The organism is Corallococcus praedator (genome assembly GCF_003612125.1).
GTDB lineage: Bacteria > Myxococcota > Myxococcia > Myxococcales > Myxococcaceae > Corallococcus > Corallococcus praedator.
The window spans coordinates 1-91,940 of record NZ_RAWI01000003.1; the positions used below are offsets into that span (position 1 = coordinate 1).

Annotated in this window: 67 protein-coding genes and 1 tRNA gene; 39 read left to right on the forward strand and 29 right to left on the reverse strand. The window is 69.5% G+C overall.

Going from position 1 to position 91,940, the window contains the following annotated elements; all coding sequences use genetic code 11:
* From D7Y13_RS45585 to D7Y13_RS00815, 4 genes are all read left to right on the forward strand, one after another.
* Positions 1–576: hypothetical protein (locus tag D7Y13_RS45585; RefSeq protein WP_120630617.1), on the forward strand; the 576-nt coding region annotated here is incomplete at its 5' end.
* Entirely contained in the window at positions 573–2,219 is a 1,647-nt protein-coding gene (locus tag D7Y13_RS00805) for a caspase family protein (protein WP_120583336.1), read from the forward strand. The genes D7Y13_RS45585 and D7Y13_RS00805, both read left to right, overlap by 4 nt.
* Positions 2,219–3,139 carry a carboxypeptidase regulatory-like domain-containing protein gene (locus tag D7Y13_RS00810; protein ID WP_120531066.1) on the forward strand — a complete coding sequence of 307 codons (921 nt, stop codon included), beginning with the start codon at positions 2,219–2,221 and terminating at the stop codon, positions 3,137–3,139. The genes D7Y13_RS00805 and D7Y13_RS00810 overlap by 1 nt, the downstream gene beginning before the upstream one ends.
* Before the next feature lie 74 nt (positions 3,140–3,213).
* Complete coding sequence (locus D7Y13_RS00815; RefSeq protein ID WP_120583335.1) at positions 3,214–4,143, forward strand: DUF4382 domain-containing protein; 930 nt, start codon at positions 3,214–3,216, stop codon at positions 4,141–4,143.
* 18 nt (positions 4,144–4,161) lie between these two features.
* On the opposite strand, the gene D7Y13_RS00820 is transcribed toward D7Y13_RS00815, so the two are convergent.
* Complete coding sequence (locus tag D7Y13_RS00820; protein ID WP_120583339.1) at positions 4,162–4,713, reverse strand: YceI family protein; 552 nt, start codon at positions 4,711–4,713, stop codon at positions 4,162–4,164.
* Between the two features lie 133 nt (positions 4,714–4,846).
* Between D7Y13_RS00820 and D7Y13_RS00825 the strand changes: the two genes are divergently transcribed.
* On the forward strand, positions 4,847–5,755 hold the full coding sequence (locus D7Y13_RS00825; RefSeq protein ID WP_120531068.1) for a LysR family transcriptional regulator: 909 nt from the start codon (positions 4,847–4,849) through the stop codon (positions 5,753–5,755).
* A gap of 108 nt (positions 5,756–5,863) precedes the next feature.
* On the forward strand, positions 5,864–6,559 hold the full coding sequence (locus tag D7Y13_RS00830) for a pirin family protein (RefSeq protein ID WP_120531069.1): 696 nt from the start codon (positions 5,864–5,866) through the stop codon (positions 6,557–6,559).
* A 54-nt stretch (positions 6,560–6,613) separates the two neighbouring features.
* Here D7Y13_RS00830 and D7Y13_RS00835 read toward each other — a convergent pair whose 3' ends face one another.
* Together D7Y13_RS00835 and D7Y13_RS00840 are read right to left on the reverse strand one after the other, a co-directional pair.
* The gene (locus D7Y13_RS00835; RefSeq protein WP_120630619.1) at positions 6,614–8,188 is read right to left on the reverse strand and encodes a fibronectin type III domain-containing protein; all 1,575 of its coding nucleotides are present in this window, start codon (positions 8,186–8,188) and stop codon (positions 6,614–6,616) included.
* A gap of 8 nt (positions 8,189–8,196) precedes the next feature.
* Complete coding sequence (locus D7Y13_RS00840; RefSeq protein ID WP_120583333.1) at positions 8,197–8,739, reverse strand: DUF2378 family protein; 543 nt, start codon at positions 8,737–8,739, stop codon at positions 8,197–8,199.
* Positions 8,740–9,034: 295 nt separating this feature from the next.
* Here D7Y13_RS00840 and D7Y13_RS00845 point away from each other — a divergent pair, with 295 nt between their 5' ends.
* Positions 9,035–9,397 carry a cytochrome c oxidase assembly factor Coa1 family protein gene (locus tag D7Y13_RS00845; RefSeq protein WP_120583332.1) on the forward strand — a complete coding sequence of 121 codons (363 nt, stop codon included), beginning with the start codon at positions 9,035–9,037 and terminating at the stop codon, positions 9,395–9,397.
* Positions 9,398–9,406: 9 nt separating this feature from the next.
* On the opposite strand, the gene D7Y13_RS00850 is transcribed toward D7Y13_RS00845, so the two are convergent.
* Positions 9,407–10,441 carry a mannosyltransferase family protein gene (locus D7Y13_RS00850; RefSeq protein WP_244222303.1) on the reverse strand — a complete coding sequence of 345 codons (1,035 nt, stop codon included), beginning with the start codon at positions 10,439–10,441 and terminating at the stop codon, positions 9,407–9,409.
* Between the two features lie 217 nt (positions 10,442–10,658).
* Here D7Y13_RS00850 and D7Y13_RS00855 point away from each other — a divergent pair, with 217 nt between their 5' ends.
* Positions 10,659–12,578 (forward strand): SIR2 family protein, encoded by a 1,920-nt coding sequence (locus D7Y13_RS00855; protein ID WP_120583330.1) that lies wholly within the window; start codon positions 10,659–10,661, stop codon positions 12,576–12,578.
* Positions 12,575–16,939: a WD40 repeat domain-containing protein gene (locus tag D7Y13_RS00860; protein ID WP_120583329.1), complete on the forward strand. Its 4,365-nt coding sequence runs from the start codon at positions 12,575–12,577 to the stop codon at positions 16,937–16,939. The genes D7Y13_RS00855 and D7Y13_RS00860 overlap by 4 nt, the downstream gene beginning before the upstream one ends.
* Before the next feature lie 7 nt (positions 16,940–16,946).
* Here the strand turns inward: D7Y13_RS00860 and D7Y13_RS00865 are convergent, their stop codons facing one another.
* The 3 genes from D7Y13_RS00865 to D7Y13_RS00875 form a co-directional block, all read right to left on the reverse strand.
* A complete protein-coding gene (locus D7Y13_RS00865; protein WP_120531075.1) occupies positions 16,947–18,179 on the reverse strand; it encodes an ABC transporter permease in 1,233 nt (410 codons plus the stop codon).
* A gap of 6 nt (positions 18,180–18,185) precedes the next feature.
* Complete coding sequence (locus D7Y13_RS00870) at positions 18,186–19,412, reverse strand: ABC transporter permease (RefSeq protein ID WP_120583328.1); 1,227 nt, start codon at positions 19,410–19,412, stop codon at positions 18,186–18,188.
* A gap of 166 nt (positions 19,413–19,578) precedes the next feature.
* On the reverse strand, positions 19,579–21,270 hold the full coding sequence (locus D7Y13_RS00875) for a DUF6798 domain-containing protein (protein ID WP_147444275.1): 1,692 nt from the start codon (positions 21,268–21,270) through the stop codon (positions 19,579–19,581).
* Positions 21,271–21,501: 231 nt separating this feature from the next.
* Between D7Y13_RS00875 and D7Y13_RS00880 the strand changes: the two genes are divergently transcribed.
* Complete coding sequence (locus D7Y13_RS00880; RefSeq protein ID WP_120531078.1) at positions 21,502–22,878, forward strand: MFS transporter; 1,377 nt, start codon at positions 21,502–21,504, stop codon at positions 22,876–22,878.
* A gap of 16 nt (positions 22,879–22,894) precedes the next feature.
* On the opposite strand, the gene D7Y13_RS00885 is transcribed toward D7Y13_RS00880, so the two are convergent.
* Entirely contained in the window at positions 22,895–23,767 is an 873-nt protein-coding gene (locus tag D7Y13_RS00885) for a glycosyltransferase (protein WP_233595497.1), read from the reverse strand.
* A gap of 141 nt (positions 23,768–23,908) precedes the next feature.
* Between D7Y13_RS00885 and D7Y13_RS00890 the strand changes: the two genes are divergently transcribed.
* The 12 genes from D7Y13_RS00890 to D7Y13_RS00945 all read left to right on the forward strand — a co-directional run bounded on the left by D7Y13_RS00890 (position 23,909) and on the right by D7Y13_RS00945 (position 49,392).
* Entirely contained in the window at positions 23,909–25,237 is a 1,329-nt protein-coding gene (locus D7Y13_RS00890; RefSeq protein ID WP_158620349.1) for a Dol-P-Glc:Glc(2)Man(9)GlcNAc(2)-PP-Dol alpha-1,2-glucosyltransferase, read from the forward strand.
* 252 nt (positions 25,238–25,489) lie between these two features.
* Positions 25,490–31,939, forward strand: a complete 6,450-nt coding sequence (locus D7Y13_RS00895) for a MupA/Atu3671 family FMN-dependent luciferase-like monooxygenase (RefSeq protein WP_120583325.1) — start codon at positions 25,490–25,492, stop codon at positions 31,937–31,939.
* Between the two features lie 10 nt (positions 31,940–31,949).
* A complete protein-coding gene (locus D7Y13_RS00900; RefSeq protein ID WP_199732749.1) occupies positions 31,950–36,533 on the forward strand; it encodes a type I polyketide synthase in 4,584 nt (1,527 codons plus the stop codon).
* Between the two features lie 10 nt (positions 36,534–36,543).
* Positions 36,544–40,932, forward strand: a complete 4,389-nt coding sequence (locus D7Y13_RS00905; RefSeq protein ID WP_120630620.1) for a type I polyketide synthase — start codon at positions 36,544–36,546, stop codon at positions 40,930–40,932.
* A 26-nt stretch (positions 40,933–40,958) separates the two neighbouring features.
* Positions 40,959–41,735: a thioesterase II family protein gene (locus D7Y13_RS00910; protein WP_120531083.1), complete on the forward strand. Its 777-nt coding sequence runs from the start codon at positions 40,959–40,961 to the stop codon at positions 41,733–41,735.
* A 40-nt stretch (positions 41,736–41,775) separates the two neighbouring features.
* Positions 41,776–42,093 carry a hypothetical protein gene (locus D7Y13_RS00915; RefSeq protein WP_120531084.1) on the forward strand — a complete coding sequence of 106 codons (318 nt, stop codon included), beginning with the start codon at positions 41,776–41,778 and terminating at the stop codon, positions 42,091–42,093.
* Positions 42,094–42,111: 18 nt separating this feature from the next.
* Complete coding sequence (locus D7Y13_RS00920; protein ID WP_120582461.1) at positions 42,112–42,981, forward strand: cupin-like domain-containing protein; 870 nt, start codon at positions 42,112–42,114, stop codon at positions 42,979–42,981.
* A 126-nt stretch (positions 42,982–43,107) separates the two neighbouring features.
* A complete protein-coding gene (locus tag D7Y13_RS00925; protein ID WP_158620280.1) occupies positions 43,108–44,040 on the forward strand; it encodes a M20/M25/M40 family metallo-hydrolase in 933 nt (310 codons plus the stop codon).
* 26 nt (positions 44,041–44,066) lie between these two features.
* Positions 44,067–46,331, forward strand: coding sequence for an arylamine N-acetyltransferase (locus tag D7Y13_RS00930; RefSeq protein ID WP_158620281.1), 2,265 nt, complete (start codon positions 44,067–44,069; stop codon positions 46,329–46,331).
* The gene (locus D7Y13_RS45030; RefSeq protein WP_147444187.1) at positions 46,322–47,368 is read left to right on the forward strand and encodes a hypothetical protein; all 1,047 of its coding nucleotides are present in this window, start codon (positions 46,322–46,324) and stop codon (positions 47,366–47,368) included. Before D7Y13_RS00930 ends, D7Y13_RS45030 begins: the two co-directional genes overlap by 10 nt.
* 61 nt (positions 47,369–47,429) lie before the next feature.
* Positions 47,430–48,353 carry a polysaccharide deacetylase family protein gene (locus D7Y13_RS00940; RefSeq protein WP_158620282.1) on the forward strand — a complete coding sequence of 308 codons (924 nt, stop codon included), beginning with the start codon at positions 47,430–47,432 and terminating at the stop codon, positions 48,351–48,353.
* Positions 48,354–48,447: 94 nt separating this feature from the next.
* Complete coding sequence (locus D7Y13_RS00945; protein ID WP_233595315.1) at positions 48,448–49,392, forward strand: NAD-dependent epimerase/dehydratase family protein; 945 nt, start codon at positions 48,448–48,450, stop codon at positions 49,390–49,392.
* Positions 49,393–49,404: 12 nt separating this feature from the next.
* Here the strand turns inward: D7Y13_RS00945 and D7Y13_RS00950 are convergent, their stop codons facing one another.
* From D7Y13_RS00950 to D7Y13_RS00985, 9 genes are all read right to left on the reverse strand, one after another.
* Positions 49,405–49,881 carry an ATP-binding protein gene (locus D7Y13_RS00950; protein ID WP_147444188.1) on the reverse strand — a complete coding sequence of 159 codons (477 nt, stop codon included), beginning with the start codon at positions 49,879–49,881 and terminating at the stop codon, positions 49,405–49,407.
* Positions 49,878–50,633, reverse strand: coding sequence for a glycosyltransferase family 2 protein (locus D7Y13_RS00955; RefSeq protein WP_158620283.1), 756 nt, complete (start codon positions 50,631–50,633; stop codon positions 49,878–49,880). Before D7Y13_RS00955 ends, D7Y13_RS00950 begins: the two co-directional genes overlap by 4 nt.
* Positions 50,630–51,802: a Rossmann-fold NAD(P)-binding domain-containing protein gene (locus D7Y13_RS45590; RefSeq protein ID WP_158620284.1), complete on the reverse strand. Its 1,173-nt coding sequence runs from the start codon at positions 51,800–51,802 to the stop codon at positions 50,630–50,632. Before D7Y13_RS45590 ends, D7Y13_RS00955 begins: the two co-directional genes overlap by 4 nt.
* A gap of 151 nt (positions 51,803–51,953) precedes the next feature.
* Positions 51,954–52,035: transfer RNA gene (locus D7Y13_RS00960), tRNA-Leu, on the reverse strand.
* Positions 52,036–52,119: 84 nt separating this feature from the next.
* Positions 52,120–52,551 (reverse strand): preprotein translocase subunit SecG, encoded by a 432-nt coding sequence (gene secG / locus D7Y13_RS00965; RefSeq protein ID WP_120582469.1) that lies wholly within the window; start codon positions 52,549–52,551, stop codon positions 52,120–52,122.
* A gap of 85 nt (positions 52,552–52,636) precedes the next feature.
* A complete protein-coding gene (gene tpiA / locus D7Y13_RS00970) occupies positions 52,637–53,407 on the reverse strand; it encodes a triose-phosphate isomerase (protein ID WP_120582470.1) in 771 nt (256 codons plus the stop codon).
* Between the two features lie 50 nt (positions 53,408–53,457).
* Complete coding sequence (locus D7Y13_RS00975) at positions 53,458–54,651, reverse strand: phosphoglycerate kinase (RefSeq protein WP_120531095.1); 1,194 nt, start codon at positions 54,649–54,651, stop codon at positions 53,458–53,460.
* A 67-nt stretch (positions 54,652–54,718) separates the two neighbouring features.
* Positions 54,719–55,729, reverse strand: coding sequence for a type I glyceraldehyde-3-phosphate dehydrogenase (gene gap / locus D7Y13_RS00980; protein ID WP_120531096.1), 1,011 nt, complete (start codon positions 55,727–55,729; stop codon positions 54,719–54,721).
* A gap of 100 nt (positions 55,730–55,829) precedes the next feature.
* The gene (locus tag D7Y13_RS00985; protein ID WP_120582471.1) at positions 55,830–58,706 is read right to left on the reverse strand and encodes a golvesin C-terminal-like domain-containing protein; all 2,877 of its coding nucleotides are present in this window, start codon (positions 58,704–58,706) and stop codon (positions 55,830–55,832) included.
* Between the two features lie 80 nt (positions 58,707–58,786).
* Here D7Y13_RS00985 and D7Y13_RS00990 point away from each other — a divergent pair, with 80 nt between their 5' ends.
* Positions 58,787–59,431 carry a diacylglycerol kinase gene (locus D7Y13_RS00990; RefSeq protein ID WP_120531098.1) on the forward strand — a complete coding sequence of 215 codons (645 nt, stop codon included), beginning with the start codon at positions 58,787–58,789 and terminating at the stop codon, positions 59,429–59,431.
* A 140-nt stretch (positions 59,432–59,571) separates the two neighbouring features.
* On the opposite strand, the gene D7Y13_RS00995 is transcribed toward D7Y13_RS00990, so the two are convergent.
* Entirely contained in the window at positions 59,572–59,775 is a 204-nt protein-coding gene (locus D7Y13_RS00995) for a hypothetical protein (protein WP_233595317.1), read from the reverse strand.
* Between the two features lie 331 nt (positions 59,776–60,106).
* Here D7Y13_RS00995 and D7Y13_RS01000 point away from each other — a divergent pair, with 331 nt between their 5' ends.
* From D7Y13_RS01000 to D7Y13_RS01020, 5 genes are all read left to right on the forward strand, one after another.
* On the forward strand, positions 60,107–61,702 hold the full coding sequence (locus tag D7Y13_RS01000) for an NAD(P)/FAD-dependent oxidoreductase (protein ID WP_120531100.1): 1,596 nt from the start codon (positions 60,107–60,109) through the stop codon (positions 61,700–61,702).
* 45 nt (positions 61,703–61,747) lie between these two features.
* On the forward strand, positions 61,748–62,119 hold the full coding sequence (locus D7Y13_RS01005) for a hypothetical protein (protein WP_120531101.1): 372 nt from the start codon (positions 61,748–61,750) through the stop codon (positions 62,117–62,119).
* Positions 62,120–62,246: 127 nt separating this feature from the next.
* Positions 62,247–63,386, forward strand: coding sequence for a class I SAM-dependent rRNA methyltransferase (locus D7Y13_RS01010; RefSeq protein ID WP_120531141.1), 1,140 nt, complete (start codon positions 62,247–62,249; stop codon positions 63,384–63,386).
* Between the two features lie 73 nt (positions 63,387–63,459).
* Positions 63,460–64,989 carry a 3'-5' exoribonuclease YhaM family protein gene (locus D7Y13_RS01015; RefSeq protein WP_120582472.1) on the forward strand — a complete coding sequence of 510 codons (1,530 nt, stop codon included), beginning with the start codon at positions 63,460–63,462 and terminating at the stop codon, positions 64,987–64,989.
* A 5-nt stretch (positions 64,990–64,994) separates the two neighbouring features.
* Complete coding sequence (locus tag D7Y13_RS01020; RefSeq protein ID WP_120582473.1) at positions 64,995–66,959, forward strand: HD domain-containing phosphohydrolase; 1,965 nt, start codon at positions 64,995–64,997, stop codon at positions 66,957–66,959.
* Here D7Y13_RS01020 and D7Y13_RS01025 read toward each other — a convergent pair.
* From D7Y13_RS01025 to metG, 3 genes are all read right to left on the reverse strand, one after another.
* Complete coding sequence (locus tag D7Y13_RS01025; RefSeq protein ID WP_120531104.1) at positions 66,946–67,722, reverse strand: TatD family hydrolase; 777 nt, start codon at positions 67,720–67,722, stop codon at positions 66,946–66,948. The genes D7Y13_RS01020 and D7Y13_RS01025 overlap by 14 nt on opposite strands.
* The gene (locus D7Y13_RS01030; RefSeq protein WP_199732673.1) at positions 67,719–68,693 is read right to left on the reverse strand and encodes a HEAT repeat domain-containing protein; all 975 of its coding nucleotides are present in this window, start codon (positions 68,691–68,693) and stop codon (positions 67,719–67,721) included. Before D7Y13_RS01030 ends, D7Y13_RS01025 begins: the two co-directional genes overlap by 4 nt.
* 154 nt (positions 68,694–68,847) lie before the next feature.
* Positions 68,848–71,001 carry a methionine--tRNA ligase gene (metG, locus tag D7Y13_RS01035; protein WP_120582474.1) on the reverse strand — a complete coding sequence of 718 codons (2,154 nt, stop codon included), beginning with the start codon at positions 70,999–71,001 and terminating at the stop codon, positions 68,848–68,850.
* A 110-nt stretch (positions 71,002–71,111) separates the two neighbouring features.
* On the opposite strand from metG, the gene D7Y13_RS01040 reads away from it, so the two are divergent.
* Positions 71,112–71,906 (forward strand): NRDE family protein, encoded by a 795-nt coding sequence (locus tag D7Y13_RS01040; RefSeq protein ID WP_120582475.1) that lies wholly within the window; start codon positions 71,112–71,114, stop codon positions 71,904–71,906.
* Between the two features lie 27 nt (positions 71,907–71,933).
* On the opposite strand, the gene D7Y13_RS01045 is transcribed toward D7Y13_RS01040, so the two are convergent.
* The 5 genes from D7Y13_RS01045 to holB form a co-directional block, all read right to left on the reverse strand.
* Complete coding sequence (locus D7Y13_RS01045; RefSeq protein ID WP_120582476.1) at positions 71,934–72,830, reverse strand: patatin-like phospholipase family protein; 897 nt, start codon at positions 72,828–72,830, stop codon at positions 71,934–71,936.
* A 256-nt stretch (positions 72,831–73,086) separates the two neighbouring features.
* The gene (locus D7Y13_RS01050) at positions 73,087–74,985 is read right to left on the reverse strand and encodes a M4 family metallopeptidase (RefSeq protein ID WP_120531108.1); all 1,899 of its coding nucleotides are present in this window, start codon (positions 74,983–74,985) and stop codon (positions 73,087–73,089) included.
* A 372-nt stretch (positions 74,986–75,357) separates the two neighbouring features.
* The gene (locus D7Y13_RS01055) at positions 75,358–75,807 is read right to left on the reverse strand and encodes a hypothetical protein (protein ID WP_120531109.1); all 450 of its coding nucleotides are present in this window, start codon (positions 75,805–75,807) and stop codon (positions 75,358–75,360) included.
* Between the two features lie 71 nt (positions 75,808–75,878).
* A complete protein-coding gene (gene holA, locus D7Y13_RS01060; protein ID WP_370451630.1) occupies positions 75,879–77,183 on the reverse strand; it encodes a DNA polymerase III subunit delta in 1,305 nt (434 codons plus the stop codon).
* 8 nt (positions 77,184–77,191) lie between these two features.
* Positions 77,192–78,226: a DNA polymerase III subunit delta' gene (gene holB, locus D7Y13_RS01065; RefSeq protein ID WP_120531111.1), complete on the reverse strand. Its 1,035-nt coding sequence runs from the start codon at positions 78,224–78,226 to the stop codon at positions 77,192–77,194.
* A gap of 82 nt (positions 78,227–78,308) precedes the next feature.
* Here holB and D7Y13_RS01070 point away from each other — a divergent pair, with 82 nt between their 5' ends.
* From D7Y13_RS01070 to nadE, 8 genes are all read left to right on the forward strand, one after another.
* Complete coding sequence (locus tag D7Y13_RS01070; protein WP_233595318.1) at positions 78,309–79,799, forward strand: mechanosensitive ion channel family protein; 1,491 nt, start codon at positions 78,309–78,311, stop codon at positions 79,797–79,799.
* A gap of 138 nt (positions 79,800–79,937) precedes the next feature.
* Positions 79,938–80,813: an SGNH/GDSL hydrolase family protein gene (locus D7Y13_RS01075; RefSeq protein WP_120531113.1), complete on the forward strand. Its 876-nt coding sequence runs from the start codon at positions 79,938–79,940 to the stop codon at positions 80,811–80,813.
* Between the two features lies 1 nt (position 80,814).
* Positions 80,815–81,357: an acyltransferase gene (locus D7Y13_RS01080; RefSeq protein ID WP_120582479.1), complete on the forward strand. Its 543-nt coding sequence runs from the start codon at positions 80,815–80,817 to the stop codon at positions 81,355–81,357.
* Positions 81,354–81,950: an acyltransferase gene (locus tag D7Y13_RS01085; protein WP_120531115.1), complete on the forward strand. Its 597-nt coding sequence runs from the start codon at positions 81,354–81,356 to the stop codon at positions 81,948–81,950. The genes D7Y13_RS01080 and D7Y13_RS01085 overlap by 4 nt, the downstream gene beginning before the upstream one ends.
* 106 nt (positions 81,951–82,056) lie before the next feature.
* Complete coding sequence (locus D7Y13_RS01090; protein WP_120582480.1) at positions 82,057–82,305, forward strand: acyl carrier protein; 249 nt, start codon at positions 82,057–82,059, stop codon at positions 82,303–82,305.
* A 7-nt stretch (positions 82,306–82,312) separates the two neighbouring features.
* Positions 82,313–84,283 carry an asparagine synthase (glutamine-hydrolyzing) gene (asnB, locus tag D7Y13_RS01095; RefSeq protein WP_120582481.1) on the forward strand — a complete coding sequence of 657 codons (1,971 nt, stop codon included), beginning with the start codon at positions 82,313–82,315 and terminating at the stop codon, positions 84,281–84,283.
* A complete protein-coding gene (locus D7Y13_RS01100) occupies positions 84,280–85,875 on the forward strand; it encodes a class I adenylate-forming enzyme family protein (protein ID WP_120582482.1) in 1,596 nt (531 codons plus the stop codon). The genes asnB and D7Y13_RS01100 overlap by 4 nt, the downstream gene beginning before the upstream one ends.
* Positions 85,876–85,877: 2 nt before the next feature.
* Positions 85,878–86,873: an NAD(+) synthase gene (gene nadE, locus D7Y13_RS01105; protein WP_120531119.1), complete on the forward strand. Its 996-nt coding sequence runs from the start codon at positions 85,878–85,880 to the stop codon at positions 86,871–86,873.
* Between the two features lie 10 nt (positions 86,874–86,883).
* Here nadE and D7Y13_RS01110 read toward each other — a convergent pair whose 3' ends face one another.
* The gene (locus D7Y13_RS01110; protein ID WP_120582483.1) at positions 86,884–87,936 is read right to left on the reverse strand and encodes a lipase secretion chaperone; all 1,053 of its coding nucleotides are present in this window, start codon (positions 87,934–87,936) and stop codon (positions 86,884–86,886) included.
* Positions 87,937–87,957: 21 nt separating this feature from the next.
* Entirely contained in the window at positions 87,958–88,884 is a 927-nt protein-coding gene (locus D7Y13_RS01115; RefSeq protein WP_120582484.1) for an esterase/lipase family protein, read from the reverse strand.
* A 251-nt stretch (positions 88,885–89,135) separates the two neighbouring features.
* Between D7Y13_RS01115 and D7Y13_RS01120 the strand changes: the two genes are divergently transcribed.
* Positions 89,136–89,948: a hypothetical protein gene (locus tag D7Y13_RS01120; protein WP_120531122.1), complete on the forward strand. Its 813-nt coding sequence runs from the start codon at positions 89,136–89,138 to the stop codon at positions 89,946–89,948.
* Between the two features lie 6 nt (positions 89,949–89,954).
* On the opposite strand, the gene D7Y13_RS01125 is transcribed toward D7Y13_RS01120, so the two are convergent.
* Entirely contained in the window at positions 89,955–90,734 is a 780-nt protein-coding gene (locus tag D7Y13_RS01125; protein WP_167508710.1) for a pyridoxal-phosphate dependent enzyme, read from the reverse strand.
* Positions 90,735–90,875: 141 nt separating this feature from the next.
* On the opposite strand from D7Y13_RS01125, the gene lplA reads away from it, so the two are divergent.
* Positions 90,876–91,904, forward strand: coding sequence for a lipoate--protein ligase (lplA, locus tag D7Y13_RS01130; RefSeq protein ID WP_120582485.1), 1,029 nt, complete (start codon positions 90,876–90,878; stop codon positions 91,902–91,904).
* Positions 91,905–91,940 lie beyond the last annotated feature (36 nt).

The following is a 91,940-nucleotide window of genomic DNA, read 5'->3' on the forward strand; positions in this document are numbered from 1 at the left end:
GCCCCGCCCCGGCGCTTCGCCGCCCCCCCGGCGCGTTACTGGGGCTGGATGGCCGGAGCGCTCGCGGCCTCCGTGCTGCTGGTGGTGCTGGTGCCCCTCGTGAAGGGCCCCGTCCCGGGCCCGGTGTCCGCCGAGGAAGGCCTCAAGGGTTCGGGGCGCCTCTCCCTGGAGCTGGCCGTGGTGGCCCGGGGTCTGGACGGCGGGCTGCGCCGGTTGGATGCCGGCGCCGACGTCGCGAAGGACGAGGTGCTGCTCGTGCGCTACCACGCCACCGAGTCCGGCACCGCGCTGCTCTACCAGCAGCGGCCGGGCCAGCCTCCGGAGCTGCTGGGGCACTTCCCCCTGCAGGCCGGCACGCACGACCTGGAGGGCCCGGAGGGGCTTGCAGGGGTGAGCCTGGAGGCGGACGAGGGCCCGCTGTCCCTGGTCCTGGTGGCCTTCACCTCCTGGGAGCCCGCCTCGGAGGCGGACGCGCTCGCGGCCCTGGGAACGGACGCGGCGCAGGATTCCCACCCCGGAACGGTCGCGCGGTTCGACGTGCGCGTCCAGGCAGGTCAGACTTCGCGCCAACCGTGAGGCGCCTCCTCCTTCTGCTCTTCGCCACCCTCACCGCCTGCGCGGGTCCCTCCGCCACGGCCGGTGACAAGGGTGGGCTCGTGCCGCTGCGGCTCGACGCGGCGGACCTGTCGCGCGCGTACACGCCCCGGCGCTTCGCGCTGCTGGTGGGCGTGTCGTCGTTCGACGATGCCCAGTGGCGCGCCCTGCGCTTCTCCGCCAAGGACGCCACCGACCTGGGGCGGGTGCTGAAGGATCCCTCGCGCGGCCACTTCGATCAGGTGCGCGTCCTCACCCGTCCGGAGGAGACGACGAAGGAGGCCATCCTCGCGGCGCTGGGCCAGCTGCGGCGCGAAGCCACCCGCCCGGATGACGTGGTGCTGGTGTACCTGTCCGCGCACGGCACGCTCGCGCGCGACGGCCGGGGCGAGCTCACCCGCTACCTCGTCACCCGCGACGCGGCCTTCCGCGCCATTCCCCAGACGGCGCTGTCCATGGACGCGCTGAAGGCGGAGTTCGAACGGCTGCCCAGCCGCCGGCGGCTGCTGGTGCTGGCCACCTGCCACAGTGGCAGCGGCAAGTCGCTGTTGCCCCGCGAGCTGGAGGTGGAGCTGGCCGGCATCAAGGACGGCTTCTACGCACGCCCCCTGGAGGAGTCCTCGCGCGCCTCCATGGTGTTCGCCGCGAGCGACTGGGGCGAAACGGCGCGCGAGGACGCGGGCCTGCGCAACGACATCTACACGCACTTCCTCATCGAGGGCCTGGGCGGCGCCGCGGACCGCAACGCGGATGGCGCCGTCACCGCCACGGAGGCCCACGACTATTCGCGCCGCCGCACCTTCGCCTTCACCCAGGGCCGGCAGCGGCCGTCGGCGGAGATTCTGGAGGTGGGCGCGGATCCGGTCATCCTCGCGGGCCGCATCGACCGGACGGGCCAGCCGGAGCTGTTCTCCTACAACCCGCGCCTGGACGGCTTCACGCTCAAGGTGGACGGCGAGGCGCGCCTGGAGCTGCCCGGCGGCGCCGCGGTGGGAGCAGGCCGGCGCACGGTGGAGCTCACCAAGGGCGACGCGGTCCTCGTGCGGCGCGAGGTGGACGTGGCCCGGGGCGAACGCCTGCCCCTGGAGCGCCTGCTGTCGGAGGCCCTTCCGCGCCGCGCGCTGTCGCTCGTGGGCGGGATGGTGTCGTTCGTTGACGGCAAGAGCCGCCGCGAATTGCTGCCCGCCGCGCCCCAGGTGGGCGTGGTGCTGCGGTTGGAGGACGCGCCGCTCCAGGACCTGGGGCTGCTCCTGGACGCGAGCCTGGGCCGGGGCCGGCGCACGCTCCAACTGGCGCCCGGCAGCGAAATGCCCTTCGGCTACACCACGCTCACCCTGGGCGTGGCGGTGCCGTACCTCTGGCGCTGGGAGCGGCTGACGCTCTTCGCGGGGCCGCGTGTGGCCGCGCTGTACCTTCGCAGGTCCTTTGAAGTGGAAGCCTTCTCTGGGGGCCAGCGCTACTTCACCGTCAGCCCGGGTGTGGTGGGCGGACTGGCCTGGCGCCTGGGCGAACGTCTGGAATTGACCGCGCAGGGCCACGGCATGCTGACGTACGTGGTGGTGGACGGACAGGGACAGGCCGTGGGCTTCATCGGCGGACACGCCGGCGTGGGGTACCGCTTCTGATGCGTCGCGCACTCTTGCTCCTGAAGCTCACCTGTCCCGTGCTCGCGCTGGGCCTGGGCGCCTGCGGCAACCTGGACAACACGCCGTTCCGCGTGGGCACCGTGCACGGCCGGCTCACGGAGTTCGACCCGGCCGTCGCGCTGGTGTCCCTGGTGGGCGCGCCCGACCTGCGCGCCACCGTGGAGCCGGACGGCCACTTCACGCTGGAGGACGCGCCCGCGGGCCCGGGGGAGCTCTTCATCGTGGCCACCGCCGACAAGGCCGCGCGCGTGCCCCTCACCGTGCAGGGCGGACAGTCCGTGCAGGTGGCGGACGTCGCGCCCCAGCCGGCCCACACCCTCTCCGTGAAGGTGAAGTCGCGGGGCAGCCTGAAGGTGAACGAGGCCCGGCTGTCCGTCGCGGGCACGCCCTATGAAGCGCTGCCGCTGGACAGCGGCAGCAGGCGGCGCGTGGGGCCGCTGCCGGACGGCTGCTACGACGTGCGCGTCTCCGCGCCCGACTTCACCACGGCGGTCGGCCAGGGCTGCGTGGGCCCGGGCGAACAGAAGCCCTTGAAGCTGGAGCTGGTTCCCAAGGAGGCCTGGGGCCAGAAGGGCTGCGCGGAGACCGGCTGTGATGCTGACAGCCATTGCGCGCCCAACGGCCGGTGCGTGGGGTGCCTGGATGACTCGCAGTGCGCCGCGCCGCTCGCCTGCCGGGGTCAGCGCTGCGAAGGCCCCGGGGCCGCCTGCGCGTCCTGCGAGGGCACCTGGCAGTGCGCTCCGTCCACGCAATGCGAGGACGTCCCGGGCGACCTGATGGCCTGCGTGGCGGAGTGTGGCGTTGGCATGCCCCCGTGCGCGGAAGGGCTGACGTGCCAGGACGGCCGCTGCCTGCCGGATCCGGCCCGCTTCGCCACCTGCGCGGAGTGGCCGCGGTAGACCGTGGGACGTGGCCGTTCCCGGCCGGGGCGGGTCCTTTGGGTGCGTTCTCCCCTTTCTCCCAAGGTTCCTGCATGCCCTCCTTGCGTCAACTGACCTCTTCCCTCCTGCTGGCCACGGGGCTGCTGTTCACCGCGGCCTGCGGCGACGACACGGCCCGCGTCACGCTGAAGCTGACCGATGCTCCGGGCGACGGCATCGAAAAGGCGGTCGTCACCATCTCCAAGGTCTACCTGAAGGGCAGCGTGGACGGTGAAGAGGGCAAGGGCGACGTCGTCCTGCTGAGCGAGCCCGTCACCACCGACCTGCTCACCCTGGCCAATGACACCGCGGACCTGGTGAAGGACGCGGAGGTGCCCACGGGAACCTACAAGGAGCTGCGCTTCGTCATCACGGGCGGCTACATCCAGGTGAAGCAGGACGGCCAGAGCCGCATCTTCGCCACCTCCGCCAACTACGAGGGCCTGCCCGAGGGCGCCCAGGTGGACGGCGACCTGCAGATGCCGAGCGCCAGCAGCTCCGGCCTCAAGGTGAAGTTCGACAAGGACGCGGACGTCACCATCACCAGCGATGACGACCAGAAGGTCATCCTGGTGGACTTCGACGTCGCGCAGAGCTTCGGCAAGGAGGCCGGCAACTCCGGCAAGTGGGTCATGCGCCCCATCATCAAGGGCGCCGACATGCAGTTCTCCGGCAACGTGGAGGTCACCCTCCAGTTGGGTGGCGGCGTGTCGTTCCCCGTGCCGGGAACGACCCAACTGTCCAGCTTCTCCGCGGTGCTCATCAACGCCGACGGCAGCCGCGAGACGATGCCCTTCACCCTCACCACGGACTCCGTCGCCGTGGCGGACTTCAAGTACCTGCTGCCCGGCACCTACCAGGTGGACGTGGTGGCGCCCACGGGCGTGAGCTTCACGACGGACATCGCGCGCCCGGCGGCCACCAGCGTCAGCTCGGGCGTCGAATCCGACGTGCACTTCACGCTCACGTCCCTCGACTTCTAGTCCGCTGTCCGTTCCGGCTCAGGCGGCCTTGTCGGTCGCCTGGGCCTTCGCGGCCTGGACTTCGAGGGCAATCTCAATCTTCTCGCCCACCAGCACGCCGCCCGCCTCCAGCGCCTGGTTCCACGTCAGCCCGAAGTCACTGCGATTGATGGACGTCTTCGCCTCGAAGGCGGCCTTGGTGTTGCCCCAGGGATCCTTGGCCACCCCGAGCTGCTCGGCCTCCAGGACGACCTCGCGGGTGATGCCACGAATGGTGAGGTTGCCCGTCACCCGCAGGCCGTCGCCGGACGCCTTCTCCACCTTCGTACTCTGGAAGGTGATGGCCGGGAACTTCGCCACGTCGAAGAAGTCCGGCGAGCGCAGGTGGTTGTCGCGCTGCTCGACGCCCGAGTGGATGCTCGCCGCCTCGATGCTCACGGACACCGAGGACGCCGTCGGATCCTGCTCATCCAGCGTCAGCGTGCCGCTGAACTTCTGGAAGCTGCCGCGCACCTTCGCGACCACCATGTGCCGCACGCTGAAGTGGATGCCCGTGTGGGTCGTGTCGATGTTCCAGAGGGTCTGAGCCATGGTCATGTTCCTTTTCGTCGGAAGGGGTGTTCAACGAGGAGCAAGGTAGCGGCGCGGGGGCATCCGGATTAGACGGCACGAACAGGATGGACTGTTCCACCCCTGGGACAGTGCCCGCGTCCCGGAGCGCCCCATGGACCTCAACGAACTCCTCGTCTTCGCCCGGGTGGTGCAGGCCGGCAGCTTCACGGCGGCGGCGCGCGCGCTGCGCATGCCCAAGTCCACCGTGAGCCGGAAGGTGTCGGAGCTGGAGGAACGCGTGGGCGCGCAGCTGTTGCAGCGCACCACGCGCCAGCTTCACCTGACGGAGGTGGGCCGGGCGTACTACGCGCACTGTGAGCGCATCGTCGCGGAAGCGGAGGCCGCGGAGCTGGCGGTGACGCGCCTGCAGGCGGGCCCGCACGGGCTCTTGCGCGTGACGACGCCGCTGTCCCTCAACTTCCTCGCGCCGCTGGTGTCGAAGTTCCTGGAGCGCTACCCGGACGTGCAGATGGAGCTGCTGTGCACGGACCGGGCGGTGGACCTGATGGAGGAAGGCTTCGACCTGGCGGTGCGGGCCGGGCGCCTGCCGGACTCCTCGCTGATGGCGCGCAGGCTGGGCGACATCGCGCGCGTCGTCGTCGCCTCGCCGGAGTACCTCCAGCAGAAGGGCGAGCCCCGGACGCCCGCGGACCTGGCGAAGCATGACTGCCTGCTCTTCGGCACGGAGCTGCAGGGGAACGTCTGGACGCTGCATGCGGGGGGGCGGGCCGTCGAGGTCAAGGTCTCCGGGCGACTGGTCGTGAACGAGCCGGACATGCTGCACGCGGTGACGCTGGCGGGCTCCGGGGTCGCGCTGCTGCCCGGCCTGCACTGCGTGGAGGACCTGGACTCCGGGAAACTGCAACGCGTGCTGCCGGACTGGAGCTCGGCCGGGGCGCCGGTGCACGCCGTCTACCCGCCCACGCGGCACCACGTGCCCAAGGTGATGGCCTTCGTGGAGGTGCTGCGCGAGCACTGGCCCACGCTGCGTCAGGAGTCACCGAAGCGCGCGAAACGCTGAGACAGCGTCCGCGTTTCGTCCCATGGGTGGAACGATGTGTCCCGGGGTTCGAGTCTGGCCAGGTGGGGTGCGCAGGCGCATTGTGTTTCTCGAAAGGAAGCACACACCATGATCAACGTTCGACCCTCTGAAGCGCGCGGACATGCCAACCACGGCTGGCTGGATTCCCACCACACCTTCTCGTTCGCCAGCTACTTCGACCCCGACCACATGGGGTTCCGCGCCCTGCGCGTCATCAACGAGGACCGTGTCACGTCCGGCGAGGGCTTCGACACGCATCCGCACCGGGACATGGAGATCATCACCTACCCGCTCAGCGGCGCCATCGCGCACCGGGACAGCACGGGAGGCAATGGCCTGCTGCGCGCCGGTGAGGTGCAGCGCATGACGGCCGGCACGGGCGTGATGCACAGCGAGATGAACGGCTCCAACGAGGACGTCCACTTCCTGCAGATCTGGATCATCCCCGACAAGAAGGGCCTGAAGCCTGAATATGAGCAGAAGTTCTTCCCGGAGAACGACAGGCAGGGCCGCTGGCGCGTGGTGGCGAGCCCCGACGCCCGCGACGGCAGCCTCACCGTGCACCAGGACGTGCTGCTGTCCAGCACGCTGCTGAGCGCGGGGCAGAAGGCGGAGTACACGCTGCCCAAGGGCCGTCACGCCTGGGTGCAGGTGGCCCGGGGCGCGGGCACGCTCAACGGCGTGGCGCTGAAGGCCGGCGACGGCGTCGCCGTGTCGGATGAGTCGAGCCTCGTGCTCGTCGCCTCCGAGCCCATGGAGGCCCTGCTGTTCGACCTGGCGTGAGCCCGGGACGAAGAAGGCCCCCGGATCCCTGAGGGATCCGGGGGCCTTTTGTCTTTACGGCGTGAAGGACGTGGTGTTGGGCACGGGAGGAATCGCGACGGCCTGCCCGTACACGAGCGTGTTGCCCGTCACGGTGCCGGTCGCGTTGAGCTTGCTGGCATCCAGCAGCGTTCCGCGAAGCCCTTCCGCGTTGAAGGTGCACCCGGCCGAATCACAGTCATAGGCGACCAGCTTCGCGGCGTTGCTGGAGTAGACGGCGATGTTCTTCGCCGTCGTGGCGCCGGAGTGCATGAAGAAGTGGCCGTCGCGCGGCTGGTAGCTGGACACGTTCTCCACGCGCGGGCCCGGCGTGACGGACTGCCACAGGCGGAAGTTGCGCTTGCACTCCGCGGCGACGGTGTTCCGGATGAGCATGTTGCGCACCTTGGTATCGACGCAGCCATCCTGCGAGCCCCGGAAGTAGCTGTCCTCCAGGAGGACGTCGCTCGCGGAGCTCTCCCCGTCGATGCCGTCCCCCTGCGTGTAGCCCGTCTGCATGCCGATGACGTTCATCACGGTGGCGCGGCGGAGCGTCACGTTGTTCGTGGTGTCGTAGAGCGCGATGCCCACGGGGTAGTCACTCCCCTGCCCGCCAATCTGCTCCGGCTCCATGTCCACGTAGACATCCTCCACCAGCGAGTGGTTCGTGCCGGAGGCGAGGAAGATGCCGCCGCGCGTGAACTGGAGGATCATCGCGTCGCGGATGGTCAGGTTCGTGAAGGCCGCGGTGCTGGAGCGCTCCACGTCCACGCAGGTGGCCAGGTTCTCCGCGCGGAACTGGCTGAGCGTCACGTTGGACACGGGGTACGCGCCCTTGAACGCGAAGCACGTGCCCAGGTGGCGGAACTCCAGGTTGTGGAAGACCAGGTTGCTGGCGCGCACCTGGAAGGCCACCGGCCCCGACTTCGCGCGGGTGGAGGCCTCGAAGGTGGACTGGAAGAGGGGCCGCCCCTCCACGCCCTTGACGGTGACGGGAGCGCCCACCGCGCCGCCCTGGGACACCGTGGTGCCGGTGCCGTAGGTGCCCCCGTGGATGCACACCGTCCCGCCCGGGCCCACCGCCTGGATGAACGTGTTGAGGTTCGCGAGCGTGCCCGCGCTCTGCGCCGTCAGGCCGTCCTTCGTCCCCGCGCCGGTGACGGTGATGTGGCGCACCGCCGTCCCCGTGCACTCGTCCGCCGTCGGGGTCGCGGACAGGCCATTGGAATACGTGGAGGTCGTCTCCCCGGTGGAGCCCTTGATGCGCACGTGGAACTCGTAGCGGGTGCCATTGGTCAGCCCCGTCACGGCGAGCGTCGTCGCGGTCCCCGCGCCCCGGTAGGCCCAGCTTCCCCCCGCCACGCGGAAGCGCACCTGGTAGCCCTGCGTGCCCGCGGGACCCACGCTCCAGCGCAGCGTCACCTGCCCATCGCCCGGCACCGCCTCCAGGAGCGTGGGCGCGGTCAGCGCCGCCTCGTGGGTACCGTACGTCCCGTCCGCTTCGACGGGCCCCTCCCCTTCCGCCTGGGGACCACAGGAGAGCGAGAGCAGGACCGCTCCCGTGAAACACAGCATGCGACCGCGGGTCTGGAAGCGTTTCAAGGACTTCATGGAAGTGCTCAAGGGTCCCAGCGAACGCGGTAGGAGCAGGCCTGACCGTCGAAGTCGAAGTGCTCCACGCGCAGGTTGCGGGCCCCGGCCCGGGCCAGTCCTGCTTCGAGGATGCCCCGCAGGTAGCCCGGGTTCCCGTTGCACTCGCTCACGCGGATGAGGTGGTGCGCGGGGCCCTGGGTGAGCAGCTCGCTCTTCTGGTAGTTGTTCACGTTCTCGAAGCTCTCCTGGATGCGGACGACCACCCGCTCGGGTCCGAAGATGGGCCACATGGAGATGAGCGCCTTGCCCAGTTGGGTCTGCGCCATTCCCTGGATGATGCCGCTGCCGATGCGCCGGTAGCCCTCCTCCACCTCGACGTCCGGATGCAGGTGCTGCACGGTGATGCGCAGGGCTTCGGCGAACACGGTCCGGGAGGTGTTGCTGGGCGCCTCCGCGTCCAGATCCAACCCTGCCTCGCTCAGCTTGTCTTTCAGGTCTGGCGTGAGACGGTCGCCAATGGAACGGAAGAGCCCCTCAATCGTATGGCGATACACAATCTCTTCAGCCACGTTTCACCTGTCCACTTCGCGGCGGTCCCAGTTCCGCCGTACCCGGCCCCAGCGTAGCGCATTCCCGCCGGGATCCCGAAGGGGCCCCGTCAACACGGAGGCCCCGAAACACCAAGGCTCGCGCACGGGGCCGCCGGGGGACAGGACGTAGCGGATCTGGTTACAAGCGCGCCCCCTCGGGCCCTTGTGTACAACCCGATTTTCGTCGTTTCCGGCACGCGCCTATAGGGTGTTCCCGGAAACCCTGGAGTTCCGCAGCGCTGTTGTCACGCACCGACCGGGTCAGGAGCAGGGAATGTCGCCAACGGTGAAGTGGGTCCTCGGAGCCCTCGTGGGGTTGCCCCTGATGTGCTGCGGCTGCGGGGGCATGTGGTTCAAGAGCCAGTTTCCCTACGACGAGGCGCTGGCCCGGGTGACGACTCATCCGTCGGTCATCAAGTCCCTGGGTGCTCCCGTCAGCGGCGCCTTCTTCTTCTCGGGCAACACCCGTTCGCGAAACGACGACGCGGTCGCCGAGATGAAGATCGACCTCTCCGGTAGCAAACAGAACGCCGTGCTGGAGGTGAGGGCCGTGCAGACCAGCAAGGTCTGGGGCTTCAGCCGGCTGCGCGTGGTGCCCCGGAACGGCGACGTGATCAACCTCGTCGGGGGGCCCTGACCGCCGCGTTCAATAGGCCCACCGGCCAATGGCATACGCGTGGGTGACCTTGTGGTTGAGCCACACGCACAGCACGGCCACCGTCCAGCGCACCCATGCGGGTCGGGTGGCCAGCCAGTCCCCCGCGAGGAACAACACGGGGAAGAGCACCGCGCCGAAGCGGAACGCATTGCCCAGGTCGCCCTGGGGCAGCATCACCAGCAGCGACAGCAGGGCATACAGGCCCAGGGCCCGGTCGCGGCGAAGCAGCGCCAGCGCGGCGGCAAGCCACAGCGCGCCGAAGGCATGTCGCAGGAGCAGCCAGCCATTGAATCCCTTGTGCCAGGGATTGCCCAGCCACAAGCCCCGGACGGCGCCCCACACGGAGTCGACGTGGTTCCATTCACGCTGCGCCTTCATGAACATGAAGGGATCGCCGGCCCTCGCCCACTCGAAGGCCAGCAGGCCGCCGAAGGCCAGCAGTGCCAGGGCCCCCAGCGCTGCGAAGCGCAGGGCACGGCTCCGCCATGAGGGCTCGCGTCCAGCGAGCAGGAGCGCGGCGGTGATGGCCACGAAGACCCCCTGGTTGCGCGTCCACACGCACAACGCCACCAACACGGCGGAGGAAAGCAGGGCCCCGCGTGCGGCGAACGCCAGCGCGCCAAAGGACAGCAGGAGGAAGAGGCCCTCCGTGTGGTGCGAGTGCAGGGTGAAGCTCGCGGGACTGTAGAGCAGGAGGAACCAGCCCCAGCCCGTGCCGGCGGTCAGCGCGCCCACCAGCCTTCCCTGGCGGCTCCAGCGCGTGTTCCAGGCGACGAAGGCGAGGAGGCACGGCGTGGACAGCAGACAGCCCACGAGCTGCGGCGGGAGCGTCCCTCCCAGCCCCTGACGCAGCAGCCACACCGTGCCCGGGTAGAGCGGCAGGAAGGCCCAGAGGGGCCACGTGTAGCCTTCGGTGACGAGTCGGCTGTAGAGGTTCGAATCCCAGCGATCCAGCATCTGGAGCAGCGGGATGCCACGGCTGGAGGACGTCCAGGCCCACAGCCCGAAGTGGTGGACCAGCATCGCCACCGTGAGTCCCCATGGGGCCCAGACGGAAGGCGTGGCGACCCGTGGCGAAGGGGCTTGCGGCGAAAGACTCATGCGAGGGGCTCCACGAACGGCCAGCGTGTAGCCGGGGCATTGCTCCAGCACAAGCGTTCCCCATGGGAGAAAGGCCCGCCCGAAAACCGGAAAGGAGAAGCGGCCGGACCGGGCTATCGTGCGACCCAAGAGGGGCACCATGAACTTCCCGAGGGAGCTGGTCGAGGCGGTCCGCAGGCACCAGGTCGTCCCATTCGTGGGCGCCGGCATCAGCATGGGGGTGAAGCGGGGCATGTTCCCCTCCTGGCCCCGCCTGCTGGAGGGGCTCGCGGAGCGGATGCAGGAGGAGTCCCTTCCGGAGCCGGCCATCAAGGAGGTGAACCAGCGCATCGCGCAGGGGGACTACCTCACCGCCGCGGAGCTGGCCTTCAAGGACCTGGGGGCCTACCGCTTCAACCGCTTCCTGCGCGAGCGCTTCCGCGTGCGCCGGCCATCCGACGCGGACCTCTCCGTCATCCAGGCCCTCTGGAAGCTGCGTCCTCCGGTGGTGATGACGCCCAACTACGACGACGTGCTGCTCTGGGGCCGCGAGGATGCCGAAGCCGTCTCCAATGATCAGGACGACGAACTCAACCTGATGGACGCCGAGGCATCCCCTGAGACTCCGCGCGTCTGGTATCTGCACGGCACCGTCCACCGACTGGCCACGCTGGTGTTGGCCGGCGCTGATTACAAGCGCCTGTATGGGGATGGCTCCCAGCCGACCGGCTATTCGCAGTACACGAACGCGCTGGTGCGCCTGCGGGAGTGGATCCGCTCCAAGCCGTTTCTGTATATGGGCTTCAGCTTCAGCGACCCGTACGTGCTCAAGCAGTTGGAGCACGTCATCGGCATCACGCGGGGCCGGCAGATGCCCAGCTTCGCGCTGATGAAGAAGGGGTCCATCGACCGCGGGGCGCTGTGGCCGAAGTACAACATCCAGCTCGTGGAGTACGAGGACCACGGTGCGCCGCTCGCGGAGTTCCTGCGCGGCCTGGGGGAGGCGGCCTTCGGTCCCAGTCGGGTGAGCCTGAGCACGGACCTGGAAGCGCTGCCTTTTGGAATCGCGCCGGCACCGCCGCAGGCCATGTCGCCCCCCATCCCGGGGCCCGCGCCCGTGGTGCCCACGCCGGAAGCGCTGCCCATCGTGGCCCGCCCTGCCCTGGAGCAGGAATACGCGCGCATCCTCCAGGGACAGCACCGGCTGGTATTGCTCTCCCCGGAGGACGGAGGCACCCGAGCGCTCGCGCGCCGCGTGGCGGCCCGGTACGGCAACCGCGTCACCTGGCTTGCGCCGCCCAACGTCCCCGACTGCACCGAGGCGGAGTACTGCCGCGCCCTGGTTGGGGACGACACGGGTGCGAACACGGTGACGAGCTTCGACGCGTTGGTGGAGCACCTGCGGGCGAAGGCGGCGCGGCTGGGCCGGGAGCACCTGATCATCCTGCGTTACGAGTGGGGACCGTTCGACCACCTGACGGCGTTGGGACGGCACCTGCGGCGGATGATGGATGAGCCGTCCAAGGTGCAGTTCCACTTCCTCATCGCGGGCGGCGAGCGCTCCGCGTGGCTCCTGCACAACATGCAGAGCTTCTCCGTGTTCAAGGACGCGCCGCGCCGCGAGGTGCCGGACCTCACGGTGGAGGAGATTCGCCAGTTCCTGGACAGCGGAGGGCACGGAGGAGCGCGCTGGGCGCAGGGGCTCCACGAGGCTACCGGCGGGCATCCGGGACTGTTGCGCGAGGTGATGATCACCGACGGTGCGCTGGACGCGGAGTCCATCACCGGGAAGCTCGTGCGCGGTCCGTCACTCCGGGGCGCCGTGCTGGAGTGCCTGCGCGAGGACGAGCGCAATGGCTACACAGGGGAGCGCGGCTGCCAGTCGGTGCTCACGAAGCTGTTGGACGGACAGCGCGTAGAGGACCTGGAGCCACTCGACCACCGGGTGGAGTATCCGGAGGTCCGACTGTACTTCGCGGGGCTCGTGCGCAGTGACGCAGCGGGCAGGACGGTGCCACGGTGCAAGGCCGTGGAGCAGGTCGCGCGCAAAGTGCTGGCACGCAAGGATGCCAGGCCTTGAGCCGATACACCTGGGCGCTCTGCATCGCCGTGGTGTTGATGGCCACGGGGGCGGCGGCGGAGACACTCGAGCCGCTCGTTCCGGAGGGTGAGCCCGAAAGCATTCTCAAGGGGGCGGAGTGGTCTTCCGTGGGAGCCGTTTTCTCCGTGGCCTTCAGTCCGGACGGAAGCATCCTCGCTTCGGGCTCCCTCGACCAGACAGTCCACCTGTGGGACGTGGCCACCGGACGCGAACTGCGGTTCCTGAAGGGACATACCGCGAGTATCCGCTCCGTGGCCTTCAGCCCGGACGGGCGCACCCTTGTCTCAGGCAGTCGTGACAGGACCGTTCGTTTGTGGGATGTGGCCACGGGCCGGGAACTACGACGTCTGGGGGAAAGCCAGGAGCCCATCCTCTCGGTGGCCTTCAGCCCGAACGGAGCCACCGTTGCCATGGCGGGCGAGAGCAACACCGTACGTCTGTGGAACGTGACCACGGGGACTGAACAGCAGCGGATGGAAGGGCATCTCGGGTTCGTCCGCTCCGCGATCTTCAGCCCAGACGGAAGCGAACTCGCAACCAACGGTGATGACCAGACGATCCGCGTGTGGGACGTGGCCACGGGCCGTGAGCGCAAACGCTTGTTAAACACCCCCCCCCAGGTCACATCGATCGCCTTCAGTCCAGATGGGTACACACTCGCCTCCGGCAGTCGGGATGGCACGGTGCGACAGTGGAACATCGCCGACTGGGACATGGTGCAGCGGCTGTGGGGACATTTCGGCGAGGTGTCCTCGGTGGTCTTCAGTCCGGACGGACGCACCTTCGCCTCCTGCGGCGATGACAAGACCGTTCGACTCTGGAACGTCGCCACCGGACGCGAGATTCGGCGCATGGAGGGACACGCCGCGTCTGTCTATTCCGTGGTCTTCAGCCCGGATGGGCGCACCCTTGCATCAAGCAGCAAGGATCAGACGGTCCGGCGGTGGGACGTCGCTACCGGCCGTGAACTCCAGAGGCTGGAGGGACAACACTCCGCCGAGGTCTTCTCCCTGGCTATCAGCCAGGACGGGCGCACCCTTGCATCGGGCAGCGATGACAACACAGTCCGGTTGTGGGACATGATCACCGGCCGCGAGTTGCACAACCTGACGGGCCATTCCGCCGACGTCCATTCCGTGGCCTTCAGCCCGGACGGGCGCACCCTCGCATCGGGCAGCGATGACAAAACAGTCCGGCTGTGGGACGTGGCAACCGGACGCGAACAGCCTTCGCTGGCTGAGTTCTCCTCATCCATCCAATCGCTCGCCTATAGCCCTGACGGACGTCTCCTCGCCACGGACGACGGAGAAGAGGCGGTGCAACTGTGGGATGTGGCCACCCACGGTGAACTGCGACGATTGGAAGGTCATTCTGCTACCATCAATTCAATAGCCTTCAGTCCCGATGGGCGAACCCTGGCCTCGGGGAGCGCTGACAACACGATCCGGCTGTGGGACGTGGCCACGGGGCGCGAGCTGCGACGCATCGAGGAACTCGCATCCATCTTCGGGACGCTGGCCTTCAGTCCCGACGGACGAACCCTGGCCTCGGGGAGCGCTGACAACACCGTCCGGCTGTGGGACGTGGCCACGGGGCGCGAGCGTCGGCGACTGAAAGGCCATGCCAACTTTGTGACCTCCCTCCGCTTCAGTCCGGACGGGCGAACCCTGGCTTCATCGAGCCTCGACAAGACCATCAAGTTCTGGAACACCGCGACCGGAAACAACTCGCGAACCCTGACGCTGACCAGCCATGTCCTGGCGCTCGCCTTCGCGCCCGATGGAAACACTCTGGCTTCAGGCGATAGCGACGGAGCGGTGCGCCTGTGGTCTACCCAGGGCGGAAAGGCCCTCCGGGGCCTGATGCGGGGAGCTAGCAAGGGATGGCTGGGCCACATTGAAGGCCAACCTGTCTTCCGTCATGACGACGGTCGATTCCTCTACCAACGACAGGCGGATGGCGCACTCGAACCCATCGCGCCGCCAGAGTCCCCAATGCGCCCCCGCCTTTCCACGCACGCCGTGCCTGGCAAAGCTCCGGGAGATTTCGGGGATGCCGGAAGCATCACCGTTACCCTTACCAACGCTCTGGGCGCGGAGCGAGCCTACTGGCTCCGGATCGAGCCCGTGGAAATCCCTGCCGGATTGATCCTCCAGACGCCGCCCCCTCTGCTGCGTCTGGACGCCGGTAAGTCCGTGGAGCTTCAGGTGGGGCTCTCTTATTTGAGGCCCGAGGGCAGTGATTTCCCTCCGGTCTCGCTCGCCCGCTTCAGAGTCGCCCACGCCTTCGGGACGGAGCCTGCGGTCGAGGTCCGCATCCCGTTGCGTACGCCCCAGTTGGAGCTGACGAATGCCCCCTCCATCGAAGACAAGACCCTGAGCGTCAGCATCAAGAACACGGGGACACAAGCCGTCGGGCCGCTTCTCTTCAAGAGCACCTTCGCGGTGGGCGAGACGACGCAGGCCGGTCCCCAGCAGGAACTCAGCCTCGGGGAAGACCAGGAACAGACGCTGAAGTTCGCCGTCCCGCCTGCCTTCCTGGAGAAGGGCCGGTTCTCCTTCAACCTCGACGCGAGCTATCAGCAGTGGCCCCGCACGTGGACCTTCTCGGAACCCGACGTGAAGGTCACCCGTCCCTACACGCTCTATGTGGCGCTGGCCCTGGGGACGCTCCTCCTCTTCGCTGGCGTGTACTACGCGCGCGTCTACCGCAACCCCCTGGTGGTGGACGCCCAGCGCTCTCCCTCCGCGATCAAGGGCTATCCCCTGGAACAGATGGTCGCGGCGGATCAAGCCTTGCGGCGAGCAAAGCGGCTCGACTCCGTGGTGACGGCCGCGGGCATCCCCGTCACCCGATGGGAGCGTGCGCTCCGAGGCTCCAGGGAACCCCACGTCGTGGCCACCGCCTTCGCGGAAGCCATTGGCGGCAGGCTCGGCCCGAGCCTGGGCACGAACACCTGGGCGCTCACCCTGCCCACCCTCCGACTGCGCTTCTCGCGGGACACCGCCGTCGTCGTCATCGATGGGACGCGCCTGGAGTCTGGCGAGGCCGAGCGCCGCATGGCGGATGTCTTCCAGGAGGGCCAGGGTCCCAGCCAGGTGCTCGTGTTGGACCGCACGGAGTCGCAGAACGCACGTCAGGTGCTCGAAGGCGTGCCGGGTGTCCGCGCGGTCGTGCTGTCCGCCAACGCCCTGCGGGACCTGCTCCTCGCGGATGAACCCGTGCGCCTGCTGGAGACCACCATCTCCGAACAGGTCGCCGTCTCCGAACTGTCGCCCTATCAGGTGGCTGGCGGCGTGAAGGTGGACCACCTCTTCTTCGGCCGTGAGCGTGAGGTGCGCGCCATCACCGATCGCACCGTCCGCAACTTCCTCGTGGTGGGCCAACGGCAGATGGGCAAGAGCAGCCTCCTGCTCGCCTCACTCCGGCGGCTCCAGGCGCGCTCGGACCTGGACGCCTGCTACGTGGAACTCGCGGACGCGGATCTGCACCGCCGAATCGTCCGGGAACGCGAGCGCATGCCGCCAGCCGGTGCCGCCCTCCCCTCCTTCGAGGAGGTCGCCGCCGGAACGATTTCACGGCCCCGCGTGTGGCTCGTCGACGAGGCCGACGACTTCATCAAGACCGAAGCCCAGTCAGGCTTCCCGGTGTTGCAGGCCATGCGCGCGCTGGCCGAGGAAGGCCGCGCGTACTTCATCCTCGCGGGCTTCTGGGACCTCTACCGGGCCGTGGTGCTCGACGAGAAGCAGCCCCTGCGCAACTTCGGTGAACACCTCCGCCTGGAACCGCTGGATCCACGGTCAGCATTGTCACTGGTCACCGAACCCATGGTGGCCCTGGGCCTCCACTGGGATGTCCCCTCCACCCCCGAGCACCTGCTGGAACAGGCCGGACGCCGGGCCAACCTGTTGGTGCTGGCCTGCAAGGGATTGGTCGAATCCATCCCCTCCGACCTCCACACCCTCACGCGCGAGCACCTGGAGCGCGTCCTCCGCGAGGACGAGGACCTGCGCGACCAGGGCCGGCGCTGGCGGGGAGACCACCCGCTTCACCGCGCCGTGGTGCGACAGGCCCTGCTGCTGGGACGCCCCACGCGCGGAGAAGTACGACAGGCCCTGCTCGCCCACGACGCGGACATCCGCGCGGTGGACTTCGACGAGGCCATGGACCATCGCGAGCTGAGCTACGTCCTGGTGCCGGACGGAGACGGACGTCTGTACTGCCCCGTGCCGCTCATGCAGCGCTACATTGAATCCGAGCGGAGCCTGGAGACAGGCCTCACCGAGGACCTCAAGGACCTGCGCAGCAAGGGACTGGCCGAAGTGCCCAAGCCCGCCTGACGCACGCTCACTCCGCGCGCATCGCCTCCACCGGATCCAACTGCGCCGCACGCGCCGCCGGGTAGATGCCGAACAGCAGCCCCACCCCGGAGCTCATGAACAGCGACAGCGCCACCGCCCAGGTGGGCACCACCGCCGGCACGCTGATGACCCACTTGGCCAGCATCGTCAGGCCGTAGCCCAGCCCCACGCCCAGCAGGCCCCCTAGCAGCGCCAGCATCACCGCCTCGGTCGCGAACTGCGCCAGGATGCGTCTGCGCTTCGCGCCCAGCGCCTTGCGCACACCAATCTCGCGCGTCCGCTCCATCACCGACACCAGCATGATGTTGAGGATGCCGATGCCGCCCACCAGGAGGGACAGCAGGCACACGCCGAAGCTGGCGGCGCGGATGACCGTGGACAGCTCATTCACCATCCGCGTCATCGACTCGTTGGTGTGGATCTCGAAGTCGGAGGGCAGGCCCTCGTGCACGGCCCGCCTGCGCCGCATCAACACCGTCACCTCGTCCTGCGCCCGGCCCATCACCTCCGCCGAGTGGGCCTGGATCTTCACGTCCAGCGAGCGGTCCTTTCCATAGAGCGTCTGGAAGGTGCTCATCGGAATGAAGACGATGTTGTCCATGCTCATCAGGCCCAGGTAGCTGCCGCGCGCCTGCAACAGCCCCACGACCGTGAAGGGGCGGTTCTGGATGCGCACGGTGCGCCCCAGCGCGTCGCGCTTCTCCGGGAAGAGCGCCTCCGCCACGTCCACGCCCAGCACGGCCACGTAGCGCGTCTCCTTGTGGTCCATGTCGTTGAGGAAGCGCCCATCCGACACCGTCAGCGAACTCGTATCCGCCGCTTCCGGCGTGGCGCCCTTGATCTCCACCGTGGGCCGCGTCTGCGCCGACGCTGACGCCACCTTCTGGCCCCACTGCGGAAGGCTGGCGGACGCCTGCGCCACCGACGGGCAGGACTCGCGGATGGCCTCCACATCCTCCAGCGTGACGTTCTTGCGCTTCGCGTACTGCTGCCAGTCGTAGCGCCCCAGCCCCAACGGCCACTTGTTCAACTCGAACGTGTTGGAGCCCAGCTGCGCCAGGTCTCCGTTCACCTTCAGGTGCAGGCCCTCGATGAGCGCCATCATCACGATGACGGTGGTGACCCCGATGACGATGCCCAGCAGCGTGAGCAGCGAGCGCAGCGGGTTGCCCAGGAGCGTCGAGAGCGCGAGGCGCAGGTTGTCCAGGAGCACGGGCATGGGTGCCTACTCGTAACGGAGGGCTTCCACCGGATCCAGGTTCGCGGCACGCGCGGCCGGCCAGATGCCGAACAGCAGCCCCACCACGGCGGAGAAGAGGATGCTGCTCACCACCGTGAGCGGCTGGACCGCCGCGGCCAGCGGACTGAAGAGGGACACCAGCTGGGCCGCCGCCAATCCCACCGCCGTGCCCAGCGTTCCGCCCAGCGCGGACACCGCCGACGCCTCCATGAGGAACTGCAGGATGATGGTGCGCCGATGGGCTCCCAGTGCCCGGCGGACGCCGATTTCGCGGGTCCGCTCGCGCACGGACACCAGCATGATGTTCATGATGCCAATGCCTCCCACGAGCAGACAGATGAGGCCCACTCCCACCGCCACGCCATAGAGCGCCCCGGTGAGCTGCGCGTAGGTGTTCGCCAGCATCTCCGGACGGTTGAGCGTGAAGTCATCCGGCTGCCCGGGGGGCGTGCCCCGCACGCGGCGCAGGATGCTCACCAACTGCTGCTCCGCCTGCTGCACATGCTCGGGCCGGTCCACCTTCATGGAGATGGACAGCGACTTCTCCTGGCCAAAGCGATCCACGAAGGTGCGGAAGGGCACGAACACCCGCAGGTCCTGGTTCGTGTCCAGCATCCGGCCCTTGGGCGACAACGTCCCCACCACCCGGAACGCCCTGCCCTCGATGCGCACCTGACGCCCCAGCGCGGGCACCTTCGGAAACAGCGCGGCCACCACCTCCGAGCCGAGCACCGCCACCGCCTGCCCCGAAGCGTCGTCCTCCGGCGTGAGGAAGCGCCCCGTCTTCACCTCCAACGCTGTCGTCTCCTGGTAGTCCTGCGTGACGCCCGCGATCTCCACCTTGGAGACCTGCTCGCCGTCCGCGGCCACGTCCGCCTGGCGTTGAACATGCGGCGAGGTATGGCTGATGAACGTGGCCTGCAACCGCACCTGCTCCACCTGCTGCACCGTGAGCGGCTTGCGCTTGCGGTACATCCACCAGTCCCCGGTCATCACCCAGGGAAAGCGAGACGCGACCACGGTGTGCGGCCCCAGCGACGCGAGCTGACGCTCGAAGGAGCTGTTGAGGCCCTGGATGATGCCCACGATGGCCAGGAGCGTGGCCACGCCAATCCCGATGCCCAGCGTCGTGAGCCCCGTGCGCAGGCGGTTCGCCGCCAGGGAGAAGAGCGCGATGCGCGCCCCCTCATAGACATCCACCCGCAGGCTCATGAGGAGACTCCCGCACGCCGAGCCGGCCGGACGCGGCGCACCGTCAGCGCCAGGGCCCTGTCACCACCTGCCCTCGGGGCTCGTCTCTTCTCGTGTTCCATGAAATCCGCGACAACGTATCAGTGACGGGGAGGTGGGACCAGCGACCGTGGCCGCGCGTGAAGCTTCACGGCGTGAGCTGGTAGAGCCGGTACTCGTCATCGGAGTACAGCAGGGTGAACTCGGGGTGCGCCGGGTCCGTCGCCTCGAACACCGCGTGCGTGGCGCCGTAGCGGGAGCCCAGCCCCCGCAGGCGCGCGGCGTCCGAGTTCTGGTAGCCCTGCTTGAGCACCGCGCGCATCGCGTTCACGCGCTCCTCCCAGGTCTTGCCTCCGTTGTCGCGCGTGGCGAGCACGTCGAAGGGCTGGCACCCGCAGAGCGCTTCCATGCGCTGCTTCCAGTCCAGCATGAAGGCCAGGCTGAAGGAGCCCTCCGCCCCGTCCTTGTACGTGGTGAACGTGGCGCGCTTCGCCCCGAAGCGGAACGCCAGGTCCCACTCGTGGAAGAAGGGGGGAAGCACCACCAGCGCGTCCTTCGGCAGGTGCTGCTCCGACCACGCCATCATCCGCCAGCCCTTGTACATGTCCAGGCGGGGCAGGAAGTTGGGCGGCACCTTGAAGTAGTAGATCCGGATCGCGAGGATGAGCGGCGCGGCGATGACTCCCAGCGCCACGGGCCAGCGCAGCCCCATGGGACGGGGAGGCGTCCGCGCGGCGGGCCGCAGCAGGAAGACCGCCAGCATCGCCGGGAAGGACACCTCCAACTGGACGGTGGAGAAGCCCAGGTACAAGAGCGCCGCCGCCACTCCGGGGAGCTTGCGCTCGCCGGGCGCGGGCCATGTCTCCAGGAGCCACGCCGCGCCACAGACGGCCGCGAGGTAGGGCACGAAGCGCAGGACCTCCAGCAGGTGCAGGTGCAGCGCCGTGGGCAGGTGCAGCACCTCCGTGCCCAGCACGCCCAGGACACAGGTGAAGGCCACGCCGCACAGGTACGCCTCCACCGGGCGGCTGCGGTGCGCGCGCAGGGACAGGCCCAGCACGACCAGGGGCACCAGCAGCTGCAACCACACGACGGCGGTCCAGTCGCGCGGATAGTGGTGCCAGCTCACCAGCACGCGCGTCAGCAGCACCCATTCGTCGGGCGGCGGGAAAGGCACCCCGGCGGCGGCCCCCTGACGCAGCATGGGCACCAGCAGCGGTGAGGCCGCGAGCATGCACAGCAGCGGGCCGGTGACGATCGCCAGGCGCTTCTCGCGGTCGAAGAGCGCGGCGAACCACAACAGGATGGCCGCATGGATGGCCGTGGTGGGGTGGATGAGGAACACCAGCCCCGTGAGCACGAAGGCGGCGCCATAGCGGCGCTTCACCCCCAGCACCAGCGCGAACAGCAGCGGCCCCAGCGACACGGTGCGGTTGAGCACCAGCTCGTCCAGCATGGGGATGCCCGCGTAGCTGCGCGGAATCAACACCGACAGCATCGCGACCGTCGCCACCCACTCCGAATACCGGCCCGGATAGAGAGCGCGCGCCAGGGCAGAGGTGCCCGCCAGCATCAGCGCGACGGACGCGATGTGGACGACGGCGTACAGCACCTCCACCGGAACGTGGCGCACCAGCGGCACCTGCAGCGTCCAGAAGAAGCTCGGGTGGTTGGCCGCCGCCTCGATGAGCGGATCCCCCTTGAGCAACGACGGATCCAACTCCCGCAGCAGGAAGCCCAGGTGGATGGCGTGGTCGACGATGCCGAAGGAGTAGCCGTTGATGACGAACCAGGTGCAGGTGAAGAGCGCCAGCACCGCCAGCCGGAACCCCCAGCTCACCCGTTCCTGAAACACTTCTGGCCGAGGGACTTCCGCTGACATGACTTGCGTTGCTCTCCGGCAGCCAGGCACGTGCCCCGAACCGCTCCATCTCTCTACCGCAAGTTCGCGGGTATCGGGGAGTATCTGGGGCTTCCGGGCCTTCCTTTTTTGTGAGATGCAGGGAGGGCTTGTGCGTGTGACACGCGGCGAGGCATTCGTCGCGGAGCGCCGCCCTCCTGGAAGACTCGCATGACCGAGCCCGTCGGCCACTCCCGCCGTTTCCTGTTGCTCTGGGTCGCCCAGACGGTGTCGCTCGTCGGCTCGCACCTCACGGCGTTCGGCCTGGGCGTCTGGGTGTATCAGAGCACCCAGTCGACAATGATGTATTCACTGGTGGCCCTGGCCAACCTGGCCCCGCGGGTGCTCTTCGCGCCGCTGATGGGCGGGTTCGTGGACCGCCGCGACCTGCGCTCCGTGTTGATCGCCGGCCATGTCGGCGCCGGGGTCTGCTCGGTGGCCATCGCCCTGCTCTTCTTCACCGGGCGGCTGGAGGTCGCGGCCATCATCGGCCTGTTGACGCTGGCGGCCGTCTTCAACGCCATCCACCTGCCTGCCTTCAGCAAGGCCACGGCCCTGCTGGTGCCGCCCGAAGGCCTGGGCAAGGCCAACGGGCTCACGCAGCTGGGGGTCGCCCTGGGGTATCTGGTGGCGCCGCTGATGGCGGGCATGCTGATGCCCCACATCGGGGTGCTGGGCATCCTGCTCATCGACCTGACGACCTTCGTGTTCGCCGTCGCCGTGCTGGGCGGCCTGCGGCTCATCCCCTTCGACACCTCCGTGGGAACCCAGGGCCATGCGTCCGACCCGCTCCTGTTCCTGCGGGACGCGGCCGAGGGCTGGCGCTACATCCGCGCGCGCCGGGGGCTGCTGGTCCTGCTGCTGCTCATCACCGCGATGAGCTTCAACCTGGGGATGATCCAGCTGCTCATCACCCCGCTGATGCTGTCCTTCGCCAGCGTGCCGGTGCTGTCCCTGGTCCTCTTCACCGGAGGCATGGGCATGGTGGTGGGCAGCGTCGCCATGATGTCGTGGGGTGGCCCCCGCCGTCGCGCCCAGGGCGTGCTCGGGTTCCTGCTGCTCCAGGGGGTGTTCCTGCTCGTCGGCTCGCTGCGGCCCCTGGCGCCGCTGGTGGCGGCCGGGGCCTTCGGGGTGCTGCTCACCGTCCCGCTCATCACCGCGTGCGACCAGTCCATCTGGCAGCGGCTCATCCCCACGGAGATCCACGGGCGCGTGATGGCCGTGCACTCGGCGGTGTCCGGGGCGTCGGTGCCGGTGGCCTACCTGCTGGCGGGTCCGCTGGCGGATCGCGTCTTCGAGCCCTGGATGATGCCGGGAGGCCTCTTGGCCGGAAGCGTCGGTCCCCTGATTGGCGTGGGTCAGGGCCGGGGTATCGGGCTCATCTTCGCGGTGCTGGGCTTCGCCACGTTCCTGTTCGTCGCGCTCGCGGCCCTCTCCTCCAGCCTGCGCCGCGTCGAGGATGCGCCCGCGGTGCCCGTCGCCTCCGCGCCGCCCGCGGAGGACAACCCGCCAGCTCTGGCCAAGGCCGCGGGCTCGGAGCGCTCCTGACCGGAGGCCGCCGCGCCTACCCGCGCGAGGCCTGCTTCGGCTGGGAGACCGGCGAGAGGGGACGCACCTCGTCCCGCATCGGGAGCGACACCGTCCGGCCCTGCGCTTCCGCGGGAAGGGCCACGTCCGGCAGGCGGTCCAGGCGCTGCCGCAGCCGCGCCAGACCCCAGAGCATGCGCAGGGCGTCCATGCCGGGGACGATCTTCGAGCCTTCAACGTCCGCCCAGTCGATGGGGACCTCCAGCGCCCGGGCCTGACGCCGCTTCATCAACGCCAGCAATTCCACATCCAGCAGCCAGCGCTCTTCCTTCAACACCGGCAGCAGCGGCTTGAGCAGCGAGGCGCGGAAGAACTTCACCCCGCATTGGGTGTCATAGAAACGCAGCTGGAATTGTAAATCTGTGAAGGTCGCGAAGAGCCGGCCCTGGAGGTGACGGAAGAGATTGCGGCTCACCTGCCGCCCCGCCATGAGGATGCGAGACCCGGCCAACACATCCACGTCCGGGGACGCCGCCGCCAGGGCCGCCAGCCGGAAGAAGTCCGCCGCGCCCACCGAGCCATCCGCGTCCAGGAATGCCAGCCACGCCGCCTCGGGTGAGACACTCCGCCAGCCGCGCCGGATGGCGGACCCCTTGCCACCGTTGCGCTCGGCGGCCACGTAGGAGACGCGGTGGGGGGAGCCTGCCCGTGCCAGCATCGTCTGGGCGGCCGTCACACAGGCGCGCATCCGCTGCGCGTGTTCCGGGGTGCTGCCATCGTCGGAGACGATGATCTCCACCACGGGGAAGGGCTGTCCGATGCCCGCCTGGACCAGCTCCCCCACGTAGGGAGGAAGCCGCTCGCCTTCATTATATGCAGGGATGATGACGCTGACGGTGACCGGGCTCACGTCATCAGCATACACACCTTTTAGACTGATTTCTCCTGTTTTATTAAATAAACCGGTTGAGACAGGAGTCTGCATATTCATGGGAGGTGGCGGAAGACGCCGATAGCAAGTCTCTCTGAATGTCCCGTATTATCGATGTCCATGATGGACACCGAACGGGCCCCCGCTGGCGCCCTCCCGCATTCACCGGAGGCCGCGTCGCCGCCTCTTGTTACCTCCTGGATTGGCTCGCGCGCCGAAACCCTGGGCGCCGCCGCGATCATCATCCTCACGTGCCTGTGGGCCTTCCTGCGCCTGCGCAACGGCGAAGTGGCCGCGGACGAAGGGGTGCATGGCCTGCAGATCGTGACCCTGGCGGGTGGCAAGCTGGAGATCGCCAAGGGCCTGACGATGTTTCCCGGGTATCACGTCGTGCTGGTGCTGCTGGCCGGGCTGACGGGGGCGCGCACGTCCACGGGCATCCGGACGCTGAGCATCCTGGTGAGCCTGCCCGTCATCCCCATCTTCTACCTGCTGATGCGACAGGTGAACCCCCGCTTCTCCGCGGTGGCGACGCTCCAGCTGGCCTTCCTGCCCATCCTGTTCCCGTTCTTCTTCCTGCTCTACACGGACGCGTTCTCCCTGCTGCTGGTGCTGGTGTCGGTGCTGCTGGTGTTGCGCCAGCGCCGCAAGGCCGCGGCCGCCGTCGCCATCTTCTCCGTGCTCGTCCGGCAGACGAACATCATCTGTCTGGCGTTCGTGCTGGGGCTGGCCTACCTGGAGGATCACGGGCTCACGCTGTCCCGGCAGCAGCTGGTGTCGTTCCTGCGCCGGCACCTGCTCTTCGTCGTCGGACTGGTGGGGTTCGCCGCCTTCGTGGTGTTCAACGGCGGGGTGGCCGTGGGGGACCGTTCCGCGCACCCGCTCAAGTTCACCCTGGGCAACGTGTACCTGTTCCTCTTCCTCTACTTCTTCCTGTCGCTGCCCACGAACCTGGCGGCCCTGCCCGCCGCCCTTTCGGGCCTGAAGGACAAGCGCGTCCTGGCCTTCGCGGTGCTGCTGTACGGGGTGTTCATGTACACATTCGTGAATACCCACCCCTACAACCAGCTCAGCGTGGAGGCCTTCCGCTTCTCCGACGACGCGAAGTTCGTGGGACAGGCGCCCTTCCTGCGCAATCAGTTGCTGCACATCGCGACCCAGGGGGCCCTTCCCAAGACGCTGTTCTTCATCCCGGTGCTGCTCTCCAGCCTGCTGCTGCTGAAGCTGAAGCTGGTGCAGCCGCGCTTCCTGCTCATCTACCCGCTGACGCTCCTGCTGCTCACGCCGTCCTGGCTCATCGAGCAGCGCTACTGCCTGGTCCCCCTGGCGCTGTTGCTGATGGCCCGCGAGCGCACCTCCCCGAAGCTCGAATACGCCACCGCCGCGCTGGCCTTCGTGGGCGCCGTGTTCTTCGCCTACGGAATCGACCAGTACCTGTTCTTCCTCTGAGAACAGGGCCCACGGGCCTTCACGTCACATCGGGGTGAAACGGCGAAACCCACTGAGACGTTTTTCCGGTGAGTATTGACAGTCCAGTGAGACCCGGTTTATCAGAATGACTTGGTGTGCCATCACCGGGAAGGGTGCTTCTTCCCGGTGCTGCGACGACATCCTCACGCCCCTCCGACAGGCATTTACCCCGTCACCTGGGAGCGGCTCCTGTCGCCGACTCTTGGGGATTCGACCCTTCGTCCCGCCGTGATGCGCGCCCCCAGCCCCGATCCCGATTCGTTCGCGACCCTTGTCGACGTGCTTCGCTTCCGGGCGGAGCACCAGGAAGGGGCGCTGCTCTACCGCTTCCTGGAAACCGGAGACGTGGACGGTCCGACGCAGGAGTGGACGTTCTCGCACCTGGACCGGCTCGCGCGAGGCATTGGCGCGATGTTGCAGGAGGCGGGGGCCACGGGGGAGCGGGCCCTGCTGTTGTTCCCTCCGGGGCTGGAGTTCGTGTCGGCCTTCATGGGCTGTCTGTACGCGGGCGTGGTGGCGGTGCCCGTGTATCCGCCGGAGCCGGGCCGCCTGGAGCGCACCCTGCCCCGCCTGCGCGCCATCGCCCAGGACTGCGGCGCGCGCTACGTGCTGACGACGTCCTTCCTGCGGGAGATGGCGGAGGTGATGTTGCCGCAGGCGCCGGAGCTGGCGTCGCTCACGTGGCTGGCCACGGACGCGACCACCGACGCGCAGGCGGAAGGCTGGCGCAAGCCGGACGTGGGCGCGGACACGCTCGCGTTCCTCCAGTACACCTCCGGCTCCACCGGCACGCCCAAGGGCGTGATGCTGAGCCACGCGAACATCCTGCACAACGAGCGGCTCATCCGCCGGGGCTTCGGGCACGACGCGAAGCACGCGGTGGGCATGGGCTGGCTGCCGGTGTTCCACGACATGGGGCTCATCGGCAACGTGCTCCAGCCGCTGTACCTGGGCTTCCCGTGCACGCTGATGTCGCCCATCGCGTTCCTCCAGCGGCCCCTGCGCTGGCTGGAGGCCGTGTCCCACTACGGCGCCACGACGAGCGGCGGTCCCAACTTCGCGTATGACCTGTGCGTCCGGAAGGTCACCCCCGACGTCCTGGAGCGGCTGGACCTGAGCCGCTGGACCGTGGCCTTCAACGGCGCCGAGCCGACGCGCGCGGAGACGCTGCGCCGCTTCACGGAGACGTTCGCGCCCCGGGGCTTCCGACCCCAGGCGTTCTACCCCTGCTACGGCCTGGCGGAGGCGACGCTCATCGTCACGGGCGGCACCGCGATGGCCGGGGTCCAGGAGCTGACCGTCGACTCCGACGCGCTGGCGCACGACGAGGCGCGGAAGGTGGCGCCGGAGGACGCGGGTGCGCGCGTGCTCGTGTCGGTGGGACGCAGCGCGGAGGATCAGCAGCTGCGCATCCTGCACCCGGAGACGCGCACCGCCTGCGCCCCCGGCACGGTGGGGGAGATCTGCGTCGCGGGCCCGAGCGTGGCCCTGGGCTACTGGAACCGTCCGGAGGAGAGCGAGCGCGCCTTCGGCACCCGCCTGGAGGACGGCAGCGGCCCCTGGCTGCGCACGGGAGACCTGGGCTTCGTCCTGGACGGCGAGCTGTTCGTCACCGGCCGCCTGAAGGACCTGATCATCCTGCGCGGGCGCAACCTCTATCCCCAGGACATCGAGCTCACCGCCGAGCGCGCGCACCCGGCGGTGCGTCCGGGCTGCACCGCCACCTTCTCCGTGGACGTGGAGGGCGAGGAGCGCCTGGTGCTGGTCACCGAGGCGGACCTGCGCGCGAGTCCCACCGGAGCCGTCGGCGTCATCGAGGCCATCCGCGGCGCCATCGCGGATGAGCACGCGGCGCAGGTCCATGCCGTCGTCCTGGTCGAGCCGCGCACGATCCCCAAGACGTCCAGCGGGAAGATCCAGCGCCGCGCGTGCCGCGACGCCTTCCTGCAGGGCACGCTGGAGGTGGTGGAGCAGGCGGTCGCGGCGCCGGTGGAATCCGCGCCCCAGGAGAGCGCCAGCGAGGTGCTGGCGCCGCTGCGCGAGGTGCTGCCCGCCACGCCGGAAGGTGAGCGGGCGGAGCGGGTGGAGGCGTTCGTCCGCGCCGAGGTGGCCCGCGCGAGCCGCGCGGCTCCGGCGAGCCTGTCGCGCGACGTGCCCCTGGCCGGACTGGGGTTGGATTCGCTGGCGGTGATGGAGTTGCAGGGGCGCCTGGAGGCGTCGCTCGGCACGTCGGTGCCGGCCACGTTCCTGTGGGAGCATCCGACGCTGGCGGCGGTGTCGTCCGCGCTGCTGGCCACGTGGGAGCGCTCCCAGCTTGGCACCGTGGTGGAGGGCCCGGCGTTGCGCGCGGGCCCGCTCGACGGCGACCTGCCCCTGTCTCCCGGCCAGTTCCGGCTGTGGTTCCTCGACCGGCTGATGCCGGGCGTGCCGCTCTACAACGTCCAGTTCGGGCTGCGGATGGAAGGCGCCCTGGACACGGACGCGTTGCAGCGGGCCCTGGACGCGCTGGTGCGCCGGCACGCCATCCTCCGCACCGTCTTCCCCGAGGTGAACGGCGAGCCCCGTCAGCGGGTGCTCTCCCCTGCCCCGCTGTCGCTGGGCCGGCATGACCTGACGGCCGTCGCGGCCGACGCGCGGGAGCAGGCGCTGCGTGAGCACGCGCTGGCGCTCGGGCAGCGGCCGTTCTCCCTCACCGAGGGCCCGCTCTTCCACGCGGAGCTGGTGCGGCTGACGGACACGGAGCACGTGCTGCTGCTCACCCAGCACCACCTCATCACGGACGGGTGGTCCATCGGGGTGCTGGCCGGGGAGCTCGCCGCGCTCCATGGCGCCTTCGCGCGTGGGGCCGCGGATCCGCTGGTGCCGCCCGCGCTCCAGTACGCGGACTATGCGCGCTGGCAGCGGGCACTCGTGCCGACCCTGGCCGCGCAGCGCACGTTCTGGGCGCGGGGACTCAACGCGCTGCCGCGCCTGGAGCTGCCGACGGACCACGCCCGGCCCCGGGAGCAGGGCTCGCGCGGTGCCACCGTCACGTTCCAGTTGCCGCGCGACCTCACGGACTCGCTCCGTGCCCTGGGCCAGCGTGAAGGCTGCACGCTCTACGTCACGCTGCTGACCGCATACGCGGCGCTCCTGCACCGCTACACGGGTCAGGAGGACTTCGGCGTGGGCACCGTCGCGGCCCATCGCGAGCGCACGGCGGTGCGGGAGCTGATCGGGTTCCTGGCGAACACGCTCGTCATCCGCTGCGACCTGTCCGGCGGCCCCACGTTCCAGCAGTTGCTGAAGCGCGTGCGGGAGCAGGTGCGTGAGGCGCTGACCCACGGTGAGCTGCCCTTCGAGGAGGTCGTGGCGGCGACGAACGCCTCCCGCTCCGGCGACGGAAGCCCGCTGGTCCAGACGAGCTTCATGCTGGAGAGCCTGCCGGCGGTGACCACCGACGTGCCGGACATGCGGTGGCGGCCGGAGCTGTCCACGCCGGATGGCGCCGTGGCGGGGACGTCCAAGTTCGACCTGTCGCTGGTGTTCGCCGAAGGCCCTGACGGGCTCGCTGGCGCGCTGGAGTTCCGGACGGACCTCTTCGAGGAGGCCACCATCCGCCGGCTCGTCGGGCACCTGGAGGTGCTGCTGCGAGGCGTGGTGGAAGCGCCCGGACTTCCCGTGGGCGCGCTTGCGCTGCTGACCGGCCTGGAGCAGCAGCAGGTGCTGGAGGAGTGGAACCACGCCACGGACAACCAGGGTGGCGTGGCGTGCATCCACGAGCAGTTCCTCGCGCAGGCGCAGGAGACGCCCGACGCCATCGCCGTGGTGCACGACAACGAGTCGCTCACCTACGCGCAGCTGCGCCGCCGCGTCGGGGTGCTCGCCGCCCGGCTGCGGGCGCTGGGCGTGGGGCCGGAAGCGCGCGTGGGCATCAGCGTGGAGCGCTCGCTGGACACGGTGGTGTCGCTGCTCGGCATCCTGGAGGCCGGTGGCGCCTATGTGCCGCTGGATCCGGACTACCCGCGTGAGCGCCTGCTGTACATGCTGCGCGACTGCGGCGCGAAGGTGCTCGTCACGCAGTCGCACCTGGCGGGAGCGCTCGCGGGTCCGGACGTGACGGAAGTCCTGGTGGACGCCCTCGAGGATGGGCCCACGCTGGCGACCCTCGGTCGCTCCGCATCGCCTTCCAACGTCGCCTACGTCATCTACACCTCGGGCTCCACCGGTCAGCCCAAGGGCGTGATGGTGCCGCACGAGACCGTTGCCCGCTTCTTCGCCGCCATGGATCAGCGGCTGGACGGAACGAACGCGGGCGCGTGGCTGGCCGTCACCAGCATCTCCTTCGACATCTCCGTGCTGGAGCTGCTGTGGACGCTCACGCGCGGCTTCAAGGTCGTGCTCCAGGGTGACGAGGCCGCCACCCTGCGCGCCCGCCGCCGCAAGGGGAGCGTGGCGAAGCCGCTGGACTTCAGCCTCTTCTACTTCGCGGACGACTCGGATCAGCCGGGAGACCGCTACCGACTGCTGCTGGAGGGCGCGAAGTTCGCGGACCGCAACGGCTTCGCGGCCATCTGGACGCCGGAGCGTCACTTCCACGCCTTCGGTGGCCTCTACCCGAACCCCTCCGTCACCGGAGCCGCCGTGGCCGCCGTCACGGAGCGCGTGGGCATCCGCGCCGGCAGCGTGGTGCTGCCCCTGCACCACCCGGTGCGCGTGGCCGAGGAATGGTCCCTCGTGGACAACCTCTCCCGGGGCCGCGTGGGCATGTCCATCGCCTCCGGCTGGCACGCGGACGACTTCATCTTCGCCCCCGAGCGCTACGCGAAGCGCAAGGAAGTGATGATGGAGAGCCTGGACGTCATCCGCCGCCTCTGGGCCGGAGAGACGGTCCGCTACCCGGGCGGCGCGGGCACGCCGGTGGACGTGCAGTTGCGCCCTCGGCCCGTCCAGCGCGAGCTGCCCGTGTGGCTCACCGCCGCCGGCAACCCGGAGACGTTCCGGGCCGCGGGCGCGGCGGGCGCCTTCGTCCTCACGCACCTGCTGGGCCAGGGCCTGGAGGAGCTGGGCGGGAAGATTGCCCTCTACCGCGAGGCGTGGCGCGCGGCCGGACACCCCGGCGAAGGCCACGTCACGCTCATGCTGCACACATACGTGGACAACGACGCGGAGCGCGTGAAGGCCCGCGTCGAGGGTCCCTTCAAGGCGTACCTGCGCAGCTCGCTGGACCTGATGTCGGGCATCGGGCGCAGCCTGGGGATGGACGTGGATGCGAAGTCGCTGCGGCCGGAGGACCTGGACCGCATCGTCACGCACGCGTTCGACCGCTACTTCGAAACCAGTGGTCTCTTCGGCACCCCGCGCGGCTGCCTGGCCATGGTGGAGCGGGTGCGCGAGCTGGGCGTGAACGAGCTGGGCTGCCTCATCGACTTCGGCATCGACGCCGACGCGGTGCTGGAGCAGCTGCCCGCGTTGGATCAGCTCCGCCGGCTCGCCGAGCGCGATGGCCGCCGGAGCAGCGATGTCCCCACCCTGCCCGAACAACTGCGACGGCACGGCATCACCCACTTCCAGTGCACGCCTTCCCACGCGCGGGCCCTCACGCTCGACACGGAGGCCGTGGAGGCACTCTCCGGACTGCGCCGGATGCTGGTGGGCGGCGAGGCCCTTCCCACCGCGCTCGCGAACACGCTCCAACAGGCCGTGCCCGGCGGCGTCGTGAACATGTACGGCCCCACGGAGACCACCGTCTGGTCCTCGACGCACGACGTGCGCGAGGCCACGGGCCCCGTGCCCATCGGCCGGCCCATCGCTCGCACGCGGATGTACGTGCTGAACCGGTTCCTCCAGCCCCTTCCCGCGGGCGTGCCCGGCGAGCTGTTCCTCGCGGGCGGCGGCGTGACGCGCGGCTACCACGCGCGGCCGTCGCTCACGGCCGAGCGCTTCGTGCCGGATCCGTTCAGCCAGGAGCCCGGCGCGCGCATGTACCGCACCGGTGACCTGGCAAGGTGGCGCGCCGACGGGACGGTGGAGTTCCTGGGCCGCGTGGACCATCAGGTCAAGGTGCGCGGCTTCCGCATCGAGACGGGCGAGGTGGAGACGGCGCTCTCGCGTCACTCCGGCGTACGCGAGGCCGTGGTCGTGGCGCGCGAGGATTCGCCAGGGGATGCGACGCTCGTGGCCTACGTGGTGGGCACGGCGGAAACGGTTCCCGAGTCCTCCGTGCTGCGAGCCTTCCTCCAACAGCACCTGCCCGAGCACATGGTGCCGTCGCTCTTCGTGGCGATGGAGCGGTTGCCGCTGACGCCCAATGGGAAGGTGGACCGCAAGGCGCTGCCCGCCCCGTCGCAGGCGCGGCGCGACACGGCCACCACCTACGCGGCCCCGCGTGGACAGTTGGAGGAGCGCATCGCCGGGGTGTGGCGCGAGGTGCTGCGGCTGGAGCGCGTGGGCATCCACGACAGCTTCTTCGACCTGGGGGGCCACTCGCTGCAGATGGTGCAGGTGCACCACCGGCTGAAGGCGGACCACCCGGAGCTTCAGTTGGTGAAGCTGCTGGAACATCCCACCATCGCTTCGCTGGCCACCTGGCTGGGTGAGGCTCCGACCGCGCGGGTCTCCATCGAGAGCGCCCAGGACCGGGCCCGCCGTCAGGTCGAGGTCCTTCGTCGCCAGCGCCAGCGAGCCACTCGGAAGGAGTGAGCGGCCCATGATGGACGAGCAGAATCCCCCGGACGCAATCGACGAGCTGGCCATCGCCATCGTCGGCATGGCCGGTCGCTTTCCCGGGTCCTCCGACGTGGAGGCCTTCTGGCGCAACCTGCGCGACGGCGTGGAGGGCATCCGCGCCTTCACGGACGAGGAGCTTCGAGCCCGGGGCGTGCCGGAGTCCGCGCTGCGCTCGCCGGACTTCGTCAGGTCCGGCGCGGTGCTGGAAGGCGTGGACCTCTTCGACGCGGGCTTCTTCGGGTACTCGCCCCGCGAGGCCGCGCTGATGGACCCGCAGCACCGCGCGTTCCTGGAGTGCGCGTGGGAGGCGCTGGAGCGCTCGGGCTTCGATCCCGAGACGTCCCGCTCCGTCGGCGTCTTCGCCGGCACCAGCCTCAGCACGTACCTGCTCTTCAACCTGCTCACGCACCGCGAGCTCATCGAAGCCGGCGACACCTTCCAGGTGATGATCGGCAACGACAAGGACTTCCTCGCCACGCGGCTCGCGTACCACCTGGACCTGCGAGGCCCCAGCCTCGACGTGCAGACGGGGTGCTCCACGTCACTGGTGGCGACCCACCTCGCGTGTCAGGCACTGCTGGGCTTCCAGTGCGACGTGGCCGTCGCGGGCGGCGTCTCCGTGGATGTGCCCCAGCGCACCGGCTACACGCATCAGGCGGGCGGCATCGCCTCTCCGGACGGCCACTGCCGGCCCTTCGACGCGCAGGGACAGGGCACCGTCTTCGGCAGCGGCGTGGGCATCGTGGTGCTCAAGCGGTTGGAGGACGCGCTCAGGGACGGCAATCCCATCCACGCCATCATCCGTGGCTCCGCCATCAACAACGACGGCGCGTCGAAGCTGGGCTTCACCGCGCCCAGCGTGGAGGGCCAGGTGGAGGTCATCGCCCGCGCCCAGGCCATGGCCGGTGTCACGCCGGATCAGATTGAGTACGTGGAGACGCACGGCACCGGCACGCTGCTGGGAGACCCCATCGAGGTCTCCGCGCTGACGCAGGTGTTCCGCGAGTCCACCGATGCCACCCGGTTCTGCGCGCTGGGGTCGGTGAAGTCGAACATCGGGCACCTGGATGCCGCGGCCGGCGTGGCGGGCCTCATCAAGGCCACGCTCGCGGTGGAGCACGGCCTCATCCCCCCGACGCTGCACTTCCAGACGCCCAATCCCAACATCGACTGGGAGCACAGCCCCTTCTTCGTCAACGCCGCGCCCCACGCGTGGAGCGCGAAGAACGGCCCCCGCCGCGCGGGCGTCAGCTCCTTCGGCATCGGCGGCACCAACGCCCACGCCATCCTGGAGCAGCCTCCCGCGCTGCCCGCGAGCGGACCGGGCCGGCCCTGGAAGCTGCTGGTGCTGTCCGCGAAGACGGAGGGCGCGCTGGACGCCGCGACCGTCCGGCTGGCGGAGCATCTGGAGCGTCACCCCGAGGTGGAGCTGGCCGACGTGGCCCACACGCTCCAGCGGGGTCGCAAGGCCTTCGCCCACCGCCGCTTCCTCGTGTGCGAGGACACGCGGGATGCCGCCGCGGTGCTCGCGTCGGGAGATCCGGAGCGGCTGGTCACGGCGAATGACCGGCTCGAGGACCGGTCGGTGGTCTTCATGTTCCCCGGCGGCGGCGCGCAGTACCTGCGCATGGGCGAGGCGCTGTACGCGCAGGAGCCCGTGTTCCGCGAGCACTTCGATGCGTGCGCGGCCCTGCTGAAACGCCACGCGGGTCTGAACCTGCACGACATCGTCTACCCGGCGAGGACGGCCGAGGAGACGGAAGGCAAGCTGACGCGGACCTCCACCGCCCTGCCCGCGCTCTTCGTCGTCGAGTACGCGCTCGCGAAGCTGTGGATGTCCTGGGGCATCGAGCCGCAGGCGATGATCGGCCACAGCGTGGGCGAGTACGTCGCGGCCTGCCTTGCCGGGGTCTTCTCGCTGGAGGACGCGCTCAAGCTGGTCTGCGAGCGCGGGCGGCTCTTCGAGCGACTGCCCCGGGGCGAGATGGTGAGCGTGTCCCTGTCCGAGGAGGCCATGCGGCCCCTGCTGGGAGACCACCTCTCGCTCGCGGCCCTCAACGGGCCGGAGCAGTGCGTGGTCGCGGGAGACAGCGCGGCGGTGGAGCGGCTCGTCGCGGAGCTGGGCACGCGGGGCGTCGAGTTCCGCCGACTGCACATCGACGTGGCGGCCCACTCGCACCTCGTGGAGCCCATCCTGCCGGCCTTCGGGACGTTCCTCGCGAAGCTCAAGCTGGGAGCGCCCACGCGGCCGTTCGTCTCCGGCGTGAGTGGGACGTGGATCACCCCGGCGGAGGCGACGAGCCCGGACTACTGGGTGCGCCACCTGCGCCACACGGTGCGGTTCGGCCAGGGGATTCAAACGCTGCTCACGGAGCCGAAGCACGTGCTCCTGGAGGTCGGCCCGGGCCGCACGCTCAGCTCCCTGGCGCGCTTGCAGATCGACCGCGCGTCCACGGTCCTCACCGCCGCGTCCATGCGCTCCACGCGCGAGACGCAGCCGGATGGCGCCTTCCTGCTCACCACCCTGGGTCGGCTGTGGCAGGCCGGCGTTCGCATCCCGTGGTCGCGCGTCCACGCGGATGAACAGCGCCGCTACGTGGTGCTGCCCACCTACCCCTTCGAGCGGCGTCGGCACTGGATGGATCCGCGTCCCGTGCACACGGCCACTCCGGTGGCCACGCTCCAGAAGCGGCCGGACATCGGAGACTGGTTCTACCTGCCCTCTTGGAAGCGGGCCCTTCCGCCCGCGCCGCCCACGGAGTTCGTGTCCCAGCGCTGGCTGCTCTTCGTGGATGCGCAGGGGTTGGGACAACAGTTGGCCCACCGGCTCCAGGAGGCAGGCCACAGCGTCACCACCGTTTCGGAGGGCACGTCCTTCGGCCGCGCGGGGGAGTCGGCGTATGAGCTTCAGCCGGACCGCCGGGACGACTACGCGTCGCTGATGGCTTCGCTCACCGAGGAGGACCGGCTGCCCGAGCGCATCGTCCACCTGTGGAGCGTGGACGGCTCTTCTGAGACGGAACGGGAGCGCGTGCAGCAGCTCGGCTTCACCAGCCTGCTCCTGCTCGCGCAGGCGCTGGGGTCGCTGTCCCAGTCCGTGCGCCATCTCGATGTCCTCTCCACCGGTGTGCAGGCCGTCACCGGACATGAAGCGCTGTGCCCGGAGAAGGCCACTGTGCTGGGGCCGTGCCGCGTGCTTCCTCGCGAGATGCCGCAGTTGACGTGCCGGAGCATCGATGTGGAGCTGGGGCGTACGGAGGCACTGGTCGAGCGACTGCTCGCGGAGCTGGCGGTCCCGGTGGCGGGCGCGACCATCGCCCTCCGGGGACACCACCGCTGGGAGCAGGGCTTCGAACCCGTGAAGCTGCCTCCCACGGTGTCCCGGCTGCGGCAGCGCGGCACATACCTCATCACCGGTGGACTCGGTGGCATCGGCCTGGTGCTCGCGGAGCACCTCGCGCGCACGGTGCAGGCGCGGCTCGTGCTGCTCGGACGCTCCGCCTTTCCCGAACGTGCGGAGTGGGCGGGCTGGCTCGCCACGCACGGCGAGGCGGACGCGACCAGCCACCGCATCCAGCAGCTCCAGGCACTGGAAGCACTTGGCGCGGAAGTGCTCGTGCTGCGCGCGGACGTGGGCGATGCCTCGCGGATGGAGGCCGTGCTCCAACAGGCGCGGGACACCTTCGGCGAACTCCACGGTGTCATCCACGCGGCGGGCGTTCCGGCGGGCGGACTGAGCCAGTTCAAGACGGCCGACTCCATGGCCACGGTCTTCCGGGCGAAGCTCCAGGGCACCCGGGTACTGCATGCGCTGCTGCGCGGCACGCCGTTGGACTTCTTCATGCTGTGCTCATCGCGCACGGCCATCGTCGGGGACTTCGGCCAGGTCGAGCACTGCGCGGCCAATGCCTTCCTGGATGCCTTCGCCCAGGAGCGCGCGGCGGAGGGCGACGGACCGGTGTTCGCGGTGGGCTGGGACACGTGGCAGGAGGTGGGCCAGGCCGTCACCACCGCGATGCCGGACTCGCTGAAGCACCTTCGTGACGCCCTGTTGGAACACGGCCTGAAGTCGGACGAGGGCCGTCGGGTGTTCGACCGCGTCCTGGGCGCGAAGCTGCCGCAGGTGCTGGTGTCCACGCAGGACCTTTCCGCCGTGCTCGCGAACAACCCCAATCCCTTCCAGGTCCAGGACCTGATGCCCTCACTCACGGACGCGCTGTCGTCCGCGGCGGCCGCCGGGGACGTGGAGGTCGCGGGCGGGGACACGGGGCAGAAGCTGGCGTCCATCTGGCAGCGGCTCCTGGGGGTGGAGCGGGTGAACCCCCACGACAACTTCTTCGACCTGGGCGGCAACTCGCTCATCGGGTTGAAGGTCATCGCGGAAGTGAAGCGCTCGATGGGCGTGGACCTGCCCGTCGTCAAACTCTTCGAGAACCCCACCCTGGGCGCGCTGACCCGGTTGCTGGGCGGCGGCCCGGAGCCTGAAGCAGCCCCCACCTTCACGGAGCGCCGCACGCGCGGCGCCCAGCGCAGGGAGCGGTTCCAGCGCAAGCTGGATCCGAAGTAGGAGTCACCTCATGGCGGACACCTTGACCGGCGCTGAAGTCGCCATCGTCGGCATCGCGGGACGCTTTCCCGGCGCGAAGGACCTGGACGAGTACTGGCGCAACATCTGCGACGGCGTCGAGTCCATCGTCCGGTACACGGATGAAGAGCTGCTCGCGCTCGGCGCGGACCCCACGCTGCTGCGCACGCCAGGCTTCGTGAAGGCGGCGGCACGGCTGGAGGACTGCACCCGCTTCGACGCCGGCTTCTTCAGCTACACCCCGCGCGAGGTGGAGCTGATGGATCCGCAGCAGCGCCTCTTCCTGGAGTGCGCTTGGGAGGCCCTGGAAGGCGCGGGCCACCGGGGCACGCCGGACGAAGAGCTGCTCGTGGGCGTCTTCGGCGGCGCGGCCCTGAGCACCTACCTGCTGGTGAACCTGGCCTCCAATCCGACGGTGCTGCGCTCGGTGGATCCGCTCCAGCTCAACCTGGGCAACGCCGGCAGCTTCCTCACCACGCGCGTCTCCTACAAGTTGGATCTGAAGGGGCCCAGCTTCAACGTGGAGAGCGCCTGCTCCACGTCGCTCGTCGCGGTCCACGTCGCCTGCCAGAGCCTGCTCAATGGCGAGTGCGACCTGGCGCTCGCGGGCGGCGTCTCCATCAACCTCACGCAGCAGTACGGCTACCCGTTCATCGAGGGCGGCATCCTCTCACCGGACGGCCACTGCCGGCCCTTCGACGCGGACGCGCGGGGCATCGTCTTTGGCAGCGGCGCGGGCGTGGTGGCGCTGCGCCGCCTGTCGGATGCGCTGGCGGACGGGGACTTCATCCACGCGGTCATCAAGGGCTCGGCCGTCAACAACGATGGCGCGAACAAGGTGGGCTACACCGCGCCCAGCGTGGACGGACAGGCGGAGGTCATCGCCGAAGCCCTGGGCAGCGCGGACGTCTCCCCGGAGTCCATCGCGTACGTCGAAGCGCACGGCACCGGCACCTCGCTGGGAGACCCCATCGAGGTCCAGGCGCTCAACAAGGCCTTCGGTGGCACCGATGCGCCGAAGCGCTCCTGTGCCCTGGGTTCGGTGAAGGCGAACATCGGTCACCTGGATGCGGCGGCCGGCGTCGCCGGATTGATCAAGACGGTGCTGGCGCTGCGTCACCGCAAGCTGCCGCCCAGCCTCCACTTCGAGCAACCCAACCCGCACATCCCCTGGAACAACGGCCCCTTCTTCGTCAACACGGACCTGAAGGAGTGGAAGGCCGGCAAGGAGCCGCGCCGCGCGGGTGTCAGCGCGTTCGGCATGGGCGGCACCAACGCGCACCTCGTGTTGGAAGAGGCTCCGGCGAGGGACACCGCTCCCGCCGCGCGTGCGACGCAGTTGCTGGTCCTGTCCGCGAAGACGCCCACGGCGTTGGACGCGATGACCGCGAACCTCGCCGCACACCTGCGCGCGCGGCCCACGACCTCCCTGGCCGACGTGGCCCACACCCTCCAGACGGGGCGTCGGCGGTTCGCGCACCGGCGGGCGGTGGTCTGCGACAGCGTGTCGGACGCGGTGGAAGCGCTCGCGGGCGAGTCGCGCGCGCGGCGTCAGCTCACCGGCACCGAGGAGCGCACGGCGAGGCCCGTGGTCTTCCTCTTCCCGGGACAGGGCACGCAGTCCGTGCGGATGGCGGCGGACGTGTACCGGGGCGAGCCGGTGTTCCGCGAGCAGGTGGACGCCTGCGCGGCGCTGCTGAAGCCTTACCTGGGCTTCGACCTGCGGCAGGTGCTCTACCCCGCCACGGAGGCCACGGCCGACGCCGCACGCCAGCTCGAAACGACGCGGGTGACGCAGCCCGCGCTGTTCACCGTGGAGTACGCGCTCGCGAAGCTGTGGATGTCCTGGGGCATCGAGCCACAGGCGATGATCGGCCACAGCGTCGGTGAGTACGTCGCGGCCTGCCTCGCGGGCGTCTTCTCGCTGGAGGACGCGCTCAAGCTGGTGGTGGAGCGCAGCCAGCTGATGCAGGAGCTGCCGGGCGGCACGATGCTGTCCGTGGCGCTGCCGGAAGCGGAGCTGTCGCCGCTCCTGCCCCCGGACGTGTCGCTGGCGGCGGTCAACGCGCCCTCCTTCTGCGTCGTCGCGGGCCCCACGCCCGCCGTGGAAGCGCTCCGGGTCCAGCTCCTCGACAGGAAGGTGGCCTGCCGGGTGCTGAAGACGTCGCACGCCTTCCACTCGGGGATGATGGAGCCCCTCCTGGAGCCGTTCGCCGCCCGGGTGCGAAAGCTCACGCTCAAGGCCCCGCGCATCCCCTACGTGTCCAACGTCACCGGGACGTGGATCACCCCGGCGGAAGCCACCTCGCCGAAGTACTGGGCCACGCACCTGCGTCAGGCCGTGCGCTTCGCCGCGGGCCTGGAGACGCTGCTCCAGCAGCCCGACCGGGTGCTGCTCGAAGTCGGGCCAGGCCGCACCCTCACCACCTTCGCCAACCAGTTGGGGAAAGTGCGAGGCGTCCGCGTATCGGCCATCACCACCCTGCGCCATCCGGACGACGCGCAGTCCGACCTGAACGTGCTGCATGGGGCGATGGGCCAGTTGTGGATGGAGGGCGTGGAGCCGGACTGGAAGCGCTACCACCGGGGCGAGTCCCGCCGCCGCATACCGCTGCCGACCTACCCCTTCGAGCGGCGCCGCTACTGGATTGAGGCCAGCCACGTCCCGACGGTGGCCACCGGGGTGTCGACGGAAGTCTCCGCGGCCACCGTGGTTCCGGATGTGTCCGCGACCCAGCACCCGCGTCCCGCGCTGCGCACCACCTACGTCGCGCCCCGCACCGAGCAGGAGGGCGCCATCGTCCGCATCCTCCAGGACGTGCTGGGCATCGACCCGGTGGGCATCCACGACAGCTTCTTCGACCTGGGGGGCCACTCGCTGCTGGCCACCGCCGTCGTCGGGCGATTGCGCGACACCTTCGGCGTGACGGTGCCGCTCCAGTCGCTGTTCGAAGCCCCTACCGCCAGCCAGCTCGCGGCGCTCCTGAACAACCTGGGCGTGGCCCAGGAGCCTCGGCACGAGGACGCGGCGAAGGATGCCCTCGTGCGTGCGCTGACCGCGCTCCAGGAGCAGCAGGCCGCGCCCAGGGAGCCGGAAGCGCCCACCGGCGTGGCCGTCCAGACATCCGCAAGCACCCGGCCGCTCCACGTGCTCATCCTGGCCATGGAGTACACGCCCAACATCGCGGGCGGCGTGGGCACGTATGTCTATGAGCTGGCCAACGGGCTCGCGCGCTCCGGCCACCGGGTGACGGTGCTGTCCTATACGCCCGGGGAAGCCCGCGTCGTGCGCCAGCCCAACGGCGTGACGGTGCACATGGTGCCGCCCGGCAAGGCGAGCTTCGCCCAGGCGGCGCACCTGACGCTGGTGCAGGGCATCCGCGCCTTCAACGAGGACCTGTACCAGTACGGCCGCGCGCGCATCGCGGAGGAGAAGCCGGACCTCCTGCACTTCCACCAATGGCATACACACGAGGCCGCGCGCCGGCTGGGCCGTGAGTCAGGCGTGCCCGTCATCGGCACCAGCCACTACATCTCCGAGCCCGTGGAGCGGTGGTGGGGACAACAGCCGGACCCGGAGATCGTCGAACAGGAGCGCAGCTTCTACGACGGCGGCACCCACGTCGTGTCCGTGAGCGCCTCCATGAGCACGCTCATCCGCGAGCAGTACCGCCTGCCTTTGGAGAAGCTCCACACCATCCACTGCGCGATGGAGCTGGAGCCCTTCATGAAGTCACCGCACGGCGCGGACGCCTTCGCGAAGCTGCGCGCCACGGTGGCGGGGCCAGAGACGCGCGTCGTCCTCTACACCGGGCGCCTCCACCCGATGAAGGGCATCCCCGCGCTCTTCGCCTCCGCCGAGCGCGTGCTCGCCGCGAGGCCGGACACCGTCTACCTGCTCGCGGGCGGCACGGACTCGCGCGAGTCCACGCAGATGGTTCACCAGTTGCGCGAGCAATACGCGCCCCTGCTCGGCCGCATCAAGCTGCTGGGCAAGCTGCCGCGCTCGCAACTGGGGCTCCTGCACCGCATCGCGGACGTAGCGGTGGTGCCGTCCATCTACGAGCCCTTCGGCTACACCGCCATCGAGACCATGGCCTCCGGCGTCCCGCTGGTGGCCACCGACGTCGGAGGGTTGTCGGAGATCCTCCAGCACGGAGAGTCCGGCCTCCACGTCCCCGTCCGCCCCGTCTCCGGCAGCGAGCTGCATGAAGTGGAAGTCGCGCAGCTCGCCAACGCCACGCTCGCCCTCCTGAACGATCCGGCACGCGCCCGGAAGCTGGGCGACGCAGGCCAGCGCCGCGTGGCCGACCTCTTCGGCCTGGAGCGGATGATCACCGCCAACATCGCCCTCTACCGCCGCGTCCTCGGCGCCCCCTGAACCGCCCCGCCCTTTCGAGATCCGCCATGGAGCCCACCCCGAACGCCACCGAGTCCTGGCTCTCCCACCACACCCCGAGGCCGGAGGCGCGCGTGCGCCTGTTCTGCCTGCCGCATGCAGGCGGAGGGGCCTCGCTGTTCCGCACGTGGGCACCGCACCTGGCGCCCGACGTGGAGGTGCTCCCCGTCCAGCTCCCGGGCCGGGAGAACCGCCTGCGCGAGACGCCCCTCACGGAGGTGCCCGCGCTGGTGGAGCAACTGGTGGACGTGGTGCGAGCGCGGCAGGACAAGCCCTTCGCCCTGTTCGGTCACAGCATGGGGGCGCTCCTGGCCTTCGAGCTGGCCCGGGCTCTGCGCCGCCACGGGCTCCCCGAGCCGCTGCACCTGTTCCTCGCAAGCTACACCGCGCCGCAATTGCTGACGCGCACCCCGCCCAAGGCACGGACGCACGAAGCGGATCCGGAAGTGGTGCGGGCCCTGCTCACCGAGCGGGGCATCCCCGAGTCGATGGGCGAGGAGCTGAAGCAGTTGGTCCTGCCGTCGCTGCTGGCGGACACGGCCGTCTGCGAAAGCTACCAGTACACCGAGGAGGCTCCGCTGGAGTGCCCGGTGTCCGCGTTCCGGGGCAGCGAGGACTACGTGCAGGAGCACCACCTGGAGGGCTGGCGCGAGCAGACGCGCGGTCCGTTCACGGCCCGCTCCTTCCTGGGCGACCACTTCTTCCTCCGGGACACGCCCCGGGGACTTTTGCAGGCCCTGCGCCGAGCGCTCGCGAGCCCTGCGGGTTCCGCTCGGGCGGCCTGAAGCACCCTTTCCCCTTCCTCAACTCAAGGAGTCTGCAGCGATGAAGTTCCTCATCTTCGCCAAGGATCGTCAGAGCGGCCCGCAGCCCCCGGATCCGGTCGCCCTCAACCGCGACGTGCGCGACTGGGTCGGCGCGCGGCTGATGGATGGCACCATGGACTGCGCGTACTACGTGCTGCCCAAGATGGGCATGTGCATCCTCAACGCCGAGTCGCACGAGGCGTTGTTGACGCGGCTGCGCGAGTGGCCCTCGTTCCCCTACCAGGAGTTCGAGGTGCACATGCTCGCGGACGTGCGACACGGCATCGACAACAACTTCGAGCGGCTGAAGAAGGCCGCCGCGCCGCAGGAAGCCTGAGAAAGGCCGGGAGCCCCCATGAGCACCAGTGCCGCGATGAAGCGCCCCGAGCCGCAAGCGCCCGAGCGCATCCCGATGATGTCCCGCCAGGAGTTCTACGCCAGCATCGGCGGCCTGGATAAGCCGGTCATCTTCGTGGACGCCATGAAGGACTGGCCCTCCACGGCGAAGTGGACGTTCGACTACTTCCGCGACGCGCACGGCGACAAGGAAGTGACGGTGGAGTGGCTCAAGTACGCGCACGGAGACAAGACCTCCGTGAAGCGCACCGGCACGGTGAAGAAGGTGAAGCTGCGCGAGTACGTGGACGCGCTGAAGGCCCGGAACGAGCCGGAGGTGGGCTACCTCATCGGCAAGGACATGTACGCCGTCCTGCCGGAGCTGCTGGCTGACCTGCGCTTCCCCAACTACGCGTCCCAGAAGCGCCTGACGGAGCAGCTCTTCTTCATGGGGCCCAAGGGGTCCTTCACGCAGCTGCACCTGGACCGCGCGCACAACCTGCACGCCCAGATTGTCGGCAGCAAGCAATGGCAGCTCTACTCCCCGGCGAGAGACGCGCAGCTGCGGCCCCGGAAGCTGGACTTCGTCTGGTCGGTGGTCAGTGAGTACGACCTGGTGCCCGGCGGAGGCAATCCAGACGTGCTGCCCAACGGCGTGGCGCCGGACTACGACTTCACGCTGGAGGCCGGGGAGATTCTGTATGTGCCCTACGGCTGGTGGCACCGGGTGCTCACCACGGAGGCCTCCATCTCCACGAACCTGTGGTGGTGGACCTATTCGATGCTGGGCCGGATTGGCCCGGTGCTCGTGCCGTCACTGGCCAAGGGCTTCGTGAAGGGCCTGAAGAAGAAGTCCATCCGCCGTGGCTACTACGGCGACAAGGGCTGACACCTATCAGAGCCAGGCGGCTGAAGCGGTAGTGCCGGAAGCGGCAGCAGTCAGGAGTCACGAGGCTATACTGCCGCCCGGTCCGTGGCGCGAGAGTCCCAAATGCCCGGCCACGGGAGGAGGGGCATGCGCAAGCGCCAGTCCGAGAAGGGATTCATTCTCACCGACGAGGCATCGATCGAGATGGAGTTGGAGCGCCTCCTTCCTGGAGTGCGGGAGGCGTTGGAGGCACTGCTTTCGTTCGACACGACCCCCAAGGGTGCGGATCACGAGGCGTGCACGAGATGGCTTGAAGGACGCCTCTCTGCGCTGGGTTTCGATTGCCAATTGCATCGGCCCATCGACGAAGCCCCGGCCCTGCTCGAAGCACACCGGCCAGCCCGAGGCATGGGAGGGCATGTGGTAATGTACGGCCACTATGATGTGACCTCCCGCCTTCATGGAACACACGGTGGCCCCACTCAAGCGCCTGTATTGCTCGAAAGGGACGGTCGCTGGTGGGGTCAGGGTGTGAGTGACAACAAAGGTGCTCTCACCGCTCGCCTCGTGGCATTGGCCCTCATCGAGGACACACCAGCGCTGACCTGGTTCATCCAGGGTGAAGAAGAAACCGGCTCATCGGCGGCCCGACGAATCATGGGCAAGCGACTGCCAGGAATCGAAGCCGACCTCTGGCTGGACGAGACCGGATACCACGACCATGAGGACGGAACACTCCGGCTTATTGCTCGCAAGATCGGCCCGGAACGCACGGGAAGCGAGCCCCCCGATGTAGCGCTGCAGGCCCTGATCGACAGCCTGGGTCAGCTCGCCGGATGTTGGGGGATTAGCGCTCGACTGGAGGTGCGTGGACTGAACAAAGCGGCGGTTTTGGGTGGATGCCCCTTCAACCAGAGCCTCCCGGTGGGTGCCCGCTATTTCGCGCTAGGCGTCAATGACTCACACTCCCGCATCCATGACGCGAATGAGTCAGTCCCCCTGTGGACCTTCCCGCTCCATGCCGAGGAGCTGCGGGCGGTGTTCCAGTGGATCAAGCAGCTTCCCTTTCGGGGGGCCTGATGCTGCCTCGACTCGGACCAGAGACAGTGCGAGCGTACCTCGCGCGACTTGGCAACCCCGGTGTCTCGCTGGATGCCAATGGACTGTCCTCTCTGCTGCGGGCCCACCTCCGCGCGCTGCCGTTCCACAACCTCGCGCTGCTGGCCGGAGAAGCAACTGCTCCCGGAGATTCTCCGGTCGAGGCGGCGGTGGAGGGAAACCTCGCCGGGCTTGGCGGCACCTGCCACCTGCTGACAACTCCATTCATCGCGCTCCTTCGAACCCTGGGCTTTGAGGCGTGGCTCGCGGGAGCCACCGTTCGCGAAACCGGCAACCATGTGGTCGGGGTGGTCCGACTGCCAGAAGGAAGATTCATCGTCGATGTCGGAAGTGGGCATCCCTGCATGCATCCGCTCCCCCTGGACGGAGCAGGATTTGACTTCACTGCTTACGGAACCACCTTTCGCTTCGAACGGGATGGGCACGAAGGACACCGGCTGCGGCGTACCCTGCCCAATGGACAGGGGGAGACCGTCTATCGCCTCACGCCGGAGCCCCGTTCGCATGACTCATTCTTTCAACCCGAGACCAGCCCTTCACTCCAAGCAGTCAGGCTGAGCGAGTGGGCCCTGGCTTCGGTCCAGGATGGCCGCTATCAACGTTTCGCGGGCGGACTCGCAAGCACGCGTCCGGTGCCTGGATGGGAGGCCATGGCCGAGTTGCTGCACATCACCTTCGGGCTGCCCGAGTCGTTGATCCGACAAGCCCTCCATGCATTGCGGCGGCGAGTCCCCGACCTCTTGGAGGGAGTCCGGAATCCCCGCCCTTCCCCGCGCATCATCGTGTCATTGGCCGTCACCGACCGAGCCGAAAGCACTGCGGAGTTGCTCGAGTCCCTCATTGGGAACCTCGGCGCTCGTGAGGAGGGCTCGGTGGGAGTGCTCATCCTAGACAACGGGCAAGGACGAGATCAGGAACGCGAAGCGGCGCTCGAAGTGATACTTGAGAGTTCCCGCAGCAGGGGACTTCAAGTCACCCGCCTGAAGGCACGCGACGAACTTAAGCGCCTCGCCCCATCCCAGCGATGCGGCCTGCTCCCCTGCGGCCTCAATGTCCCGCTCCCCATTGGCGCCTCCCGCGCCCTCCAGACATCGCTCCTACACGAGCACTTGCGCACGGGCGTTCTCGGGCTGCCTCACCCAGGCGATGGCGGAGGGCCGGTGGCCGTCTGGATGCTGGATGACGACCTGTCCTTCCGAAGGCTTCGTGGCACATCCGAAGGGTTCGTGGAGGAACCCGTGAAGGACCTGCTCGACCGGGTCGAAGCGCTCTGGGCACAGCACCCTGAGGTATCCGTCGCGCTTGGCACCTGCACGGGGGCCCCTCCCATTCCGGGCTATGCGACCCTCCGCGTCCAGATGCATGACCTGGCCGGCAACCTCCGGGAGATGGCGGAACGAGAGCCCAACACAAACTGGGCTCCCGCACCGGGGCCTCGCCACCTGCCCGACTACTACTACGATCATGCCCGAGGCTCGGCGGATCACCTCCGGGCAGCCTTTCCCTGGACGCCGCCGGGACGTGCGCCCTGGCGGGTGCGAGACGCCTTCCGAACCCTCTGCGTGGCGTTCACCCGGGTGCCTCACGGGCAGCAGGTCACCCGCCCCGTGCTCTACCAGCCGGTAGAGACCCTGGCACCGAGCCGCCACCGGGGGGGCAACGCGCTGTTCCTCGACCTGGACGCACTTGTGGCGGCACCCTACCCCGTGCTTCGTGGCGAGGATGGGGTGATGACTCGACGTGCCGACACGCTCTGGGCCCACCTTATCGCGCGGGAGCCCCTGCTCCGTCTCGTGCAGGCGGAGCTGGACCTGCTCCACGGTCGCCGCGACGGGGATGGAAACTCGCCGCTCGCCACACATCAACCGGACGTCATCGCGCTTCGTGGTTTCGTGGAAGGCCAGGAGCGAGGCGTGGTGCTCGCAAGGCTCCTGGAACACAAGTCCCCCGAGCCCCCCCCCGCTGTCGAGCAAGAGGTCTCTTCACGGCGCGACCTGCTCGCCCACGGACGGGAAGCCTTGCGGCGGGAGGCAGAGCAGGCCCGGAGCGCGCTGACCCGTCCCGAGGCATGGTGGTGGCGCGACGAGGAAGATGCCGCGACGGCCCGGGCCTGCGCTGTCGCGCTAGAGCAGGTAGAACTGCTGGCGGGCGCCGTGGACGCACTCGCGGATCCATCGCTGCCTGAACGACTGGCGGACTTCGCGCGGCACGTGGTCTCGATCCTGCCAACCTGGAGGACGACATGGGACTGAAATTCCTCGTCACCGGCGGGTACTTTGATTCCTCCGGCGAAGGGGTTGTCTGGCACGTCGACCTGGAGAGTGAGCGGGCGGAGCCATTCATCCGCTGGATCCCCCCGGAGCACCTGCACGTGCCACGTAAGGGCTTTGCGGGTGGGTGCAGGGCAAGCGATGGTCACCTCTACGTCGCCGCGCACTGTGCCGTTGTCCGCGTCGACCTGTCACGAGCGGAGGTCTCGGGGGTGCTGCATCAGCCAAGCTTCAATGACATCCATCACGTCTCCGAGTCGTCAGGACGCTTGTACATCGCCAATACGGGTCTGGATGCCGTGGACCTCCTCAACCTGGAGGGGCGCTTCATCGGCTCACATGCATTACTGCCAACCTGGGCAAACCATCGGAGGATGGGAGGACAGGATCCGGCCCATTGGGATGAGGTGTTGAACACCGGTTGGAGCGGCGAGGCTCCAGCTCAGTGGCCCTCACCGCGGCCAGGGGATGGCTACCATGATCTCGGGGCCCAGCGGGGAGGCGCACCCTTTGCCCGACTCAAGGTTCCAGACCACCTCCATCCGAACCATGTCTGCCCGACCTTGACGCAGACACTGGTAACCTGTCTTTACGATGGCACGGTGCGCGATCTCCGCACATTCGAGACGGTGTTGACCCTGGCCGGGATGAACCCCCACGACGGCTTCCTCTCAGCCGACACGTTCTGGCTGACAACCATCGACGGGCGGGTGCACACCGCCCCAATGAGGGATGGCCGGGTCGCGGGAGAGTCCAAGGTGCGACGCAGCGTCTTCGAGACGGGCCATGCGGGCTGGTGCCGAGGATTGTGGACGAATGGCCGCCTGCTGGTCGTGGGACTCACGGAGCTCCGACGAAATCGAATGCCTCGCCATCACTGGGCGGATCGGGATCCAGAAGGCACGGAGACCTCCCTGCTGTTGTTGGAGCTTTCCGAAGGACGCCTGCTCGCGCGCGTAGATCTCACTGACGGCGAACGGCACTCCAAAATCTATAGCATCCTGCCATTGGAGACCTGAGATGAGCGTGCGTCGGGAGCAGACTGCCGAGAACGCGACAGCCTGTGACAGGGGAGGACCAATGACCCACGTGCTCATGCTGCATCGGGTGATGCCGAACCAGCCAACGGCGTTTAGTCTGCCGTCCTGCTACCGGCTGCGTGGAACGGCACTCACGCCTGAAGAATTCGGCCGGGTGCTGGAGACTGGCCCCTTCCGAGCGCTTGATGAGGTGGTGGATGCACTCAGTCGCGGGGAACCACCTCCTCCGGGGCAGGTGCTCACCTTCGATGATGGTTACCGCGAGTGGGGAGAGGTTGTCGCACCCAGGCTTGAGGAGCAGGGGCACCGCGCGACCTTCTTCGTCTGTCCGGCGTTCCTCTCGGAGGCGAAGGAGGCCCATCCGGTGGATGTCTTCTATTGGCTGCTCGACCATGCAGAGTGCCCACGCTTCGAGTGCCCACTGCCCGATGGCACCCTGGTGCAGGGCTCCCTCGAAAGCCAAGAGGGCAAGAGCACATTGGTCACCGGAGCGTTGAAGCGCTTCGTGGTACGGGGCGAGCGTGCCCAGGTCCGTGAGGTTCTTCGGGAGCTGGCGCAGGCACTGCGTATCGAGGTGCCTGATGGGCTGGCAAAAACGCTCTACCCCTCGGAGCGTGAGTTGGAGGGATTGGCGTCGGCCGGGCATCTGCTGGGCGGACACGGAGTGAGCCATCAGCACCTGCCAGTCTTGAGCAAGGCCGAGGCGGCGTTGGAGATTTCCAATGCCCTGGCATGGGTTGCGAGACTGTCGGGCGGGCACCCTGCGCCGTTCGCATATCCGGATGGCGCCTTCGATCCGGCCACCGAACATCGCGTCGCGCAGGCAGGTGCCACGTGTGCCCTCACCTGCGTTCCGGGAGCCGTCACGCGCGAGTCAGCCCTCTTCCGATTGCCCCGGGAGTTCGTGACTCCCTGGCATCCACGGGTCGCCGTCCCTCCTGCTCCAAGTGGGGGCGCCGCTTGAGACTCCCCTTGCGGATGCCCGTGTACGATGCTCGCGGAGTCCTGGCCCTCGCCCACGGATTACCGGTGATACGGACATGAGGAAGTGCGTACTGGTGACCGGTGGCGCCGGATTCATCGGCTCCCATGTGGTGGAAGCCCTGCTCTGTGAAGGGCGCGAAGTCGTCGTCCTTGATGACCTGTCGGCGGGACGAATGGACAACCTTCCAGCGCGTGAACCCCGTCTGGAGATCCTCGTGGGCTCGATCCTCGACCCGGAGTTGTGCACCAGGGGGATGCGTCACTGCGAGGCCGTCGTGCACCTGGCGGCCCTCAATTCCGTGCAGAGATCGCTGCACGATCCCAAGTCGGTGGTTGACGTCAACGTGATGGGCTCCCTCAATGTGCTGGAGGCCGCGCGGGCCGCCGGCGTGTCACGAGTCGTCTACGCGAGCAGCAGTTCCGTATACGGAGCATCCATGACGCTGCCAAAACGGGAGGACCAACCGATGGCCGCAGGCAGCCCCTACGCGGCGACAAAGGCGGCTCTGGAGCAACTCGCCCAGGCCTGGACACGCGGGTTCGGGCTCCCGACGGTAGGCCTGCGCTTCTTCAATGTCTTTGGCCCCCGGCAGAGGCCCCACTCTCCCTATGCGGCAGTCGTCCCCCGATTCATCGAAGCCAGCCTGCGCGGAGGCGAATGCGTCATCCATGGAGATGGGGAGCAGACGCGCGACTTCAGCTATGTGGAGAACGTGGTCGTGGCGAACCTGCGAGCGTTGGTCGCGGGGGAGGCTTGTTTCGGAAACGTGTACAACATCGCCGCAGGGGGACGGATCTCCGTCCAGGCGCTCCACGAGGCGATCGCCACCCTCTTGAAGCGTGTGCAGCCTCCGCGCTACGAACCCTGGCGTCGGGGGGATACGCGGCACAGTCAGGCCGATGGCACGGCAGCAGCGCGGGACCTGGGTTGGATCCCGAGCGTGACCTTCGAACAAGGGCTTCGGCGGACAGTTGCCTGGTATGCCGAGCGCGAAGAGTCTTGGTGGCGCGACGGGTGAGCGCGCACGACGCTACCCCGGAGAAAGCGCCCCTGTCAGCAGCGTGACCGGCAGTCCCAGCGCCTTCCACCGGGCATGTTCTTCATACCAATGGAGAGCATCATCCAGCCGCATGGGGCGACTGCCGGGCATGTGAAAGGGAAGACGTCCCAAGAACTGGCGTTCCCAGACGTCTTTCGGGGGAAGCAGCAGCAAGACCTCCTCATCTTGGGAGAGGGGAAACAGCGACTTCTCCTCCACCATCGCCATGATGACAACCAGTGGAGGCAGCCCGTCGTTGGCGGGATCCAGTTCCACCCTCCGGATGGCCTGGATCACCAGGGACTTGGCCTGCATCATTCCCTGGCGTGGCTTCGTGGGGTCGACCAAGGGGTGGAGCATCTGCGCGAGTTCCAGGACGCGTGGCGCAGGAGAAAGGGCCTGGAGGCCCAGCGCCCAGGTCGTCTTCCCCGCAGCAGGAGGCCCCACCAGCCAGGACAGACGTTTCATGGCTCCACCCCGAACAACCGTCGCGCGCGCTCCCTGAAGGCAGACACCCGCTCGGGCCCCATGATCCCAGCGTGCTTGACGAGAAAAGCCCGCATTCCGGCCACGTTGGTGGGCGAGCCCGCGGTGGACAGGCGGAGTTCCGGATGAACGTGGAAATACACCCGAGGTCGCGTGTTGCGTCCGTACCGGAGCCCCGGAAGTGATGCCAGCCGGATGCCGAGATCCATGTCGTGGAAGGAAGGCAGGGCTGGATCAAAACCTCCCGACTGGAGAAACGCCGCTCGGGAGATGAACAGGTTCGACCCCCGGAGACCTGGATTGCGAACCAGGAAGTCGTCCGGATGAAGGATGGCCGGTGGAACCTTTTCCGGCACCACCTCCTGCGTGCCCTCCTGCTGTCGGACCTTGAGGAAGGCGGTAAGCACCAGATCCAGCCGCTCGGTGAGCGCCAGCTGTTCGGCCTCAGCCAGATAGGCAGGGTCCCAGGCGTCGTCATCATCGAGGAAGGCAAGGAACCGTCCCTGTGCCAGCGAAGCGCCCAGGTTGCGGGCGCGCGCCGCCCCGTGAGGCGCCTCGTGACGGACCCACCGCACCCCTGCGCTGGGAACGAAAGGATGGGGCACGTCTCCATCATCAATGACGAACACCTCGTCTGGACGACGGGTCTGTTCCGCCACACAGGTCAAGGCTCGCCGCAGGAGGGCCGGACGATGTCGTGTCGGGATGATGACGGAGAGCGTGCAGTGACTCACCGGTGCGCTCGCTGTCGAGATGGCTGGGCAGCCAGAATCCTCCGAACCTCTTCGGCGGCTGCCGCGCCGCCTGGAGGACCGAGTCTCCGCAGGAAGACCTCCTGAGCCGTTACCTGTCGCACAAGCTCCGAGGGGCTTCGGTTGAGTTGCGCCACCACCCGCTCGCGCACCAAGGCCCGAGCCTTGACGTCGGCATCGAAGCGAGCCACCAACTCCAGCAGCCGGGCCGTTCCCTCCGCCTCCGGAACCAATGGATCAACAGGATGATCCGGGTACAGCTCCGTGAGGTTCAGGCCTTGAGGTGCCAGTCCGTGCTCCTGGTAGACGGCGAGCTGACAGACCTGCGTGAGATTCTGGGGAGGGAGAAAACTGGTGGGGATGCCCAGCGCGAAACCCTCGAAGGGCGCATTCAGTCCCGGCGAGGTCAGGAACTGACTGGAGGAGGCCAGCATGGCCAGATACTGCTCCTGGGCCAAGGTCTCCACCCGCAGGCCGCCATCGGCACCTTCTTCCCGGATGCGTGCGACAGCCTTTGCTCCAGTTGCGACAGTCACTGCCTCGAAGCCCAGTCCTGCGAGAGGCAGTACCTCCCGCAGCAAGCGCGTCATGGTGGACGGATAGCAGGTGTTCTTCCCAGGGATGATGTCCGGGGAGTAAGCGCCGCCGTAATTCACCAGGAGGTGGGGCGTGGCGCGCCGATGCTGTCGGAGTAGGGAGCTGGCGATGAGCGGCCCCACAATCTTCGGCGCAATCATTCCCCGGCCATACCGTTCGAGGGCCTCATCCACCCCCGGAAAGTTCTCGATGATGTAGCCACTGGCCTGACGCATGGCGGGAGTCATCCGTCGCTTCATCCAGAACAGGATGTCGACGAAAACCAGGGGTAGCTTCAGCTCCTGTACGAGACCGATATTGGTGTTGTTGGAGACGGCGAGATACAGGTCGGCGGCTGCTAGGACGGAAGCATGCTGGCGCACTGATGCGGGATCCTTCACATCACAAGGAAGAACCCGGTCGAACGTCGCAGGATCGCATTGCTCCCGCACCGGCCCGGTGGCCAGCACCGTGAACGAGGCCTCCGGCAGATGACGCGCCAGCGCCCGAAGCGCGGAGATGGCTCCGTAACAGAACGGGTTGGGGTCACAGATGATCTGGAGCGATCGGCCCATGGGACGACTGACTCTAATGGCGTCGCCCCTCTCACCGCGCTGCCTCCTGGCTGCGTTGATGGTCAGTGAGCGAAGGGCCGCATCACCAGAGCCCACCCACCGAAACGAAAAAAGCCCCCGAATCTTTCGATTCGGGGGCTCTTCTTCGGAGTGCCCAGGGCGGGACTCGAACCCGCACGCCTCACGGCGCCACCACCTCAAGATGGTGTGTCTACCAATTCCACCACCTGGGCCTGCTCGCGGGGCTCATCTACCGAACCCCGCTGACTCGCGCAACGACAAAATCACCGACGCGCGAGCTTGAAACGAACTGACGACTACGGCGCGGGCGTCGTCGGCGCGGGAGCCGGCTGGCCCTCGGCCGGCGGGGTCGCCGTGCGCTCCTGCTCGACACTGCCCGGAACCGCAGGCGCTGGCGTCGTCGCCGGTGCCGCACCCGTACCAGGGGCCGCACCCGGCGTCGCCGGTGCCGTGGCCGCCGGAGGAGGCGATGCGACCGAGCCCCCCGCCGCCACGGAACCGCGCAGGCCCACGAACGACAGGCCCAGCGACGTCAGGAAGAACAAGCCGGCGCAGATGCCCGTCAGCTTGCTCAGGAAGGTCACCGCTCCGCGCCCACCAAAGGCGCTCGTCGCGGCGCCGCCACCCAGGGCGGAACCCATGCCGGCGTCCTTCCCCGGCTGTAGCAAGATGACGAAGATCATGAACACGCAGAGCAGGACGTGCACGATCGTAAAGAAGGTCAGCATGGGGCTTCCAGACGCTCCGTGGAAAGAGGGCGCACCCTACACAAAGTGGTCAACGGGTGACAACTTCCAACTGGGATAACTTCCTCTAGCCCGCTGCCTTCACGATGGCCACGAAGTCGGCCGCCTTGAGGCTCGCTCCCCCGACCAGCGCCCCGTCCACGTCCGGCTGTCCCAGCAATTCCGCCGCGTTGTCCGGCTTCACGCTGCCGCCGTACTGGATGCGCACCCGCCCCGCCGTCCCCTCGTCGTACAGCCGGCCCAGCAGGCCCCGGATCGCCGCGTGGACCTCCTGCGCCTGCGCCGTCGTCGCCGTCCGGCCCGTCCCGATGGCCCACACCGGCTCGTACGCCATCACGAACGTCGCCACGTCCGCCGCCGTGAAGCCCTCCAGCGCCCCGCGCACCTGACGCTCCACCACTTCCAGCGTCTGGTTCGCCTCGCGCTCGGCCAGCGTCTCGCCCACGCAGACGATGGGCGTCATGCCCGCGGCCTTCACGGCCTTCGCCCGCTTGTTCACCGTGGCGTCCGTCTCACCGAAGAACTGCCGGCGCTCCGAGTGCCCCACGATGACGTAGGCACACCCCAGCTCCGCCACCATCCCCGCGGAGATCTCCCCGGTGAAGGCGCCGGACGCCTCCCAGTGGCAGTTCTGCGCCGCCAACTGGATGGGCGCGCCCTCCAGCGCGATGTGCACGGGCTGCAACGCCACGAACGGAGGCGCGATCACCACCTCCACCGTGTCACCCAGCGCCGCCACCGCGCCGCGAAGCTCCCGCACCAACGCGAGCGCCTCCGGCACCGCCTTGTTCATCTTCCAGTTGCCAGCGACGATCTTCCGACGAGCGTGGGCCGTCATGGTGTCTCCCCCGGTAGCGAGCGTTTGAGGAACTGCGGGTGCGTTGCCGCCTACTTCGTCTCCAGCGCCTTGATGCCCGGCAGCTCCTTGCCCTCCAGGAACTCCAGCGACGCCCCGCCGCCCGTGGACACGTGGCTCATCTTGTCCGCGTAGCCCATCTGCTCCACCGCCGCCGCGCTGTCGCCACCGCCGATGACCGTCGTGGCCTGCGTGTTGATGGACATGGCCACCGCCACCGACTTCGTGCCTTCCGCGAACTTCGCCACCTCGAAGACGCCCATGGGCCCGTTCCACACCACCGTCTTCGCGTCGCGGATGCGCTGCGTGAACATCGCGCGCGTCTTGGGCCCGATGTCCAGACCCATCATGTCCGCCGGGATGACCTGGTCGGGCGTCTCCTTGGCCACGCTGTCCGCCGTGGGCCCCGTGCCGACGATGTGGTCGATGGGCAGCACCAGCGGCGTCTTCAGCCGCTTCGCCGTGTCCAAGAGCTTCGCCGCCAGCGCCAGCTTGTCGCCCTCCTCCACCCGGCTCTTGCCCACTTCGATGCCCTGCGCCTTGAGGAAGGTGTACGCCATCGCGCCGCCCACGAGCAGCGCGTCCACCTTGGGCAGCAGGCTCTCGATGACCTTGATCTTGTCGCTCACCTTGGAGCCGCCCAGGATGGCCACGAAGGGCTTCGCCGGGTTCTTGAGCACCTTGTCGCCCAGGTACTCGATCTCCTTGCGCATCAGGAAGCCGGCCGCCTTCTCCTTCACGAACGGCACCATGCCCGCCGTGGACGCGTGCGCGCGGTGCGCCGTGCCGAACGCGTCGTTGACGTAGACGTCCGCCAGCGCCGCCAGCTCGCGCGAGAAGGCCTCGTCGTTGGCTTCCTCCTCCTTGTGGAAGCGCAGGTTCTCCAGGAGGACCACCTGCCCTTCCTTCAGCTCCTTCACCTGCTTCTTCACGCCGTCGCCCACGCTGTCATCCGTGAGGATGACCTCGTGCTTGCCGCCCAGCAGCTCCACGAGCTTCGCGGCCACCGGCTCCAGCGACAGCTTGGGGTCCGGGCCCTTGGGCCGACCGAGGTGGGACGCCAGGATGACCTTGCCGCCCATCTCCAGCGCGCGCTTGATGGTGGGAAGCGCCTCGCGGATGCGGGTGTCGTCGGTGATGCGGCGGCCCTCCATGGGGACGTTGAAGTCCACGCGGATGAAGACGCGCTTGCCGGTCAACTGCAGGTCATCGATGTAGCGGATCATCTTTTGGTGCCCCTTGCCCTGTCTCGGTCAGCCCAACGGTGCCGGAATGCGAAGCCGTGCCTGACGACTACAGGCCCTTGGACACGAGGAACTTCGCCGTGTCGACCATGCGGTTGGAGAAGCCCCACTCGTTGTCGTACCAGGCCATGACCTTGAGCATGGTGTCGCCCATCACGAAGCAGTTCGTGGCGTCGAAGATGGCCGAGTGCGGGTTGCCGTTGTAGTCCACCGACACCGTCTGCGCGTCGCTGAACTCCAGCACGCCCTTGAGCTGCGTGGCCGCCGCCTTGCGGAACGCCTCGATGACCGCTTCCGCGGTGACCTTCTTGGTGGTGTTCACCGTCAGGTCCACCAGCGACACGTTCGGGGTGGGCACGCGCACGGAGATGCCGTGCATCTTGCCCTTGAGCTCCGGGATGACCTCACCGATGGCCTTCGCGGCGCCGGTGCTGGTGGGGATCATGGAGAGCGCGGCGGCGCGGGCGCGGCGCATGTCCTCGTGGGTGAGGTCCAAGATGCGCTGGTCGTTGGTGTAGCTGTGCACCGTCGTCATCAGGCCGTGCTCGATGCCGAAGTTGTCCACCAGCACCTTGGCGATGGGCGCCAGGCAGTTGGTGGTGCACGAGGCGTTGGACACGATGTGGTGCTTCTTCGCGTCGTACTGATCGTGGTTGATGCCGTACGCGATGGTCAGGTCCGGGCCCTTGGCCGGCGCGGAGATGATGACCTTCTTCGCGCCCGCCTTGAGGTGCTTCTCCGCGCCCTCGCGGCCGGTGAAGCGGCCCGTGCACTCCAGGACCACGTCCACGTCCATCGACTTCCAGGGCAGCGCCGTGGGGTCCTTCTCCGCGGTGACGGCGATCTCCCGCCCGTCCACCACGATGCCCTTGTCCGTCGCCTTCACCTCGCCCGGCCACGTGCGGTGCACGGAGTCGTACTTGAACAGGTGGGCCAGCGCCGACGGCTTGTCGAGGTCGTTGATGGCGACGATCTCGAGGTCTTCCTTGCGGCTGAGCGCGGCGCGAAGGATGCAGCGACCGATACGTCCGAAGCCGTTGATGGCGATCTTGGTGGCCATGGTGTCCGTTCTCCTGGTCAGCAGGAGTGGGCCCTCACGGCCCACCCGTCATGAGTCTCGTAAAGAAGGCGGGCGACCGTAGGCAGGCGCCCCCGCCGAGTCAACGCTTCGCGTGGGCCTTCGCGCGCGCACGCCGGAGCTGAACAATCACCCCGACCAACAGCCAGAGCCCGGAGGCCGTTCCCGCCTCCGCCGCCCCGCATCCACAGCCGGTGTCCGCCTTGCCGAAATATTCGTTTGGCAGCAACGGAACGACCGTCGGTTCGGGAGGGGGCGGCTCCACCGGCGGATCCACGGGAGGATGGGGATTGCGCTCCTGGACCGCCACGCAGGACGTCAGCGGCCGGGGACTCACCGCCGGCGTCACCTCCGCGTCCGGCAGGGGGGGCGCCGGGGCGAGCCCCGTCGTCGCCAGGAACGCGCCCACCAGCCGCGACCGCTCCCGGTTCGACGCGAGGCCCTCGAAGGGGAAGCCCAGCACCAGCACCTGTCCCGCCGGCGCCGTGCCGGACACCAGCCCCGCGCCCAGCGCCGTCCCGGCGTAGCGCAGCACGTCCCTGCCCCCGCCCGTCGGCGCCAGCACGTCGGTGACGCCCACCGGATAGGCCCCGAGCGTCCCGTCGTCCAGCGGCGTGGCGGTCAGGTCCGAGAGGAAGCCGCCCACCGAGCCCTCCAGCCGAAGCACCGGCGCCCCCGTGCCGATGGAGGCCCTCAGGATGTCTGAAAGGAAGAGCTGATCCTCCGCGCTGCCCGCCGCGAGCGCGGACACGGTGCGGCCACCCGACAGCATCAAGTGTCCGCCCCCGGTGACGAACGCGCGCAGGGCGTCCTGTTCGGTGCGCGTCAGCCCCGCGCCCTCCACGCCGCCGCGCCCGGTGGACCAGTCCACCAGTTGGTAGCCCGAAGGGGACACGAGCCCTGTCGCCACCGCGTTGCCCGTCGCGCTGTCGAAGGCCACCGCCGCCTGGGCGAACGCCGCGCCGTGCTGGCGCAGGTAGCTGCCGTCGTTCATCGCCTCCAGGTAGACGCGCAGCGGGGCGGACAAATCATACGGCGTCAGCGTCTCACCGCAGGCCACCGTCGCGTCCAGCCGCTCGTACGCGTTGACGAGCAGCGCGCGCGGGGCATCCCCCACGCGCACGCCCACCGTGGCGGACGGGAACGATTCGCCGCCCGCGTTCACCGCGGCGACGCGGAAGTAGCGCAGCGTGCCGGCGGCCAGCGTGACGGTGGCCTCGGTGTTCGTCACCGCCGTGCCCTCGTCCCATGCCCGGCCATCCGCGCTCTGGTAGAGGCGGTAGCCCGTCGGCGCATCCGTGCCCTGCTCCGAGGCGACCTGCGGCGGCGCGGTCCACTTCACCTCCACCGCGCCCGGCGTCGCGTTGCGCGCGGCCACCGCGCCCGGGGCCTCCGGCGGCAGGTGCACCGCCACGCTGTCACGGGCCGCGAAGTACTTGATGAGGCCCTGCACGATGGCGCGCGCGGCCACGTGGCGGATGCGGGCCTCCTTGAGCTTCGCCGCGTCCGCCGTGTTGTCGTGGTACGCCATCTCCAGCAGCACGCTGGGCATCTCCGGGTTGTGCGTGGGGTTCACCTCGCCCAGGTTCGCCGAGCGCAGGGTGCGCACCCGCCAGGCCGGATCCACCTCGCGCTTCAGGTCCGTCTCAATCTGCGCTAGCAGCGCCCTGGCCATCACGTCGCTGTCCTTCACGCCCGTGAAGTTGAGGGTGCCGTCCACCGGGTTCGGCCCGTAGACGTACGCCTCCGTGCCCACCACGTTGCCGGTGGTGGACGCGTTGGTGTGCCACGCCACGTAGACGGCGTCCTCGCCCTCCTCGTGCAGCCACGCGGCGAAGCGCGGCCGGGCCGTCACGTCCGCGTTGCGCTCGTTGGACAGCGCATTGGCCCCCGTCGGTGCGTACACGGTGAAGGGCGCCCCGCTGTACTGCACGTGGTAGCGCGCGCTCTCCTCGAAGCGCGGACGCGGAAGCGGTCCCTGCGCCGCGTCTCCCATGAGCCCCCGGCCGCCGCCCAGCCGCACCGCGTCCACCGACAGCGTCGCGCCCGTGCCCGCCGCCGAGTCGTTCCGCAGCTCCACCGCGCCCGAGTCCGGGTGTTGCCCCGCCTTGAAGTAGAAGCGGCCCAGCAGCACCCATGTCCCGCCGTGGCGGCGCTGGTTCACGCGGAAGTGACTCTCCCCGCCCGCGTGCTTCACGACGTAGTGCGCATCCTGCGCGCGCGTAGGGTCCGCGCCGTAGGAGACATAGACGTTGTAGGCCGCGTCCGCCGGCACGTCCGGCGTCCACGTCGCGCTCGCGGTGACGGTGGCCGCCGTGTCCAGCGTGCGCGTGGTGCCCAGCGTGAAAGGCTCCACGTTGTTGGCCATGGGCACGGGCGGAGCGCCCCAGCCCTTCTGTTCGGAGGCATGGAAGCGCCCAGCGTCACCAGCCTCCGCGTAGCCCGCCTGACCGTCATCCACGATGGCGAGCAGCGGGTTCAGGTCCGTCTCCCGCACCGGCACCACCGTGGCGCCCGCGCCCACCAGCAGGGGCAGCAGCTCCTGGGACACCACCTCCGCGGAGATGAAGTCCTCCACCACGCCCCAGGTGTTGCCCCGCTGCGTCGCCCAGCGCTTCAGCCCGTTGTCCCGGTAGAAGCCGTGTCCCGGGCTCAGGTAGATGACCTTGCCGGACAGCGCGCCCTCGCCCAGGCGCGTCTGCGGCACGCCGGCCGTCTTCACGTTGGCTTTGGCGCCCCGCGCTTCACGCCGCACCACCGGTGGTTCCTGGGAGGACAGCCGGTGCTGCTCGTGCGCCCGGGGCTCCGGTGCTGGCAGATAGTGAACACCCGGCGGCTCCAGGCCCAGATCATCCCCCTCGAAGCTCGGGGGGGCGGCGGCCTGCGCTCGCGCGACGGCACCGGTGCACAGCAGGGCCAGCGCCACCGAGCGCGACCAGGACGGAAAGGACGTTCGCATCACGCGGCCGACCTTACCCGTTCACTCAGGAGCGGCAATCGGACCCGTGGGTGCTAGCCTGCCGCACCCTTCACCCTCCGATGACCGTTCCTGCACCACACCGTCCCCAGTTTCCCTCCCGCCGCAGCAACGGACTGTTCGCCTCGTTCGGACATGCGTGGGCGGGCCTCATCCACACCGTCGCCTGGCAGCGCAACATGCGCATCCACCTCATCTCCGGCGTGCTGGTGGGGCTGGTGGGCAGCGGCATCCCCCTGGGGCTCGCGGAGAAGGTGACGCTCATCTTCTGCGTGCTGCTCATCTTCTTCGCGGAGATCCTCAACAGCGCGCTGGAGCAGCTGGTCGACCTGGCCGTGCAGCAGTTCGACGAGAAGGCCCGGCTCACCAAGGACGCGGCCGCCGCGGGCGTGCTCGTGCTCGCCGGGGGCACCGTCGTCATCTTCGCCGCCATCCTCATCAACTACTGGGAGACGGTGCGCACCAACACCGACGCCATCTTCCGGCAGGTCGCGCTGGGGCTGCCCCTGGCCGGATGCGCCACGGTGCTCGTGTTGCCCCAGCCTCGGCCCGTGGCCGTCGATGTGCTCGCGTTCCTCACCGGCTGCGGCCTGCTCGCGCTGACGGCGCCCACCTCCGCCAGCCTCGTCTTCACCGCGCTCACCGCCGCGCTGCTCTTCATCGCCGGAGCGGCGGCCCGCGAGCGCAGGCGCCATCCCCAGCCCTGAGACACAGCGCGTCAAATCCTGAAGCGTGGAGACAAAAAAACCGGCGGTCGCCGGTTCGCTCCCACCACCTTGCGGGCGGGGACCCCGGAACCGGTCCGGAGCCCGCTCACCCGCGAGGGTCTGTCGTGCATCCTAACGGGCTACGCGCGCTGCTGCCACTCCGGCACGGCCTCGGGTGTCGGCTGGGTGGCACCTGCCTTGTCGCCCTCCCGCAGGTCGGTGGTGACCAGCTCCAGCAGCTCCGTCGCGATGCCGATGACCTGGTGCGGCGTGTAGCCGGCTGCGCGCAGCTGATTGAAGAAGGTGCGCGCCAGGATACGGGTGCCCTTTTGGTCGGTGCTCACGGGAATTGCCTCCGGAATCGGGCCCAGGCCAACGGGCGCCGCGTCATCACTCGGCTGCTGAGTTCAACCGGCGTGCCAGTCGTTCTCTTCCAAACGGATTCCCCAACAGTCCCCAGGGGTTGAAGCCCGGAAGTGGACGGCACGGGAAGTGGAAGGTGCGAAGGGGGTTACGCACCCGGACGTCCGCTCCGCCCGCGAAGGGGAAGCAGGGTGCATCAGCGGGTACGCACCTACCCTGGGGCCTGCGGACGAGCGTCTCGTCTTTTCAAGTGCTTGCATTCCCTGGGGTGGCTGGAGCACATACGCGCCCCCACCGAGGAGCAAAACCAAGATGGCGTACCGGGTGAACAACATCGGGCTGTGGCTGGACGAGCCGGAGGAGCTGCTCGGCCAGCGCGCCGCGGAGAAGCTGGGGGTCACCCGGAGCGACCTCTCCTCCGTGCGCGTGGTGCGCTCGGTGCTGGATGCGCGCAAGAAGGGCAGCCCGCGCTACATCTACACGCTGGAGGTGGAGCTGGCGCCGGGCAGGAAGGCGCCGAAGCTGCCGCCGGATGTCAGCGAAGCGCCGCCCCCGCCGGAGCTGCTGCCGCGCGTGAAGGAGCCGGAGAAGCTGCCGCTGATCATCGGCACCGGACCCGCCGGGTTGTTCTGCGCGCTGGGCCTGCTGGAGCGCGGCGTGCGCAGCATCCTCTTGGAGCGCGGCCGCGAGGTGGTGACGCGCCGCAAGGACGTGGCGAAGCTCATGCGCGACGGGTCCCTGGATCCGGAGAGCAACATGAACTTCGGCGAGGGCGGCGCGGGCGCGTACACGGACGGCAAGCTGTCCACGCGCATCAACCACCCCATGGTGCGCAAGGTCATCGAGGCGTTCGCCCGCTACGGCGCGCCGGATCACATCCTCATCGAGGGCAAGCCGCACATCGGCTCGGACCTGCTGCCCGGCGCGGTGGCGAAGCTGCGCGACGAGCTCATCGCGGGCGGCTGCCAGGTGCACTTCGAGCAGCGCGTGGACGACCTGCTCTACCGCGACGGCCACATCGCGGGCGTGAAGATGGCGGACGGGCGCACGCTGGAGAGCGACCGCGTCATCCTGGCGCCGGGCAACTCCGCGCGCGAGCTGTACGAGCGCTTCGCCGCCGACGGACAGGTGAGCGTGGAGGCCAAGCCCTTCGCGCTGGGCTTCCGCGCGGAGCACCCGCAGTCGCTCATCAACGGCATCCAGTACGGCGCCGCCGCGAAGCACTCGAAGCTGCCGCCCGCGGACTACAAGCTGGCGGAGAACCTGGACGTGGACGGCGAGGTGCGCGGCGTCTACTCGTTCTGCATGTGCCCCGGCGGCATCGTGGTGCCCACGCCCACGCAGGACGGGCTGCAGTGCACCAACGGCATGAGCAACTCGCGGCGCAACGCGAAGTTCGCCAACGCGGGCATCGTCGTGTCCGTGTCCGTGGCCGACTTCGAGCGCGAGGGCTTCCGGGGTCCGCTGGCGGGCCTGGAGTTCCAGCGCCACTGGGAGGAGAAGGCCTACAAGCTGGGCGGAGGCCGCTTCTTCGCGCCCGCGCAGACCATCCCGGACTACCTGGCCGGCCGCGTGAAGAAGGACCCCGGTGACACCAGCTACCGCCCGGGCCTGGCGCACACGGACCTGAATCAACTGTTCCCGGAGCGGCTGACGCAGTCGCTCAAGGCGGCGCTGCGCACCTTCGACAAGAAGATGCGCGGCTTCATCAGCGACGAGGGCAAGCTCATCGGCATCGAGAGCCGCACCAGCTCTCCGGTGCGCATCACCCGGGGCAACGACCTGCAGTCGGTGTCCATGCGCGGCCTGTATCCGGCGGGCGAGGGCTGCGGCTACGCGGGCGGCATCGTGTCCTCCGCCATTGATGGACTGCGCATCGCTGAGCAGATTGCCACCGAGCTGACTTGAGGTCCCCTCCCCTTCCGGGCAGGGTGGCCGGGGAGGGAAGAACCCATGGCGTACCGCGTGCGCACCCCTGACGGAGAGCTGATGTTCCCCTCGCTGGGCGACATCGAGCGCGCCTACGTGCAGGGGCTGGTGGACCCCGACGACGAGGTGCGCGAGGACGGCTCGGAGAAGTGGCGCAAGGCGTCCTCGCTGCCCGTCCTGGCCCACGCCCGCAGGCCCCAGGCCGCGAAGGACTCCCGGGCCCAGACGCTCACGGTGCTGGGCGCGGTGGCGGTGGGCGTGTTCGCGCTCGTGCTGCTTGTCATGGGCAGTTCCTGGAATGTGCGCATGCTGGGCATCGCGTTGGCCCTGGTGGTCAGCGGAATGCTCACGCGGGTGACGTTCAAGGCCTACAAGCGGCCCCCGCCCGTCCCCTGACGCCGCTTCCTCCCCTGCCCTCCGGGGCAGCGGGAAGGCCCCCGCCGACAGCAGGCCCCACACGGCCCATCTTCCAGGGAAGGCGCCCTCCAGGGTGCCTTCCATCGCGCTGGAGGAGGACCGCACCTTGCTCAGCACCTACCTGTCCCGAGAAGCCGCCCGGAAGCTTCGCCATGGAGCGCCCTGGCTGCGCCGCGAGGACATCGTCTCCATGGAGGGCGAGCCGGAGCCCGGCACGCCCATGCAGCTCAAGGACGAGGATGGACAGGTCCTGGGCCTGGGTGACGTGGACCTGGAGGCGTCCTACGCCGTGCGCCGCCTGGGCCTGCCGGACGAGGCCGTGGAGGGGCTCATCCCCCGCCACGTGCGCCACGCCTTCGAGCGCCGCGCGCGCCTGGTGGACGACCCGCGCTTCTGCCGCATCGTCAACGACGACGGCGACGGGCTGCCCGGCCTCATCGTGGACCGGTATGATCAGCACTTCGTCGTGCAGACGCTCACGCGCTCCATGGACGCGCGCCAGGAGGAGATCACCCGCACGCTGGGCGAGGTGACGGGAGCGGCCTCCGTGCTGCTGCGCAACGACACGCACCGGCGCAAGGCCCTGGGCCTGCCCGCGCAGCGACCGCACGTGATGTACGGGACGCCGCCGCGCTGGTGCCGCCTGCTGGAGATGGGCGCGCGCTTCACCGTGGACCTCACGTACGGCCGGGGCACGGGCTACGGGTATGATCACCGCGAGCTGCGCCGCTTCCTGGGCCGCACCGGCAACGGGGACCGCGTGCTGGATGTGGCCTGCAACGTGGGCGGCCTCTTCGTCCACGCGGGCAGACATGGGGCCAAGCAGATCCTCGCCTTCGACGGCAACGCGGACTCCGCGGACCTGGCGCGCGAGAACGCGGAGGCGAACGGACTGCTCGGCAGGGTGACGGTGGAACAGGGCGAGCCCCTGGCCGTGCTGCGGGCCCTCAAGGACACCTTCGACCTGGTGCTGCTGGACACGCTGGGGGTGGCCGCCGAGGAGGACTTCATCGAACAGGTGCGCCTGGCCCTCCGGCGCACCCGCCATGGCGGCAGGCTCCTGGTGGTCGGTTATCACCCACCGCTGGCCCTGGGGTCGTTCACGGAGGCCGTGGCCACGGCGTGTGAGCTGGAGGCGCGCATCGCCTTCCGGCTGGTGCGGATGGGCCTGCCGCCCGACCACCCGGTGCCGGTCGGCTCCCCGGGCGCCGAGTACCTGGAGGCGGTGGCGCTCGAGGTGAGCTGAGCGGACACCCGAGGGGCCCTGAGCGACTTGTCTCGCCTGGAGGGCCCCCTCCGGTGGTAGTGTCCGCGCCGCGATGACTACCGAAAACGAAACCCAGGCCGCGTCTTCCACCCCGGAGGCTTCCGTCGAGACCGTCCGCAAGGTGTACGCGGTCGACCTGCGCGAGAAGGACCGCGTCAACACCGTCTTCCGCGTCACCAAGAAGGAGAAGGTGAACGCGCGCAGCGGCAAGGTGTTCCTCTCGCTGTCCCTGGCCGACAAGAGCGGCACCGTCGACGCCCGCGTCTTCGACAAGGTGGACGCGCTCGAGCCCACGTTCCAGAGCGGCGACTACGTCCTCGTGCAGGGCGGCGTCATCGTCTTCCACGGCCGCACCCAGGTGGTGGTGGAGGCCGTGGAGCGGCTGGATCCGGAGCCGCTCGACCCCAAGGAGTTCGAGCCGCCCGCGGCCCCTCCCGCCGAGGCGAAGCCCGCCGCGGAGGCCAAGGAGCCCCGCGAAGCGAAGGAGCCGCGCGAAGCGAAGGAGCCCAGGGAGGCCAAGGCCCCCGAGGCGGCGAAGGAGCCCCGCGAGCCCAAGCCGGAAGCCCGTCACGAGGGCGGCGGTGGCCCGCGCGCGGTGGGGCAGATCCGCGAGTTCATCAACGAGCGCGTCAACGACCCGTACGTGAAGCAGCTGCTGGTGGCGTTCCTGGACGACGCGCAGGTGTCGGCGGGACTGCCCGTCGCTCCGGCGGCCAAGGGCGTGCACCACGCGTGGCGCGGAGGCCTTTCCGAGCACGTCCTGTCAGTGATGCGCCTGACGCTGCGCGTGTCGGACCACTACCCCATGGCGGACCGCGACCTGCTGCTGGCGGGCGCGTTCCTGCACGACGTGATGAAGGCGGGCGAGGGGTCCTCCGACAAGGGCTTCGAGAACACCGACGAGGGTCGGCTCGTGGGCCACGCGGTGCTGGCGGCGCAGAAGATCCGCGAGAAGACGCTGGGCATCCCCGGCTTCCCTCCCCTCCTGGAGCAGCACCTGACGCACCTGGCGATCTCCCAGCAGGGCGCGGGGGGTTCCGCCGGGGCCCGGGTGCCGCTGACGCTGGAGGCGCAGATCGTCGATTCGCTCAGCGCGCTCGACACACGCATCTCCTCGTGGGTGGAGGCCATGCAGCGCGATCCGAACGAGCGCTGGACGGAGCACCTGCGGGCCTATGATCGCGCGCTCTGGAAGGGCTCCGTGCCCACCGGTCGCGGCCGTGCGCCCGTGGAAGGTGGCAGCGGCCGTCGCAAGCACCGCGAGGAGAAGCGCAAGGCCCGGGGCGACAAGGCTCCGCAGGCGCCTGCTGGCGCCGAGGGCACCAGCGCTCCCGCGACCGAGGCGAAGGAGGCCCGTCCGGAGCGTCCGCCGCGTCCTCCGCGCGAGCCTCGCGCCGAGCGTCCCCCGCGCGAGGACCGTCCGCCCCGCGAGGAGCGTCCGGCCCGTCCGCCGCGCGAGGACCGTCCGCCGCGCGACCCCAAGAACCTGCCCGGCGAGTTGACCTTCAAGCCGTTCAGCGCGCTGGCGCCGTCCGCGCCCGCGAAGTCCGGTGGTGAAGGCGAGGGCTCCTCGGAGGGCTGAAGTCCATGGCGAAGCGGCTGGGAGAGCGGTTGATTGAGGCCGGCCTCGTGACGCCAGGGGCCGTGGAGCAGGGACTGGAGCACCAGAAGATCACCGGCCACAAGCTGGGGGACTGTCTGGTGGAGCTGGGCCTGCTCCAGGAGGCCGCGCTGCTGCGGCTCCTGGCCAACGAGTTCCAGACCCGCTTCGTCACCGCGGACAAGCTGGCCAAGGTCCGCATCGACACGAAGGTGCTCGACAAGCTGCCGGTGCGGCTGGCGGAAGCGCAGAACGTGCTTCCGCTGGCCATTGATCCGGAGCGCCGGCTGTTGTCGGTGGTGGCCGCCGAGCCGCAGAACAAGTCGCTGCTCGACGAGATCGCGCTCGTCACCAACATGTCGGAGGTCTACGCGTACATCGGCCTGCGCAGCGCCATCTCCGCCGCCATCCGCAAGCACTACTACGGCGACCCCACCGCGTTCACCGCGCTCCTGGAGGGTCCGCACGGCGGCGGGCCCCGGCGTCCGGAAGCCCCCGCGAGCAACAACGGAAGCTCCGACTCCGGCCGCAGCGGCACCTCCCCCGGGCGCAGCACCACCACCAGCCTGCAGATGCGGCTGGAGACGGACGCGCGGATGCGCCTGCGGGGGCCCGGCAGCGGCACCCAGGTGCGGGCCGCCACGCAGCGGCGAGAACCGGGTGGCCCGCGCGGACTCATCAGCGACTCCGACTACGTGGAGACGCTGAGCCTGATGGTGGGCCTCTTGGAGCAGGACCGGCCGCGGCACCGGGGACACTCGGCGCAGCTCGCGCGGCAGGCGGGCATCGTCGGGCAGCGCATGGGCATGCCCCACAAGGAGCTGGCGGCGCTCTCCATCGCCGCGTACCTGCACGACCTGGGCAAGCCCGCGGAGCGGCACTTCTCGCTGGCGAGCAACGCGGCGAACGCGGAGTGGAAGGCCCAGGCGAAGGCCAGCTACCGCGCGCCGACGAAGCTCTTCGAGACGGTGCACCTGCCCACGCAGGTGAACACCATCCTCGCGCAGCTCTACGAGGCCTGGGACGGCTCCGGCACGCCCCAGGGCGCCAAGGGCGAGGACATCACCCTGGGCGCGCGCATCCTGGCCGCAGTGGACAGCTTCCTGGAGCTGACCAAGAACCCGGGCAACGCGCACGGCCGCGTCTTCACCAAGCAGCAGGCGCTGGAGCACCTGCGCAAGCACGCGGGCATCCTCTACGACCCGGTGGTGGCGGACATCGTCGGCCAGCTCCAGAGCGGGGAGCTGCTGGTGCACCGACTGACCAGCGAGGGCCGGCAGGTGCTCATCGCGGAACCGGATGAGACGACGCGCGGCGAGCTGCTGGAGGCGGTGCTCAAGCAGGAGCTGGTCGCGCACGCGCTGTCCACGCTGGATGGCGCGCTGGACGGCCTGGCGCGGCAGGACTGCGACGTGCTGGTGGTGAGCCTGCGGCTGGGACAGCAGGAGGTTTTGGACCTGCTGGAGGCCGCGCGCGCCGCGCCGGAGAGCGCGGGCCTGCCCATCGCCGTGGTGGGCGAGCCGGATGCGCAGGCGCGCGAGCGGCTGCTGATGGCGGGCGCGACAGCGGTGCTCGCTCCGGGCGACAAGGCGGAGGTCGCGCGCACGGTGCACACGCTCTTCCAGGACCGGGTGCAGCACAACGGCCCGGGCCGGGTGGTGCGCGGCAGCTTCGACGAGCTGCCCCCGCGCGAGCTGCTCCGCACGCTGGGCGGAGGCCGCAAGAGCGGCAGGCTCCAGCTGCGCCACCACACGCTGGAGGGCTTCCTGCACCTGGAGCGGGGCCGCGTCGTCTTCGCCTCCTTCGGCGGACACGCGGGTGAACCCGCGCTGCAGGCCCTGCTGAAGCTGAAGCAGGCGGACTTCCTCTACGATCCGGACGCGCTGCTGCTGGACATGCCGCAGCTCGACCAGGACCTGGAAGCCCTGGCCGGCGCGGTCAGCGCAGGGTGAGGTTGAAGAGGCGGGCCGCGTTGGCGGTGGTGACGCTGGCCACCTCCTCCAGCGGGACGCCCTTCAGCTCCGCCATCTTCTTCGCCGTCTCCAGCACGTGCGCGGGCTCGTTCTTGCGGCCCCGGTGCGGCACGGGCGCGAGGTAGGGACTGTCCGTCTCCACCATCAGGCGCTCCAGCGGCGCGAAGCGCACCGCGTCCTGGAGGGCCTCCGTCTTCTTGTAGGTGATGACGCCGGACAGCGACAGGTAGAAGCCCCGGTCCAGGTAGCGCCGCGCCGCGTCCGTGTCGCCGGTGAAGCAGTGGATGACGCCGTTCGTGACGTCCTCGGCCGCCAGGGCCGCGTCGCAGTCCTCATGCGCGTCGCGCACGTGCACCACCAGCGGCTTGCCCAGGCGCTTCGCCAGCGCGCACTGGCGCCGGAAGACGGTGGCCTGCACGTCGCGGGGCGAGTGGTCGTAGTAGTAGTCCAGCCCGGCCTCGCCCACCGCGCGCAGCTCCGGACGGGCGCAGGTGCGCTCCAGCACCTCGAAGTCCGCCTCGGTGGCGCGGGCGGCCGCGTGCGGGTGGATGCCCAGCGTGGGCGACAGGAAGTCCGGGTGACGGGCGGCGATCTCCAGCGCGTTGCCCCAGTCCCCGGGGTTCTCGAACTGCCCCACCAGCACCGCGTGCACCAGGCCGGCGGCCCGGGCGCGCTCCAGCACCACCGCCACGTCCGCGTAGTCCTTCGGCTCCAGGTGGCAGTGCGCGTCGACCAGTCTCATGGGCCCTCCCGAAACAGCTCTTCCAGCTCCAACCGCGCCTCTTCCGAAGCGAAGGTGGCCACGGCCGCGCGCACGCGCTCCTGCCCCTCCGCCACGCCCAGGCGCCACACGCCATCCGCCGCGTCCAGCCGGTCATCCTCGGGGGCGGCGCGGTTCTCCAGGACGGAGAGCAGCCAGGGCAGCGCCCGGGCATCTCCCAGCCGGCCCAGGCCCCGCGCGGCGGCGCCACGGCAGGGGTCCTTCGCATCCTCGAGGATGTCCTTCAAGCGCTCCAGCGCGCCCGGCACCTTCAGCTCGCCGCACAGCTCCACCGCGAGCGCCCGGTCCGCGCTCCACTTCTTGCGCGTGCGCTGCATCAGCCAGTCCGCGCCCTCCGGAGCCCCCAGCTTCATCAGCACGCCCGCCGCCTGCGTCTTGTCGAACGCGGGCAGCAGCCACTTGCCGAACAGCTTCTTCACCGCCGGCAGCGCCCGCACGTCCTCCAATTCCGCCAGCGCGCCCAGGGCCCGGAAGCGCAGCGTGTCCACGTCCAGCGCGGCCACCAGCACGTCCAGGCCCGCGGGGTGCTTGAGGGCGGCGATGCCGCGCGCGGCCTCGAACCGCACCTCCGGCGTGGGGTCCTCCAGCATGCCGGCCAGGGCCCCGCGCGCGTGCGGCAGCGCCAGGTCCGCCAGCCGCCCGGTGGCCTCCAGCCGCACCCGGGTGTCCTCGTCGCGCAGGCGGGGCAGGAGCGTGTCCGGAAGCTGATCCGGCGGCAGCACCACCGACGCGAGGCTCACCCCGGAGCGGCGCACCTCCGGCTGCGAATCCGCGAGCAGTCGCACCAGCGCGTCCGTGAACTCCGCGACGTGCGCGGACTCCTCGGAGGCCAGTTGGAAGAGAAGATCCGCCGCCTCGGCCCGGCTCACTGGACGCTTCTCGCGCTCCAGGGTCAGCAGGGCGCGATCCCGTTCGGCACGCCAGTCCACCACGTCTTCTCACCTCGCTGCCGGGAGCGGTGAACCGCCCGGTGTGTCGTGTTCCTGGAACAACCCGTCCGGCCGCGGGCTATTTCTTGTTACCGCCGGGCGGTGATGAACCGCCCGGCGCTTCGTGCCCCAGACGCCTTCCGCGAACGGAGCCGCCCTACTTCACGTCACTGCCAGGGGCCACGTCGCCCGGATCCAACAGGGACAGGTCCTTGCCACCCGAGCCGGCCGTCAGCAGCATCCCGCGCGACTCGATGCCCTTGAGCTTGCGCGGCTTCAGGTTCGCCACCACCACCACGCGCCGGCCCGCCACCGCCTCGGCCGTGTAGGCCTCCGCGATGCCGGAGACGATGGTGCGCGGCGTGCCCTCGCCCAGGTCCACGTCCAGCTTGAGCAGCTTGTCCGCGCCCTTCACCTTCTCCGCGGCCACGATGCGTCCCGCCTTCAGCACCACCTTCGCGAAGTCCGCGTACTCGATGTCCGCGGCGGGGCCGGCCTCCGCGGTCCCCGTGCCCGCACCGGCGCCAGCAGACGCCTGCGTCGTGGGCACCGCGGGCTGGGCTTCAGGCGTCTTCGCTTCCACGGGCTTCTTCTCCTTCTTCTTGTCCTTGCCCCCAGACCCGGGAGTGGTGGAATCGGCCACAGGCAATTCCGGGGGGGCCTTGATGATGGCGTTGACCCGGTCCTCTTCCAGACGGGGCAGCAGCGGCTCCGGCGTGCCCAGCGGGCGGGTACGGTCGAGAAGTGGATACTTCGCGGTCGCGAGCGCCTGGAACGTCAGCGGCGGTGCGTTGAGCTGGGCGAACAGCCGCTCCGACACGCGCGGCGTCACCGGGGCCAGGAGCGCGCCCAGCAGGTAGGCCACGTCCGCCGCGTCCGACAGGTCGGCCCGCGCGGCCTCCGCGTCCTTCTTCACCAGCGCCCAGGGGGCCTGCGTCTGGAGGAAGGCGTTCGCGGTGGACGCGATGTCCGTGATGATCTTGATGGCGGCGCGGTACTCCAGCTTCTCGAACGCTTCGCGCACCTCCGGCACGCGGGCCAGGGCCTGCTCCACCAGCGTGCGCCCCGCCCCTTCCTGACGGCCCGGCGCGAGCTTCTTCTCCAGCGGTCCCGCCAGCATCGACAGCGCGCGGTTGGCCAGGTTGCCCACGTTGTTGACCAGCTCGCCGTTCACCCGCAGGCGGAAGTCCTTGAGGCTGAGGTCCAGGTCCTCCACGCCGGCGCCCAGGTTGGCCGCGTAGAAGTAGCGCAGGTAGCTGGGGTCCAGCTGCTCCAGATAGTCCCGCGCCGGCACCATGGTGCCTCGGGTCTTGGACATCTTCTCCCCGTTCACGGTCAGGTGCCCGTGCACCTTGATCTCGTTGGGGATGTGGAACCCCGCGACCTTCAACACGGCGGGCCAGAACAGCGCGTGGAAGTAGACGATGTCCTTGCCGATGAAGTGGACGATGCGCGTGGGCGCGTCCTTGGCCCAGTACTCCAGCGCATCCTTCGCGCGGCCGGTCTCCTTCGCCCACTTCTCCGTGGTCGCGATGTAGCCGATGGGCGCGTCCAGCCACACGTAGAAGAACTTGTCAGTCTCCCCCGGAATGGCGAAGCCGAAGTACGGCCCGTCGCGGCTGATGTCCCAGTCCGACAGGCCCTTCTCGAAGAAGCCCTGGAGCTGGGTGGCGAGGCCCGGGTGGATGAAGCCGGGGCGCTTCAAGACCTCCTGGAGGAAGTCCGCGTGCCGCGACAGCCGGAAGAACAGGTGCTCGGAGTTGCGGCGCACCGGCGGCGTGCGGCACAGGGCACAGTGCGCGTCGATGAGGTCGGTGGGGTTGTACGTCTTGCCGCACTTCTCGCACGCGTCGCCGTACTGATCCGCCGCCTTGCAGTTGGGACAGGTGCCCCGGATGAACCGGTCCGGCAGGAAGCGCTTGTCCTTCTCGCAGTAGGCCTGCTCGACGTCGCGGCGGTCGATGTCGCCCGCGTCCTTCAGGCGCCCGTAGATGAGCTCCGCGTACTGGCGGTTCTCCGGTGAGTTGGTGGAGTGGAAGTAGTCGAACCGGACGTCGAAGTCCCGGAAGTCGCGCTGGTGCTCGTCGTGGAAGCGCGCGACGAACTGCTCGGGTGGGATGCCCAGCTTCGAGGCGTTGAGCTCGATGGGCGTGCCGTGCGTGTCGTCCGCGCAGAAATAGACGACGTCCTGGCCGCACGAGCGGAGGAAGCGGACGTAGATGTCCGTCTGGACGTACTCGACGACGTGGCCGAGGTGGATGGCGCCGTTCGCGTACGGAAGGGCGCTGGTGACGAGGATTCTCTCCGCCATGGACTCTCCTGAGGGCGGCGGACCATAGCCGCTCGGGGAAACGAGGTCATCGACCAACATGCGCCGCGGCAGGTGCATGGCACGATGGTGGATGTTATCGACCGCCCACCATGTGCACCGTCCTCATCCTCCGTGACGTCCACCCCGAGTGGCCGCTGGTCCTCGCCGCCAACCGGGATGAGTTCTACGCACGTCCGGCCCACGGCCCGAAGGTCCTCTCCGAGTCCCCGCGCGTGGTGGGCGGCCAGGACGTGGAACGGGGCGGAACGTGGATGGGTGTAACCCACGAAGGGGTGTTTGTCGGCCTGACGAACCAGCGGGGCGCTCGCGGTCTGGGCTCGGCCCCCCGCTCCAGGGGCGAGGTGGTCCTGCGCGCCCTCCAGGCCGGTTCGGTGGAGGCCATCGAGCGCTACCTCGGCACCCTGCCCGCCCCGGAGTTCCTTCCCTTCAACCTGCTCTACGGGGACGGGCGCGTGCTCCGGGTGGCCTACGCACGGCCGGGTCATCCGCACCTGCTGCACGAGGACGTGCCGCCCGGCGTGCACGTGCTGCCCAACGACAGCCTGGACAACCTGGCGCTGCCCAAGGTGGCGCGGGCCCATGCGCTCGCTGAAGGCGTGGCGGGGCGCCCGTGGCCGGAGCTGGTGACGGGGCTCCAGGCAGCGCTGGCCGACCACGCCCTGCCGCCCCGGGACGCGGCGACGGGGCCCCTGTCGGAGGACGGCCTGCCCGCCGACTTCCTCCAACAGCTCCAGGCGCTCTGCATCCACACGGAGGTGTACGGCACGCGCTCGGCGGCCATCGTCGCGCTGGCGCCCGGCCGCGTGGGGCACTACCTGGCCACGGACACGTCGCCCTGCCAGGGCGGATGGCGCGACGTCACGGGCCTGCTCACCTCCGCTTGAAGTCCCGCGCGGCGGTGTCCCGGACTTTCAGTCCAGCCGGGCCCGCATCACCGCGTCGCGGCCCGCGTCGTAGGCGGATTCGAAGGCGGGGCCCCGGCCGGTGAAGGCCTCCACGGGCGGCGCGGGCACGTCCACGCGGATCTCCCGCACGTCGCAGTCCAGGTCCCCCCGGTAGAAGGCCGGCTCGCCGGTGACGTTGATGGCGATGAGCCGCGCACCCGGGAACAGCTGACAGGCGTCGTGGATGGGGGTCGCGGACACGCGGTCCGCGCCCGGGTCGATGCGCTCCAGCGACGCGTCCTCGAACAGCAACGGATTGGCGGCGCTCGCGGCGACGGCCTCCGACAGCGGTCCGTGCGTGACGGTGATGAGCCGCAGGCCCTGATCCGTGGGCGCCTGATGGAAGGTGACGAAGGGCACGGGCAGGTCCTCCACCCGGGCTCCCGCGTAGAAGCGCTCCAGCACATGGGTGAAGCGCTCATGGCTCAGCCGGGGCACCGTGCCCGCGCCGCCCGCCGCCCCCAGCGCGCCCGCCGCGACGGCCGGGCCCAGCGCGCCTCCCGACACCAGCACCGCCAGCAGGCCCACCGCCGCGCCCACCGCGCCCCGCGTCGCGGTCGTCTTGCGCGTCTCCTGTTCGTAGTCCGCGAAGAAGGCCCGGTAGCGCTCGCGCAGGTGGCCCCGGGGTTCGGCGGCATAGAGCCCGCCCACCACCGCGCCCATGCTGTTGCCCACCACGCAGTCGATGGGGATGCCCCGGGCCACCAGCGCGTCCAGCGCGCCCACGTGCGCGAGCCCCTTGGTGCCGCCCACCGACAGCACCACGCAGGTGCGCGAAGGCGTCCCGCGCACGCCGTGCCGGCACGACGCGACCCCGAAGCCCACCATCAGCGCCAGCAACACCCCGCCCAGCCGCCGCCCCATGCATCCTCCTGTGAGGGAAGTCCGGGCACCCTACCCCGTTCCCGCTTGCCCGGCCTCGCGGCCCGGGACACAGCCCCCCGGGTCGGTCGCCCTCCTTCGGCGTCGCGCGGATCCATCCAGCGGCCCGCCTGCGGCCCGGCGCGCTCCACCCGGCAGCCCGCGAAAACACGACCGCCCCCGGAACAGGAAGTTCCGGAGGCGGAAGTGGGACCATCACGGTGCCCGGCGTGGCATCACGCCGGGTGCGTGGAGGGGCTTAGTACGTGGCCTTCAGCGACGTGCCGCTGTAGGCGGAGTAGCCGCGGAGCATGATGTACATCTTGCCCGCCGCCGTCTTCGCCGCCGCGCTGCACGACTCCGCGTTGCCGGAGAGGTACGGACGGCAGTCGTAGGACGACGTGGTCGGCGCGGAGCCGAACTTGATGTACATGTCCGCGTCACCCGTGCCACCGCTCAGCACGTAGGTGGAGGCCTTCGCGGCCGGCAGGTCGATGCAGTAGTGGGTCTCGGAGCCGGAGGCGCCCGACAGGCCCGTCTTCGCCACACCGTTGGTCAGCGGGGTGCAGGTCGGAGGCGTCACCGTGCCGCCCACGCCCACCGCTTCCCACGCCGCCGTCACGGCAGCCTGCGTGGCCGCGTCGTAACCCAGCGCCACGGCGGCCTGGACCGTCCAGGTCTTCGCCTGGGCGAACGTCGTGCCCGCCGTGTAGATGTCCGTGTTGGCCTTGTACCAGATGCGGGCGGCCTTCTCGACGCCGATGGCCGGCACCACGATGGTGGAGCGGCCGCGCGGGTGCGTGCCACCCTTCGACAGCAGCGCGAACGCCAGGTTGGGCACGCCGGAGCTGTAGTGCACGTCCGTGCTGGACGTCACGTTGGCCGCCCAGTCCTTGGACGCACCGTCCTTCGCCGGGTCATCCATGTAGCGCAGGGCGTCGTTCGCCGTGCCGGGCGTCCAGACATCCTCGCCCACCATCCAGATGGCCGCCGCGGTGCTCCAGCCGTTCACGCGGCTCTCGCAGATGGCGCCGAACGTGTCGGACATCGCCTCGTTGAGGCCACCGGACTGGCCGGAGTACGTGAGGTTGGACTCCTTCGACGTGACGGCGTGGGTCAGCTCGTGGACCGTGACGTCCGCGTCCTTGCCCAGCTCGATGGAGTTCACGCCGTCGCCATCGCCGTACACCATCTGGGTGCCGTCCCAGTAGGCGTTCACGTAGTTGGTGCTGTAGTGCACCGTGCTGATGAGCGCCGTGCCCGCGTTGTCCAGCGAGTCGCGGTTGAACAGCGTCTTGTAGCAGTCGTAGGTGTAGCCCAACATGTTGTAGTTGGTGTCGAGGTGCGAGTCGCCGATGGCGGCCTGACCCTCGGTGCGCTTGAGCGTGCCCGGCGTGCTGGTGCCGTTGTTCGCGCTGTACATCCTGCGGTTCAGCGCCGTGTGGATCTCCGGCACCGTCAGCAGCGTGGCGCCGTTGAGCGCGTCCACATAGACGCGGTTGCGCAGCGGCATCAGGGCGCTCTCGCCCGTCACCGTCACCTCGTGCGCGAGGCGCAGGCGCTGGTCATCCTGCGACCGGACGTACACCAGGCGCGAGCCCGTGACGGCCAGGCCCGTGCCCTGCGTGTCGCGCAGCGCCGCCGTGCGGGCGGCCTCCACGGCGACCAGCGGGCGCGCGGACACCGTGCCACCGGAGCGAGCGGAGCCGTTCGCGCCGAAGATGGCGCCGGACGGATCCACGTGCACCACCAGCTCCTCGCCCACCACCGGCAGACCGTTCAGCGTCTGCGCATAGCGGATGTGCGAAACGCCCTGCTCGTCCACCGACACCCGGCGGACCTGCAGGTCCGACGCGTTCAGGCGGAACAGCGACGCGATGCCCGGCATGGACCCGGCGATGGCCGTGTGCACGTCCGCGGCGGCGAAGCCCGTCAGGGGGCGATCCGCCTGGCCCAGACGACCCTGGATGGTGTGAGGCGTCCCGTCCTCGTTCGTTCCGACAATCTGGGCGCCGGGAATCACGCTCAGCGCGCTCTGCACATCCGCGACCTCATCCGGCTTCTGCTGATCATTCGAAGGGTTGGTGTCCCCGACGCCGCAAGCGGCGAGGGGAAGGGTGGCCAGCAGCGCGGTAACGAAACGAGTGGTGCGAACCAAGGTGGTTCCTCCTGCCAGGCGAAAGGGGGTGTCGCCGTGGCAGCGCTCCACTGAGCATTCTTCGGGCCAACGCCTTAAGTGGCCGGAATGCTTCGCATCAAGAGAAGGCATCGAAACCGGGCTGGCACATGAATGCCCAGTAAATCTTCTGAAATGTGCAAGTAATCGTTACGCAGCGGTGGCCAAGCCCATGACTTTCCAGGGGATTTCAGACGCCCGCGCGCGCTGTCCTCAACCGTGACAGTCCACGCGCGGTGTGTCCTCTATTCAGGCAATCCATGGTTGACGGCTTTTTCTTGGTGAGCAAAGCACCGCCGGGTTTCACACCGCGCCCGGTCGTCCGCACGTGATGCAGGCGGCCGGGCGGGTGCGTCAGCGCGGCATCCCAAGGAGCACGCGCGCGCGTCCGTCCATGGGCAGCGCGACCTCTTCCACGACCGTGATGCCCGCGTCGCGCGCGACGTCGGCCAGGTGCCGCATCCACGGTTTGTAGGGCATCCCGTTGTCGGAGCAGCAAGGGACGACGGCGAAGCCCAGGCCGTGGCGCGCGGCATACTCGATGATGATGCGGGTGGCGCCGTCGGGGTGCATCCCCACCACCAGCTCCGCCTCGCAGGGCTCCTCCAGGGTGAAGGGCCGCTGCGCGTACTGCACCGGCAGGTGCTTGTGGCGCAGGTCGAAGGTGGTCACGGTGCGCCCACGCTGGGTGAGGGCCTCGTTCAGCTTCCCCATGCCGCCGGCCACGTCATAGACGCGGGTGGCCTGGGGGAAGCGCGTGACGAGGAGGTCCGCGAAGAGGTCGAAGCGCCGCTTGTCCGCCATGGGCCCTCCTCTACCCCAGGCCCGGCCCGGCGCGCACGCACCGGATGCCGGGCCGCTGCCCCGCCCGGTCCTCAGCCTCGGGTGCAGACCGTCCAGAGGAGCCGTTCAATGACGAGCTTCCCGCTGGCGGACGACTTCAGCGCCAGGTCCGCGTCCGCGCACGCCACCAGGGCGTTGAGCAGCTCACGGCGCTCGTAGCGCGCGGCGGCCTGCATGCCGAACGCGAGCGCCCACGCGTTGGGCGTCTTGCGCTTGGCGGCCTTCAGCTCCGCCTCCAGCTTCGGAAGGATGCGCGTCTCCACGTCGCGCCCGTTCTTGGGAGGATTGCCTCCGCCGTACCGCTCCAGCCAGGCGTGGTTCTCCAAGAGCGAGCGGACGATGGAGGCCACCGCGCCCAAGAGCTGCAACGCGTGCGTCCCCTGCCCCATCGCGTCCTCGGCGTAGGACAGCGCGTCCTTCAGCTCGCGCTTCTGGAGGGCCTCCGTCAATTCGAAGAACTCCTCCTCGCGCGCGTGGTGCACCAGCAGCGCCACGTGCGCCGCCTCGATGGTGGGCCCTTCCGCGTAGACGGCCAGCTTCTCCAGCTCCGACTGGAGCAGCCGGATGTTGCCGCCGATGCGCTCCTTCAACCCCTCCAGCGCGCCCGGCCCCAGCTTCTTTTTCAGGGGGGCCAGGAACTCGCGGGCAATCTCACTGAGGTCCAGGTCCTTGTGCCGCGCGGCCACCTTGCGCTCGAAGAGGCGGCCCTTGTCCTGCGCGAACTTGAGCAGCGGGCTGCGCGAGTCCACGTCCGTCGCCGCCAGCACCAGCGCATGGCCCGGGGGCACACCCTTCTGGAGCAGCTCCAGCAGCGCGGACGCGTCGCCTTCGGGCGCGCTGATGCGCTCCTCGCGGCAGAAGGTCGCGGCCTCCTGGAGGAAGGCGAGGTCCGCCTCCGCCAGGTCCACGTTCAGTTCGTCCTTCCACTGCTCCACCGTGGGCGCGCCGGGCGTGCGCGGGTCCAACTGGTCCACGCCCCAGCCCGCGCGGCCCGCGAGCGCCAGCAGCCGCCGCGCGCCTTCCTTGCGCTTGCCCGCCTTCCACGCGTCGCGCGCCTTGGCCAGCGCGTCGCCCTTGCCCTTCTTGGGCGCGATGAACTCCGGGTCCCGGACGAGCACCACCTTGCGTCCGGGGAACAGGGGCATCGTGGCCAACTCCTGAGCCACCTCGCGCGGTGAGGCCGCGTCCAGCACCGCGAGGTTCAGCCCCATGGCGGCGTCCGGCACCAGGGTCTTCACCAGCTCGTCGGCGCCCTTGCGGACCAGGAACTCCTCGCCCCACAGGAGGTACAGCGGCCACACCTTGCCGCCCTTCACCTCCGCCAGCACCTCATCCATGTCCGCGCTCAACGGCCCTCCACGCACAGCTCGATGAGCAGGCGCTCCAGTTGCAACCGGGGCGCGCCGTTGCGCGTGCCAATGGCCACGCGCGCCGACTCCAGCAGCGCATTGCGCCGGTGCAGCGCGGCCTCCGACGTGCGTCCCGCCACCTCCGCCGCCAGTGCCTTCAGGTCCCGGTTCGCCATCCCCGCCTCCGCCTCCGCCTTCGCGAGCGCCACGTCGCGCGTCCACAACAAGAGCAGCTCCAGCGTCGTGTCCGCGTCCTCGCGCGACCCGCCATGGCCTTCCGCGAAGCGCAGCAGGCCCGGGATGTCATTGCCTCGCAGGGACTCGAACGCGGTGATGACGTCCTTGCGCTGCGCCAGCGCCTTCACATCCAGCGCGAGCGCCCGGCCCAGGCTGCCGCCGGACATCACCGCGGCCAGCGCGGCGGTGTCCGCGTCCAGCTTGCGCGCCTCGCGCACGTGCTCGGCGACCATCTCCACCGGCAGCGGGGCGAAGTGCACCTTGCTGCACCGGCTGCGGATGGTGGGCAAGAGCCGGTCCATGGCGCTGGCCACCAGGATGAGGGTCGTCTCCGAGGGCGGCTCCTCCAGCGTCTTGAGGAAGGCGTTCTGCGCCTGGACGTTCATCTGCTCGGCGCTGACGATGATGGCCACCTTGCGCTTCGACTCCAGGCCGCGCAGCGCCAGTCGCTCCTGGAGCTGCCTTATCTGCTCCACGCGCAGCTCGCGGCTGGGCGTGCCGGTGAAGTCCGAGCGGCCCGCCAGGCCCCGCGACACGCGCTCGTCGTCCGGCATCACGTACGTGACGTCCGGGTGCAGCCCCTTGGCGATGCGCACGCAACTGGCGCACCGGCCGCAGCCCACCTCCGGAGCCTCGGGGCACGTGAGGGCCTGGGCCAGCCCCACCGCGGCCAGCTCCTTGCCCACGCCCTCCGGTCCGGCGAACAGGTAGGCGTGGTGCACCGAGCCCGTCCGCAGGGCGGATTGGAGCGCATCCATCGCGCGGGGCTGTCCCTGCACCGAGGCAAGCGTCATGGGGGCGTGTATCTCCGCTCGGCGGGCACCCGTCAACCGCCGCCTTGACCCCCACGCACGCGGACGGTCAGATTCAGGCCGCGTGCCGAACTTCCTCGAAGGCCATCTCCCCCTGCTGGCGGGGGCCATCCTCACGGTGGTCCTGCTGGGCATCCGCGGCACCACCCGAGACCCGGACCTGCGCGACGACCTCCGGGGCGCCGTGCGGATGCTCATCGCGTTCCTCGTGCTGCGGACGGTGTCTCGCTTCCTGCCGGAAGCGGGCACGTCGGAGGGCCTGCGCAAGGCCGTGGGCGTGGGCTGGATGCTCACGTTCGCCTACGGCGTCATCCGCGCCGCGGTGGCGTTCGCGCTGAAGCTCGTGCGGATGCGCTCGCCGGTGACGACGCCGAAGATCCTCCGCGACGTCATCGACTTCACGCTGTACGCGCTCGCCACGGTGCCCATCCTCCAGAGCCAGCTCAACCTGGACCTGGCGGGCCTGCTGGCCACGTCCGCGGTGCTCACGGTGGTCATCGGCCTTGCGCTCCAGGAGACGCTGGGCAACCTCTTCGCGGGCCTGTCGCTGCAGTTGGACCGCCCCTTCGAGGTGGGCGACTTCATCCGCATTGGCGAGCACACCGGGCGCGTGGTGCACATCGGGTGGCGCTCCATCCGCATCGCCAACTTCCGGCGGGAGGTCATCACGCTGCCCAACAGCATGGTGGGCAAGGAGCACGTGAAGAACTTCACCCAGCACCGCGAGCCCGTGGGCATCGAGGTGCAGTTGGGCGTGTCGCTGGACGCGCCGCCCAACCAGGTGAAGCAGGCCCTGCTGGACGTGGCCCGGGAGATTCCTCAGGTCCTCATCCAGCCGCCGCCCATGGCGCGCACGGTGTCCTTCACCGACTCCAACGTGCAGTACATGATCCGCGTCTTCCTCAACGACTTCGCGCTGTCGGACAGCGTGAAGGAGGAGCTGCACACGCGGCTGTGGTACCGGCTGCGCCGCGAGGGCATCGAGCTGCCCCATGCCCAGCGCACGGTGCACGTGCGCCGCGAGGCCAGCACGAAGCGCCGCGACCTGGCCGACACCACCGTGCGAGACCTGCTGCGACAGGTGGACCTGTTCACCCCACTGGGTCCGGACGAACTGGAGCGCCTGCACCGCGAGGTCGTCGTGCGCCGCTTCGGCCAGGGCGAGCGCATCATCCAGGAGGGCGACGAGGGCGGCACCTTCTACGTCGTGGCCTCCGGCGAGGTCAGCGTGAGGGCCGGCACGCTCCAATCGGAGATCACCCGCCTGGGGCCGGGCCACTACATCGGAGAGATGTCGCTGCTCACCGGCGAGCGCCGCGCCGCTTCCGTGGTGGCCCTCCAGGACTCCGTGCTGCTGGAGCTGGACCGTCCCACCTTCGCGCGCCTGTTCTCCGACTACCCGGGCCTTGCCCGCCAGCTCTCCGCGCTGCTCGCCCAGCGCCGCAACCAACTGCGCGCCGTGGCCCAGTCCGTGGGCGGAAGCCCGGACCACACCCCCGAGGCCGGCCGCATCCTGGGACGGCTGCGGCAGCTCTTTGGCCTGACGCAGGAGTAGGTGTGGCTTTCCACAGGGCAATTCCGGGGCAATCCCGACCCTCTGGAGGTACGCCCCGTGGTGGGCCGGACGGCATGCATCCAACCATGCGTCCAGGGCCTTTGACGCTCGGCGCCGGAAGGGTCTAAACGTTCACATATGCAATCCGTCCGTGGCTTCCCCGCGCGATTAGGTGCCCTGCTCCTGCCTGGCGCGCTGCTCATGGCCCTGCCCCAGAGCGCGGCGGCCACGGCCCAGGTAAAGCCAGACGAGACACGCGTGGGACTGGAGCGCCTTTCGCACCGCCGCGTGTTCTTCGGCCACCAGTCCGTGGGCGGCAACATCCTGGAGGGGGTGCGCGGCCTGACGTCCGCGGCGAACGCGCCCGCGCCCGCCTTCGTGGAGGTGAAGGACGCGACCGCGACACTCAAGCCCGGCACGTTCGCGCATGCGCTGGTGGGACAGAACGAGCAGCCGGAGACGAAGCTCGCGCACTTCGAGCAGTTGCTGGACTCAGGCCTCGCGAAGCAGGTGGACGTGGCGCTGCTCAAGTTCTGCTACATCGACTTCAGCAGCGGCACCGACGCGAAGGCCCTCTTCGAGAAGTACCGCGCCACGCTCGCGGGCCTGAAGACGCGCCACCCGGGTGTCACCTTCGTGCACGTCACCGCCCCCCTGACGACGGTGCAGCGCGGGGCCAGGGCCTGGTTCAATGAGCTGCGCGGCCGGCCCGTCTTCGGCGTCGGGGAGAACGTGTCGCGCGAGGCGTTCAACGCGCTGATGCGCCAGACGTACGGCGGCAAGGAGCCGCTGTTCGACCTGGCCGCGCTGGAGTCGTCCCAGGCCGACGGCACGCGTGAGACGTTCGACGTGAATGGCCGAGCCTACCCGGCGATGGTGCCCGCCTATTCGGATGACGGCGGCCACCTCAATGCCCAGGGACAGGCGCGCGTGGCCTCCGCGTTCGTCACCTTCCTCGGGGCCCTGCCCGAAACCCCGCGCGAGGCCCCGGCCTCCGCGAAGGCCAATCCCTGACATGCGCATTCCCTTGATGATGATGCTCGGCCTGGGGCCGACCGTCGCGCGTCTGAAATTGCGGCGCTGCAAGTCGGTGGGAGCGATTCCCACCGTCTGGGGGCGCGTCTGGATTCACGGTGAGGGTGAAGTCGAGGTAGGTCACCGCGTGGTGTTCGACGCGCGGATGGCTCCCATTGAATTGCATGCGCAGCGGGGGGCTCGCATCGTGATTGAAGATGACGTGACCATCGAAGGTGGCAGCTCCATCGAAGCGCAGTCCTACGTGGTGCTGGGCGCGCGAAGCCGCCTGGGCATGTGGTGCAAGCTCCTGGACAACATGTACCACCCGCTGCGCGGCAACCGGCACGAGCGGCCCAAGTCGACGCCGCTGGTGGTGGAGGAAGGCGTCACGGTGGGCAGCCGCTCCATCCTGCTGCCGGGCACCCACCTGCAGAAGGGCGCGAGCGTGGCGTCCGGGACGGTCATCTCCCGCCGCATCCCGCCGGGCGTGTCGGTGGGCGGCTCGCCGGCGCGGGCGCTGCGGCGCGAGGGGGCGCGATGAGGGCCGGTCTTCCCTCCACGGCGGAGGCCGCGCAGGTGGTGCGCGCGGGCCTCCAGGTGATGCGCACGGAGGTGCTTCCCCGCGCGGAGCGGGCCGTGGGGGTCGCGCGGGCGCGGTGGCTCTTCCGAGCCTTCCACCTGGGCCAGGGCGTGGCGGCGTACGGACCGGTGGCGGCGCGCAATGACGGGCACGCGGAGCTGGGGGACAAGCTGACGTTCCTGGGCGGCATGCTGCCCACGTCGGTGGTCTGCTACGAGAACGCGCGGCTGGTGGTGGGCGCGGAGACCCAGTTCAACTACGGCGTGTCGCTGGAGGCGTGGGAGTCGGTGCAGATTGGCGCCCGGTGCATGTTCGCGTCCTTCGTGCGCGTGAGCGACCGGGACGGCCAGCGCATCGCGCCCATCATCATCGAGGACGACGTCTGGGTGGCCCACGGCGCCATCCTGCTGCCGGGCGTGCGCATTGGCGCGCGGTCGGTGGTGTCCGCCGGCAGCATCGTTTCGCAGGACGTGCCCCCGGACTCGCTCGCCATGGGCAATCCGGCGCGCAGCATGAGCCTGGACCTGGTGGCCCGCGAAGCCACCGGCTCCTGAAGCCGTCCCCTTTGCTTCTTCGCCGCCCGGCGCTCAGCAAAGCGCGCCGGGTGCGTTGTTCCCAGCACCGTCCTTCCACACCCCATTGCCAGACAGGATCCACCCCATGAGCACGCGTGACACGCTTCACACCTTCATCGTCGACACCTTCTTCGTGGATGAGTTCGGCGACGACGACTCCTTCCTGCGCAAGGGGCTCATCGACTCCACCGGCATGATGGAGCTGGTGGCCTTCATCGAGTCGGAGTTCCACATCAAGCTCGACGACAAGGAGCTGGTGCCGGAGAACCTGGACTCGCTCTCCCGCGTGGTGGCGTTCGTGGGCCGCAAGCAGGCGCTGTCGAAGGCGAGCTGAGCCCACCATGTGCGGCATCGCGGGCTTCACCTTCGAGGCGGGCGCGGACACCGCTCCGGCGCTCCACGCCGACCGGCTGCGCCGCATGACCGCCAGCATCAAGCACCGGGGCCCGGACGCACAGCGGGCCCTGCTCCTGGACGGGGCCGCGCTGGGGCACGCGCGGTTGTCCATCGTGGACCTCGCCTCCGGCCACCAGCCGATGCGCGACGAGGCCACGGGCCTCACCGTCGTCTTCAACGGTGAAATCTTCAACCACGTCGAGCTGCGCGAGCAGTTGTCGGGAGCCTACGCCTTCCGCACGCGCTCCGACACGGAGGTCATCCTCGCGGCCTTCCTCACGTGGGGCATCGACTGCGTGCGCCGCTTCGAGGGTCAGTGGGCCTTCGCCCTGTGGGATCCACGCGACCGCACGCTGTGGATGTCGCGCGACCGGGTGGGCATCTGCCCGTTGTTCTACGCGACATTGCCGGGGAGCCAGCTGGCCTTCGCGTCGGAGGCGAAGGCGCTCTTCGCGAGCGGTCTGGTCGCGCCCGCGCTGGATGCCCGGGGCCTGAAGCAGACCTTCCAGCTCTGGGCGCCCGTGGCGCCGCGCACCTCGTTTGAAGGCGTGTCGCTGCTGCCGCCCGCGCACACCGCGAAGTGGCAGGACGGCCTGCTGACGCTCCACCGCTACTGGGACCTGGACTTCGGCGTGACGCCGGATGCGCCGGACGCGCCCCGCCTGCTGGAGGAGCTGGGCGCGGTGCTGGACCGGGCGGTGCGGCTGCGGCTGCGCGCGGACGTGCCGGTGGCGGCGTACCTGTCGGGCGGGCTGGATTCGAGCCTGCTGTGCGCGCTGGCGCAGGAGCAGCTGGGCGGCACGCTGCGCACCTTCTCCGTGGGCTTCGCGCACGCGCGGTTCGACGAGCGCACGCATCAGGCGACGGTCGCGGAGCAGCTGCGCACCGAGCACCGCGTGGTGGAGATGCGCGACGGGGACATTGGCGCGCTGGTGCCGGGCGTCATCTTCCACGCCGAGCAGGCGATGATGCGCTCCGCGCCCGCGCCCTTCCTGCGGCTGAGCGGCTGGGTGCGCGACCACGGCATCAAGGTGGTGCTGACGGGCGAAGGGTCGGACGAGATGTTCCTCGGCTACGACCTGTTCAAGGAGACGAAGGTGCGCCAGTTCTGGGCGCGCCAGCCGGGCTCGAAGTACCGGCCGATGCTCCTGCGCAAGCTCTACCCCACGCTGTCGGTGAGCCAGCAGAGCGTGGAGCTGTTGCGCGAGTTCTTCGGCCAGGGGCTGGAGACGCCGGACGCGCTGGCGTTCTCGCACCTGGTGCGGTGGGGCAACAGTGGGCGCATCCTGCGCTTCCTCGCGCCGGAGTTCGCCGCGCGGGTGGCGGACGAGGATCCGGTGGCGTCGGTGCTCGCCTCCGTGCCGAAGGCCGTGGCCGGGTGGCGTCCGCTGGCGCGGGCCCAGTACCTGGAGGCGCGCACGCTGCTGTCGGGATACCTGCTGTCCGCGCAGGGCGACCGCATGCTGCTGGGCAACGCGGTGGAGGGGCGCTTCCCGTTCCTGGACACGGGCGTGATGGAGTTCGCCGCGCGCGTGCCGGAGCGCCTGCGGCTGCGCGGGCTGGATGAGAAGCACCTGCTCAAGCGCTTCTCACGGGGCCGGGTGCCCGCCTCCATCCTGGAGCGCAGCAAGTTCCCCTACCGTGCCCCCATCGCGGGCGCGCTGGTGGGCCCGGAGGCCCCGGCCTGGGCGCGCGAATTGCTGGCACCGGAGGCGGTGGCCGCCACGGGCGTCTTCGACGCGCGCAAGGTGGAGCGGTTGGTGGCGAAGCTGCGCGCGCCGAACTCCGCGGAGAGCGAGGCGGACACCATGGCCCTGTTCGCCGTGGCGTCCACGCAGTTGCTCGCGCATCACTTCCTCACCCCGCGCCCGGTGCCGCAGGCGGATGTGGACGCGGTGCAACTGGAGGCGGCGTGAGCAACCACGCGGACACCGCGCCCTCGTGGGTGCGCGCCCACGCGCAGGCGACACCGGATGCCCCGGCGGTGGACTCACCGTGGGCGCGGCTCACCTACGCCCAGCTCGAAACACGGATGCTCGCGCTCGCGGGACTCCTGCGGGACGCGGGCGTGGAGCCGGGAGCACGCGTCCTCATCGCCCTGCCCCTGGGCTGCGCGGCGGCGGTCGCGGGGCTCGCGGTGCAGGCGCTGGGCGCGTGCGCGGTGGAGCTGGACCGTGAGACGGGCGCGGACTCGCTGGAGGGCATCCTTGGGCAAACAGGGGCCCGGCACGCGGTCATCTTCGGTCAGGACGCCCGGCGCTGGACGGGCCGCGCGTCGCTCACCCACTTCTTCGTGGTCCACGGCTCCCGTCCCCCGGAACGCCTGCGCGGCCTGCTCGCGCCCGCGACGTGCACGTGGTTGCAGGAGGATGGCACGGTGGATCCGGACGTCGTCCCAGCGCCCCTGTCCGCCCTGCCCTCCCTGTCACCGGAGGCGCCTGCGTCCATCGTCTACACGTCCGGCAGCACGGGCACGCCCCGGGGCGTCCTCCAGACGTTCGCCAACATCGCGGCGAACACGCGCTCCATCGTGGAGTACCTGGGCCTGACGGCGCGCGACCGCGCCATGCACATCCTTCCGCTGCACTACTGCTACGGGAAGAGCGTGCTCCAGACGCACCTGCTCGCGGGCGGCTCCGTGTTCCTGGATCCGCGCTTCATGTACCCGCAGGTCGTGCTGGAGGCCATGGCCTCCGAGGCGTGCACCGGTTTCGCGGGCGTGCCCCTCACCTTCGAACTGCTGCGCCGCCAGGCCGCGCCCGAGTCCCTGTCCAAGCTCACCCTGCGCTACCTCACCCAGGCAGGCGGCGGCATGTCCCCGGACACGGTGCGCTGGACGCGCGAGTCCTTCCACCCGGCGGAGCTGTTCGTGATGTACGGCCAGACGGAGGCCACCGCGCGGCTGAGCTACCTGCCGCCCGCGCGCGCCACCGACAAGGCGGGCTCCATCGGCCAGGGCATCCCGGGCGTGACGCTGGCCGTGGTCGCGGAGGACGGGACGCCCCTCGCGGACGGAGAGGTGGGCCAACTGGTCGCCAAGGGCGCGAACGTGACGCCCGGCTACCTGGACGCACCCGACGAAACCGCCGCCATCCTCCACGACGGTTGGCTTTGGACCGGCGACCTCGCGTGGCGCGACGCGGACGGCTTCTTCTTCCTCGTGGGCCGCGCGAAGGAGATCCTCAAGGTCGGCGGCCACCGGGTGAGCCCCGTGGAGATGGAGCACGTGCTCGCGCGCCACCCGGCGGTGCTGGAGGTCGCGGTGGTGGGCGTGCCGGATGAGCTGGGCGGCGAGGCGGCGTGCGCGGTGGTGGTGCTGAAGCCGGACGCCACGCCGAAGGAGGACGACCTGCGCCGCTTCTGCCGTGAGTCCCTGCCCGCCCACAAGGTGCCGCGCCACGTGCTGTTCACCGAAGCGCTCCCGCGCGGTCCCACCGGCAAGGTGCTCAAGGCCGACCTGCGCACGCGCGTGCTGTCTTCACTTTCTTCCCCTGAATCGAGGTCGTGACGATGAAGTTCTCCAAGCAGGTGCTGGAACTGGACTGGGAGGCCAAGGCCGCGTCGCTGTCGGACGGGCTGAAGGAGGCGGTGCTCAAGAAGCTGCGCAAGCGCGGGCTCGTGGTCGCCGTCTCCGGCGGCATCGACTCCGCGTGCGTCGCCGCGCTGGCGGTGCGCGCGCTGGGGCCGGACCGCGTCTTCGGCATCCTCCTGCCGGAGCGCGACTCCAGCGGGCTGTCCTCCAAGCTGGGCCGCGAGCTCTGCGAGAAGCTGGGCATCCAGCACACGCTGCATGACATCGCGCCCGTGCTGGAGGCCGCCGGGTGCTACTCGCAGCGCGACGCGGCGGTGCGGTCGGTGTTCCCCGACTTCCAGCCGGACATGAAGTGGAAGATCGTCATGCACGGCGACCGGCTGAACACGGACGCCCTCAACGTCTTCTACGTGGTGGTGCAGGTGGACGGGCAGGAGCAGCGCTTCCGCCTCACGCCCCAGGCCTACGTGCAGATTGTCGCCGCCACCAACTTCAAGCAGCGCGTGCGCAAGATGATGGAGTACTTCCACGCGGACCGGCTGAACTACGCCGCGTCCGGCACGCCCAACCGCCTGGAGTATGATCAGGGCTTCTTCGTGAAGCTGGGCGACGGCGCCGCGGACGTGAAGCCCATCGCCAGCCTCTACAAGACGCAGACGTACAAGCTGGCGCGGCACCTGGGCGTCATCGACGGCATCCTCAACCGCGAGCCCACCACGGACACGTTCAGCCTGGAGCAGTCCCAGGAGGACTTCTACTTCTCCGTGCACTACTCCCAGTTGGACCTCATCCTCTGGGCGAAGAACCACGGCGTCACGCCCGAGGAGGTCTCCGCGGAGATGGGGCTCACGCCGCAGCAGGTTCAGCGCGTGTTCGACGACATCGACCAGAAGCGCCGCACCACCGCGTACCTGCACGCGCAGCCGCTGCTGCTCGAAGAGGTCTCCGAGCTGAAGCCGTACAAGATCGGCTGAAGCCCGCGCCTCACCCGCCGCCGGAGGCCGCTTCGATGGAGTCCGCGGCCTCCACCCGGAGGCGCTCCTCCGGGGTGAAGGAGTCGAAGAGCAGCCGCTGCACGGCGGCCTGACGCAGGGCCGGATCCGGCTGGGTCCGGCCCAATGCCTCGCGCTTCGCACGGAAGTCCGCCAGGCGCTGCTTCCACTGGGCACGCTCGCGGTCCAGCGTCTCCAACCGCTCGGTGGCCTCCGGCCCCACGGTGGACAGCCGGTGCTGGTGCAGGTCCTCCGGCGTCGCGCCACCGGCCAGCAGTTCCTGCTCCACGGCCATCTGCCGCAACGGTCGCGCGGCCTCCTCGCGGCTCTGGCGCACCGCCGGAGGAAGGCGCTCCTCCAGGGCGGCCATGCGCTTCTCGCGCTCGTCGGCCGTCAGCGACGCATCCTTCTGCAGCTTCAGCCGCTCCACGGCCACGGCGTCCACCGCCTCCTCCTGACCGAACATGCCGTCGGCGCTGCCGCCCAGGTGCTCGCGGCGCAGCTTGCGCAGGGCCTCCAGGCGCTCGGCGGTGTCCATCGCGCCGGCCGAGGGCGTCCGTCCGAACGCGCGGGCCGCTTCGAGATAGGCCAGGTAGTCGTCCAGCACCTGCACCGCTTCGTCCATGGCGGACGGGGGCAGCTTCTTCGCCCGCAGCGACGCGAGGATGCGCTCGCGGATTTGCGCCGGGGACTCCTCGCCCGTCGCGGACAGGTAGTAGTTGAAGAAGCGCAGCAGGTCCGGGTTCGGCACCAGGTGCCCGGACGCATCCACGAAGACAGCGCCATCTTCCTCGGTGTCCCGGAGCGAGCCCGGCAGGGGCGGCAGCGCTTCCCCGGGGGACGTCGTCGTCGGGACACCGCCAGCGCCAGCCACGGGCGCTCCAGCGGGCGTCGCGCGCGGGCCGGGGGCCTGGACGATGGGAACGGAGGTCAGCGGTACGGCGGGCCCGGGCGAGTCCTCCGCCCGGACCTTCCACCACGAGAAGACGCCGGCAGCCAGCAGGGCGCACAGCGCGACCACGAGAATGACGGCGCGGCTCTTCATGGCGGGATGCTCCTGGAGGGACTACAGGCCCGCGGTCTTCAGCCGGTTCGCCTGGGTGCGGAAGACGGACTTCGGGTCGGTGAAGAACGCCGTGAGGCCCAGCACCTGGTTCACTTCGTCCAGGTGGTTCATGTCGTAGTTGTCACGAATCACCGAGCCGAAGCGCGAGCTGCAGCGGCCCACGAGGCCGTCGTTGGACTCGCTGTAGAAGAACGACGACAGCTTCAGCGCGTAGTCGGACGCGTCGAAGACGTTGGTGAAGGGATCCGTGCCGGACCAGGAGTAGTAGCGCTGGCCCTGGGTGCCCGTCGCCGCGCCGGTGCCGCACGAGGACGTGGGCAGACCCGCCGGGAACTTGGCGTTGTACGTGGCCGCGCCCGACGAGGACAGCGCCGCCAGCGCGCCAATGGCGTCCTGGGGCTGCGTGTGGCCGGACAGCAGGCCCAGCACCATGCCCAGGTTGTTGGCGAAGTACGCCAGCACGCTCTCCGTGAACGAGCCGCCCTTCAGGTTCGAGCGCAGGTAGGTCGCCAGGTCCGCGCCCTTGTGCGGCGTGCCCACCGTCGTCACCGACGCGACCAGGTCCGGCCGCACCGCCGCCACGTAGCGCACGTCCAGGCCGCCGTGGCTGTGGCCGATGAGGTTCACCTTCTTCGCGCCGGAGCGCGCGAGCACGTTCTGCACCTGCGCGAGCAGCGCCTCACCGCGCGCCTCGCTCGTGTTGAACTGCGGAACGTGCGTGATGTAGACCTTCGCGCCGCCCGACGTCAGGTTGGATTCAATGCCGTAGAAATAGTCGAGCACGCCAAACAGCGAATCGAAACCCGCCATGCCGTGCGCCAGCACGATGGGGTACTTCGTCTGCGTGTACGTATCTGCACGGGCAGGCTGCGCCCAGAGGGCAAGAACCGCGACGGCCAGAACAAGGGTCCGGACAGCGTTTCGCATACAGGCTCCTGGTGGGAGGGCGGGCCGGTCAGAGGGATTGACCCGCGAATCAGCCCATAAAGCGAGACACTGATAAAAAGCAAGCCAGCCCCTGATTTACCTGCAAAGCATGTCATCTCCGGGTCAGGCCAGACGCCGGGGGTTGTCCCCTCTCCCTCTGCGACGCATTGCGACACAAAATGAGACGCATTGCGCCATAGCAATCCAACGCATCGCATCAACAGTCCAACGCCCTGCGTTGAGCTGGCATCATGCGGGGCCTTCCCGAGGAGCGCACCATGGACGCCGCGGCCTACCAGGACTTCACCACGGAGTTGACGCGCAGGGCTGACGCGGACGGTCGTTTCCGGGGGCTCGTGGCGCTGGGTTCGATGGCGGCGCGGGACTACCTGCCGGATGACTTCAGCGACCATGACTTCTTCGTCATCGCAGAGCCCGGGCACGCTGAAACATTGAGACAGGAGCGCGGTTGGTTGCCGCGCGCGGAGGAGGTGTCACATGCCTTCCGCGAGACAGCGCACGGCGTGAAGGTCGTCTACCGCGACGGGCACCTGTTGGAGTTCGCGGTGTTCGACCTGGAGGAGTTGTCCTGGGCCCGCGTCAACCGCTACCGCGTGTTGTTGGACCGGGGTGACGTGGCCGCGCGGTTGGAAGAGCGTGCTCGGGAAACAGCGCGGGAGCTCCAGCGCACGGCGCCGGACGATGCGTGGTTGTTCGGGCAATGGCTCACACAGGTGCTGGTGGGCCTGGGACGCCACACGCGCGGCGAGGTGCTCAGTGGACGGTCGCGGCTCGATGAGGCGGTGCGTCTGTTCTGCCTGCTACTGGCGCGCCACGTCCCCGCGCCAGAGGCTTCAGTGCTGGACGGGTTGGATCCGGTGCGGCGCGTGGAGCGCGTCTACCCGGGCGTGGGGCGTGAGCTGGCGCGCGCGCAGGAGGGCGACTCGCCGGGGCTCGCGCGGGCGCTGCTCCGGCTTGGCGCGCGCGAGCTGTCCCACGTGCCTGCCTTCCCGCGCGAAGGGGTGGCCGCCGTGGAGGCGCGGCTCCGGGCACTGCACGGGTAGCGCCGCTCAGGCCTGCGCGCTGGCGGCGGAGAAGGACGTGGAGGCGGGCACCGGCTCCCGGGCGTTGTGCGCGATGACGAGCACCTCTTCCGGCCGGGCCTGCTTCCGGGCCCAGTCCATGAGCGCGGTGAAGCCGTCGGACGCAGGGGCCGCTGTCTCCAGGGGCACGCGCTGGTGGTGCGCGAAGAACAGGTCCTCCGGGCCCAGGTTCTGGTGCGCCCACGTGCGCCAGCCCGGCAGGGGCCGGCCTGGCGCGGGTTGCAGGCCGGTGACGGTGAAGCCCCCGGTGGAGAAGACACGCGTCAGGCCCACCAGCGTCGCGCCGGTGCCGAAGCCGCACACCACGCGCCGCACCTTCGGGAAGCGCTCGCGCACGTGGGCCCTCAGGGCCGACGCCCAGGACTCCACGCAGGCCACCAGCGCGGTGTTGGACAGCTGCCGGGGCCAGCACCAACCCTGGCGCTCATACGCAAGCGCGTGCTCCCACAGCTGCGCCATGGAGTCCGCGTGGCGCACCTGTCCCTGGAAGCCGTGGGCCCGGAGGTACGCCTCACCGGCCGCGTCCGTCAGCGCCACCGTGGGCAGGCCCCGCTCGCGGCCCAGGACGTCCAGCGCCAGCGCGCTCGACGCACCGGACAGCTCCACGAGGCCTCGCGAGCCCGGCGGCAGCGCGGCCAGGTAGCGCGCGAAGGTCAGGTACTTGAGGCTTCCGGACGGCAGTGCTCCACCCCAAAGCACCACCGGCCCGTCCGCCCGGGGACGTGACAGGGAATACGCTCCGCGCATGGTCGGCCCTCCCGGTGCGCATACCGCCCGCGCACCCCGACTGGCGTTGAGTGTCCGGGGACGCGGCCCGGGAGGCCATCGTCCCCGGGCCCTGGCGGATGTCCCCTGGAGGACGGCGCTCGCACGGTTATGCTTCGCGCCATGTCTCAAGCACCGCGCGTCCGCATCCTCCTGTCGGAGACGTACAACCCCTGGTTCAACCTCGCGACCGAGGACTGGATCTTCCGCGAGCTGGACCCCAGCGCGCAGACGCTCTTCCTCTGGCGCAACGACAACACGGTCGTCATCGGGCGCAACCAGAACCCCTGGTCCGAGTGCAACCTCACGCGCATGGAGGAGGACAAGGTCTTCCTCGCGCGGCGCACGAGCGGCGGCGGCGCGGTGTTCCACGACCTGGGCAACACCTGCTTCACCTTCCTGTCAGCCAAGGAGGGCTACAACAAGACGGCCAACATCACGATCCTCCTGGACGCGCTGTCGCGCCTGGGCGTGAAGGCGCAGGCGTCCGGGCGCAACGACCTGGTGATTCCGCTGGAGGACGGGCCCCGGAAGATCAGCGGCAGCGCGTACCGCGAGACGAAGGACCGCGCGTTCCACCACGGCACGTTCCTCATCGGCGCGGACCTCACGCGGCTGTCCAACTACCTCACGCCGCACCCGAAGAAGCTGGAGTCCAAGGGCAGCGCGTCGGTGCGCTCGCGGGTGATGAACATCCGCGACCTGCGGCCGGAGGCCTCCCACGAAGCGCTGGTGAAGGCGATGATTGGCGCGTTCTGCGACTTCCACGGGGCGACCGCGGAGCCGGAGCTGCTGGAGCCGTCGTTCCTCGAAGGCCAGCCGTCGCTCAAGCGCACCTTCGAGCACTACGCGTCCTGGGACTGGCGCTTCGGCAACGCGCCCCGCTTCAGCCACCAGATGGTGGAGTACCTGTCCTGGGGCTTCTTCGAGGTCCACGTCGACGCGGAGAACGGACACATCACCCGCGCGCAGGTCTTCTCGGATGCGCTCTACCCGGACCTCGTGCAGGACCTCCAGGCGGCGCTGGTCGGCAAGCCGCACAGCCGCAACGGGGTGCAGCAGGCCGTCGCCGAGGCCCGCTCCCGCCATCCGGCACAGGAGCGGGAGCTGGGCGAACTGGAGGCGTGGTTGATGGGCCAGGTCGAGGTCTGACCCGGCCCATCAGACAGCGTCAGCGGTGACCGCCAC

Bases quoted from the DNA above. Each gene is read 5' to 3' on its own strand.
- metG (WP_120582474.1), bottom strand. From the start codon at position 71,001: ATGGCGGAGAGAATCCTCGTCACCAGCGCCCTTCCGTACGCGAACGGC.
- D7Y13_RS45590 (WP_158620284.1), bottom strand. From the start codon at position 51,802: ATGGGCCGATCGCTCCAGATCATCTGTGACCCCAACCCGTTCTGTTAC.
- holA (WP_370451630.1), bottom strand. From the start codon at position 77,183: ATGGATGAGGTGCTGGCGGAGGTGAAGGGCGGCAAGGTGTGGCCGCTG.
- D7Y13_RS01015 (WP_120582472.1), top strand. From the start codon at position 63,460: ATGACTACCGAAAACGAAACCCAGGCCGCGTCTTCCACCCCGGAGGCT.
- D7Y13_RS00830 (WP_120531069.1), top strand. From the start codon at position 5,864: ATGATCAACGTTCGACCCTCTGAAGCGCGCGGACATGCCAACCACGGC.
- D7Y13_RS00925 (WP_158620280.1), top strand. From the start codon at position 43,108: ATGCGCAAGCGCCAGTCCGAGAAGGGATTCATTCTCACCGACGAGGCA.
- D7Y13_RS01115 (WP_120582484.1), bottom strand. From the start codon at position 88,884: ATGCGAAACGCTGTCCGGACCCTTGTTCTGGCCGTCGCGGTTCTTGCC.
- D7Y13_RS00835 (WP_120630619.1), bottom strand. From the start codon at position 8,188: ATGAAGTCCTTGAAACGCTTCCAGACCCGCGGTCGCATGCTGTGTTTC.
- D7Y13_RS01090 (WP_120582480.1), top strand. From the start codon at position 82,057: ATGAGCACGCGTGACACGCTTCACACCTTCATCGTCGACACCTTCTTC.
- D7Y13_RS01080 (WP_120582479.1), top strand. From the start codon at position 80,815: ATGCGCATTCCCTTGATGATGATGCTCGGCCTGGGGCCGACCGTCGCG.
- D7Y13_RS00850 (WP_244222303.1), bottom strand. From the start codon at position 10,441: ATGCTGGTCCACCACTTCGGGCTGTGGGCCTGGACGTCCTCCAGCCGT.
- D7Y13_RS00915 (WP_120531084.1), top strand. From the start codon at position 41,776: ATGAAGTTCCTCATCTTCGCCAAGGATCGTCAGAGCGGCCCGCAGCCC.
- D7Y13_RS00865 (WP_120531075.1), bottom strand. From the start codon at position 18,179: ATGCCCGTGCTCCTGGACAACCTGCGCCTCGCGCTCTCGACGCTCCTG.
- D7Y13_RS00940 (WP_158620282.1), top strand. From the start codon at position 47,430: ATGACCCACGTGCTCATGCTGCATCGGGTGATGCCGAACCAGCCAACG.
- D7Y13_RS00985 (WP_120582471.1), bottom strand. From the start codon at position 58,706: ATGCGAACGTCCTTTCCGTCCTGGTCGCGCTCGGTGGCGCTGGCCCTG.
- D7Y13_RS01055 (WP_120531109.1), bottom strand. From the start codon at position 75,807: ATGGCGGACAAGCGGCGCTTCGACCTCTTCGCGGACCTCCTCGTCACG.
- D7Y13_RS01040 (WP_120582475.1), top strand. From the start codon at position 71,112: ATGTGCACCGTCCTCATCCTCCGTGACGTCCACCCCGAGTGGCCGCTG.
- D7Y13_RS00855 (WP_120583330.1), top strand. From the start codon at position 10,659: ATGAACTTCCCGAGGGAGCTGGTCGAGGCGGTCCGCAGGCACCAGGTC.
- D7Y13_RS01005 (WP_120531101.1), top strand. From the start codon at position 61,748: ATGGCGTACCGCGTGCGCACCCCTGACGGAGAGCTGATGTTCCCCTCG.
- D7Y13_RS01020 (WP_120582473.1), top strand. From the start codon at position 64,995: ATGGCGAAGCGGCTGGGAGAGCGGTTGATTGAGGCCGGCCTCGTGACG.
- D7Y13_RS00950 (WP_147444188.1), bottom strand. From the start codon at position 49,881: ATGAAACGTCTGTCCTGGCTGGTGGGGCCTCCTGCTGCGGGGAAGACG.
- D7Y13_RS01110 (WP_120582483.1), bottom strand. From the start codon at position 87,936: ATGAAGAGCCGCGCCGTCATTCTCGTGGTCGCGCTGTGCGCCCTGCTG.
- lplA (WP_120582485.1), top strand. From the start codon at position 90,876: ATGTCTCAAGCACCGCGCGTCCGCATCCTCCTGTCGGAGACGTACAAC.
- D7Y13_RS00825 (WP_120531068.1), top strand. From the start codon at position 4,847: ATGGACCTCAACGAACTCCTCGTCTTCGCCCGGGTGGTGCAGGCCGGC.
- D7Y13_RS00900 (WP_199732749.1), top strand. From the start codon at position 31,950: ATGGACGAGCAGAATCCCCCGGACGCAATCGACGAGCTGGCCATCGCC.
- D7Y13_RS01025 (WP_120531104.1), bottom strand. From the start codon at position 67,722: ATGAGACTGGTCGACGCGCACTGCCACCTGGAGCCGAAGGACTACGCG.
- D7Y13_RS00975 (WP_120531095.1), bottom strand. From the start codon at position 54,651: ATGATCCGCTACATCGATGACCTGCAGTTGACCGGCAAGCGCGTCTTC.
- D7Y13_RS00990 (WP_120531098.1), top strand. From the start codon at position 58,787: ATGACCGTTCCTGCACCACACCGTCCCCAGTTTCCCTCCCGCCGCAGC.
- D7Y13_RS00905 (WP_120630620.1), top strand. From the start codon at position 36,544: ATGGCGGACACCTTGACCGGCGCTGAAGTCGCCATCGTCGGCATCGCG.
- tpiA (WP_120582470.1), bottom strand. From the start codon at position 53,407: ATGACGGCCCACGCTCGTCGGAAGATCGTCGCTGGCAACTGGAAGATG.
- D7Y13_RS01125 (WP_167508710.1), bottom strand. From the start codon at position 90,734: ATGCGCGGAGCGTATTCCCTGTCACGTCCCCGGGCGGACGGGCCGGTG.
- D7Y13_RS01075 (WP_120531113.1), top strand. From the start codon at position 79,938: ATGCAATCCGTCCGTGGCTTCCCCGCGCGATTAGGTGCCCTGCTCCTG.
- gap (WP_120531096.1), bottom strand. From the start codon at position 55,729: ATGGCCACCAAGATCGCCATCAACGGCTTCGGACGTATCGGTCGCTGC.
- D7Y13_RS00895 (WP_120583325.1), top strand. From the start codon at position 25,490: ATGCGCGCCCCCAGCCCCGATCCCGATTCGTTCGCGACCCTTGTCGAC.
- holB (WP_120531111.1), bottom strand. From the start codon at position 78,226: ATGACGCTTGCCTCGGTGCAGGGACAGCCCCGCGCGATGGATGCGCTC.
- D7Y13_RS00920 (WP_120582461.1), top strand. From the start codon at position 42,112: ATGAGCACCAGTGCCGCGATGAAGCGCCCCGAGCCGCAAGCGCCCGAG.
- D7Y13_RS01045 (WP_120582476.1), bottom strand. From the start codon at position 72,830: ATGGGGCGGCGGCTGGGCGGGGTGTTGCTGGCGCTGATGGTGGGCTTC.
- D7Y13_RS00820 (WP_120583339.1), bottom strand. From the start codon at position 4,713: ATGGCTCAGACCCTCTGGAACATCGACACGACCCACACGGGCATCCAC.
- D7Y13_RS00910 (WP_120531083.1), top strand. From the start codon at position 40,959: ATGGAGCCCACCCCGAACGCCACCGAGTCCTGGCTCTCCCACCACACC.
- secG (WP_120582469.1), bottom strand. From the start codon at position 52,551: ATGCTGACCTTCTTTACGATCGTGCACGTCCTGCTCTGCGTGTTCATG.
- D7Y13_RS00845 (WP_120583332.1), top strand. From the start codon at position 9,035: ATGTCGCCAACGGTGAAGTGGGTCCTCGGAGCCCTCGTGGGGTTGCCC.
- asnB (WP_120582481.1), top strand. From the start codon at position 82,313: ATGTGCGGCATCGCGGGCTTCACCTTCGAGGCGGGCGCGGACACCGCT.
- D7Y13_RS00880 (WP_120531078.1), top strand. From the start codon at position 21,502: ATGACCGAGCCCGTCGGCCACTCCCGCCGTTTCCTGTTGCTCTGGGTC.
- D7Y13_RS45030 (WP_147444187.1), top strand. From the start codon at position 46,322: ATGGGACTGAAATTCCTCGTCACCGGCGGGTACTTTGATTCCTCCGGC.
- D7Y13_RS00815 (WP_120583335.1), top strand. From the start codon at position 3,214: ATGCCCTCCTTGCGTCAACTGACCTCTTCCCTCCTGCTGGCCACGGGG.
- D7Y13_RS00810 (WP_120531066.1), top strand. From the start codon at position 2,219: ATGCGTCGCGCACTCTTGCTCCTGAAGCTCACCTGTCCCGTGCTCGCG.
- nadE (WP_120531119.1), top strand. From the start codon at position 85,878: ATGAAGTTCTCCAAGCAGGTGCTGGAACTGGACTGGGAGGCCAAGGCC.
- D7Y13_RS00890 (WP_158620349.1), top strand. From the start codon at position 23,909: ATGATGGACACCGAACGGGCCCCCGCTGGCGCCCTCCCGCATTCACCG.
- D7Y13_RS00870 (WP_120583328.1), bottom strand. From the start codon at position 19,412: ATGAGCCTGCGGGTGGATGTCTATGAGGGGGCGCGCATCGCGCTCTTC.
- D7Y13_RS01120 (WP_120531122.1), top strand. From the start codon at position 89,136: ATGCGGGGCCTTCCCGAGGAGCGCACCATGGACGCCGCGGCCTACCAG.
- D7Y13_RS01000 (WP_120531100.1), top strand. From the start codon at position 60,107: ATGGCGTACCGGGTGAACAACATCGGGCTGTGGCTGGACGAGCCGGAG.
- D7Y13_RS01085 (WP_120531115.1), top strand. From the start codon at position 81,354: ATGAGGGCCGGTCTTCCCTCCACGGCGGAGGCCGCGCAGGTGGTGCGC.